This window comes from Kitasatospora sp. NPDC022856, from assembly GCF_055561235.1.
Map to the genome: position 1 here is coordinate 111,788 of NZ_JBVHHE010000008.1, position 112,324 is coordinate 224,111.

Annotated in this window: 95 protein-coding genes, 1 tRNA gene and 2 pseudogenes; 54 read left to right on the forward strand and 44 right to left on the reverse strand. The window is 74.0% G+C overall.

From position 1 onward, the window contains the following. Nucleotides 1-259: 259 nt before the first annotated feature. The gene (locus ACZ34W_RS12185; RefSeq protein ID WP_329488438.1) at nt 260-1,117 is read left to right on the forward strand and encodes a DUF3626 domain-containing protein; all 858 of its coding nucleotides are present in this window, start codon (nt 260-262) and stop codon (nt 1,115-1,117) included. Nucleotides 1,118-1,311: 194 nt separating this feature from the next. On the opposite strand, the gene ACZ34W_RS12190 is transcribed toward ACZ34W_RS12185, so the two are convergent. After that, nucleotides 1,312-2,883 (reverse strand): MFS transporter, encoded by a 1,572-nt coding sequence (locus ACZ34W_RS12190; protein ID WP_465603485.1) that lies wholly within the window; start codon nt 2,881-2,883, stop codon nt 1,312-1,314. Between the two features lie 122 nt (nt 2,884-3,005). Here ACZ34W_RS12190 and ACZ34W_RS12195 point away from each other — a divergent pair, with 122 nt between their 5' ends. Next, nucleotides 3,006-3,596, forward strand: coding sequence for a TetR/AcrR family transcriptional regulator (locus tag ACZ34W_RS12195; protein WP_329488430.1), 591 nt, complete (start codon nt 3,006-3,008; stop codon nt 3,594-3,596). 33 nt (nt 3,597-3,629) lie between these two features. Here the strand turns inward: ACZ34W_RS12195 and ACZ34W_RS12200 are convergent, their stop codons facing one another. Next, entirely contained in the window at nt 3,630-3,947 is a 318-nt protein-coding gene (locus tag ACZ34W_RS12200; protein ID WP_329488429.1) for a cupin domain-containing protein, read from the reverse strand. A 169-nt stretch (nt 3,948-4,116) separates the two neighbouring features. Here ACZ34W_RS12200 and ACZ34W_RS12205 point away from each other — a divergent pair, with 169 nt between their 5' ends. Further along, the gene (locus ACZ34W_RS12205; RefSeq protein ID WP_329488428.1) at nt 4,117-4,395 is read left to right on the forward strand and encodes a hypothetical protein; all 279 of its coding nucleotides are present in this window, start codon (nt 4,117-4,119) and stop codon (nt 4,393-4,395) included. A gap of 300 nt (nt 4,396-4,695) precedes the next feature. Here ACZ34W_RS12205 and ACZ34W_RS12210 read toward each other — a convergent pair whose 3' ends face one another. After that, nucleotides 4,696-5,853 (reverse strand): acyl-CoA dehydrogenase family protein, encoded by a 1,158-nt coding sequence (locus ACZ34W_RS12210; RefSeq protein ID WP_465603488.1) that lies wholly within the window; start codon nt 5,851-5,853, stop codon nt 4,696-4,698. A gap of 320 nt (nt 5,854-6,173) precedes the next feature. On the opposite strand from ACZ34W_RS12210, the gene ACZ34W_RS12215 reads away from it, so the two are divergent. Next, entirely contained in the window at nt 6,174-7,346 is a 1,173-nt protein-coding gene (locus tag ACZ34W_RS12215) for a TetR/AcrR family transcriptional regulator (protein WP_465603490.1), read from the forward strand. A 151-nt stretch (nt 7,347-7,497) separates the two neighbouring features. On the opposite strand, the gene ACZ34W_RS12220 is transcribed toward ACZ34W_RS12215, so the two are convergent. Then, a complete protein-coding gene (locus ACZ34W_RS12220) occupies nt 7,498-7,818 on the reverse strand; it encodes a hypothetical protein (protein WP_329488425.1) in 321 nt (106 codons plus the stop codon). A gap of 429 nt (nt 7,819-8,247) precedes the next feature. Between ACZ34W_RS12220 and ACZ34W_RS12225 the strand changes: the two genes are divergently transcribed. The 6 genes from ACZ34W_RS12225 (at nt 8,248) to ACZ34W_RS12250 (ending at nt 18,556) form a co-directional block, all read left to right on the forward strand. Beyond that, nucleotides 8,248-10,212 (forward strand): ATP-binding protein, encoded by a 1,965-nt coding sequence (locus tag ACZ34W_RS12225; protein ID WP_329488424.1) that lies wholly within the window; start codon nt 8,248-8,250, stop codon nt 10,210-10,212. 257 nt (nt 10,213-10,469) lie between these two features. After that, the gene (locus tag ACZ34W_RS12230) at nt 10,470-12,827 is read left to right on the forward strand and encodes a hypothetical protein (RefSeq protein ID WP_465603493.1); all 2,358 of its coding nucleotides are present in this window, start codon (nt 10,470-10,472) and stop codon (nt 12,825-12,827) included. A 151-nt stretch (nt 12,828-12,978) separates the two neighbouring features. After that, nucleotides 12,979-13,632 (forward strand): DedA family protein, encoded by a 654-nt coding sequence (locus ACZ34W_RS12235; protein WP_396485890.1) that lies wholly within the window; start codon nt 12,979-12,981, stop codon nt 13,630-13,632. A 178-nt stretch (nt 13,633-13,810) separates the two neighbouring features. Further along, complete coding sequence (locus ACZ34W_RS12240; RefSeq protein ID WP_465603496.1) at nt 13,811-15,712, forward strand: threonine/serine exporter family protein; 1,902 nt, start codon at nt 13,811-13,813, stop codon at nt 15,710-15,712. A gap of 152 nt (nt 15,713-15,864) precedes the next feature. Next, nucleotides 15,865-16,944, forward strand: a complete 1,080-nt coding sequence (locus ACZ34W_RS12245) for a hypothetical protein (protein ID WP_352286061.1) — start codon at nt 15,865-15,867, stop codon at nt 16,942-16,944. 235 nt (nt 16,945-17,179) lie between these two features. Then, on the forward strand, nt 17,180-18,556 hold the full coding sequence (locus ACZ34W_RS12250) for a C40 family peptidase (RefSeq protein WP_465603498.1): 1,377 nt from the start codon (nt 17,180-17,182) through the stop codon (nt 18,554-18,556). A gap of 48 nt (nt 18,557-18,604) precedes the next feature. On the opposite strand, the gene ACZ34W_RS12255 is transcribed toward ACZ34W_RS12250, so the two are convergent. Next, nucleotides 18,605-18,901: a DUF4190 domain-containing protein gene (locus ACZ34W_RS12255; RefSeq protein ID WP_465603500.1), complete on the reverse strand. Its 297-nt coding sequence runs from the start codon at nt 18,899-18,901 to the stop codon at nt 18,605-18,607. 275 nt (nt 18,902-19,176) lie between these two features. On the opposite strand from ACZ34W_RS12255, the gene ACZ34W_RS12260 reads away from it, so the two are divergent. The 3 genes from ACZ34W_RS12260 to ACZ34W_RS12270 all read left to right on the forward strand — a co-directional run bounded on the left by ACZ34W_RS12260 (nt 19,177) and on the right by ACZ34W_RS12270 (nt 22,723). Further along, nucleotides 19,177-20,514 (forward strand): sensor histidine kinase, encoded by a 1,338-nt coding sequence (locus tag ACZ34W_RS12260; RefSeq protein WP_465603502.1) that lies wholly within the window; start codon nt 19,177-19,179, stop codon nt 20,512-20,514. Further along, a complete protein-coding gene (locus tag ACZ34W_RS12265) occupies nt 20,511-21,296 on the forward strand; it encodes a response regulator transcription factor (RefSeq protein WP_359805239.1) in 786 nt (261 codons plus the stop codon). The genes ACZ34W_RS12260 and ACZ34W_RS12265 overlap by 4 nt, the downstream gene beginning before the upstream one ends. Before the next feature lie 122 nt (nt 21,297-21,418). Further along, nucleotides 21,419-22,723: a GNAT family N-acetyltransferase gene (locus ACZ34W_RS12270; protein WP_465603504.1), complete on the forward strand. Its 1,305-nt coding sequence runs from the start codon at nt 21,419-21,421 to the stop codon at nt 22,721-22,723. A gap of 113 nt (nt 22,724-22,836) precedes the next feature. Here the strand turns inward: ACZ34W_RS12270 and ACZ34W_RS12275 are convergent, their stop codons facing one another. Continuing rightward, on the reverse strand, nt 22,837-23,664 hold the full coding sequence (locus ACZ34W_RS12275; protein ID WP_359805235.1) for a TetR/AcrR family transcriptional regulator: 828 nt from the start codon (nt 23,662-23,664) through the stop codon (nt 22,837-22,839). Between the two features lie 183 nt (nt 23,665-23,847). Between ACZ34W_RS12275 and ACZ34W_RS12280 the strand changes: the two genes are divergently transcribed. Continuing rightward, nucleotides 23,848-24,390, forward strand: a complete 543-nt coding sequence (locus ACZ34W_RS12280) for a GNAT family N-acetyltransferase (protein ID WP_465603507.1) — start codon at nt 23,848-23,850, stop codon at nt 24,388-24,390. 18 nt (nt 24,391-24,408) lie between these two features. Here ACZ34W_RS12280 and ACZ34W_RS12285 read toward each other — a convergent pair whose 3' ends face one another. Together ACZ34W_RS12285 and ACZ34W_RS12290 are read right to left on the reverse strand one after the other, a co-directional pair. After that, complete coding sequence (locus ACZ34W_RS12285) at nt 24,409-24,894, reverse strand: macro domain-containing protein (RefSeq protein ID WP_329488409.1); 486 nt, start codon at nt 24,892-24,894, stop codon at nt 24,409-24,411. A 10-nt stretch (nt 24,895-24,904) separates the two neighbouring features. Further along, the gene (locus tag ACZ34W_RS12290; RefSeq protein WP_465603509.1) at nt 24,905-26,209 is read right to left on the reverse strand and encodes an MFS transporter; all 1,305 of its coding nucleotides are present in this window, start codon (nt 26,207-26,209) and stop codon (nt 24,905-24,907) included. A 110-nt stretch (nt 26,210-26,319) separates the two neighbouring features. Here ACZ34W_RS12290 and ACZ34W_RS12295 point away from each other — a divergent pair, with 110 nt between their 5' ends. Next, entirely contained in the window at nt 26,320-27,285 is a 966-nt protein-coding gene (locus ACZ34W_RS12295; protein ID WP_465603511.1) for a LysR family transcriptional regulator, read from the forward strand. A gap of 135 nt (nt 27,286-27,420) precedes the next feature. On the opposite strand, the gene ACZ34W_RS12300 is transcribed toward ACZ34W_RS12295, so the two are convergent. Beyond that, nucleotides 27,421-28,032, reverse strand: coding sequence for a YceI family protein (locus ACZ34W_RS12300; protein ID WP_465603513.1), 612 nt, complete (start codon nt 28,030-28,032; stop codon nt 27,421-27,423). A gap of 248 nt (nt 28,033-28,280) precedes the next feature. Between ACZ34W_RS12300 and ACZ34W_RS12305 the strand changes: the two genes are divergently transcribed. The 5 genes from ACZ34W_RS12305 to ACZ34W_RS12325 all read left to right on the forward strand — a co-directional run bounded on the left by ACZ34W_RS12305 (nt 28,281) and on the right by ACZ34W_RS12325 (nt 31,579). Continuing rightward, nucleotides 28,281-29,405 carry a DNA polymerase III subunit beta family protein gene (locus tag ACZ34W_RS12305; RefSeq protein ID WP_465603515.1) on the forward strand — a complete coding sequence of 375 codons (1,125 nt, stop codon included), beginning with the start codon at nt 28,281-28,283 and terminating at the stop codon, nt 29,403-29,405. A gap of 393 nt (nt 29,406-29,798) precedes the next feature. Beyond that, nucleotides 29,799-29,990 carry a hypothetical protein gene (locus ACZ34W_RS12310; RefSeq protein WP_329488403.1) on the forward strand — a complete coding sequence of 64 codons (192 nt, stop codon included), beginning with the start codon at nt 29,799-29,801 and terminating at the stop codon, nt 29,988-29,990. Between the two features lie 127 nt (nt 29,991-30,117). Then, a complete protein-coding gene (locus tag ACZ34W_RS12315; RefSeq protein ID WP_329488401.1) occupies nt 30,118-30,534 on the forward strand; it encodes a helix-turn-helix domain-containing protein in 417 nt (138 codons plus the stop codon). 17 nt (nt 30,535-30,551) lie between these two features. After that, nucleotides 30,552-31,079: a hypothetical protein gene (locus tag ACZ34W_RS12320; RefSeq protein WP_329488400.1), complete on the forward strand. Its 528-nt coding sequence runs from the start codon at nt 30,552-30,554 to the stop codon at nt 31,077-31,079. A gap of 146 nt (nt 31,080-31,225) precedes the next feature. Then, on the forward strand, nt 31,226-31,579 hold the full coding sequence (locus ACZ34W_RS12325) for a DUF2516 family protein (RefSeq protein ID WP_359805215.1): 354 nt from the start codon (nt 31,226-31,228) through the stop codon (nt 31,577-31,579). 138 nt (nt 31,580-31,717) lie between these two features. On the opposite strand, the gene ACZ34W_RS12330 is transcribed toward ACZ34W_RS12325, so the two are convergent. Next, nucleotides 31,718-33,202 carry a PP2C family protein-serine/threonine phosphatase gene (locus tag ACZ34W_RS12330; RefSeq protein ID WP_465603518.1) on the reverse strand — a complete coding sequence of 495 codons (1,485 nt, stop codon included), beginning with the start codon at nt 33,200-33,202 and terminating at the stop codon, nt 31,718-31,720. Nucleotides 33,203-33,445: 243 nt separating this feature from the next. Between ACZ34W_RS12330 and ACZ34W_RS12335 the strand changes: the two are divergent. Further along, nucleotides 33,446-34,087: pseudogene (locus ACZ34W_RS12335) on the forward strand (O-acetyl-ADP-ribose deacetylase). 269 nt (nt 34,088-34,356) lie between these two features. Here the strand turns inward: ACZ34W_RS12335 and ACZ34W_RS12340 are convergent. After that, on the reverse strand, nt 34,357-35,187 hold the full coding sequence (locus ACZ34W_RS12340) for a methyltransferase domain-containing protein (protein WP_465603520.1): 831 nt from the start codon (nt 35,185-35,187) through the stop codon (nt 34,357-34,359). A 464-nt stretch (nt 35,188-35,651) separates the two neighbouring features. Between ACZ34W_RS12340 and mshA the strand changes: the two genes are divergently transcribed. Both mshA and ACZ34W_RS12350 read left to right on the forward strand, forming a co-directional pair. Then, on the forward strand, nt 35,652-37,028 hold the full coding sequence (mshA, locus tag ACZ34W_RS12345; protein ID WP_396485874.1) for a D-inositol-3-phosphate glycosyltransferase: 1,377 nt from the start codon (nt 35,652-35,654) through the stop codon (nt 37,026-37,028). Between the two features lie 143 nt (nt 37,029-37,171). Continuing rightward, nucleotides 37,172-37,687 (forward strand): type III secretion system chaperone family protein, encoded by a 516-nt coding sequence (locus tag ACZ34W_RS12350; RefSeq protein WP_329488395.1) that lies wholly within the window; start codon nt 37,172-37,174, stop codon nt 37,685-37,687. Nucleotides 37,688-37,722: 35 nt separating this feature from the next. On the opposite strand, the gene ACZ34W_RS12355 is transcribed toward ACZ34W_RS12350, so the two are convergent. Beyond that, nucleotides 37,723-39,111, reverse strand: coding sequence for an MDR family MFS transporter (locus ACZ34W_RS12355; RefSeq protein WP_465603523.1), 1,389 nt, complete (start codon nt 39,109-39,111; stop codon nt 37,723-37,725). Nucleotides 39,112-39,258: 147 nt separating this feature from the next. Here ACZ34W_RS12355 and ACZ34W_RS12360 point away from each other — a divergent pair, with 147 nt between their 5' ends. Both ACZ34W_RS12360 and ACZ34W_RS12365 read left to right on the forward strand, forming a co-directional pair. Continuing rightward, on the forward strand, nt 39,259-40,017 hold the full coding sequence (locus tag ACZ34W_RS12360; protein WP_329488392.1) for a phosphoglyceromutase: 759 nt from the start codon (nt 39,259-39,261) through the stop codon (nt 40,015-40,017). Between the two features lie 263 nt (nt 40,018-40,280). Continuing rightward, nucleotides 40,281-40,868 (forward strand): lytic polysaccharide monooxygenase, encoded by a 588-nt coding sequence (locus ACZ34W_RS12365; protein WP_352286093.1) that lies wholly within the window; start codon nt 40,281-40,283, stop codon nt 40,866-40,868. 145 nt (nt 40,869-41,013) lie between these two features. Here the strand turns inward: ACZ34W_RS12365 and ACZ34W_RS12370 are convergent, their stop codons facing one another. Together ACZ34W_RS12370 and phoU are read right to left on the reverse strand one after the other, a co-directional pair. Next, nucleotides 41,014-41,190 (reverse strand): hypothetical protein, encoded by a 177-nt coding sequence (locus ACZ34W_RS12370; RefSeq protein WP_329488390.1) that lies wholly within the window; start codon nt 41,188-41,190, stop codon nt 41,014-41,016. A gap of 355 nt (nt 41,191-41,545) precedes the next feature. Next, nucleotides 41,546-42,223, reverse strand: a complete 678-nt coding sequence (phoU, locus tag ACZ34W_RS12375; RefSeq protein WP_329488389.1) for a phosphate signaling complex protein PhoU — start codon at nt 42,221-42,223, stop codon at nt 41,546-41,548. A 307-nt stretch (nt 42,224-42,530) separates the two neighbouring features. Here phoU and ACZ34W_RS12380 point away from each other — a divergent pair, with 307 nt between their 5' ends. Continuing rightward, the gene (locus ACZ34W_RS12380; protein WP_329488388.1) at nt 42,531-43,817 is read left to right on the forward strand and encodes a sensor histidine kinase; all 1,287 of its coding nucleotides are present in this window, start codon (nt 42,531-42,533) and stop codon (nt 43,815-43,817) included. A gap of 2 nt (nt 43,818-43,819) precedes the next feature. Further along, the gene (phoP, locus tag ACZ34W_RS12385; RefSeq protein WP_238863613.1) at nt 43,820-44,512 is read left to right on the forward strand and encodes a two-component system response regulator PhoP; all 693 of its coding nucleotides are present in this window, start codon (nt 43,820-43,822) and stop codon (nt 44,510-44,512) included. A gap of 219 nt (nt 44,513-44,731) precedes the next feature. On the opposite strand, the gene ACZ34W_RS12390 is transcribed toward phoP, so the two are convergent. Next, nucleotides 44,732-45,403 (reverse strand): DUF461 domain-containing protein, encoded by a 672-nt coding sequence (locus tag ACZ34W_RS12390; protein ID WP_380383279.1) that lies wholly within the window; start codon nt 45,401-45,403, stop codon nt 44,732-44,734. Between the two features lie 547 nt (nt 45,404-45,950). Between ACZ34W_RS12390 and ACZ34W_RS12395 the strand changes: the two genes are divergently transcribed. From ACZ34W_RS12395 to ACZ34W_RS12425, 7 genes are all read left to right on the forward strand, one after another. After that, nucleotides 45,951-46,433 (forward strand): CarD family transcriptional regulator, encoded by a 483-nt coding sequence (locus ACZ34W_RS12395; protein ID WP_030244332.1) that lies wholly within the window; start codon nt 45,951-45,953, stop codon nt 46,431-46,433. A 280-nt stretch (nt 46,434-46,713) separates the two neighbouring features. Next, a complete protein-coding gene (gene ispD / locus ACZ34W_RS12400) occupies nt 46,714-47,472 on the forward strand; it encodes a 2-C-methyl-D-erythritol 4-phosphate cytidylyltransferase (protein ID WP_329492152.1) in 759 nt (252 codons plus the stop codon). Then, the gene (ispF, locus tag ACZ34W_RS12405; protein ID WP_329488384.1) at nt 47,462-48,034 is read left to right on the forward strand and encodes a 2-C-methyl-D-erythritol 2,4-cyclodiphosphate synthase; all 573 of its coding nucleotides are present in this window, start codon (nt 47,462-47,464) and stop codon (nt 48,032-48,034) included. Before ispD ends, ispF begins: the two co-directional genes overlap by 11 nt. Nucleotides 48,035-48,266: 232 nt before the next feature. Beyond that, on the forward strand, nt 48,267-48,662 hold the full coding sequence (locus ACZ34W_RS12410; RefSeq protein WP_329488383.1) for a PPOX class F420-dependent oxidoreductase: 396 nt from the start codon (nt 48,267-48,269) through the stop codon (nt 48,660-48,662). Between the two features lie 116 nt (nt 48,663-48,778). Further along, entirely contained in the window at nt 48,779-50,173 is a 1,395-nt protein-coding gene (cysS, locus tag ACZ34W_RS12415) for a cysteine--tRNA ligase (RefSeq protein WP_352286098.1), read from the forward strand. Between the two features lie 134 nt (nt 50,174-50,307). Then, nucleotides 50,308-51,303 (forward strand): 23S rRNA (guanosine(2251)-2'-O)-methyltransferase RlmB, encoded by a 996-nt coding sequence (rlmB, locus tag ACZ34W_RS12420; protein ID WP_352286100.1) that lies wholly within the window; start codon nt 50,308-50,310, stop codon nt 51,301-51,303. A 380-nt stretch (nt 51,304-51,683) separates the two neighbouring features. Beyond that, nucleotides 51,684-53,315: a DoxX family membrane protein gene (locus tag ACZ34W_RS12425; protein WP_465603529.1), complete on the forward strand. Its 1,632-nt coding sequence runs from the start codon at nt 51,684-51,686 to the stop codon at nt 53,313-53,315. Between the two features lie 152 nt (nt 53,316-53,467). Here ACZ34W_RS12425 and ACZ34W_RS12430 read toward each other — a convergent pair whose 3' ends face one another. From ACZ34W_RS12430 to ACZ34W_RS12440, 3 genes are all read right to left on the reverse strand, one after another. Next, nucleotides 53,468-54,313 carry a nucleotidyltransferase family protein gene (locus ACZ34W_RS12430; protein ID WP_465603531.1) on the reverse strand — a complete coding sequence of 282 codons (846 nt, stop codon included), beginning with the start codon at nt 54,311-54,313 and terminating at the stop codon, nt 53,468-53,470. A gap of 37 nt (nt 54,314-54,350) precedes the next feature. After that, complete coding sequence (locus ACZ34W_RS12435) at nt 54,351-54,791, reverse strand: hypothetical protein (RefSeq protein WP_329488377.1); 441 nt, start codon at nt 54,789-54,791, stop codon at nt 54,351-54,353. 184 nt (nt 54,792-54,975) lie between these two features. Then, complete coding sequence (locus ACZ34W_RS12440) at nt 54,976-56,067, reverse strand: ABC transporter ATP-binding protein (RefSeq protein WP_329488376.1); 1,092 nt, start codon at nt 56,065-56,067, stop codon at nt 54,976-54,978. Between the two features lie 278 nt (nt 56,068-56,345). On the opposite strand from ACZ34W_RS12440, the gene ACZ34W_RS12445 reads away from it, so the two are divergent. From ACZ34W_RS12445 to ACZ34W_RS12455, 3 genes are all read left to right on the forward strand, one after another. After that, nucleotides 56,346-56,419 (forward strand) — tRNA-Thr (locus tag ACZ34W_RS12445). Between the two features lie 372 nt (nt 56,420-56,791). Continuing rightward, a complete protein-coding gene (locus ACZ34W_RS12450) occupies nt 56,792-57,025 on the forward strand; it encodes a hypothetical protein (RefSeq protein WP_465603533.1) in 234 nt (77 codons plus the stop codon). A 137-nt stretch (nt 57,026-57,162) separates the two neighbouring features. After that, on the forward strand, nt 57,163-57,708 hold the full coding sequence (locus ACZ34W_RS12455; RefSeq protein WP_329488373.1) for a methylated-DNA--[protein]-cysteine S-methyltransferase: 546 nt from the start codon (nt 57,163-57,165) through the stop codon (nt 57,706-57,708). 88 nt (nt 57,709-57,796) lie between these two features. On the opposite strand, the gene ACZ34W_RS12460 is transcribed toward ACZ34W_RS12455, so the two are convergent. Further along, a complete protein-coding gene (locus ACZ34W_RS12460) occupies nt 57,797-58,861 on the reverse strand; it encodes an ATP-grasp domain-containing protein (RefSeq protein WP_465603535.1) in 1,065 nt (354 codons plus the stop codon). Nucleotides 58,862-59,242: 381 nt separating this feature from the next. Here ACZ34W_RS12460 and ACZ34W_RS12465 point away from each other — a divergent pair, with 381 nt between their 5' ends. Next, on the forward strand, nt 59,243-60,670 hold the full coding sequence (locus tag ACZ34W_RS12465; RefSeq protein WP_329488371.1) for a family 2B encapsulin nanocompartment shell protein: 1,428 nt from the start codon (nt 59,243-59,245) through the stop codon (nt 60,668-60,670). Nucleotides 60,671-60,757: 87 nt separating this feature from the next. After that, a complete protein-coding gene (locus ACZ34W_RS12470) occupies nt 60,758-61,807 on the forward strand; it encodes a family 2 encapsulin nanocompartment cargo protein polyprenyl transferase (protein WP_352286110.1) in 1,050 nt (349 codons plus the stop codon). Between the two features lie 215 nt (nt 61,808-62,022). Here the strand turns inward: ACZ34W_RS12470 and ACZ34W_RS12475 are convergent, their stop codons facing one another. Continuing rightward, on the reverse strand, nt 62,023-63,090 hold the full coding sequence (locus tag ACZ34W_RS12475; protein WP_465603538.1) for an NAD-dependent epimerase/dehydratase family protein: 1,068 nt from the start codon (nt 63,088-63,090) through the stop codon (nt 62,023-62,025). A 302-nt stretch (nt 63,091-63,392) separates the two neighbouring features. Between ACZ34W_RS12475 and ACZ34W_RS12480 the strand changes: the two genes are divergently transcribed. The 3 genes from ACZ34W_RS12480 (at nt 63,393) to ACZ34W_RS12490 (ending at nt 66,956) form a co-directional block, all read left to right on the forward strand. Then, nucleotides 63,393-64,754, forward strand: a complete 1,362-nt coding sequence (locus tag ACZ34W_RS12480) for a DUF1254 domain-containing protein (RefSeq protein WP_465603540.1) — start codon at nt 63,393-63,395, stop codon at nt 64,752-64,754. Nucleotides 64,755-64,911: 157 nt separating this feature from the next. Next, nucleotides 64,912-66,246 (forward strand): DUF1254 domain-containing protein, encoded by a 1,335-nt coding sequence (locus tag ACZ34W_RS12485; RefSeq protein WP_352286116.1) that lies wholly within the window; start codon nt 64,912-64,914, stop codon nt 66,244-66,246. A 38-nt stretch (nt 66,247-66,284) separates the two neighbouring features. Next, complete coding sequence (locus ACZ34W_RS12490) at nt 66,285-66,956, forward strand: GAP family protein (protein WP_465603542.1); 672 nt, start codon at nt 66,285-66,287, stop codon at nt 66,954-66,956. 89 nt (nt 66,957-67,045) lie between these two features. On the opposite strand, the gene ACZ34W_RS12495 is transcribed toward ACZ34W_RS12490, so the two are convergent. Further along, nucleotides 67,046-69,118, reverse strand: coding sequence for a hypothetical protein (locus tag ACZ34W_RS12495; RefSeq protein ID WP_465603544.1), 2,073 nt, complete (start codon nt 69,116-69,118; stop codon nt 67,046-67,048). Between the two features lie 169 nt (nt 69,119-69,287). On the opposite strand from ACZ34W_RS12495, the gene radA reads away from it, so the two are divergent. Both radA and disA read left to right on the forward strand, forming a co-directional pair. Next, a complete protein-coding gene (radA, locus tag ACZ34W_RS12500; RefSeq protein ID WP_352286122.1) occupies nt 69,288-70,799 on the forward strand; it encodes a DNA repair protein RadA in 1,512 nt (503 codons plus the stop codon). A 140-nt stretch (nt 70,800-70,939) separates the two neighbouring features. Beyond that, nucleotides 70,940-72,046: a DNA integrity scanning diadenylate cyclase DisA gene (disA, locus tag ACZ34W_RS12505; protein ID WP_329488361.1), complete on the forward strand. Its 1,107-nt coding sequence runs from the start codon at nt 70,940-70,942 to the stop codon at nt 72,044-72,046. 187 nt (nt 72,047-72,233) lie between these two features. On the opposite strand, the gene ACZ34W_RS12510 is transcribed toward disA, so the two are convergent. Continuing rightward, on the reverse strand, nt 72,234-73,148 hold the full coding sequence (locus ACZ34W_RS12510; protein WP_465603547.1) for a hypothetical protein: 915 nt from the start codon (nt 73,146-73,148) through the stop codon (nt 72,234-72,236). 237 nt (nt 73,149-73,385) lie between these two features. Here ACZ34W_RS12510 and ACZ34W_RS12515 point away from each other — a divergent pair, with 237 nt between their 5' ends. Further along, on the forward strand, nt 73,386-74,333 hold the full coding sequence (locus ACZ34W_RS12515; RefSeq protein ID WP_329488359.1) for an HhH-GPD family protein: 948 nt from the start codon (nt 73,386-73,388) through the stop codon (nt 74,331-74,333). Between the two features lie 124 nt (nt 74,334-74,457). Here ACZ34W_RS12515 and ACZ34W_RS12520 read toward each other — a convergent pair whose 3' ends face one another. Beyond that, complete coding sequence (locus ACZ34W_RS12520) at nt 74,458-76,065, reverse strand: MDR family MFS transporter (protein ID WP_329488358.1); 1,608 nt, start codon at nt 76,063-76,065, stop codon at nt 74,458-74,460. A 237-nt stretch (nt 76,066-76,302) separates the two neighbouring features. Between ACZ34W_RS12520 and ACZ34W_RS12525 the strand changes: the two genes are divergently transcribed. Next, nucleotides 76,303-76,929: a TetR/AcrR family transcriptional regulator gene (locus tag ACZ34W_RS12525; RefSeq protein WP_352286128.1), complete on the forward strand. Its 627-nt coding sequence runs from the start codon at nt 76,303-76,305 to the stop codon at nt 76,927-76,929. Between the two features lie 81 nt (nt 76,930-77,010). On the opposite strand, the gene ACZ34W_RS12530 is transcribed toward ACZ34W_RS12525, so the two are convergent. Further along, nucleotides 77,011-77,967 carry a M23 family metallopeptidase gene (locus ACZ34W_RS12530; protein WP_465603550.1) on the reverse strand — a complete coding sequence of 319 codons (957 nt, stop codon included), beginning with the start codon at nt 77,965-77,967 and terminating at the stop codon, nt 77,011-77,013. Between the two features lie 357 nt (nt 77,968-78,324). On the opposite strand from ACZ34W_RS12530, the pseudogene ACZ34W_RS12535 reads away from it, so the two are divergent. Then, a pseudogene (locus tag ACZ34W_RS12535) lies at nt 78,325-79,489 on the forward strand (threonine aldolase family protein). A 162-nt stretch (nt 79,490-79,651) separates the two neighbouring features. Here the strand turns inward: ACZ34W_RS12535 and ACZ34W_RS12540 are convergent. The 19 genes from ACZ34W_RS12540 to ACZ34W_RS12630 all read right to left on the reverse strand — a co-directional run bounded on the left by ACZ34W_RS12540 (nt 79,652) and on the right by ACZ34W_RS12630 (nt 101,651). After that, entirely contained in the window at nt 79,652-82,006 is a 2,355-nt protein-coding gene (locus ACZ34W_RS12540; RefSeq protein ID WP_329488354.1) for an immune inhibitor A domain-containing protein, read from the reverse strand. 351 nt (nt 82,007-82,357) lie between these two features. Continuing rightward, nucleotides 82,358-84,877 (reverse strand): ATP-dependent Clp protease ATP-binding subunit, encoded by a 2,520-nt coding sequence (locus ACZ34W_RS12545; protein ID WP_329488353.1) that lies wholly within the window; start codon nt 84,875-84,877, stop codon nt 82,358-82,360. A 709-nt stretch (nt 84,878-85,586) separates the two neighbouring features. After that, nucleotides 85,587-85,937 carry a histone-like nucleoid-structuring protein Lsr2 gene (locus ACZ34W_RS12550; protein ID WP_329488352.1) on the reverse strand — a complete coding sequence of 117 codons (351 nt, stop codon included), beginning with the start codon at nt 85,935-85,937 and terminating at the stop codon, nt 85,587-85,589. 92 nt (nt 85,938-86,029) lie between these two features. Then, nucleotides 86,030-86,566, reverse strand: coding sequence for an amino-acid N-acetyltransferase (locus ACZ34W_RS12555; protein WP_329488351.1), 537 nt, complete (start codon nt 86,564-86,566; stop codon nt 86,030-86,032). A gap of 9 nt (nt 86,567-86,575) precedes the next feature. Continuing rightward, a complete protein-coding gene (locus tag ACZ34W_RS12560) occupies nt 86,576-87,013 on the reverse strand; it encodes a BlaI/MecI/CopY family transcriptional regulator (RefSeq protein ID WP_329488350.1) in 438 nt (145 codons plus the stop codon). Nucleotides 87,014-87,129: 116 nt separating this feature from the next. Then, nucleotides 87,130-87,252, reverse strand: coding sequence for a hypothetical protein (locus tag ACZ34W_RS12565; protein WP_329488349.1), 123 nt, complete (start codon nt 87,250-87,252; stop codon nt 87,130-87,132). Nucleotides 87,253-87,256: 4 nt separating this feature from the next. Further along, nucleotides 87,257-88,819 (reverse strand): bifunctional lysylphosphatidylglycerol synthetase/lysine--tRNA ligase LysX, encoded by a 1,563-nt coding sequence (lysX, locus tag ACZ34W_RS12570; RefSeq protein WP_465603554.1) that lies wholly within the window; start codon nt 88,817-88,819, stop codon nt 87,257-87,259. 123 nt (nt 88,820-88,942) lie between these two features. Next, a complete protein-coding gene (locus ACZ34W_RS12575; protein WP_465603556.1) occupies nt 88,943-89,695 on the reverse strand; it encodes a hypothetical protein in 753 nt (250 codons plus the stop codon). 99 nt (nt 89,696-89,794) lie between these two features. Next, the gene (locus ACZ34W_RS12580; RefSeq protein ID WP_329488345.1) at nt 89,795-91,030 is read right to left on the reverse strand and encodes an ABC transporter permease; all 1,236 of its coding nucleotides are present in this window, start codon (nt 91,028-91,030) and stop codon (nt 89,795-89,797) included. Next, the gene (locus ACZ34W_RS12585) at nt 91,027-91,722 is read right to left on the reverse strand and encodes an ABC transporter ATP-binding protein (RefSeq protein WP_465603559.1); all 696 of its coding nucleotides are present in this window, start codon (nt 91,720-91,722) and stop codon (nt 91,027-91,029) included. Before ACZ34W_RS12585 ends, ACZ34W_RS12580 begins: the two co-directional genes overlap by 4 nt. Further along, on the reverse strand, nt 91,719-93,305 hold the full coding sequence (locus ACZ34W_RS12590) for a peptidoglycan-binding domain-containing protein (RefSeq protein ID WP_465603561.1): 1,587 nt from the start codon (nt 93,303-93,305) through the stop codon (nt 91,719-91,721). The genes ACZ34W_RS12585 and ACZ34W_RS12590 overlap by 4 nt, the downstream gene beginning before the upstream one ends. A 322-nt stretch (nt 93,306-93,627) precedes the next feature. After that, nucleotides 93,628-94,413 carry a type III pantothenate kinase gene (locus tag ACZ34W_RS12595; protein ID WP_352286146.1) on the reverse strand — a complete coding sequence of 262 codons (786 nt, stop codon included), beginning with the start codon at nt 94,411-94,413 and terminating at the stop codon, nt 93,628-93,630. 35 nt (nt 94,414-94,448) lie between these two features. Continuing rightward, nucleotides 94,449-95,411 (reverse strand): carboxylating nicotinate-nucleotide diphosphorylase, encoded by a 963-nt coding sequence (nadC, locus tag ACZ34W_RS12600; RefSeq protein ID WP_329488339.1) that lies wholly within the window; start codon nt 95,409-95,411, stop codon nt 94,449-94,451. A 4-nt stretch (nt 95,412-95,415) separates the two neighbouring features. Continuing rightward, nucleotides 95,416-97,089 carry an L-aspartate oxidase gene (locus ACZ34W_RS12605; protein WP_329488338.1) on the reverse strand — a complete coding sequence of 558 codons (1,674 nt, stop codon included), beginning with the start codon at nt 97,087-97,089 and terminating at the stop codon, nt 95,416-95,418. 17 nt (nt 97,090-97,106) lie between these two features. Beyond that, nucleotides 97,107-97,556 (reverse strand): aspartate 1-decarboxylase, encoded by a 450-nt coding sequence (gene panD / locus ACZ34W_RS12610; protein ID WP_329488337.1) that lies wholly within the window; start codon nt 97,554-97,556, stop codon nt 97,107-97,109. A gap of 101 nt (nt 97,557-97,657) precedes the next feature. After that, a complete protein-coding gene (gene panC, locus ACZ34W_RS12615; RefSeq protein ID WP_329488336.1) occupies nt 97,658-98,566 on the reverse strand; it encodes a pantoate--beta-alanine ligase in 909 nt (302 codons plus the stop codon). Then, the gene (locus ACZ34W_RS12620) at nt 98,566-99,510 is read right to left on the reverse strand and encodes a Rossmann-like and DUF2520 domain-containing protein (protein WP_465603565.1); all 945 of its coding nucleotides are present in this window, start codon (nt 99,508-99,510) and stop codon (nt 98,566-98,568) included. Before ACZ34W_RS12620 ends, panC begins: the two co-directional genes overlap by 1 nt. A 193-nt stretch (nt 99,511-99,703) precedes the next feature. Beyond that, nucleotides 99,704-100,393: a response regulator transcription factor gene (locus ACZ34W_RS12625; RefSeq protein WP_329488334.1), complete on the reverse strand. Its 690-nt coding sequence runs from the start codon at nt 100,391-100,393 to the stop codon at nt 99,704-99,706. A gap of 31 nt (nt 100,394-100,424) precedes the next feature. After that, on the reverse strand, nt 100,425-101,651 hold the full coding sequence (locus tag ACZ34W_RS12630) for a sensor histidine kinase (RefSeq protein ID WP_465603568.1): 1,227 nt from the start codon (nt 101,649-101,651) through the stop codon (nt 100,425-100,427). A gap of 128 nt (nt 101,652-101,779) precedes the next feature. On the opposite strand from ACZ34W_RS12630, the gene ACZ34W_RS12635 reads away from it, so the two are divergent. Together ACZ34W_RS12635 and ACZ34W_RS12640 are read left to right on the forward strand one after the other, a co-directional pair. Continuing rightward, the gene (locus tag ACZ34W_RS12635) at nt 101,780-102,799 is read left to right on the forward strand and encodes an SAM-dependent methyltransferase (RefSeq protein ID WP_465603570.1); all 1,020 of its coding nucleotides are present in this window, start codon (nt 101,780-101,782) and stop codon (nt 102,797-102,799) included. After that, the gene (locus ACZ34W_RS12640; RefSeq protein WP_329488331.1) at nt 102,796-103,965 is read left to right on the forward strand and encodes an NADH-quinone oxidoreductase subunit D; all 1,170 of its coding nucleotides are present in this window, start codon (nt 102,796-102,798) and stop codon (nt 103,963-103,965) included. The genes ACZ34W_RS12635 and ACZ34W_RS12640 overlap by 4 nt, the downstream gene beginning before the upstream one ends. 56 nt (nt 103,966-104,021) lie before the next feature. Here the strand turns inward: ACZ34W_RS12640 and ACZ34W_RS12645 are convergent, their stop codons facing one another. Beyond that, nucleotides 104,022-104,858, reverse strand: coding sequence for a DUF3109 family protein (locus tag ACZ34W_RS12645; RefSeq protein ID WP_465603645.1), 837 nt, complete (start codon nt 104,856-104,858; stop codon nt 104,022-104,024). A 257-nt stretch (nt 104,859-105,115) separates the two neighbouring features. Here ACZ34W_RS12645 and ACZ34W_RS12650 point away from each other — a divergent pair, with 257 nt between their 5' ends. From ACZ34W_RS12650 to ACZ34W_RS12670, 5 genes are all read left to right on the forward strand, one after another. Then, complete coding sequence (locus ACZ34W_RS12650; RefSeq protein ID WP_329488330.1) at nt 105,116-105,532, forward strand: hypothetical protein; 417 nt, start codon at nt 105,116-105,118, stop codon at nt 105,530-105,532. A 181-nt stretch (nt 105,533-105,713) separates the two neighbouring features. Beyond that, on the forward strand, nt 105,714-108,608 hold the full coding sequence (locus ACZ34W_RS12655) for a toxin glutamine deamidase domain-containing protein (protein WP_465603573.1): 2,895 nt from the start codon (nt 105,714-105,716) through the stop codon (nt 108,606-108,608). 162 nt (nt 108,609-108,770) lie between these two features. After that, a complete protein-coding gene (locus ACZ34W_RS12660; protein ID WP_465603575.1) occupies nt 108,771-110,075 on the forward strand; it encodes an SUKH-4 family immunity protein in 1,305 nt (434 codons plus the stop codon). Between the two features lie 211 nt (nt 110,076-110,286). Then, nucleotides 110,287-111,147 (forward strand): glycerophosphodiester phosphodiesterase, encoded by an 861-nt coding sequence (locus ACZ34W_RS12665; protein ID WP_465603577.1) that lies wholly within the window; start codon nt 110,287-110,289, stop codon nt 111,145-111,147. Nucleotides 111,148-111,255: 108 nt separating this feature from the next. Next, entirely contained in the window at nt 111,256-112,218 is a 963-nt protein-coding gene (locus ACZ34W_RS12670; RefSeq protein ID WP_329488325.1) for a Ppx/GppA family phosphatase, read from the forward strand. The last annotated feature ends 106 nt before the right edge of the window (nt 112,219-112,324 follow it).

Here is a 112,324-nt window from a genome sequence, read left to right on the forward strand (position 1 = left end):
CGGCTCCGCCTCCGGCATCGGCCCCGGCTCCGCCTCCGGCATCGGCCCCGGCTCCGCCTCCGGCATCGGCCCCGGCTCCGCCTCCGGCATCGGCCCCGGCTCCGCCTCCGGCATCGGCCCTCCCGCCGCTCTCCCGAGTGTTCCCGTCGAACACCAGGCTGCCCTGGCGCGCCCGGCCCCGCAGCTCAGGACCGGGCGGGCCGCCCGTCCGGCGGGAACTCGGGTGCGGAGGGCGGCCGGCCTCGGCCAGACTGCCGCGATGAGCATCGACACGGCCGGCCCCGCGACCCCCAGCCCCGCCCAGGAACGAGCCCTGCGGCACGTCACGGCGCTCGCCACCGGCGGCCCGCTCGCCGCCGGACTGCGCATCACCCTCAACTTCCACCCCGACCGGGCCGACGGCGGTCGGGACATCCTGGAGGCGCTCGCCCAGGACGGCGTCTACCGCTCCCAGTTCGTCACCGGTACCGGCAACGGCGGGCTGACCGCCCACCCCGGCGGTGACCGCTGGCGCTGGGAGAGCCGGATCTTCGGCGGCGCCTACGACGAGGCCCCGGCGGAGGAGCGCCCGGTGTACGGGGCACTGGACTACCGGCGCAAGCCCGTCGGCGCGGCGCCGCGCTTCGGCTCGGCCCATCTCCGGCTCGCTCCGCAGGCTCTCGCCCGGGCCACCTTCTGCTACCCGGACAGCTACCTCGACCCGTCCGACTTCGGCACCGCCGACCGGATGGCCCTGATCGCCCTCGCCGAGGCCGACGACGCGGACGAGCTGGACGACTACATCGAGGCCCAGGTGCACGGGCCGGTCCGGCTCGACAGGGACGTGGAGGCGGTGGTGCTGGACCCGAGCTACCGGGGCACCGCGGTCGAGGAGCGGGCCCGCCGGCTGCCGTGCCCGCTCGCCTGGCACCCCGGCCTGCGGCTGTCGACCGAGGAGCTGAGCCGCCACCCCGACTACCGGGGGGCCGAGTTCGTCGCCCTCGGCCTCGCGATCGCCGAGGACGGGCTGCTCGACCCGCGCGTCATCGGTGACGCCGTCCGCACCGGCCGGCACGATCCGCAGGCCCTCAAGCGGGTCTGGCACTACCTGGCGCGCTTCGGCTCACCCGTCGAGTAGCCGGTCGGCCTGCGCCCCCCGTGACGTCGGCCCCGTGACGTCAGCTCCCGGTGACGCGGCCCCGGTGACGTCGGCGTCCCGACGGGCCAGCAGGTAGCCCCCGCCGGGTGGCCGCCTACGGGCGAGAGCCCCCGCCCGGGGGCGGGGGCTCTTGATGACGCGCGGGGGCGGATTGCTCCGATCAGCTTCTTCGCTCAGACGGTGGCGGGCTCGGCGCCCTTCCGGTCGACACCCTCGGTGTCGTCCGTGGCCGGCCGGGCGGGGAGATGGGACATCAGGCGGTAGGCGAGGAGGGCGGCGCCGACCGCGAAGACCAGGCCGACCAGGGCGGCCACGTGCAGGCCGTCGGTGAAGGCGACCCGGGCGGTGTCGAGCAGCTCGGTGCCGAGGCGGCCGGGCAGCTGGGCGGCGACGGTGACCGCGCCACCGAGGGTGTCCTGGGCGGTGCGGGCGGCCTCGCCGTCGATCCCGGCGGGGAGGGCGCCGTCCAGCCGAGACCGGTAGACCGCGGCGCCGGCCGCACCGAGCAGGGCGATGCCGAGCGAGCTGCCGAGCTCGACCGCCGTCTCGGAGGTGGCGGAGGCGGTACCGGCCCGCTCGATCGGTGCGGCGGAGACGACCATCTCGGCGGTGAGCGTCATGGTGCCGACGGTGCCGGCGGCCAGGACCCCCGCCGCGGTGAGGATGAGGGCGAGCGGCGAGTCGGCGCCGACCTGGGTCATCATCGCGAAGCCGGCCGCGCCGATCAGGAAGCCGCCGGCCATCAGCACCGCCGGCCGGACCTTCCCGGCGAGCGCCGCGCCCAGCCCGACCGCCGCACCGACGCCCACGCTGGGGACGAGCGACCAGAGCGAGGCCGTCAGCGGGCTCATGCCCTTGACCAGCTGCAGGTACTGCGAGGTGAAGAGGGTGAAGCCCATCATCGCGAACATCGCGACCATGTTGACGCTGATCGCCCCCGTGAAGGCGCGGATCCTGAACAGGCTCAGGTCGAGCAGCGGGGCGGCGGCGGTGCGCTGGCGGAGGACGAAGAGGGCGGCGAAGACCAGCCCGACCGGGACGGCCGCGGCGGCGAGCGGGCTCCAGCCGTCCACCGCGAGGGTCTTGACGCCGTAGACCAGCGGCAGGATCGAGGCCAGCGAGAGGCCGGCGCCGAGCAGGTCGAAGCCGCCCTGCTGCGGGGAGCGGTACTCGGGCAGCAGGAAGGGGGCCACGACCAGCAGCAGGGCCATCACCGGGACGGCGACCAGGAAGACCGAACCCCACCAGAAGTGGGCCAGCAGGAACCCGCCGACGACCGGGCCGAGCGTGGCCCCGGTGGTGAGGACGCCGCCCCAGGCGCCGAGGGCGATCTGCCGCTGCTTGGGGTCGTGGAACATGTTCCGGATCAGCGCGAGGGTCGAGGGCATCACGGTCGCCCCGGCGGCGCCGAGCACGGCGCGGGCGGCGATCAGCTGGCCCGCGCCGTCGGCGTAGGCGGCCAGGACAGAGGCCCCGATGAAACCGGCGGCGCCGATCATCAGCAGCCGGCGCCGGCCGATCCGGTCGCCCAGCGAGCCCATCGTGATCAGCAGCCCGGCCAGCAGGAACGAGTACATGTCCATGATCCACAGCTGCTGGGTGCCGCTCGGCGCCAGCGTGGTGGAGATGTACGGGACGGCGAAGAAGAGCACGCCCATGTCCATGGTCAGGACGAGCGTGGGGAGCAGGAGGACGGCCAGGCCGATCCATTCGCGACGGCCTGCGCGGCCGGTGGTTGCGGTCATGGGGAAGACGGTACGGGCGTGTCAGACGCTTGTCTAGTACAAGTGTCTAAATCATTTGTCTCAGGCTTCCGTGTGAGACGCACGTGCAAGACATCTGTCCAGGCAGGCCGTAGCATCGGGCCATGGGAAATCGTGAGGACCTGCTGGCCGGCGCCAAGCGCTGTCTGTACGAGAAGGGCTACGGGCGCACCACCGCCCGGGACGTCGCCACCGCCTCCGGCGTCAGCCTGGCGGCGATCGGCTACCACTTCGGCTCGAAGGAGGCGCTGCTCAACGCGGCGCTGATCGAGGCGACGGGGGAGTGGGGCGTCGCACTGGGCGCCGTGGTGGCGCGCGCGAACGAACTCGCGGACGGGCCGGAGGAACGGTTCGTCGCGGTCTGGGACGGGGTGAAGGAGACCTTCGTCGAGCACCGCGGCCTCTGGGCGGCGCAGTTCGAGGCGATGGTGCAGACCGACCGGGCACCCGAGCTGGCGGCGGCGCTCACCGCGGCGCAGAAGGGCGGGCGGCTCGGGCTCGCGGCCCTGTTCCAGGGCCTCGCCGAGGTGCCGGACACCGAGGACGAACTGGCCCGCGGGATGTTCTACCAGGCGCTGCTGGTCGGCCTGGCCGCCCAGTGGCTGGCCGCGCCCGAGATGGCGCCGACCGGGCGGGACTTCCTGCGCGGCCTCCAGCTGGTCGCCCCCACCGTGCTGGGCGCGGCCGCGCCGTAGGCCGCCGTGGGCCGCGCCGCCCGGCGGGGGCGGCTACGCCGTGACCGCCGTCAGCAGCACCACCGAGTCGACGTGGGCCAGCAGCCCGTGCCGGTCCTGCGGGATCGGGTGCAGCTGGCCCGCCGACAGCTCCTGCAGATGCCCGGCGACGGTGAGCGAGACCCGGCCGCGCAGCACCTGGATGCTGGCGGCGGCGGGGGCGTTGTGCTCGTCCAGCGACGTCCCGGCGGTCAGCGCGATCACGGTCTGCCGCAGCACGCCGTCGTGCACCACGAGGTGGGCGCTTCGCCCGTGCGGGCTCTCGGTGGCCTTGGCCGCGTGCTCCACGGCGAGCTGTTCGAGATCGACCATCGGGTGTCCTCCTGGGCCTGCCTGCCGGATCCGTCGCCGGGTCCGTCGCCGGGCCCGCCTGCCGGGCCGTTCGCGGCGGCCCTGGGGCCAGCGTCGCGGACGGGCCCGGCTCCCGCACCCCGGAGCAGCTCGGCGTGCGGGGATCGCCGACTGCGCCCATGGTGGACGCATGGCGACCAATGACAGTTTCCTCAGTGGCTTCCAGGTCAACCGTTCGCTGCTGGCCGGCGGAGCGGTTCTCACGGGCATCGGCGCGGTGCTCGGCGCGGCCGGTGCGGCCATGGTGTGCGCGGCGCTGGCCACGGCCGGGCGTACGTGGATCAGGCGGTTGGAGACCCCGCCGACGGCGGTCGCGACGGCCGTCGCGCAGCGGGCGCTGCGCGAGGCGAAGGTGGCCTCGGCGGCCGGCTGGGAGGCCTGGCGCGCCGAGCACAGCTCGCCCAACTGAGCGGCCCCGGGCGCGGTCCGCGTGCCGTCCCGCTGCCCGCCGGTCCGCCCGCCGCCCTCTCCACCGTCCCGCCGCGCCGCCCGGTTTCACCCGGGCGGCGCAACCGTCGCGACCGTGCGGGCGGGGGGGGGGGCTCCGGCGGGCCGCCATGGGGGTGCGGCCCGCCGGCGTTCCCGGCTGTGCCGGCGCGGTGGGTGCGGCCGGCCCGGCTCCCGTTGCGGGGGTCCTCGCCGCCGGGCGCTCGCCGCCGTGGCCTTGCCGCCGGGGCCCCGCCGCAGAGGTCCCGCCGCAGGGTCCTCGCTACAGGCCGAGCGACTTCGCGACGATGCTGCGCATGACCTCGCTGGTGCCGCCGTAGATCCGGAACACCCGGTTGTCGGTGTAGAGGCGGGCGATCGGGTACTCCAGGATGTAGCCGTAACCACCGTGCAGCTGGAGGCACTTGTCGATCACGCCGGAGGCCGACTCGGTGCAGAACAGCTTGGTCGCCGCCGCGTCCGCGACCGTCAGCTCGCCGCTCTGGTAGAGCTCCAGCGCGCGGTCGACCATCGACTGCTGGGCGACCACCTGGGCCTCGCAGTCGGCCAGCGTGAACTTGGTGTTCTGGAACTCGGCCACCGCCTTGCCGAACACCTTGCGGTCCTTGACGTACTGGACCGCGAACCGCACCGCCGCCGCGGAGGCCGCGTAGGCGCCGACCGCGATCGCCAGCCGCTCCTGGACCAGGTTGTGGGTCAGGTAGGAGAAGGCCTTGCCCTCCTCGCCGAGCAGGTTCTCCACCGGCACCTTGACGTCGCTGAAGGCCAGCTCGGCGGTGTCGGAGGTGCGCAGACCGATCTTCTGCAGCTTGCGTCCCACGGTGTAGCCCGCGGAGGCCGTGTCCACGCAGAGGATGGAGAGGCCGGCCCGGCGGTCCTCCGGGTCGTACGGCGCGGTCCGGCAGATCACCAGGACGAGGTCGGCGAGCACGCCGCCGGTGATGAAGGTCTTGGCGCCGTTGAGGACGTAGTGGGTGCCGTCCTCGGAGAGCCGGGCCGTGGTGGTGATGCCCGCGAGGTCGGAGCCGGCGCCCGGCTCGGTCATCGCGATGGCGGTCATGATGTCGCCGGAGACGAAACCGGGCAGCCAGCGCTGCTTCTGCTCCTCGTCGGCGTACTCCAGCAGGTACGGCAGCACCAGGCCGGTGTGCACGCCCGACGAGCCGAAGCTGACGCCCGCCCGGGCGGTCTCCTCGGCCACCACGGCCTGGTACTTGAAGCCGCTCTCGCCCGCGCCGCCGTACTCCTCGGGGACCTCGATGCCGAAGACGCCGAGCGCGCCGAGCTGGCGGTAGAAGTCGCGCGGCGGGTGGCCCTCGGCCTCCCAGCCCTCGTAGACGGGCACGACCTCGTTGGCGATGAAGTCCCGGATGGTCTCCCGGAAGGCCTCGTGGTCCTCGGTGAACACGGTGCGGCGCACGACGGCGCTCCCTTCGGTGGTGCCAGGCGGTGCGGGCCGGCACGGGCGGCTGCGGGCCGGTGGACAGCTGATCGCCCCACAAGTTAATCCCGGGTAGCTTCGACTTGTCCAGGGTCGGCGCGGCGGTGTCCGTACCGTGACCGAGCCCGCTGTGACCGGCTCCGGCCCCCCGCAAGTGAATCCTTGCTAGCCTACGGTCGGCGGGTGGCGCCCGTAGTCCGCTCCGACCGCGGCGCGGGGCCGCGGTGCCGCAGACCTCGTGGACCGGCATCCGGGCGAGGTGCCCGACATACGGGCTGGCGAGGGCGAGGAGCGACGTCATGGTGGTACGACGGCCGCCCGCGCGATCCCGGCAGGCGCAGATCCTCGCCGTGGCCGCCGAGCGCTTCCACCGCAGCGGTTACCACCAGGTCTCCATGACGGAGGTCGCCGCCGGGGTCGGCATCACCGCACCGGCCCTCTACCGGCACTTCCGGGGCAAGCCCGAACTACTTGACCGCACTCTCCGGTTGGGGCTGGACGAGCTGTCCGGCGGACTGCGCGCGGCATCGACCACGGCTGACGTCGGCGCCGCGCTGGCCGCCGTCGCGGTCGGGCACCGGCCGCTCGGCACGCTGGTGCAGCGGGACGCCCGGTTGCTGCCGCCGGTCCGACGGGCCGGACTGCGCCGCGAGCTGCGCGCGGACGTCGCGCTGATGGCCGGAGTGCTCCGGGCGGAGCGCCCGGAACTCGGCCTTGCCGACGCCGAGTTGCTCTGCTGGTCGGCGCTCTCCGCCGGAGCCGGCCTCTCCTACCAGTCGGCCGTGCCGCAACCGCGCCGGGCCGAGCGGCTGCTGCGCGAGCTGGTGGCGGCGATCCTGGCGGTGCCGCTGGGCGACACCTCGCCCGACCCGCGGGACTACTGCCCGGCGGCCGCGCCGGTGGCCCGGGCGCAGTCCCGCCGGGAGGAACTGCTCGCGGTGGCGGTGCGGTTGTTCCACCGGCGCGGGTTCGACAACGTCAGCACCGACGAACTCGGCGCCGCGGTCGGCATTTCGGGGCCCAGCGTGTACCGGCACTTCGAGAGCAAGGCCCAGCTGCTGGCCGCCTCACTGGTGCGCAGCCGGGAACGGCTCTGGCACGAGGTCGAGGGCGCGATCGCCGTCGCCGACGGACCCGGGCCGGCCCTGGAGGCCGCGCTGGCCGCCTACGTGGGCTTCGCCCGGCGCAACAGCGACTACCTGGGCGCGATGCTGAGCGAGACCGAGCGGCTGGCCGCGCCGGACCGGCGGGCCGCGGTGGACTTCCGCCGGGACTTCCTGCGGACCTGGGTCGAACTGCTCTGCCAGGTCCGCCCCGAGTACGACGCGGCCCAGGCCAGGATCCGGGTGCACGCGCTGTTCGCCCTGGTCAACGACGGGGTGCGGAACCGCCCGTACTGTGAACGGCCGGACCTCGGGGACTGCCTGCGGCGGCTCGGCCGGGCCGTCCTGGGCCTCCCCGGGCCCGCATAGCGGCGGCCGGGTGCCCGCCCCCGAGGATGGTGGGGGCGGGCACCCGGCCCGGCGTCGCGCCCCGGTGGATCCGGTCGGGCCGCGAGCGCACTGGTGCTCGGTCCGGGTCTCGCCGCCGCCGGAGCGGACGCGGCGGCGAGGAGGGCCGGGACTAGAAGAAGATGTGCGGGTGCACGTCGGCGGCGAGGTTGCCGTTGCCCTGGAGGGCGCCGACGTTGCCGGCGTTGCCGGCGACCGCGAGGCCGTTGTTCTGGTTGCCGGCGCCGGAGCCGGTGGCCGTCTGCTGGGTGCTGACCAGGTTGCCGGTCACGTTGCCGATCACGTTGCCGGAGCCGTTGTTGTTCACGACGCTGCTGTTGGAGTGGTCGTTGGCACCGGCGCCGTTGTCGGCGTACGCCGTGGCGGACCCGAGGCCGACCAGGAGGAAGGCCCCGAGGGCGGTGACGGCGGCGGCTGCGCGGATACGGGACACGCTGATCTCCCTGAGAGAGTGCGAAAAAGTGGCGCGTTCCGGGGTGGCCGCCCCGCAGCGCCGGTTCCTGACGTCGCACGACCAGCATTCACCAGCACCTGGGCGAACTCCACCGAATGGGTGGCAATTCGCCCGATGGTGTCATGAAGACGACGAACCGGGAGGGCCGGGAGGAGCCGCGCGCGGTCACGCGGAGAGCGTCAAGTTCCCTCGAAGGAGGGCGGATTGGGTCCACCGGACGGCGGCTTCGACGGGACCGCACTGTCAATACCAGGTTGACCGGTCCTCCGGTGTCAGCCCGGTGCCAGGCCAGTGTCAGCCCGAGTCCCGGTCGACCCCGGGCCGAGCGCCGGTCGATCCCGAACCGATTCCGGGCCGGCCTCAGAAAGAAATGGTCGCCGGATAGTCGCACTGGCACACTGAGGACCCATGTCTGATGGTCTCCCGCCCGACCCCGTGCCCACCGAGGATCTGCGTACGACCGAGGTCGATCTCGGCGGACTGGTGAACGTCCTCGCCACCCACCTCTACTCCACCCCGCTGGTGGCCCTGCGCGAACTCGTCCAGAACGCCCACGACTCGCACACCCGGCGGCTCCTGGAGGACCCGGACGGCGGCCACCGCCCGCTGATCCGGGTACGCGCCGACGCCGTCCGGCGCACCGTCGGCATCGAGGACACCGGCGCGGGCCTCACCGAGCCGGAGATCCACGCCTACCTGGCCACCGTCGGCACCGGCTACACCCGGATGCTGCGCGAACTCACCGGCAACCAGGAGCTCATCGGCGCCTTCGGGCTCGGCTTCCTCTCCGCCTTCTCGGTGGCCGACGAGGTCACCGTCACCACCACCTCGCACCGCGAGCCGCTGCTCGGCCACCGCTACCGCAGCTTCGGCGGCGAGCAGTACAGCGTCGAGCGGGTGCCCGCCCGGCCGGCCCCCGGCACCCTGGTCGAGCTCGCGCTGAAGACCGAGCACGCCCACCTCGCCGACGAGAACGCGTTGCGCGAGGTGCTCGGCCGGTACTGCGTCCTGCTGCCGATCCCGGTCTACGTCGGCGACGACGAACAACCCGTCAACGCCGTCCCGGTGCCCTGGCGCCAGGCGGTCGACGGCGACCCGTACGCGGCCCGGATGAGGTTCGCCGGCGCCTTCGGCCGCCGCTTCGAACCGCTCACCGCCTTCCCCGTGCGGCCCGTCGAAGGCGGCAGCGACGCGGTCGGCCTGCTCTGGGTCCAGGACGGCGGCACCTACGGCAGCAGCGACAACCGCGACCTCGCCGTCTACCTCCGCGGCATGCTGCTCGCCGAGGACGCCCGCGACCTGCTGCCCAGCTGGGCCGGGTTCATCGGCGGTGTGGTCGAGTCCAGCCGGCTCACCCCCACCGCCAGCCGCGAGGACCTCCAGCGCGACGAGCACTACCGGGCGCTCCAGCAGGCCCTCACCGACGCCGTGGTGGAGGGCCTCTACGAGACCGCCCGGCTGCGCCCCGCCGTCTGGCGCCGCATCCTCGCCCGGCACGGCCAGGACCTGCTCGGCGCCGCGCTTTGCGACGACCGGCTCTTCACCCTGCTCGCCGACGACGTCCCGGTGCCCACCTCGCAGGGCGACCTGACGGCCGGTGCGCTGCGGGCCGCCGGCGGCGGCGCGGTGCACGTCGCGCTCGGCAGCGGCGGCGGCTTCGAGGAGATGCTGTACCGGGCGATGCAGGTGCCGATCGCGCGCGGCGACCGCTACGCGGTGCTGCCCTTCCTGCGCCGCTACGCCGCACTGCGCGACTGCCGGATCGTCGAACTCGGCAGTGAGAACGGGAACCGTGAGCTGTTCCGCGACCCGGAGCGGCCGCTGCCGGCCGAGGAGACCGCCTGGCTGACCGGCGCCCTGGCCGACCCCGGCGAGCAACTCGTCCCGGCCCGGTTCGACCCGCCGGGCCTGCCGCTCGTCCTCGTCCCGGACCGCGAGGCCGAGCTGAAGGCGCGGATCGAGGACGACCAGGCGGACGCCCGGATCCCGTCCGCCGCACTGCGTCTGGCCCGGGCCTTCACCGCGCGGTCCGGCGGCGAGGTGAAGGCCCGGCTCTACCTCAACCTGGCCTGCCCGGCCGTCCAGGACCTGCTCACCGCCTACCGCGGCGGGCACACCGGCAGCGCGACCGCGGCGGGGCTGCTCCGCTCGCTCAAGGTGATCATGGCGGCGGCCTCGGCCGGGTCCGCCGGGGCCGCCGGCTCGGGCTCGGGCGGTGGCGACCTGGGCGGCGCGCTGGCGGGCATCGGGACGGCGGTCTCCGCGCTGACCGCCGCCGTGCCGGCCGGACTGGGCACGGTGCCGGACAGCCCCGGCGAGCTCGGGGAACCGGGCGGACCCGGTGACCCGGGGGGCCTTCGCGACCGGGCCTGAACGGCGCCCGTCCCCGGCGCCCGCCCGGGGGCCATGCCCCGCGCCGCCCGTCCAGGGCCCGGCCGTCCAAGGCCCGGCCGGCCGGGACCTGCCCGTCCGGGACCCGCCCGTCCGGGACCCGCCCGTCCGGGACCCGCCCGTCCGGGACCCGCCCGTCCGGGACCCGCCCGTCCGGGACCGTCGGACGGATTGTCAGAGGTGGTCAGCACACTGTCCACCAGCACAGCGCACCACCCGCAGGGGGAGACGCAAGCAGTATGAGCACCGACATCTGGGCCTGGGTGCACGACACCCACCAGCAGCTGGCCGAGGCCGGCCACCGGCGGCTGGCCGACGCCATCTACGAACTCCCCGGCCACGCCAACGAGGGGCGCAACGACCAGCTCGACGCCGTCTACCCGGAGGCGGTCGCCGCCGCCCGGGCGCTCGGCCTGCCCTGGGTCGAGGTCTACCTGCGGCACTGGCGGATGCAGAACCTGCTGAACAAGCGCCACCAGGGCGAGCAGGCGCTGCCCGAGGCGGTCGACCTGCTGGAGTTCGCGCACCGCGAGGAGACGGCGGGCTGCCCGCAGTCCGTCTGCGTGGTGCAGGACTTCGCGATCTGCCACGCCCGGGTCGACGGTCCCGGCTACGTGCCCGAGCGGCTCGCCGTGCTGAGCGAGACGCTGGAGCGGATCGAGCCCGCCCGGGCCTGCTTCGACTGCCTCTCCCGGGAGTACTCGGACGCCCTGGAGGACGACGGCCGGCCGGCCGAGGCGCTCAGCCACCTCGACACCGCCGCCGCCCGGATGCAGTCGGCCGGCCAGCGGCTCTCGCTGCACTTCCACCACTCCCGGGCCGGCACCCTGCACCTGCTCGGCCGGCACGAGGACGTACTGGCCCTGCTCGACACCGCCGAGCAGGCCGAGCGCGGCCGGGGCCGTGAGATCGACGAGAGCGACCGGCGCTGGGGCGCCGTGCTGCGCGCCCGCGCGCTCGCCTCGCTCGGCCGCACCGACGAGGCGCTGGCCCTGCTGCCGAGCCTGGCGGACGCCGAGCGCCACGCCGACATCCGGGCCGCCTGGACGGCGACGGTCGAGCTGCTGGTCGCCGCCGGCGCCCGCGAGAACGACGCCGAGCTCGGCGCCGCGCTGGCCGGCTGGGTCGGGTACCTGGACGGCACCGGTTCGCACCGCCCCTGCGTCGACCTGCTGCTGGCCGCCGGCCGGCTGGCCGTCGCACGCGGTGCCCGGACGATCGCGCTCACCCTGGCGGCCTTCGGCGAACGGAAGCTGTCCCGGCTGCGCCGCACCGACGGCGTCGCCGAGCAGGTCGCCCGGCTGCGCGCGGACGCCGAGGCGCTGCCCGTGCCGGAGCTGCCCGTCCCGGCGGCCGAGCTGTCCGCGTACCTCGGGGAGGCGCAGGTGCCCTACGAGGCCGGCGCCGACCTGCTCGCCGCCGCCCTGGACGAGTACCGGGGCGAGCCGGCCGGCGCCACCGGGCTGGCGCTCGACCTGGCCGCGGTGCTGGGCGGCCTCGGCCACTCCCGGGCCGCCGCGGACCTGCTCTGGGACCGGCTGGACGCCGACCCGGCGAGCGAGGGCCTGACCGCGATGCTCGGCAGCGCCCTGATCGACGCCGGGGACGACGAGGGCATCCGTCGGCTCGCCGACCGGATCACCGGGACCAACCCGTCCGGCGGCCACTGGATCCGGGCGCGCTGGGCCGCCGCCGAGAGCCGCTGGGCCGACGTGGTGGAGCAGTGCGAGGCGATCCTGGCCCTGCACCCGGACCGGATCAACACCCGCCGGCTGGCCGCCGCCGCGGCCACCGAGCTGGGCGACCACGCGGCCGCGCAGCGGTACTACCAGGAACTGCTGGAGCACGCGCTGCCCGCCGAGGGCACTCCGGACGAGCAGCGGCACCGCACCGTCCAGGAGCCCGACCTCTGGCACCTGATCACCGCGGCCACCGTCAACCGGGACTGGGCGACGGTCCGCTCGACCGGCGCGCTGATAGGCATGGAGTTCGACGAGGCCGAGGGCCCGGTCGACGAGGAGTGGCACGTCGTCACCGTCCGGGCCACCCGGACCAACGGCGCGACCGCGGACCTCCCGGCCGTCCGCACCGGCCCGGCCACCGCCCGCATCCTGCCGGTGCTCGGTGACGACCTCACGCTCAACCACGGCGACGTGGTGGTCTTCGCCCCGGCCCTGCTGGAGGAGCCGCCCGGCGAGGATGCCCCGGAGGAGGAGCGGCGCCGCCACCGCCCGGTGTTCGGACTGCTGACGCTGCTCGACCCGGCCGGCTACACCACCTACTGGATCGACGGCGGCTGGCCCGGCGACGAGGTCTGGGCCCGGCTGCGCGAGGAGCTCGGACAGGCCGGGTACGCGGTCTGGGCCTACAGCGGGGAGCAGTACAGCGTCACCGACCCGACCGACGAGGACGAGGTCCTGCCCGGGATCTACGCCGCCGTCGGGGTGCCGCCCACCGAGCGGGCCGCCGACGCCGACGCGCTGCTGCGCCGCCTCACCGCGGCCTGGCCGCACCCGCCGGCCTGGCTCGACCTGGCCCGGGCGGCGGGCACGGACACCGCCCGGCACGAGGAGATCATCGAGCGCTACGGGCTGTAGCGGGCCGCTGGTAGCCGGCCCGAGTTTCGACCCCGAGTAGCGGCCCCTAGTAGTGCACCCGGCACGGGGCAGGGACTCCCGGATCAAGAGGTTCTTGGCAAATGCTTTACTGTTTCATTGCCAAGACTCGACCTCCAGGAGTGCCTGCCCCGTGACCAGCCTCGCCCTCGGCCCGTCCTGGCTCGATCCGACCACCCTGATCTCCACCTTCGGGCCGCTCGGCATCCTCGCCATCGTCTTCGCCGAGTCCGGTCTGCTGATCGGCTTCTTCCTGCCCGGCGACTCCCTGCTCTTCACCACCGGCCTGCTGATCGCCGACGGCACCTACCTGCACCTGCCGCTCTGGCTGATGTGCGTGCTGATCGTGGCCGCGGCCGTGGCCGGGGACCAGGTCGGCTACCTCTTCGGCCGCAAGGTCGGACCGGGCCTCTTCCGGCGGCCCGACTCCCGGGTCTTCAAGCAGGAGAACGTGGAGAAGGCGGCCGCCTTCTTCGACCGGCACGGCCCCAAAGCGATCGTGCTGGCCCGCTTCGTGCCGATCGTGCGGACCTTCACCCCGATCGTCGCCGGGGTGAGCAGGATGAACTACCGCACCTTCGTCGTCTACAACGTCATCGGCGGTGTGCTCTGGGGTGCCGGCGTCACGGTGCTCGGCTACTTCCTCGGCCAGATCCCCTTCGTCCGGGAGCACATCGAGGCGATCCTGGTCGGCATCGTGCTGGTCTCGGTGGTGCCGGTGGCGGTCGAACTGCTGCGGGCCCGCCGGTCCGGCCGGTCCGTCCCCGCCCGCCACCGCGCCGGGTAGGCACCCGCGCGGGCGGCCGCCCGCCGCGACGTACATGTGCGTCCGGCAGTTCGATCAGGCAAGGTGTAACCCGTGATCGAACGGCGCCGGGCCGACCCGGCGCCATCAGGGGCGGCAAGGAGCGGAAGTGCCTAAGCGGGGCCGACCGGGCGGAGGCAAGCGGGCCAGGGGCGGCAGGGTGGCCCGTCAGGCGCGACAGACACGCCCGGGTCCGGAGCCGCGTCCGCTCCACCCCTCCGAGGCCCCACCCACCGAGGGCCTGCTCGGCCACCCCGCCCCGACCGTCGAACCCGCCACCGTGATCCCGCTGGTCACGCCGGTCCGGGAGACCAAGGGCCTGCTGAATCCGGAGCCGGCCGCCGAGCCCTCGGAGCCGGAGCTCGCGGAGGCGGAGCTCTTGGAGGCGGAGCCCCAGCCGGGGCCGGTCGGTGCGGCGGGCGCGGTCGGTGTGGCGGGCGCGGTCGTCGCCGAGGGCGTCGTCGCCGGTGCCGCTGGTGCCGCCGCGGCCGCCGGGGCCGCCGGGGGGCTGGACACCGACACCGTGCCCGGCAGCCGTCGGCGCTCGGTCGCCGAGGACACCCTCACCCCCGAGGAGTGGCGGGCCGCCGGCTACACCCCGCCCGACGGCATCGCCATCCCCACCCTGACGGCGGGCGCGCCCGGCGAGGCGCCCTGGCCGGACCGGATGCGCACCCTGTTGCGCACCCCGATGTCCGAGCGCCCGGCCTTCGAGCGGACCCCCCGTGAGCTGCACCCCTCCGCGGGCCGGAGCGTCCCGCGCATCCTCGACCTGACCCTGCGCATCGGCGAACTGCTGCTCGCCAGCGGCGAGGCCGCCGAGGACGTCGAGGCGGCCATGCTCGGCATCGCCCACGCCTACCGGCTGGACCACTGCGAGCCGCAGGTCACCTTCACCCTGATCGGGATCTCGCACCAGCCCTCGCTGGTCGAACCGCCGGTCACCGCGGACCGGGTGGTGCGCCGCCGCACCTCGGACTACACCCGGCTGAACGCGGTGTACGAGCTGGTCGCCGACATCACCGCCGAGACGGTCTCGGTCAACGACGCGTACCGCCGCCTCGCGCTGATCCGCCGCAACCGGCACCCGTACCCGACCTGGCTGCTCGCGCTGAACACCGGACTGCTGGCCGGCGCGGCGACCTTCCTGGTCGGCGGCCGGATCGACGACAAGGCCTGGCTGGTGTTCGCCAGCGCGTTCATCGCGGCCGTCCTCGGCGACCGGCTGGCCTCACTGATCGCCCGGCGCGGGCTGCCGGAGTTCTACCAGTTCGTGCTGGCCGCGATGCCGGCCGCGGCCTCCGGCATCATCCTCTCGTTCAACACCTTGGGCCTGCGCGGTTCGGTGGTGATCACCGGCGGGCTGTTCGCCCTGCTGCCCGGCCGCGCCCTGGTGGCCGCCGTCCAGGACGGCCTGACCGGTTTCTACATCACCGCCGCCGCCCGGCTGCTCGAAGTGATCTACCTGGTGTCGGGCATCGTCATCGGCGTGATGCTGATCCTCTACCTGGGGGTCGGCTTCGACCCCCAGCTCAAACCGGACGAGAGCCTGGCCGGGGCGAACTACCCACCGGTCCAGATGATCGCCGCCCTGGTGCTCACGCTGGCCTTCGCGATGCTGCTGCAGACCGACCGCCGTTCGCTCGCGCTGGTCACCCTGAACAGCGGCATCGGCTGGGCCAGCTACGGCGTGCTGGTCTACAACGCCGGGGTCTCCCCGATCGCCGCCACCGGAGTGGCGGCGGGCCTGGTCGGCCTCTTCGGCCAGCTGATGGCCCGTTACCGCAACGGCTCGGCGCTGCCCTACGTGACCGCCGCGATCGGCCCGCTGATGCCCGGTTCGGCGCTCTACCTCGGGATGCTCTCGTTCACCCAGGGCCACGCCAGCGCCGGTCTGGTGCAGATCACCCGGGCCGCCGCGATCGCCCTGGCGCTGGCGATCGGGGTGAACCTCGGGGGTGAGATCGCCCGGCTCTTCATGAAGCTCCCGGCCGGCGCCGAGCGGCCGGAACCGTACCTCGCCGCCCCCCGCCGGGCGGCCAAGCGCACCCGCGGCTTCTGACCGCCCGCACCGACGCGCACCCCGGCCTCCGGGCTCCGGGCCCCGGGCTCCGGCGCCGCGTCGGTGCGGGTGGTGGGCTCGTTGGGCCGGTGTTGGCCCCCGGGTCATGTCGTGGCAGGACGTACGCAGGACCAGGAACGAAGGTAAGACGCATGACCACACTGCTGGACGGCTACCGCGAGCACATCGTCGCCGCGCACAAGCAACCGCTGTTCCTGCTGTTGGTCGGATTCATCACCTCCTTCGTTCTGATCCGGTTCAGCGTCCGGATGATCCGGGCCAAGGTCCGCTGGTGGCCCGGCAATGTGACCCCCGGCGGCCTGCACATCCACCACATGGTCTTCGGTCTCGGCTTCCTGCTGACCGGCGGCATCGGGGTGTTCGCGACCTACGGCGGCCACCCGTGGATCGATGTCTTCGGACTCCTCTTCGGCATCGGCTGCGGCCTGGTGCTGGACGAGTTCGCGCTGATCCTGCACCTGGACGACGTCTACTGGAGCGAGCAGGGCCGCAAGTCGGTGGACGCGGTGATCTTCGGCATCCTCTGCACCTCACTGCTGCTCGTCGGGTACGTGCCGCTCGGCGTGGTACCCAGTCAGGAGACCAGGTGGGGACTGGTCACGGTGATCTCGGTGAACGCCCTGGTCTCGGTCATCACCCTGCTCAAGGGCAAGATGTGGACCGGACTGCTCGGCATCCTGGTGCCCGGCCTGTCCTGGATCGGTGCCATCCGGCTGGCCCGCCCGAGCAGCCCGTGGGCGCGCTGGCGCTACGCGACCCGCCCGCGGCGCCGGGCCCGCGCGCTCCGGCGTGAGCGACGACTGCACCGGCGTGCGGACATCGCCCGTACCTGGCTTTTCGACCTGATCGCGGGCGCCCCCGACAAGGTGCCGGCCGGCCACCCCGCCGCTCATCGGGTCGCCGAGCGGATGGCCGCCCGGGCCTCCGCCCACCTGGACGCGCACGCCGCCCGCGCGCTGGCCCGGCGTTCCGCCCGGCTGGCCGATCGCCGCTCGGCGGCGACGCCGGGGCCGGGGGGCAGGCAGCGCCCCGGCCCCGGCGGGCCCGCTCCCATCGGGCCCGAGCCCGGCCCCCGGCCGCTCGCGCAGCAACGCCGCCGCACCGTCCGGGCAGGCCGAAATCGCACCTACGCGGTACGTCCGACCGGTCTGGAGCCCCGGCCCGACCGACACCCCCGACTGAGGCCGCACACCCCTCGGATCCATCGGTAGTTCGTATACCCTGAGCCCTTGGCTGGTGGTGATTCCCGGTCAGATCATCTGATGGGTCACCCGGCCGGCGGTGCGGGCTTGGGGTGTGAAGGCCGTCCGGCTTGAGAATATGGCGATGAGTGACCGACTTGTCACGTGATGGGATATTTCGCCAGATTCGCTGGGTGGTCGGGGTGACCAGGTCCGCCTGGGGCTCTCCGAAGGCCCACGTCCGACACCTGAGAAGGGATGTCCCGTGGTGCGCAGGCTCCTGCCGACCCTCCTGTTGTCCCTCACCGCTCTGCTCGGGCTGCTTCCCGCCGCCGCGGCAGTCCCGGCGGACGCGCTCGATGACGCGCCGTCCGGCGCCGCAGCCGGTTCCGCGTCCGGGGCCGGTTCCGAGTCCGGTTCTGCAGCGGGGGCGCCGGCCGACAGGGCCTACCCCTCCGCCGAGGAGGTCGACCGCTCCCGGGTCGAGGCCGACCGCCGGGCCGCCTCGGTCTCCACTATCGAAGCCGGGCTCACCGCGGCGACCGCCGAACTGGACCGGGCCGCCCGCACCGCCGAGCAGGCCGTCGAGGCCTACAACGGCGCGCAGGTCGCACTCGCCCGCGCTCGCACCGAGGAGTCCGCCGCCGCCGGACGGGCCGCCACCGCCGAGGCGGCGCGGACCGAGGCCGCCGAGGACGCCGCCCGGCTGGCCGCCGAAACGTACCGTCAGGGCACCAGCGCCGAGCTCTCCGCCGTCAACGCCCTCATCGGCGCCCATGGGCCGCGCGAGGCCGGCGACCAGGCGGCGGTGGTCGGCGTCGCCAGCGACCGCACCCGGCAGATCCTGGACGCGGCCACCTCCACGGCAGCCGCCGCGGCCCGTGCCTCGGCCACCGCCCGCACCGCCGCCGAGGCCGCCGAGAAGGCCGCCGCCGAGGTCGGCGCGGCGCGGGGCCGGGCCGAGGCGCGGCTGGCCGCGCAGCAGGCGCAGGTCACGGCGGTCGGCCTGCGCCGCGAACAACTGCTCGCCGATCTCGCCGCCGCCCGCCACACCACCGTCGAACTGGAGCGGCAGCGGCGCGAGGCGCTGGAGGCGATCGCCGCCCGTGAGGCCGAGGCCGCGGCCCGGGCGGCCGCCGAGAAGGCCGCTGCCGAGAAGGCGGCGGCTGAACAGGCGGCAGCGGAGAAGGCCACGGCGGAGAAGACGGTAGCCGAGGCGGCGGGCACCGCGATGGCGCCGGCTCCGAGCTCGCCTCCGGCTGCCCGCCCGTGGTCGGCCGAGGGCGCGGCCGCCGCCGTCGCCTTCGCCCGTTCCAAGATCGGCCTCCCCTACGTCTGGGGCGGCGAGGGCCCCGGCGGCTACGACTGCTCGGGGCTGACCATGATGGCCTGGCGCCAGGGCGGCAAGCAGCTGAACCACTTCGCCGCCGACCAGTACGCGCAGAGCACCCCGATCGGCTACCGCCAGCTCCGCCCCGGCGACCTGGTCTTCTGGACGGACACCGGCCGGGCCGCCGACATCCACCACGTCGGCCTCTACATCGGCGACGACCAGATGATCGAGGCCCCCCGCCAGGGCATGCCCGTCAAACAGGCCAGCCTCTGGATCATGGGCACCCCGGACTTCTACGCCCGCCCGTAGCGGATACGGCCCCGGGGAGAGGGGCCACTTCATTTCGCGCGGCACTGGTCACCCTCCGGTCAGCTGGTGGTGGACGCATTCCGTGTACTGCCGGAAGCTGTCGGGCTGATAGCACTCCTGGGTGTTGTCGGCGTACCAGACGAAGAAGACGGCTATCAGGGCGGACAGCACGATCGCGACGCACGACGCCACCACACCGGTGATGGCGCCGGCCCGGCCGACTCCGGTGCGCTTGGCCGTCCTCAGCGCGAGGACGCCCAGGACCAGGCCGATGACGCCGAGCGGGCCGCCGATGAGGATGATCGAGGTGACCAGGGCGGTGATGCCCACCACCCATGCGGCCACCGCGGCGCCGTTGCTCGCCGTCGGAGGCTGCGGGCCCTGACGGGGGGTCGGGCCGTGGAGGCCCGCCCCGGTGCGGGGCGGTGCCGGCCGGCTCGGTACTTCCGGCGCCGTCGTCCGTCCTTGAGCATTCATCAGCCGTACTCCCGTCCCGTCGATTGGTCAGGGCATGATTGTGAGTTCCGGGGGGTGGGGTGCACATCGCTGAAAGGCGGGATATATCGATCCCCCGATCGGGGGAGGTCGACGGCGGACGTTCCGGCAATACTGGCTCGATCATGGTTAAGGGACTCCCGCCGCTGTTGCGCGGCTTCACATTCTCGGGCGCGCTGTTCGCGTTCGGCGGCGCGCTGGCAAGCCTTCCGCTGGTTCCTCTCGCGATGCTGCCGGCGGCAGCCTGGCGGACCGCTCCCTACGGGGTACAGGTCGCCATGACGCTGTCGGCCTGGGCGGCAATGATCGCCGCGGTCGGGCTCGCGCGCCCCACGCGGCAGGTGCTGATCTCGTGCGCCCGCCGTCTGCTGCGGGTACCGCTGCCGGATCTCGTGGCCGCCCGCCGCCCCGTCCCCTCCCTTTCGCACGACACTCTTCCCGGAGCGCCGTCCGCCAGCGTGCAGGCCGTGACCGGGTCGGCCGTCAGCGCGCAGTCCGTCACTGGCCCGTCCGGGGCCGACCGTTGGCGGACCCCGGCCTGGCTGCTCCTGCACGCGGCACTGGGGTGGACGGGAGTGCTGGTGAGCGGCGCCCTGTTCATCGCCGGCCTCACCCTGCCGGGGGGCTGGACCGGGGCCGAGGCGGGGCTGAGCCTGTTCGGCCGGTCGATGCGGCCGGGGACGGGCTGGGCGAGCTGGGGGGTGGCGCTGGTCTGCCTGCTGCTGGCAGCGGCCGGCTGCATCGTCGTGACGGGCGCCCTGCGGTGGCTCGCACCACGGCTGTTGGGCCCGTCGGCGGCCGAGCGCCTCGCGCTGGCGGCCGAGCGTGAGCTGCGGCTGGCCGAACGCAACCGGTTGGCACACGAGTTGCACGACTCGATCGGTCACACGCTGACGTCCGCCACGATCCAGGCGGCGGTGGCGGGCGAGGTGCTCGCGGCCGATCCGGTGGCCGCGCGGGCCGCCCTGCGAAGCATCGAGGAGTCGACCCGGGCCGCGTTGGAGGACTTGGACTACGTGCTGGGCGTGCTGCGCGAGGAGAAGGCGGGGACGGCCCCGACCAGGACCTTGGCCGACCTGCCGGAGCTGCTGGACCGGTTGCGGCACGCGGGCGCGGTGGTGGTGTCGGAGCTGTCGGGCGAGCCGGCACAGGTCCAGGGGACGCTCTCCCGGGCGGCGTACCGGATCCTCCAGGAGGGCCTGACGAACGCGTTGCGTCACGGGGCGGGCGGTCCGATCGAGGTCCGGGTGGCGGCCGCGCCGGACGGACTGTCGCTCAGCGTGGTCAACCCGGTCAGGTCGGCGGCAGCCGGCAAGGGCCCGGGCGCCTTCCCCACGTCCGGCCACGGCCTGCCCGGGCTGGCCGAGCGCGTGCGCTTGCTGCACGGTGAGATCGAGGCCGGGCCGAGCGGGCCGCAGCACTGGCGGTTGGACGTCCGGCTGCCGGTACGGTTGTCCGCATGATCGGCACGACCGGCTCCGGGCCGGCTGAGGCCGCCGCGACCGGCCCGGACGCGAGCCCGGCGGGCGCGACCGGTGACGACACCGGCGCCGCCACCACGAGCCGGGCCACCGCCGGCCCCACCGGCAACCCCGTCACCCTGCTGATCGCGGACGACGACGAGGTGACGCGCAGCGGTCTGCGCATGTTGCTCGCGGTGCAGCCGGGCATCGTCGTGGTCGGGGAGGCCGCCGACGGCGTCGAGGCGGTCGAGCAGGCGCGGCTGCTGCGGCCGGACGTGGTCCTGATGGACGTGCGGATGCCGCGTCGCAACGGAATCGAGGCGACCAGGCAGCTGCTGGCCGACTCGGCCGATGCGCCGAAGGTCGTGGTCATCACCACCTTCGAGAACGACGGCTACGTCACCGCCGCGCTCAGCGCGGGGGCCAGCGGGTTCGTGCTCAAGCGGCTCCCGGTCCGGCAGATCGCCGAGGCGGTGCGGGTGGTGGCGGCGGGAGAGGCGATCCTCTTCCCGGCGGCGCTGCGCCGGATGGTCGCCGCCCGGCCGCTGGGTTCCGCCGAGGCGTTGCCGAGGGCGGCGCTGACCGGGCGGGAGGAGGAGGTGCTGCGGTTGATGGCCACCGGTCTGTCCAACCCGGAGATCGCGGACTCGCTCACGGTGAGCCAGGAGACGGTCAAGACGCACGTCGGAAACGTGCTGACCAAGCTCGGCGCACAGAACCGGACCCATGCGGTGGTGATCGCGTACGAGTCCGGCCTGGTGGTGCCGGGGTGCGCCGCCTGACGCGTCGGCGCGAAAGGGTGGGCCGACAGCACGGGGCCCGGCCGCGCACCGGCCCGCCCGGCCGATTCCGGGGCGGGCGAAAATGAGGTGCCGTCGCCGGAGGGCGGTCGTACCGTGACGTCATGGGCAACGATGTGGACGGCGGCACCCGCGATCCGGGCAGCGCCCAGCAGACAGAAGGCATCGGCGGAGTCGAGATCCGTGCGATCGCCAAGGACGAGATCGAGGGCTGGGACCGGGCGCTCGCTCTCGGATTCCTCCGTTCACACGTGGACAGCGCGGCGGACTTCCGTCGCCAGCAGTGGGCGCCCGGCCGGGTGCTCGGCGCCCTGGACGCCGGCCGCTACGTCGCCACCTTCCGCAGCTTCGACGTCGAGCTGACAGTCCCCGGCGGAGCGGTCGTCGAGGCGGACGCCATCACCTCCGTCACCGTGACCGCCACCCACCGCCGGCGCGGCTTGCTCCGCCGGATGATGACGGAGGATCTGGCGGCCGCCCGGGAACGAGGTTTGGCCGTCGCCATCCTGGTCGCCGCCGAGTACAACATCTACGGGCGCTACGGCTTCGGCCCGGCCACCCGCGGCCACGGCTGGAACATCGACCTGCTGCGGGCCCGGGGTCTGCGCGAGGGCCTGCCGACCATGCCAGGTGGGCGGATCGATCTCGTCGGCATGGAGGAGCTGCGCAAGGTCGGCTCCGAGCTGCACGACCGCTGGCGGCGCACCCAGCCCGGTGCGATCGCCCGCAACGAGCTCTGGTGGAGGCGCCAGACCGGGGACGTCCAGGTACCGGGCTTCGAATGGAAGGAGCCCTTCGCCGCCGTCCACCGCGACGCCGAGGGCACCGCCACCGGCCTGGTCGTCTACCGGGTCGACGACACCTGGGACGGCAGCTACCCGAACTGCACCCTCACCGTCGTCGACTTCCTCGCACTGGACCGGGGCACCGCCGCCGAGCTGTGGCGGTTCGTCCTCTCCGTCGACTGGGTGCGCAAGGTCGTGGTGGAGAACATCGGACCGGACGACCCGCTGCCGCTGCTGCTGGCCGACCCGCGGGCCGCCACGCCCTACGCGGAGAACGCCGACTTCATGTGGCTCCGGGTGCTCGACGTCGAGGCGGCCTTCAACGCCCGGACGTACGGCGCGCCCGGCCGGGTCGTCCTGGAGGTCGAGGACCGGGACGGCTACGCGGCCGGCCGGTGGGCCGTCGAGGTCGCCGCCGACGGCAGCGGCCGCTGCACCCGCACCGACGACGAGGCCGACCTGGCGCTGGGCGTCTCCGCGCTCGGCTCGCTCTACCTGGGTGGCGAGACAGTCCCCCGACTGGCCGCGGCGGGCCTGGTCACCGAACTGCGCCCGGGCGCGGCCGCCGCCGCCGACCTGTTGCTGCGCACGCCCCTGCTCGCCTGGAACCCGGACAACTTCTGAGTCGCGTGGGTGAGCCCACGCATCCGGGTGTCCACGGCCGCGTGTTCACGGCCGGGCGTTCCCGATATCGGGAACGCCCGGCCGTCGCATGTGTGCCAGGGCGGAGGTGGGCCCTATTTGACGGCGTTCTTTCCGATGGTGGGCAGGATGAAGTCCTGAATGAGGCCCTTGGCGTCGCGGACGATCGGCCGGAACACCCGGTAGCGCGAGAGGTTGATCACCCGGGCCGCCATGGGGGTCGAGCGCCGGACGAACTCCCGGGTCCGCTCGGTGTCCTCGGTCCGGTCGAAGACCCAGTAGAGGACCACGACCATGAGGTGCAGCCAGAGCACGTCGGGCAGCAGCTCGACCAGCTCGGCGTCCAGCTTCGGCGCCAGGTCGGAGCCCTGCAGCACATCGCGGAACAGCTCCACAGCCGTGGCCCGGGCCGGGTGCGATTCGTTGGAGAACGGGCTCAGCGCGCTGTTCGGGTCCGCCGCCGTCCGGAAGAACTGCGCCGCGAACTCGTGGTACGGCGCGGCCGTGTCGAGCCAGGACGTCAGCGCGATCTCCAGTCGCTCGGAGAAATCCCGCGTCTTGGCCATGCGATTCCTGGCGTCGGCCGCATGGTCGTACGTCATCCGGTCGTAGAACCCCTGGATCAGGAATTCCTTCGCCGAGAAGTAGTAATACGCGTTGCCGACCGAGACACCGGCCTCGGAGGCGATGGCGCGCATGGTGGTCTTCTCGTAGCCCCGTTCCTGGAAGAGCCGCATCGCGGTCTCCAGGATCAGGGCCCTGGTCGCCTCGCTCTTGTCGGTCTTCGGCTGCGCGCGACTGCCGTGCACCTCGGCGGGTGGTGCCGCCGGGGTCGACGGCGTGCCGGGCGCGACCTCGGGGCCGTCCGTGCCGTTCGTGCCGCTCTTCTTGTTCGTACCGTTCGTCGCTGCCAGGTCGTCCACGGCCCCGAGCCTAGCCGGATCGCCCCTCGACGGCCGGTGTCGGTGCGTGCGGTACCGGATGCCCCCTCCACATCCGGTACCGACGCCCCGCCCCATGCATTTCGAACGCGTTCAAAAGCATGGGGAGACTGTAGGCGCAAAGTCCGATCATGATCAAGTCCGGCCGTGTGGGACGCTCGTCCCATGGACATCACCATCCGCCGCGGCACCGCGGACGACAGCGGGGCCGTCGCCGAGCTGCACGCCCTCAGCTGGCGGACCACCTACACCGGCATCGTCCCGGCGCGGGCGCTGGGCGACGGGCTGACCGCCGAGCGGCACGAGGTGTGGGCCCTGCGGCTGGCCGTCGACTACGGCGAACCGGCCAACACCCCGGAGCTGCTGATCGCCGAGCAGGCCGGGAGCGCCGTCGGGTTCGCCTACGCGGTGCCGCAGCCCGACGGCCGGGTGCTGATCGACAACCTGCACGTCCGGCCCGACCGCACCGGTGGCGGCATCGGCCGCGCGCTGCTCGACGCCGTGCGCCTGCACGTCGCCGAGCGCCACCCCGGAGCCGACCTCTACCTGGAGGTGCTGCGCGACAACACCCGGGCGGTCGCCTTCTACGAGCGCGAGGGCGGTCACCGGACGGCGGAGCAGGAGGGCGTCTTCCCGGGCGGATACGTGCTGCCCGAGTACGAGTACACCTGGCCCGCCGCCACACTGACGGTCGGATCGCGGAGGTAGCGAACCGGTGGTGGTCGGCTAGTCATGGTCGTAGACCGTCACCGGCACCCCCTGATCCACCAGGCGGGCCGTCACCAGCGGCTCGACCAGCTCCCAGCGCCCGCCCGCCAGGCCGCAGCCGATCCGGGGCATGTGGACGGAGGCGCCGAGCGCGAGTGCGTGTCCGGCCAGTGCCGCCAGCGCTGAGTCGATCGCCCCGTACCGCACCGGTGGGCCCGTCGACCGGCCCGTCCGGATGCCGCGCTGGCCGACCATGTTGGCCACCCGGACGTACGGCTCGACCTGGACCATCTGCACCGCGCCCAGGCCGAAGTCGTTCTTCGCACGCTCCCGGTGCCAGTGGCGGAACGCCGCCTCCGGCTCCGGCCAGCGCCGTGAGAGCGCCAGGACGAAGCCCTTCCCCCAGCCGCCGAGGTCGTTGCAGACATGGGCGATCACCTTCACGCCCTTGCCCTGGGGCGCGGTGGCATCGCCACGGACGTATCGGATGGTCGCCGGTTCCATGTCGAGCACGCTAGTGCGCGGCACTGACAATCCGTCCGGAACCCCGGGGCGCCGGGGGAGCGGCCGGCGTCCGCAGGTGGCGGCGGCCGGCCAGGGCGATCAGCAGGGCGAGCGAGGCGGCGCCGGCCGGCAGCCAGTAGCCGGTGCCGGGGGCGGTGTGCTCGGCGACCGCGCCGGCGAGCGCCGCCCCGGCCGAGATGCCGACCACGATGCCGGACACCGCCACCGCCATTCCCTCGTTCAACTGCCTCTCCGGCAGGAGCTCCTGGACGAGCGTCATACCGGTGACCATGGTCGGGGCGGTGCCCGTCCCGGCCACGAACAGCGCCGCGCCGAGCAGGACGAGCCCGGCCCCGCCAAGCCCGGCGGCCAGCGGCAGGAGCAGCAGCACGGCCATCGCCGTGACGCCGAACAGGAAGCGGACGCCCGCCGCCCGGCGGGGCCGGAGCAGGCCGAAGACCAGTCCGGCCACGCAGGAACCGCCCGCCACCAGCGCCAACAGCCCGCCCGCCAGCGGCTTGTGGCCGAGCGCGTCGGCGTACGCCACGGTGGTGAGCTCCATCGAACCGAAGAGCACGCCGGTGGCGAGGAAGGTCAGCAGCAGCACCCGCAGCCCGGGGGTCCGGAGCGGAGAGCCGTGCCGGTGCGCGCGATCGCCGGGGTCCGAGCACTCGGGGCGGGGTCCGGACCGGTCGGGCGTCGAGCCGGGGCGCCGGTCCGCGAGCGGGGGTTCGGTCCGGCGCTGGGCGGCGAACAGCAGGGCGCCGGCACTGCCGAAGACCCCGGCGGCGAGCAGACCGGCCTCCGGTGCCACGGTGGTGCAGAGCACCATCGCGAGCACCGGCCCGGCCATGAAGCAGAGCTCGTCCAACGACTGCTCGAAGGAGTTGGCCAGGTGCCGGGCCGCCGCGTCGTCCCGGTACAGGTGTGCCCAGCGGGCCCGCGCCATGCCGCCCAGGTTCGGTGCCGCCGCGCAGGCCGCCCAGCAGGCGTACAGCGTCCAGTCCGGCGCGTCGAACCGGACGCAGAGCAGCAGGCCGACGAGCGGGACGGCGTTGTACAGGGTGGCCGGGACGGTGACGCGGGCCTGCCCGTACCGGTCGACCAGCCGGCCGAGCAGCGGCATGCCGATCGCTCCGGTGGCCAGGCCGACCGCCGCGACGGTGCCCGCCAGCGCGTACGAGCCGCGCCGCTCCGAGAGCAGCACCACCAGGGCGACGCCGGTCATCGACATCGTGAGCCGGCCGAGCAGCCCGGCCAGGGTGAAGGCGGCGGTACCGGGCAGAGCGAACAGCCGGCGGTAGGAGGCGGGCATGGAACTCCTCGTGGAGGGGTGGGGGAGGGCTCCAGCCTCGAACAGCCGCCCGCTTCCGGTCCAACACCTGTTTCGCCGTACTCACATCAGGCTGTTGTTAATCTGCCGCCATGCCCCATGACCTGCACCCCCGGCTGCTCCGCGGCTTCGTCGCCACGGCCGAGACGCTGCACTTCGGCCGGGCCGCCCAGCGGCTGCACGTCGCCCAGCAGGCGCTCAGCCGCGACGTCCGCACGCTGGAGAAGCTGCTCGGCGACGCGCTCTTCACCCGCACCACCCGCAGCGTCGACCTCACCCCGGCCGGGCGGCGGTTGCTGCCGCAGGCCCGCCGGCTGCTGGCCCTGCACGACGAGATCGTCAACGGTGCCGAGCGGCGCCCACTGCTGCTCGACCTCAACAGCGACGTCTCCGGGCCGGACCTGACCACCGACCGGGTGCTCGAACGGGCCCGGGCCGCCTGGCCGGAGGGCGAGATCCTGGCCCGCTTCCTCGGCGGACTCGCTTCGGCCGCCGAGGAGTTGGCGGCGCACCGGCTGGATGCGGCGTTCGGGCGCTTCGCCGGTCTGCCGGCCGGCCTGCGTGCTCAACTGGCCCAGACGCCGGTCCGGCTGGAGCGGGTCTCGGTGATGATGGCGGTCGGCCACCCGCTCGCCGACCGGCCCGCGCTGCGGCTCGCGGACCTGGCCGGGCACCCGGTGGACGTCTGCGCGGGCAATCCGGCCACCACCGAGTGGGCCGACCTGGGGACCTGCCTGCTGCGCGACCACGGCCTCACGCCCGCCGCGCCGTACGCGCCGCCGGTCGGGGTGGACGAGACCGCCCGCTACCTCACCCGGCACGGCGACCCGATGCTGACCACCGTCGGGGGCCCGCTGATCCCCGGTGTGGTGAACGTGCCACTGGTCGATCCGGTGCCGTTGACGCTGGTGAGCCTGGTGCGCCGGTCGGACCTGCGGCACCCGGGCCTTCCCGCGCTGGAGGCGGCGGCCGCCGAACTCGGGGCGAGCGAGGGCTGGCTGAGCCGCCCGGCCGGCAGCTGGCTGGCGGAGGCGGACGCCGCGCTGCTCGCGGCGTAGGCGTCCGTAGCCGTGGGGCGGGGAGGCTCGGGGCGCGGCCCGGGGCGGGCGCGGTTCGCGGCATGAACCCGCCCCTGCCGTTCGGGGGTCGGCAGGGGCGGGTCGAACGCGGGGCCGTGACAGCGGTCGGCCGGGTCAGGCCGCCTTGACGGCGGAGATGTCGAAGCTGAGCTTGACCTTCTCGCCGATCAGCACGCCGCCGGTCTCCAGCGCGGCGTTGTAGCTGAGGCCCCAGTCGGTGCGGTCCAGCACGGCCGTCCCCTCGAAGCCGACCCGCTCGGCGCCGTAGGCGTCGGTGGCGTTGCCCGTGTAGTCGAGGTCCAGGACGATCGATCGGGTGGTGCCCTTGATGGTGAGGTCGCCCGTCATCCGGTACGAGTCGCCGCGCAGGCGCTCGGCGGAGGTGCTGCGGAAGCGGATCTCCGGGTGGGCCTCGGCCGCGAAGAAGTCGCCGGTGCGCAGGTGCTCGTCGCGCTGGGCCTGGTTGGTGTCGATGCTCGCCACCTTGATCACCAGCTCGGCGGTGGAGTTGTGCGGGAGGGCGCCGTCCAGGTGCAGCTTGCCGTCGTACTCGGTGAAGCGGCCCTTGACGTTGGTGACCATGGCGTGGCGCACCGAGAAGCCGACCTCGCTGTGGGTGGTGTCGATCGCCCAGTCACCGGTGAGGTGGGCGAGGTCCGGTCCGGCCGGGGTCTCGACGACGGCGGTGGCGGTGGCGGCGGTCTTGGTGCGGTTGAAAAGGCCCATGGCTCCTCCTCGGGTCCGAAGCCATTTGTTTAGGCTTCAACTTGTTGGCTCCACCATAGGGCGGTTTCGTTCAAAGTTCAACCATGAGGCCCGCGCGGCTCGCGGAATCACCCGGACGACGGAGCGGCGAGGGGGTGGCGGGCGCCTGCCGCCCCGGGGGTGGCCGGCGGGCGGCGATCGGTATCGTCACGTCCGGTCCGGCCGTGCGGCTTGACCCTCGACCTGGTCGAGGCCGGAGAGTCCCGGGCATGGAGAGCGACCTGCGCAGCATCGGTGAACTGGCCCGCGACAGCGGCCTCGGCGTCAGTGCGCTGCGCTTCTACGACGGCGCCGACGTGCTCACCCCCGCCCGCGTCGACCCGCAGACCGGCTACCGCTGGTACGCGCCCGCCCAGCTCGCCGACGCCCGGCTGCTCTGCCGCCTCCGCCGGGTGGGCCTGCCGCTGGCCGACATCCGGGCCGTGCTAGGTGCGGAAGCCGGTTCCGGCGCGGCCCACCGGGTGGTCGACGCGCACCTGCGCCGACTGGAGGCCGGTCTCGCGGACGCGCGCCGGGAGCTCTCCCTGATCCGCACGCTGATCGACCAGAGGGAGAACCCCATGACCGCCACGCCCGCCGTCCGTGCCGTCACCGTCCCCGCGCGCGAACTGGCCGAGGCCCTCGGCGCGGTCCGCTTCGCGGTCGGCGCCGACCCCGAACTCCCGGTGCTGTCCGGGGTGTTGTTCGACCTGGAGGGTGGACTGCTGCGGCTGGTGGCCACCGACCGGTACCGGATGGCGCTCGCCGAGGTGCGGCTGCCGGACGCGCCCGACCTGCCGGACGCACCTGACGAGGGCTGGGCCCCGGTCGCCGCGATCGCTCCGACCGCCCTGGTCGACGGTATCCGCGCGCTGCTGGGCTCCGGGGCCGAGGAGGCCGAACTGACCCTCGGCGCGGGCCTGGTCCGGGCCGAGACCGGCGGCCACCGGATCGAGGGCGCCGCCCTCGACCACGACTTCCCCGACTACCGTTCGCTGACCCGGCTGGACCCGGTCCACCGGATCGACCTGGCCGCCGCCGAGCTGCGCGACGCCGTCGAGTCCGGTGCCACCCGCAGCCTGCCCTCGGGTCCGAACGGCGGAGTCTGCGAGGTCACCGTGCTCACCGTCGGCCGGGACGGGCGGCTCACCGTCGCCGCCGACGGCGACCCGGCCCCCGGGGACCTCCGGGTGGCCGTCAACCGCGACTTCCTCCTCGACGCCCTGCCGGCCGCCGGCCCCGAGCAGCTCGTCCTCGAACTCGCCGGTCCCATCGCCCCCCTGGCCATCCGCACGGCCGGCCGCGACGGCACCTTCTCCATCCTGATGCCGGTCCGGGTGGCGGACGCCGTCTGATCCGCCGAGGTCGGTCGGGGCGGCGCTGGTCGCGGCCCTCGACCGCCACGGGGAGCACCGGCGGTCCCGACGAATCCTGGACGGCGCGCGCCCCTGCCACGCGGTCCGGAGCCGGCTCCGCCCCCGGCTCGACGGGCACCGGTCGGCCTGGCTTCCGCCCGCCGGTCCGAGGGGTCCGGTGCCGTCGCTCTGGCCGGTCGGGCCCGTCGGCCGGCGTGGAGCTTCGAGGAAGCCGGGCCGTCGGCCAGGTGCCGCCGAACGGCAACCCGGTCGGCGGCGCCGATCCGGTCGAACACCTCAGCTGCCCGACAATCCCGTCGTGCCACGCGTAGAACGTCGCCACTCCGGAAGACTCCATCTCACGGATGGACGAACGACCGCAGGGGTGGGCTCATGATCGTTCTGTTGCTCGGGATCCTGGCGCTCGCCATCGGCGGGTGCGTCTGTGTCGTATGGGCCGATCGGGGTGGGCCCCGATGGGTCCGCGCGGTGGCGGCGGTGACCCTGGCCGCGGGCGAGCTGCTGCACATCGCGCGGCGGAACCGCCGCCGGAGCATCAAGCGGTCCAGCGGCGGCGACGAGTAGGCGGCCCGCCGGCCTGAGCGGGCCGGACGTTCCCGCAGGCGCGCGGGCGGCAGCACCCGGCACCGACGCGTTTGCTGTTGCTAGCACCGTGCTTGCATTTGCAAGCACGGTGGGGCAGGCTGGGCCCATGGCCTCACTGAACGTCGGCTCGCTGGGCGAGTACATCCGCGAGCAGCGGCGTAACGCGCAGTACTCGCTGAGGCAACTCGCCGAGGCCGCCGGCGTGTCCAACCCCTACCTCAGCCAGATCGAGCGAGGGTTGCGCAAGCCGAGTGCGGAGATCCTGCAGCAGATCGCCAAGGCGCTGCGGATCTCGGCGGAGACGCTGTACGTCCAGGCCGGGATCCTGGAGGAGCGGCGGGGTGAGGGCCTGGAGCTGAGGGCCTCGATCCTGGCCGATCCACTGATCAACGAGCAGCAGAAACAGGCGCTGCTCGCGGTCTACGACGCCTTCCTCAAGGAGAACGCCGCCCGCAAGGACACGGACGCGGCGCCGCACGACCCCGAGGCCGACGGTCCGACCGCCGTCGGCTCGGCAACCTAGACCACGGGAGGACCGGCATGCCGATCACGGACGAGATCAAGAAGACCCTGAGCGACCCGACCCCGCTCTACGCACTCGCCGGCGCGGGCGACCTCGCCTACGAGAAGCTGCGCGAGGTGCCCGGCAAGGTCGAGGCCCTGGCCGCGGACCGCAAGGGCACGCAGGACAAGGCCGCCGCCAGGCTCCAGGACGCGCAGGCCAGGCTGGTCGAGGCGCAGGCGAAGGTCGCGGGCACCGTGACCACCCTGCCCGCCGACCTCAAGGTGCTCCAGGAGAAGGCGCAGAGCTTCGCCCTCCAGCAGGTCGGCCGCGCGGTCGAGCTGGCGGTGAAGGCCAAGGAGGCCTACGACGAGCTGGCCGAGCGCGGCAAGGGCGTCGTCGAGCGTGGCGGCCCGGCCGACGCGGTCGAGCCGGTCGGGGCGGCGCAGTCCGCCGAGGGCCCCGAGCCGGTCGAGGCCGAGCTGGTCGAGGACGACGAGCCGGCCGTCGCCCCCGCCGAGGAGCCCGCACCGAAGAAGGCCCGGGCCAAGAAGGCCGCCGAGTAGCACCGGCACCGCCGCACTCCGGTGGGACCGGGCTGCCCGCAGGGCACATCCGGTGACCTCGGGACGTTGACACCGTGGCGAGCGGTCCGTCGTGCCAGGATGGACGACGGTCGGCACGCCGGAGCCGAGACGCAGAGGAGACCGCGATGGGCGGAGTGGCTCAGATCCTGGGCTTGGACTACCTGAACCCGTTCTGGTGGCTGGCCGTCGCCATTCTGGGCTTCAAGTTGTTCGCACTGATCGACGCGGCCACCCGCCCGGAGGACGCCTATCGGGCGACGGACAAGAAGACCAAGGGGTTCTGGCTGGCCGTCCTGGGCATCGCGTTCGGGCTGGACCTGCTGTTCGGGGCGAACTTCCTGACCAGCTTCCTGACCCTGGCGGGTCTCGTCGCCGCGATCGTCTACATGGTCGACGTGCGGCCGGCGATCCGGGAGCTGACCAACCGGGGCGGTGGCCGGGGCGACCAGCGCAACATGGGCCCGTACGGCCCCTGGTAGGACGCCGGGCACTTCAGCGACGAGCCCCGGTGCTCGCGGGACCGATCCGCGCGCACCGGGGCTCGCTGCTGTGCCGGTGCCCCGTGCCACCTCGACGCGGCCCCTGGTAGCAGGGCCGGCCGCCTCGGCCGAGGAGCATCAGCCGAGGATCAGCTGCACCGGGTTGCGCTCCAGCAGCAGGACGGCCACATCGTCCGTCAGCGCGCCGCCGTTGAGCTCCTCGACCTCGGCGATCGCGCTGTCGATCAGGCGGCCCCTGGTCAGCCCGGCGGCCTGGTGGTCGCCGACGAGGTCGGCCAGCCCGTCCTGGCCGAGACGCCGGGAGCCGGCGCCGACCCGGCCCTCGATGAGCCCGTCGGTGTAGAGCAGCAGCCGCCAGCCGGGGCGGAGTTCGAGCGGGTGCGAGGGCCAGACGGCCAGGCCGTCGTCGCAGGGCAGCAGACCGAGCGCGGGGCCGGCCGGGTCGGACGGCAGCGTCACCGGCTTGTGGTCCGTGCCGAGCAGCAGCGGAGCGGGATGCCCGGCGAGGTACAGCTGCGCGTGCTCGACGGCGCCGAGTGAGCCGAGTTCGCCGGTCGCGTCGTTGGGTTCGATGACCAGCATGCAGAGCGTCGCGAAGATCTCGTCGCTGCGGCGCTCGTGCTCCAGGACGTGCTGGAGGGTGGTCAGCAGGGCCTCGCCGGTGAGGCCGGCGAAGACCAGGGTGCGCCACGCTATCCGGAGGGCGACCCCGAGGGCCGCCTCGTCCGGTCCGTGACCGCAGACATCGCCGATCACCACGTGGACGGTGCCGTCGTCGGTGCGGACGGCGTCGTAGAAGTCGCCGCCGAGCAGGGCGCGGCGGCGGCCGGGGCGGTAGCGCCGGGTGAAGGACAACCCGGCGCCGTCCAGCAGGGGAGTGGGCAGCAGGTGGCGCTGGAGGCGGGCGTTCTCCTGGCCGCGCAGCTCGGCCTCGACCAGTCGCCGCTGCGACTCGTCGGCGCGCTTGCGCTCGACGGCGTACCGCAGGGCGCGGGCCAGCAGCGGACCGTCCGTCTCGTGCTTGATCAGGAAGTCCTGTGCCCCGGCGGCCACCGCGGCGGCACCGAGTTCGGCGCCGGCGGCGTCGGTGAGCACCACGACGGCGGTGTGCGGGGCCCGCCGGAGCAGCTCGTGCAGACCTTCCAGGCCGTCGGAGGCGTCCGAGGGGTGCGGCAGGTCGGCGGGGGCGGCCAGGTCGAGCAGGACGCAGCTGAAACCGGCGGCGCGCTGCCGTCCACGCCGGCCTCCCGAGGTGCCGGTCGCCAGCAGCTCGGAGGCCTGCTCCAGCCCGCGGGCCCAGTAGATCTCGATCTGGGCGCCGCTGTCGGCCACGGCGTCCTTGAGCAGCTGGGCGTCGGAGGCGTCGTCCTCGATCACCAGCAGCTTGAGCGGGGCGGCCGACGGAACGGCGGAGGAGGCGCCCCGGGAGGGGGCTCCGGCGGTGACCGACCGGGGGTGGGGTATCGGCGGAGTCGCCGTGGCCGGTCCGGCCGACTGCTCGGTGGCGGCGGGCCGAATGCGGGCGCGGTCGGTGAGGGTGCCGTCGAGGGCACCCCACAGGTCCGCGGCACCAGGTGCCCGCCCGTCTCCCGTAGCGGGCATCGACTGCTCCTCCTTTTCCCCGAGTGCGTAACGGTCGGAGCCCGTTCGCAGTGCCCGCCTGGCACTCTGCGCCGGGGAACTTCTCGCGACCATAACGTGACTCCGGGGATTTCTTCGGCCGCCCGGCGCTGTGGTGGCTCCTGCCACGCCGGTGGCGGTGCGGTGGGTACGGGGATGACGGGATCGACAGCGACAGCCGGAGCACGCGCCCGCGAGCTCCGGAACGGACGGTGGAGGTCGGACATGACGGTGACGCGGATCACCCTGGTCGAGGGTGACATCACGGAACAGCAGGTGGACGTGGTGGTGAACGCTGCCAACTCCTCCCTGCTGGGAGGCGGTGGCGTGGACGGTGCGATCCACCGCAAGGGCGGACCGCAGATCCTGGAGGAGTGCCGAAGGCTTCGGGCCTCGCAGTACGGCAAGGGGCTGCCCACCGGGTGCGCGGTGGCGACCGCGGCGGGACGGCTGCCGGCCCGCTGGGTGGTCCACACGGTGGGGCCGGTTCATCTGGCGGAGGAGTACGACAAGAGGGCCGAGCAGCTGGCCTCGTGCTAGCGCGAGTCGCTCCGGGTGGCGGTGGAGCTCGGCGCGCGCACGGTGGCCTTTCCGGCGGTGTCGGCCGGGGTGTACGGGTGGCCGCTGGACGATGCGGCCCGGATCGCCCTCGGCACCGTCGCGGCCGCGGGGTCGGGGTCGGGGTCGGGGGCGGTGTCGGGGTCGGGGTCGGTGGGAGAGCTGGAGGAGGTGCGGTTCGTGCTGTTCGGGGCGGAGGCGTACCGGGCGTTCGAGCGGGAGTGGCGGGCGCTGGGGCTCGACGGGGGCCGGTCGCACGGACAAGAGGCGGAGGAGGCCGAGGGGCGGGAGCCGGAGGAGCGGGCGTGAGTCGTAGGGGCGTGGCGGAGCGGGAGCGGAGGGGCTGGGAGGAGGCGAAACGCCGGGTCGGAGGGGTGGCACACGAGGTGCCGGCCGAGTGCCCCCATCGTGGCGTGACGAGGCGTCAACACGCCAGAGGTATTCGATAACTCGTTCGAGTGAATCCCCGGGTTCGCTCATCCGCGCACGCCCGAGGCCGGTCCGGCAGGCCGTCCGGTCCGGCAGGCAGGCAGGCAGGCAGGCAGGTCCGGCCGTCCGGGCGTTCCGGCCGCCGCCCGCTACGGGGCGAGCGCCGTCCAGGGGACGGTGACCTCGCCCTGCCGCCACCGCCCGCGCGCGTCCACCAACGGCCAGCTGCCCGCCAGCGCCGTGCACGCGGCCACCCAGCGCTGCCGGGCGCCGAACGCCCCGTACGGCGCGGCGGCCGCCCAGGCGCGGTCGAAGTCGGTGAGGAAGGCGTGCACCGGCCGGCCCGGCACGTTGTGGTGGATCAGGGCCTTGGGCAGCCGCTCGGCCAGGTCGGAGGGAAGTCCGAGGCCGCCCAGCCGGGCCGCGAAGGTCACCGTGCGGGGGCCCTCCGGTCCGATCGCGACCCAGACGTGCCGGCGCCCGATCTCGTCGCAGGTCCCCTCGACCAGCAGCCCGTCCGGCGCCAGCCGGGCCCGGAGCCGGTCCCAGACGCCGACCACCGCCGACTCGTCGTACTGCCGCAACACGTTGGCGGCCCGGATCAGCTGGGCGGGCGCGCCACCGTCCAGCGGCACCTCGAAGCCGCCGCGCCGGAAGGTGAGCAGCGGCGGTTCGGCGTACGGCAGCGCCGCGGCGACCCGCTCCGGCTCGATCTCGATCCCCACCACCCGGACGTCCGGCCGCACCGTCCGCAGCCGCCCGGAGAGCTCCACGGCCGTCCAGGGCGCGGCGCCGTACCCGAGGTCCACGGCGACCGGCGGGCGGTCGGCGGAGCGCAGTGCCGGTCCCAGCGTGTGGGCGATCCAGCGGTCCATCCGGCGCAGCCGGTTGGTGTTGGTGGTCCCCCGGGTCACCGTCCCGACCGGGCGCCCCGTCCGTCCGCGGGCAGGCGCGGTCGCGGAGTCGAAGAAGGCGGCCATGCCGGAAATCGTACGGCCCGCCCGCGGCCGCCCGCGCCGCCCCGGCTCCGGCCGCCGCACGGGCTCGCCCCGCGGCAGACCCGGCCCGGACGGTCCGCGCCGGCCGCCCGACACACGCCCGCGCGGCGAGGCACGCGCCCCCGCCGCACCTCCTGAAGCCTTCCGACGACCCCTGCGCTCCGCTCCGCCCCGGCGCGGCGGCCCGCCCGGCCGCCTCCCGGCACCACCCCGCACCCCCGCCCGCCGCCCGGGTTCCCGTCCGTGGGCCATCTCATGGGCCGGGACGGGAATGCCGGTCGATGACCACGTGGTTGGCACACTGGTGGTGATGTGCGCCCGGACGGGGCGGCACACCGCCGCGCCACATCCCGTGACGCGGCGGTACGGCGTGGGCGGCCGCGCACACACCGAACAGCAGGCAAGCAGGCTGCAGAGACGGGCAGCTCAGAGGAGGCTTCAGCCAGGTGATCCAGCACCCCGTCCGTCCGGTACGCCGTGCCCAGCCGACCCCGCCCGTGCGGAGCCGGCTCCAGTCGCTCGTCCCGGGCCGCCAGCGCCGTCCGCGCCGGATCGCCATGCTCAGCGTCCACACCTCCCCGCTGCACCAGCCCGGTACCGGTGACGCGGGCGGGATGAACGTCTACATCGTGGAGCTGGCCAAGCGCCTCGCCGAGCTCGACATCGAGGTGGAGGTCTTCACCCGGGCGATCTGCTCGGACGACGCGCCCACCGTCGAGCTGGCCCCCGGCGTCCTGGTGCGCCACGTCACCGCCGGCCCGTACGAGGGCCTGGTGAAGGAGGACCTGCCGGCCCAGCTCTGCGCCTTCACCCACGGCGTGCTGCGCACCGAGGCCGGCCACCGCCCCGGCCACTACGACCTGGTGCACTCGCACTACTGGCTCTCCGGTCAGGTCGGCTGGCTGGCCGCCCAGCGCTGGGGCGTGCCGCTGGTGCACACCATGCACACCATGGCGAAGGTCAAGAACGCCGCGCTGGCGGAGGGCGACACCCCCGAGCCGGCCGCCCGGGTGATCGGTGAGACGCAGGTGGTGGAGGCCGCCGACCGGCTGATCGCCAACACCACCGAGGAGGCCGCCGAGCTGGCGCTGCACTACGCGGCCCGGCCCGACCAGCTCGCCGTCGTCCACCCGGGTGTCAACCTGGACGTCTTCCGCCCCGGCGCCCCGGACGCGCGGGCCGCCGCGCGGGCCCGGCTGGGCCTGCCGCAGGACGCCGCCGTGCTGCTGTTCGCCGGTCGGATACAGCCGCTGAAGGCGCCGGACGTGCTGCTCCGGGCGGTCGCCGCGCTGCTGGAGGCGCGGCCCGAGCTGCGCGAGCGGCTGGTGGTCCCGGTGGTCGGCGGTCCGTCCGGCACCGGGCTGGCCAAGCCGGAGAGCCTGCACAAGCTCGCCGCCCAACTGGGCATCGGCGACGTCGTCCGGTTCCACCGGCCGGTCGGCCAGGACCTGCTCGCCGAGTGGTACCGCGCGGCCACGGCGCTGGTGATGCCCTCGTACAGCGAGTCCTTCGGGCTGGTCGCGCTGGAGGCGCAGGCCTGTGGGACGCCGGTGGTGGCCGCGGCGGTCGGCGGTCTGCCGGTCGCCGTCCGCGACGGCGTGACGGGCACCCTGGTCCACGGCCACGATCCGCTCGCCTGGGCACAGGCGCTGGAGCCGTACGTCACCGAACCGGCGCTGGTCGCCCGGCGCGGCGAGGCGGCGGCCCGGCACGCCGCCGGGTTCGGCTGGGACACCGCGGCGGCGACCACCGCCGAGGTGTACGCCGGCAGCCTGGCCCGCCCGGCCGGCCGGCTCACCGGATCCCGGCTGCGACTGGCCTGAGCCGGGGCGGCCGCCGGGGCCGGTGGGCGGAGGTGCGGGGTCGGGACCGTGCGGCTCCGAGCCGTCCCGGCTCCCGGCCAGGGCCGGGAGTACGGAGCCGCCGCTGCTGCGCGCCACCGGTACCGCCGAGTAACGTCACCCCCATGGCAATCCGCACCAAGGACGAGGCCCTCACCCTCCTGCGTACCGCCCTGGACGACGCCGGGGTCGGCTGGGAGCCGGCCACCACCGACCCGTACACCCTGGTGGCGACCCTCCCGGGCACTCGCAAGCTGAGCACCACCTGCGCCCTGCGGGTCGGCGACCACACGCTCTCGGTGAACGCCTTCGTGATCCGCCGGCCCGACGAGAATCACGAGGCCGTCTACCGCTGGCTGCTGGAGCGCAACACGCGGATGTACGGCGTCGCCTACGCGATCGACGCGCTCGGCGACGTCTACCTGGCCGGCCGGCTGCCGCTGGAGGCGCTCACCGGGGACTCCGTCGACCGGTTGCTCGGGACGGTGCTGGAGAGCGCCGACGAGCCGTTCAACACGCTGCTGGAGCTGGGCTTCGCCTCGGCGATCCGGCGCGAGTGGGAGTGGCGCACCAAGCGCGGGGAGTCCACCCGCAACCTGGCCGCCTTCGCCCACCTGGCCGCGCCGACGGCGCAGCAGTAGCGCCCCGGACCGGCGGGGCTCCGGGACGCTCCGCCTCAGCGGCCGACCGGGGCCTTCGCCGTTGCCACCTTCGCGGTCGGCACCTTCGTCGTCGCCACGTCGGCCGACGGCTCTACCCCCGACAGGTCGACCACAGGCACCTCGACCGCTGACACCTCGACCGCCGACGCCTCGACCACCGGCGTCCGCTTCGCCGGAGCGGCGGCCGTGGCGGCGCCCGGGCGCCGCCCGAGCAGGACGTACCCCGCCGCCGCGACGGTGCCGCAGGCCGCACAGGCGCCCCACACCGCCGTGCTCCCGGCCCGCTCCAGCAGCACTCCGCCGACCGCCGGGCCGAGGAACGAGGCGAGCGACCAGGACAGCGAGTAGACGCCCTGGTAGCGGCCCCGGGCGTGGGTCGGTGACAGCTCGGCGACCAGGCCCATCATGGTCGGCGCGTTCAGGATCTCGCCGATCGTCCAGACCGCCACCGTGAACGCGTAGAACCACGCGGAGGACCCGGCGAGCATGGTCAGCCCGAAGCCCCAGCCGATGAACAGCGCGCTGGCGACCAGGAGCGCCGTCCGGTTGCGCCCCTCCATCCACCGGGTGAGCGGGATCTGCAGCACCACGATCAGCAGGCCGTTGAGGCCGATGACCAGGCCGTACTGGGTCGAGGTGATGCCGTTGCGGCCCATGTCCACGGCGAGCGTGGTGCTGCCCTGCTGGGCGACCAGCGCGAGCAGCAGGTTGAGTCCCACGACCGCCATGAACCGGCTGTCCCGGAAGACCGTGCCGAGGCCGACCGCGGGCTGGTCGACCCGAACGGCCGGGGTGTCCGGCCTGGTCTCGGGGATCCGGACGAAGATCACCACCGCGCAGACCAGCGTGGAGAGCGCGTCCAGCAGGAAGAGCGTGAGGTAGCCGTGCGTGGCGATCAGGCCGGCGGCGGCCGCGGAGAGGCCGAAGCCGATGTTGATCGCCCAGTAGTTCAGCGAGTAGGCCCGGACCCGGTCCGCCGCCGGCACGATGTCGGCGATGATCGCCGAGGTGGCCGGGCGGGTCGCGTTGTTGCAGAAGCCGACCAGGAAGGCGACCGCGGCGATCGCCACCTGGCCGTCGGTGAAGCCCAGCACCGCCGTGAACAGCGCGGTGCCGAGCTGTGCGGCGACCAGCGTCGGGCGCCGGCCGATCCGGTCGGTCAGCACGCCGGCGACGATCGCGGCGATGGCCGAGCCCAGGCCGAACAGCGAGGCGACCAGACCCGCGTACGCGGCCGAGTAGCCTCGGTCGGTCGTCAGGTAGAGCGCCAGGAACGTGACGACGAACGCGCCGAGCTTGTTGATCAGGGTCGACGTCCAGAGCCACCAGAACTGCCGGGGCAGTCCGCCCACCGTTTCGCTCGCGACTCTTCGAATTCGGGCAGGAAGGGGCGAAGCGGGCATCTGAGGGCTCCCGGGCGGCAGGCGTTCCGCTGAGCGGACCGGCATGTCCGCGCTGCGGCGAGGTAAGTGTCACTAACGCGAAGCAAACATTACACATGGGGGCGGGTCCCGACCAGCCGTTTAAACGCCTCCATTAAGCTGGGGGCCATGGCTGACACGACGTACCGACTCATCCTCCTCCGCCACGGCGAGAGCCAGTGGAACCAGAAGAACCTGTTCACCGGTTGGGTCGACGTCGACCTCAACGAGAAGGGCGAGAAGGAGGCCGCGCGTGGCGGCGAGCTCCTCGCCGCCGAGGGCCTGCTCCCCGATGTGCTGCACACCTCGCTGCTGCGCCGTGCGATCCGCACCTCGCAGATCGCCCTGGACAAGGCCGACCGCCACTGGATCCCGGTCAGCCGCAGCTGGCGTCTGAACGAGCGCCACTACGGCGCCCTCCAGGGCAAGGACAAGGCCCAGACCCTGGCCGAGTTCGGCGAGGAGCAGTTCCAGCTGTGGCGCCGCTCGTACGACACCCCGCCGCCGGCGCTGGCCGACGACGCCGAGTACTCGCAGGCCGGTGACGCCCGCTACGCCGACATCCCGAGCGAGCTGCGCCCGAACACGGAGTGCCTCAAGGACGTCGTCGACCGGATGCTCCCGTACTGGTACGACGCCATCGTCCCGGACCTCGCTGCCGGCAAGACCGTCCTGGTCACCGCCCACGGAAACAGCCTGCGCGCGCTGGTGAAGCACCTCGACGGCATCTCCGACGAGGACATCGCCGGCCTCAACATCCCGACCGGCATCCCCCTGGTCTACGAGCTGGACGCCGACTTCAAGCCGGTCGCCAAGGGTGGCCGCTACCTCGACGCGGACGCCGCCGCAGCCGCGATCGAGGCCGTCAAGAACCAGGGCAAGAAGTAACCCGCTTGCCGCTACGGCCCCGCTTCCCGCTCCGGGAGGCGGGGCCGTAGCCGTTTCGGCTTCGCAGTCAATCCTCTTGCGCGGCAAGGGGGTTCAGTGTGTGGCGAAGGTGGTTCAGACCATTGACGGTCGCCGTGGGGGCTCCTACCGTGTGAGCACTGTCCTGGCACAGGCATGCCAACGGATCTTCCATGGCCGCCGCACCCCCAGGCGCGCGCGTCTGTGCCCGGCGCACTCTCCATCCACCCCCACGGAGGAGCACCATGCGCACACGTCATCTCGTGGGAGCGGCCGTCGCCGCGCTCGCGGTTCCGCTCACCGTCGCCCTGCCGGCGCAGTCGCACGGCTACATCTCCACCCCGCCCAGCCGGGCCGCGCTCTGCGGGGCGGGTACGGTCACCGACTGCGGTGCGATCCGCTGGGAGCCGCAGAGCGTCGAGGGGTCGAAGGGCTTCCCTGGCGCCGGGCCGGCCGACGGCACCATCTGCGCCGGCGGCAACAGCCGGTTCGCCGAGCTGGACGACCCGCGCGGCGGTGCCTGGCCCACCACCAAGGTGGCGGCGGGGCAGCGGCTCACCTTCACCTGGAAGTTCACCGCCCGGCACGCCACCGCGAACTTCAAGTACTACCTGACCAAGGCCGGCTACAACGCCGGCCAGAAGGTCACCCGGGCCGGTCTGGAGCTGACGCCGTTCCTGACCGTCCCGTACAACGGAACCCAGGTGCCGAGCACGCTCAGCCACACCGCGACGATCCCGAGCGGCCGGACCGGGCACCAGGTGGTCGTGGCGGTCTGGGAGATCGCCGACACCGGCAACGCCTTCTACTCCTGCACCGACGTCCTGTTCTGATCAGCGCGCGGCACGCTGGACGCCCCGCGCCGCACGCCGCGAGCGAGCGGTCGGGCGGCCGGAGGACTCCGACCCGGTGACCGGGGTGCACGACCGTCTCCCACGGCGGCCGTGCACCACGGGGCTTCGCCGGGTGCGGCGGTTCTCAGTGGCCGCAGCAGCCGCCGCTGACCCCGCCGCACTGGCAGGGGGCGCCGGACTGGCAGCCGCAGCCGCAGCCCGGACCGCAGCCGCAGCCGGCCGCGAGGACGGGCAGCAGCTTCGGGGCGGGCGGCTCGACGATCTCGTGGGCCGGTGCCGGTCGGGTCGGGTTTGCCTTCATCGCGCTGGAACCCTCCTTGTGACGGGCACACTTCGGTGCCTACGGCATCGAGTGAAACCGCCGATCGGACGGGGCGTCAACGGGCGCGCAGGGGTGGGCGATCCGAGAAGCCGTGCACCCTCACCACCCCTGTTCGAGGTTTACTCACCCCGCGGAGTGAGCGCCGCCGGCCCGTCGGAGCCCCGGCCCGCCATCGGCGGAGCCGGTCCACCCACCCCGACCAGCGGCGACCCACCCGTCCGGGACAGGGCCGGACCACCGCCCGGAGCGGAGACCACGGTGCCCGGAGCGGACACGGCGCCGCCCCCGGCGGCGGGACCGACCCTGCCTCCGGGGGCGCGGTGCCGTACCGGGGTCACTCCCCGGCGGCCTCCGAGGAGGCGATGAACTCGCTCACGTGCTCGCCGGTCACCAGGTACACCACGCGCTTGGCCACCGAGACCGCGTGGTCCGCGAAGCGCTCGTAGTAGCGGCCGACCAGCGTGACGTCGACCGCGGTCTCGATCCCGTGCTGCCAGCGGTCGTCGATCAGGTGCGCGAACAGGTCGCGGTGCAGCGCGTCGATCGCGTCGTCGTCCTGCTCCAGCTCCAGCGCCTTGTCGACGTCCTTGGTGGCGATTACCAGGCCGGCCTTGGCCACCAGCCGCTGGGCGAGCTGGCCCATCTCCAGGACGGTCGCGTGCAGGTCGCGCGGCACCGCCGACTCGGGGTAGCGCAGCCGCGCGACCTTGGCCACGTGCCGGGCCAGGTCGCCGCAGCGCTCCAAGTCGGCGCTCATCCGCAGCGAGGTGACGACGATGCGCAGGTCGGTGGCGACCGGCTGCTGGCGGGCGAGCAGGTCGATCGCCCGGTTCTCCAGCTCGTGGTGCAGGTTGTTGATCCTCTCGTCGGCGGCGATCACGCTCTCCGCCAGCGCCAGGTCCGCGTCGAGGAGCGCGGTGGTGGCCCGGCCCAGGGCCGAGCCGACCAGCCGGGCCATCTCGATCAGGCTGTCGCCGATCGAGTCGAGTTCCTCGTGGTACGCGTCGCGCATGCTCTCTCCTCAGTAGCTGTGTCGGTGGCGGTGCCGACCGGTCATCCCGTACGACCGTCGGTAGGGCGTACGAATGACCGCTGCTGGTGGCGCGCATCGTACGCGCGCACCGGGGACGACGGACAGGCGTTCGATCCACCGTTCCTTCCCACACGGGCTGCGTGACCAACTCTGGGCCGCCCGGGCGACCACGCACGACCCGTGCGGTGAATCGGCAGCTACGTGGAGGTGAATTCTCGGCAACGGGCGGCCGATCCCTTGATCCGACCCTGGAGGAGTGGCCACGTCATGCGCTTAGGCTGGCGGTATGGACGTGAACGTGGCCGCCGCCGCTGCCTGCGCCATAGCCGGGCTCGGCGTCGGCCTCACGGCCTCCATCGCCTTCCGTTGGAGCGAGCGCGAACAGGCCAAGGGCAGATACGGCGGCACCAACGGCAGAACCCGACAGCAGGGGCTCAACAACCCCACCCATGAACCTCCCCTTCCCCCGGGGGTCGACACCGTCCTCTCCGTGCTGCGCTCCTGCGCGATCGTGCTCGGCGAGGGCGACGAGGTGGTCAAGGCCAGCTCCGCGGCGTACGCGATGGGACTGGTGCGCGGCGGCGCGGTCGCCATCGACCAGATGCTCTCGCTGGCCCGGGCCACCCGCCGGGACGGTGAGATCCGCCAGGTCGAGCTGGAGGTGCCCCGCCCCGGCGCGGCGCGGGCCGCCGAGCCGCTCGCGGTGTCGGTCCGGGTCGCCCCGCTGGGCTCCCGGCTGGTCCTGGTCCTGGTCGAGGACCAGACCGACCGCCGCCGGGTCGAGGCGGTCCGCCGCGACTTCGTCGCCAACGTCAGCCACGAACTCAAGACCCCGGTCGGCGCGCTCTCGCTGCTCTCCGAGGCGGTCGCCGACGCGTCCGACGACCCGGAGGCGGTGCAGCGCTTCGCCGGCCGGATGCAGATCGAGGCGACCAGGCTGGCCAGCCTGGTCCAGGAGATCATCGACCTCTCCCGGGTCCAGGACGACCGGCTGATGGTCGACCCGGAGCCGGTCGCGGTGGACGAGCTGATCGCGGAGGCGATCGACCGCTGCCGCCAGCAGGCCGCCGCCAAGCAGATCCTGATCGCGGCCGGCGGCATCGCCGGCCTCTACCTGCACGGCCACCGCGGCCAGCTGGCCGCGGCGCTCGGCAACCTGGTCGAGAACGCCGTGAACTACAGCCCGCCGAGGACCAGGGTCGCGATCGCCACCCGCCGGATCTCCAGTGCCGCCGCCCTCGGCGAGGCCGACGGCGAGCTGATCGAGATCTCGGTGACCGACCAGGGCATCGGCATCTCCGAGAAGGACCGCGAGCGGGTGTTCGAACGGTTCTACCGGGTCGACCCGGCCCGGTCCCGGGCGACCGGCGGCACCGGCCTCGGCCTCTCCATCGTCAAGCACGTGGCCGCCTCGCACGGCGGCACCGTCTCGGTGTGGAGCGTCGAGGGCCAGGGCTCCACCTTCACCGTGCGCCTGCCCGCCGGGCAGGCCCCCGAGGACCACACGCTCCCCGCCGGGGAGTCCGCGCAACCCCTGTCAGACACAACCCCCCAGCTTGCCCCGGAGGCCTGATCGTGACCCGAGTACTGGTGGTCGAGGACGAGGAGTCGTTCAGCGACGCTCTCTCGTACATGCTCCGCAAGGAGGGCTTCGAGGTGGCCATCGCCGCCACCGGCCCCGACGCCCTGGAGCAGTTCGAACGGAACGGCGCCGATCTCGTCCTGCTCGACCTGATGCTGCCGGGCCTGCCCGGCACCGAGGTCTGCCGCCAGCTCCGGGTGCGCTCGAACGTCCCGGTGATCATGGTCACCGCCAAGGACAGCGAGATCGACAAGGTCGTCGGCCTGGAGATAGGTGCGGACGACTACGTGACCAAGCCCTACTCCACCCGTGAGCTGGTGGCCCGGATCCGTGCGGTGCTGCGCCGGCGCGGCGAGGCCGAGGGCCCCGGCGACGGTGGCGGCCCGGGCGCACTGGAGGCGGGCCCGGTCCGGATGGACGTCGACCGCCACGTGGTGACCGTCGACGGCGCCAAGGTCGACCTCCCGCTCAAGGAGTTCGACCTGCTGGAGATGCTGCTGCGCAACGCGGGCCGGGTGCTCACCCGGATGCAGCTGATCGACCGGGTCTGGGGCGCCGACTACGTCGGTGACACCAAGACGCTCGACGTCCACGTGAAGCGACTGCGGGCGAAGATCGAGCCGGACCCGGGCGCGCCGCGCTACCTGGTCACGGTCCGTGGCCTCGGCTACAAGTTCGAGCCGTAGACCGGACGACCCTGAGCCCCCGTGCCGGGGGCGGGTGAGCGGCTCAGTAGAGCGGCCCGCTCCGCCGGCGCGGACCGGGCGGCCCCACGAAGGACCCCTCCGGGCAGCCGCCCGGAGGGGTCCTTCGCGTGCGCGACCGAGCCCGGCCGGCCCTCCGCGTGTCCGCCTCCGCGGTGCCCGGACCCCGCGTTCGCGGGACCGGGCGCCGGAGGCGGTGGGTCAGTGGGAGCCGGCGGTCGGCGAGGCGGTGCCGGCCGGAGTGGCCGCACCGGTGCCGGCCGCGGTACCGGAGGGGGTGGCGGTGCCCGAGGGGGTGGCGGCACCGGCCGAGGCGCTGGGCGAGCCGGCGGCCTTAGACGGCACGGCGGCGGGGGAGGCGGTCGGGCCCCAGCCCTTGTACAGACCCTTGTTCGGGCTGACCGCGGCCTCGGTCGCGACCTTCTCGCCGTTCTTGAAGGCGAAGGCGGTGGGCACGAAGCCACCGACGTGGACGCTGGCCGAGGCGACCTTGGCGGAGGGGTTGCCTTCGCCGCCGATCAGCACGGCGCCGCCGGCCGGGACGACGATGCTGCCCAGCGGGGCGCCCTTCTGGTCGGCGAAGGCGGCGGCCCCGCCGTCGCCCACGACGATGGACTGGAGCTCGACGGGCTCCGTCCCGGTGTTGCTGATGTTCACCGACACGTTGGCCGGACCGGTGTGCTCGCCGGAGGACTCGTCCCCGGTGATGACAACGATGTTGTTCAGCCGGAGGTCGGTGCCGACCGTCGCGTAGGCGTTGTCGGGCTTGATCTCCAGAGTCTCCGCCTTGTTGCCGGCCGAGCAGGACGACAGCGAGGCGATGGCGAGGGCGGCGATGGCGGCGATGCTGCCGACTCGAATGCTGCGGCTCACGGCGGCGGCTTCTCCTAGGTCACATGTCGGGTGGTCAGGCCTCAGATTATCGACCTCGCTTATGCGCTCCTCACGGGGTGGTCCCCGTGTCGCGCTCCGGGAGTCCGCCCGGCGCCCGGACGGCGGCACCCCGCCACGCCCGGAGACGACCGGCGGGGCGGCGTCGGCGGGGCCCCGCGCCCGGCACCGGCACGGCGCGGGCCCGGACGGCGGTACGGCTCCGACCTCGGCCGCGACCCGGCGCCGTACTCGTGGCAACACACCGGCGTGTCCTGGTCAAGTGTCGACCAAGATCGGATCACGATCGGGAAACGGCCCGATAAACGGTGAAATCTCAAGATCCAATCACGGTTTCAGGAGTGTTGCCGCAGGTTTCGGGAGGTACCGGAACCGCCTCCGACCTGCGGGAAGCCCGCACCGAAGGCCGCCCGCAGCACGTCATGGGGGTCCTTGTCAAGCCCCGAGACCGGCCCTGACCTGCGAAAACGCCCTTCGGGTGCGCCGAGAAGCGTGTTATTCTGGAAAGCCACGGAAGGGGTCCTGTCACATGACGTTCAAGGTTGGCGACACGGTGGTCTACCCCCATCACGGGGCCGCGCTGATCGAGGCCATCGAAATTCGCCAGATCAAAGGTGTGGACAAGACCTACCTGGTCCTCAAGGTGCAGCAGGGAGACCTGACGCTCCGGGTGCCCGCCGAGAACGCGGAGTTCGTCGGCGTGCGCGATGTAGTCGGCCAGGAGGGTCTGGACCGGGTCTTCGAGGTGCTTCGCGCACCGTACACCGAAGAGCCGACCAACTGGTCCCGTCGCTACAAGGCAAACCTGGAGAAGCTCGCTTCGGGTGACGTTATCAAGGTCGCCGAGGTTGTGCGCGATCTCTGGCGTCGCGAGCGCGAGCGCGGTCTGTCCGCCGGTGAGAAGCGCATGCTCGCCAAGGCACGCCAGATCCTCGTCAGCGAACTCGCGCTGGCCGAGAACACCAACGAGGACAAGGCGGAGACGCTGCTCGACGAGGTGCTCGCCTCGTAGCGCAGTCGGGCTCGCGCCCACCGCCCACATGTTCACAGCGCCCGATGCCGGCGCGCCGCTCACCGGACGAACCGTCCTGGAGTGGTGCAGTGGCACTTCGGGCGCTGAGGCGTGTCCGGACGACGCCCCCGCACCCGACGCACCCGAGCCGGCCGGCCCCGGGTCCGCATGACCGTTTCTGCGTGTTCTGTGGGCGGGAGACCGTGGAGCTTTTCGGAAGGGGTCCCGCGCGCCCGTCGTGCACGCCATGGCCATACCCACTTCGCCGAAGGAGTGAAACCTGAACGCCACAGGAGCAGTTGCAGCAGCGGTGGTGCCCGCCGCGGGACGCGGTGAGCGACTGGGGCCCGGAGCCCCGAAGGCCCTGCGGGAGCTGGGCGGGGTGCCGCTCCTGGTGCACGCCGTCAGGGCGCTGACCCGCAGCCGGGCGGTCGGGCTGGTCGTGGTCGCGGCGCCGGCCGACGGCGTGGCCGAGGTGGTCGGACTGCTCGACACCCACGGCCTGGACGGCAAGGACATCCGGGTCGTGCCGGGCGGGGCGACCCGCCAGGAGTCGGTCCGGCTGGGCCTCGCCGCGATCCCGGCCGAGGTGGAGATCGTCCTGGTGCACGACGCGGCGCGTCCGCTCGTGCCGGTCGAGGTGGTGGACGCCGTCGCGGCCGCCGTCCGCGGCGGGGCGGAGGCGGTGGTGCCCGCCGTGCCGCTCGCCGACACGGTGAAGCGGGTCGAGCCGCGGCCGGGCGGTCCCGAACCGGTGCTCGACACGCCCGACCGTTCCACCCTGCGGGCCGTGCAGACTCCGCAGGGCTTCCGCCGGGAGACGCTGGCCGAGGTGCACGAGAAGGCGCTCGCCGAGGAGGCCGCCGCGGGGGCCGACGCCCTGCCGGCGGTCACCGACGACGCGGGCCTGGTGGAGCGCTTCGGCGGCCGGGTGGTGGTGGTGCCCGGCCACGAGGAGGCGTTCAAGGTGACCCGTCCACTGGACCTCGTGCTCGCCGAGGCCGTTCTCGCCCGCCGGAGGGCCGCCGATGCCTACTGATCCCACGGCCTCCGGCCCGCGCGCCGAGGACGCGGCGCCGACCGCCCACGCCCCGGCGCCGCCCGCAGCGGACTCGCGGCCGCCGCTGATCCCCCGGGTGGGGATCGGCACAGATGTGCACGCCTTCGAGGCCGGGCGCCCGCTCTGGGTGGCCGGCCTGGAGTGGCCGGGCGCCGAGTACGGCCTGGCCGGGCACTCCGACGCCGACGTGGCCGCGCACGCCTCCTGCGACGCGCTGTTCTCGGCCGCCGGGATCGGGGACCTGGGTGCGCACTTCGGCACCGACCGGCCGGAGTGGTCGGGCGCGTCCGGCGTCCGGCTGCTCGGCGAGGCGGCCCGGCTGGTGCGCGAGGCCGGTTTCGAGATCGGCAACGTCTCCGTCCAGGTGATCGGTGTCCGGCCGAAGATCGGCAAGCGGCGCGCCGAGGCGCAGGCCGCGCTCTCGGCGGCGGTCGGCGCGCCGGTCTCGGTCTCCGGGACGACGACGGACGGCCTCGGCCTCACCGGCCGGGCCGAGGGGCTCGCGGCGATCGCCACCGCGCTGGTGTACGAGCGCCGCTGACCCGGGGGCGCACCAGGAGCGCCGGACAGCGGCAGGGGCGGCCCGGGGGCGGTAGGAGCGGTGGCGGCGGCCGGTAGGCCGTCCGGGTGGTCCGGGCCGGGAATACCCGGCCCGTGACGGGTGTTCAGGAGCCTTGGCCGGTGCCCGAGTCGCTACCGTTCGGAGCGGGCCGAGCGAGGCCCGCCCGCTCACCGCGGGGCGTCCGACGCCGCTTGACGAGAAGAGGTCCCCGATGGCCGCACAGCTCTCCGACCGGGCCAAGGCCCTGATCGACGGCAAGAGCTTCGCCGTGGTCTCCACCATCCAGCCCGACGGCAGCCCCCAGTCCTCGGTGGTCTGGGTCAAGCGGGACGGCGACGACGTCCTCTTCTCCACGGTGGAGGGCCGCCGCAAGCACCTCAACCTGCTGAAGGACCCGCGGATCTCGCTGGTGGTCAACCCGCCGGAGAGCCCCTACTCCTACGTGGAGTTGCGCGGCGAGGCCACCCTCACCCGGGAGGGCGGCAAGGAGCTGATCGACGAGCTGGCGCGCAAGTACCGCGGCGAGGAGTCCTACGGCTACGACGGCCCGGAGGACGTCCGGGTGGTGGTCCGGCTCAGCCCGCGCAAGGTGGTCGGCAACCTCTGAGAGAGCCAGGCGGAGCGGGTGGCTCCGGTAGGCCATGAAGAAGAAACGGCGTAGCCGCGGTATTGACATTCGAGAATGTCGCGGGGCACCCCCTCATGCCCACTACGCTTGACGCTGTGAGCATTCGCCTGTACGACACCAGCACCCGCCAGGTACGCGACTTCGTCCCGCTTGTACCGGGTTGTGTCTCGATCTACCTGTGCGGCGCTACCGTCCAGTCGGCGCCACACATCGGGCACATCCGGTCCGGGCTCAACTTCGACATCATGCAGCGGTGGTTCGCCTACCGCGGCTACCAGGTGACCTTCGCGCGCAACGTCACCGACATCGACGACAAGGTCATCGCCAAGGAGCGCCAGCTCGGTACGCCGTGGTGGCAGATCGCCTACGCCAACGAGCGGGCCTTCAACGACGGCTACGCGGCGCTCGGCTGCCTCCCGCCGACCGTCGAGCCGCGGGCCACCGGGCACATCCCCGAGATGATCGAGATGATGCGGACGCTCATCGCGAAGGGGCACGCCTACGCGTCGGACGGCAACGTCTACTTCGACGTGAAGTCCTTCCCCGGCTACCTGGAACTCTCCAACCAGAAGCTGGAGAACCTGCGCCAGCCCGAGGGCGAGGGCGAGACCGGCAAGCGCGACCCGCGCGACTTCGCGATGTGGAAGTCCGCCAAGGCCGGTGAGCCGAGCTGGGAGACCCCGTGGGGCAGCGGCCGTCCCGGCTGGCACCTGGAGTGCTCCGCGATGGCGCACAAGTACCTGGGCCGGGCCTTCGACATCCACGGCGGCGGGATCGACCTGATCTTCCCGCACCACGAGAACGAGATCGCCCAGTCCAAGGCGTACGGCGACGACTTCGCGAACTTCTGGGTGCACAACGCCTGGGTCACCATGAGCGGCGAGAAGATGAGCAAGTCGCTCGGCAACTCGGTGCTGGTCTCCGAGATGGTCGAGCGCTGGCGTCCGATCGTGCTCCGGTACTACCTGGCGGCCCCGCACTACCGCTCGATGATCGAGTACAGCGAGGAGTCGCTGCGCGAGGCCGAGGCCGGTTTCGGCCGGATCGAGGGCTTCGTCCAGCGCGTGGTCGAGCGCTGCGGCGCGGTCGACGCGGCGCCCGAGGTGCCGCCGGCCTTCGCCGAGGCGATGGACGACGACCTGGGCGTTCCCCAGGCGCTGGCCATCGTGCACACCGCCGTCCGCCAGGGCAACAGCGCCCTCACCGCGGACGACAAGGAGAACGCGGTGGCGCGTCTGGCCGAGGTCCGTGCGATGCTCGGAGTACTGGGCCTCGACCCGCTGGACCCGCAGTGGACCGGGGCCGAGCACGGTGAGGACCTCCACGGGGTCGTCGACTCGCTGGTCAGGCTGGTCCTGGAGCAGCGGCAGGCGGCCCGGACCCGCAAGGACTTCGCCACCGCGGATGCCATCCGTGACCAGCTCGGCGAGGCCGGGCTGGCGATCGAGGACACCCCGTCCGGCCCGCGCTGGACGATCAACAACCAGTAACTCCATCCGAGCGATGGGGTGAGGGTGGGCCGTACCGAACCGGTGCGGCCCTCCCGCATGACGTAGCGCATGTCGTCGGCCGGCACCGGGTTCACGGTGCGGCCGGGCATGCCGGACAGACAGGAAGTACAGCCATGGCCGGCAACAGTGCACGCAGGAACCGCCGCAACCCCGGGTCGAAGAAGGGCGCGAGTGTCGGTACCGGCGGCCACAGCCGGAAGGCGCTCCAGGGCAAGGGCCCGACGCCCCCCGGCGCGGAGCGCAAGGGGCACCCGAAGCAGCGCGCGGCCAACGCCGCGGTCAAGCGCGAGCGGGACGCCAAGGCCCGGGCCGGCATGCGCCGGGCCGGCGGTGGCGGCAAGGGCGGCCGTGGCGGTGCCGGCGCGGCGGAGCTGGTCTTCGGCCGCAACTCGGTGGTCGAGGCCCTGCAGGGCGGGGTGCCGGCCACCGCGCTCTACGTCCTGCAGTTCATCGACACCGACGACCGGGTGCGCGACGCCTTCCAGGCCGCCAACGACCGGGGCATCCCGCTGATGGAGGCCCCGCGCCCGCAGCTGGACCAGATGACCGGCAACATGAACCACCAGGGCCTGGTGCTGCAGGTCCCGCCGTACGAGTACGCGCACCCCGAGGACCTGCTGGCGCAGGCCGCGGACAACGGCGAGGACGCGCTGATCATGGCGCTCGACGGGGTCACCGACTCGCGCAACCTCGGCGCCGTGGTCCGCTCCGCCGCCGCCTTCGGCGCGCACGGCGTGGTCATCCCCGAGCGCCGGGCGGCGGGCATGACCGCCGGTGCCTGGAAGACCTCCTCCGGTGCCGCGGCGCGGCTGCCCGTCGCCCGGGCCACCAACCTGACCCGGACGCTGGAGGCCTACCAGAAGGCCGGCGTGATGGTGGTCGGCCTGGCCGCCGACGGCGAGGCCGAGATCGGTGACCTGGAGGCGCTGGCCGGTCCGGTCGTGATCGTCGCGGGCAGCGAGGGCAAGGGCCTGTCCCGGCTGGTCTCGGAGACCTGTGACATCCGCGTGCGGATCCCGATGCCGGGTGCCACCGAGTCGCTGAACGCCGGCGTCGCCGCGGGCATCGTGCTGTACGAGGCCGCGCGCCTGCGCAGCAAGGTCGGCTGACCCCTCCCGACGCGCGGCCCGGCCGGGCCGTCGTACCGCGGCGGGCCCGACCGGGCCGGCGGGCGGTACGGCAATCCGGCCGGGCCGTTTCCGCGCCCGGGTGAGCCGTTTCGCCGCAGCACAGCGGGGTCGGGCGGCGCAGGAGATCTTCCGGATTCTCCGCAGTCCGCCCGCAATTCGGGTGAAAGCGATCGGGCCCGACCGGGCCCGATCGCTTTTCTCATGATCACTTCAAGTGGGCGCCGGACATCCACTCGGGAGAGTGTCCTAACCGGGTGTCACCCGGTTAGACGGGTGTGGACACCAGAACACCTCGGCGCCCCCTCCTGGGCAACGGCAGCACCGGGATAGACGCGGGCCCCGGCCTCAATACCGTCAAGGTGCCGTCCGACCCCGCGCGCCTCAGCGTCACCCAGGCCAGCTTCCGGCTGCGGCTCGGCACCCCGGTGGCGCCGCTGATCGACGCCCCGGCCGGAGCGCTCTCCACCGGGGCCGCGTTCGGCGACCCGTACGCCGGCCAGGGCCTGATCCGCCGTCCGCTGGTCACCCCGCAGGTGGTCGTGCCCGCCTCGGCCGTACCGGCGCTCGCCGGGGCCGGCGGTGCCGGCGCGCCGCGGCGCAAGGGGCGGGTCACCGCCGTCACCTGGAGCGGCCAGGCGCCCCCCGGGGACCAGGCGGCCACCCGGCTGCTGGAGGCCGTCCGGCTGACCGGCGTGCCCGCGCCGGCCGGGGTCGGCGGGCGCGCCCCGGGCGGCTCCACGGCCGACGACGACACCCGGGTGATCCCGTCGTACGCGGGTGCCCGGACGGTCCCGCGCCAGCCGCGCGAGGGCGCCGGTACCGCCACCGAGGCGGGCGTCGGCCCGGTCGGCGCGCCCCAGGGCTGGACGCCCAGCGGCGAGCTGCCCGAGGTCTCCGCCACCGCCGGTGAGGGCAAGCCGCCGTGGTACCCCGGCCGCCGGGTGGACCTCGGCCTGGTGCTGCTGCCGTTGCGCGCGGTGCTGGGCTCGCTCTCGGTCTACGCCGGGTTCAGCAAGCTCTGCGACCCGGTGTACTTCGACGGCGGCGAGCGCGGCTCGATGATGCGCTGGCTCTCCTCGCTGCACCCCTGGAAGGTCGCCGAACCGCTGCTGTCGTTCGCGATGGCGCACCCGGTGGGCTCGGGGCTGGTGGTCTCGTTCACCGAGATCGTGGTGGGCGTGCTGACCATCCTGGGCCTCTGGCAGCGGCTCGCGGCCGGAGCGGCGATGCTGCTCTCCGCCGCCCTGCTGTTCACCGTCAGCTGGCGGGCCGTGCCGGTCTACGACACGCCCGACCTGATCTTCCTGGCGGCCTGGAGCCCGCTGCTGATCGCCGGAGCGCCGTTCGCCTCGTTGGACGGGCGGCTCAACCTGGAGGCGTGGCGGCGCCACGGCTCGGGCGCGCCGGCGGCACTGCGCCGGCGGGTGCTGCGGCGCGGTGCGGTGGTCACCGCGGTCGTGGTCGGCCTGACCCTGCTGCTCGGGTCGATGCTGGGCGCGGCGGTCCGCACCGGCGGCCGTCCGCACCCGGGGCCGTCCCGGCCGGCGACGGACTACGGCACGCCGGTCTGGCCGAGTGGCGGGCCCTCCGCCACCCCCGGTGGGCAGGGGCCGTCCACCTCGCCCGCGCCCGCGCGGCCGGCCTCGCCGGCGGCCGGCTCGTCCGCGCCGTCGTCCTCGGCGCCGGCCCAGGGCGCGGCCTCGCCGAAGGCCGGGACGCCCACGCCGAGCGGCAAGGCGCGGTCCACCAAGCCGGAGAGCGGTCCGAGTTCGGCCCCGGCGGCGCCGCAGACCGCGGCCCCGGCCGCCTCGGCGCCCGCGTCGCGCAGCACCCCGGCGCCGGGCAACGGCTCGGGGGCGGCGCCCAAGCCGAGCCCGAGCAGCAGCTCCGGCTCGGGGCTGCTCGGCGGCGTGCTGGGCAGCGGGCCGCTGGCCGAGCTGTCCGGCGGCGGGGCCCGGAACTCCCGGCCGGGCTCGCCGACGGCGACCTGACGGGCCGTCGGGCCCTAGGGTCCTAGGGTCCTCGGGCCCTCGGGTCCTCGGGCCCTCGGGAACGACAGGTGGCCGGGTGCTCCGTGGGGGAGCACCCGGCCACCTGTTCGTGGTCCCGGGGCCGGGGGCCGTGGGGCCGCCGCCGGGGTGGGTTACCGGGGCGTGTGGCCGGCTCCGGCGGCGAGTTCCTTGGCCGCCTCGGTGAGGTCCTTCGCGGTGTCGATGGCGCGCCAGTAGACGCCCTGCGGCAGCTGGTACCCCGCCAGGCGCTTGCCGCGCGCGAGTTGGGGGAACGTGGTCCGCTCGTGGTCCCCGACGTCCGGCAGCAGCTCGGCGAACTCCGGGCTGAAGACGTACAGGCCGGCGTTGATCAGGAAGGGCGAGGGCGGCGCCTCGATGAAGTCCAGCACGTTGCCGAACTGGTCCGTCTCCACCGCGCCCCACGGGATGCGCGGACGGGCCAGGGCGAGCGTCGCTACGGCGTCCCGCTCGTGGTGGAAGGCGGCCATGTCGCGCAGGCTGAAGCGGGTCCAGATGTCGCCGTTGGTGGCGTACCAGGGCTCGTCCGGCCGGGGCAGCGCCTTGGCGGCGTACTTCAGACCGCCGCCGCGGCCCAGCGGTTCGGCCTCGACGACGGTGCGGACCTTCAGCGGCAGGTCGGTCCGGTCGAGCCACTCCTCCAGCACGCCGGCCAGGTGACCGCACGAGATGACCACGTCGGTGACGCCCTCGGAGGCGAGCCAGGAGAGCTGGTGCCCGAGGATCGGCGTCCCCGTGCCGGGGATCTCGACCAGCGGCTTCGGCCGGTCGTCCGTGTAGGGCCGCAGCCGGGAGCCCTGGCCGCCGGCCAGGATGACGGCCTGGGTGACGGCCGTCGTGCCGGGCGGGGCCGCCGACGGCTGTGGTGCCTGAGCCGTCTGCGGAGCCTGTGGTGCCTGCGGTGCCTGCGGTGCCTGGGCGGACGTGAGGTCGGCGGCGGAGCCGGAGTCAGCGGTCATGCCTGCACAATAGGGCGGCCGCCGGGGCGTGGCACCCCTAGGCGGCGACCCCGGAGGCGAACGAGCCGTCACAGACCGGCCGGGCGAAGGACCGGGCGCGCTGGACGTCCCCCTGGTACTTGCGCACGGCCGCCTTGCCGAGCTCACCGGCGAGCGAGGTGCAGTACGGCGTCAGGGCCGGCTGCTCGCGCATCGAGCGCTCCAGCAGGTCCAGCGCGCTGCCCGGGTTGTGCGCGCGCAACTCCTCCAGCAGGGCCACGCGCAGGGCGTCCTGCGGAGCCAGGCCCTCCGGGGCCTTGGCCGCGGGCACCCGGCCGATGCCGGCGCCGTCCTCGCTGGAGGCTGCCACGACCTGCTGGTCCAGCCCGGTCGGCGGAGCCCACGGCACCCTGGTCACGGCGAGGGTGCCGGTGGTCACCAGGACCACGGGCAGGGTCAGGGCGATGGTCTGGCCGATTCGGCGAACTAGCTGCTTCACGCTCAGGAGAGTAGCGCTGGGTGGGGCCCGGATCGCCCTCCGTTACACCATCGAGTGACGTGGTGTCCGGGTTCGTCCCTTCACCGTGTTGACGCGGGTGGTGCGGACGGCCGAACGACGGCGGAGCCCCGCCGGACCACGCGGTCCGGCGGGGCTCCGCCCGGGTCGTTCGCCGCCGCGAGCGTCAGTTGCTCAGGCGGGCACCGCTGCTGGTGGAGAACACGTGGGTCTCGTTGGCGATCGGCACGACGTGGATGGTCTCGCCGCGCTGCGGGATCTGGCGGCCGTGCACGCGCACGACCAGGTCCTTGTCCTCGCCGCCGAGCTTGGTGGTGCCGTAGACGAAGCCGTCCGAGCCGAGCTCCTCGACCACGTTGACGGTCACGGCGACGCCCTCGATGCCGCCGGCCGGGACGATCTCGAAGTGCTCCGGGCGGACGCCGACGGTCACCGACTTGTCGGTGCCGGCGCCGGAGAGGTCCTCGCGGGAGATGTTGACGATCGAGCCGCCGAACTTCACCCCGCCGTCCACCAGCGGCACGTCGATCAGGTTCATCGCGGGCGAGCCGATGAAGCCGGCCACGAAGAGGTTGGCGGGCCGGTCGTACATGTTGCGCGGGGTGTCGACCTGCTGCAGCACGCCGCCCTTGAGCACCGCGACGCGGTCGCCCATGGTGAGCGCCTCGGTCTGGTCGTGGGTGACGTACACGGTGGTGATGCCCAGGCGGCGCTGCAGGCCCGCGATCTGGGTGCGGGTGGAGACGCGGAGCTTGGCGTCGAGGTTCGACAGCGGCTCGTCCATCAGGAAGACCTGCGGCTCGCGGACGATCGCGCGGCCCATCGCGACACGCTGGCGCTGACCGCCGGAGAGCGCCTTCGGCTTGCGGTCCAGGTACTCGGTGAGGTCGAGGATCTTCGCGGCCTCTTCGACCTTGGTGCGGATCTCGGTCTTGTTGACGCCCGCGATCTTGAGCGCGAAGCCCATGTTCTCCGCGACGGTCATGTGCGGGTAGAGCGCGTAGTTCTGGAACACCATGGCGATGTCCCGGTCCTTCGGCGGCAGGTGCGTGACGTCGCGGTCACCGATGCGGATCGCGCCGGCGTTCACGTCCTCCAGGCCGGCCAGCATCCGGAGGCTGGTGGACTTGCCACAGCCGGAGGGGCCGACCAGGACGAGGAACTCACCGTCCGCGATCTCCAGGTCCAGCGCGTCCACGGAGGGCTTGTCGGACCCGGGGTAGACACGGGTCGCCTTGTCGTACGTCACAGAAGCCATGGCTGTGCTCTCCTTCACCGGCAGGAACGTGCCGGACGATCCGAGTAAAGGTGGATGTCGTGCGCGGGCCCGCTCCTGGTCCGAACCACGGCGCGGGTCAACTCCGGGCGACGCTACCTGCGCCTACGCCGCTTGTCAGCCCCCGGACCCCTGGAATTCGGCATCGGTTCCATCACGCCCGCCCCACCCGCGATCCCCCGGATATGCCACCACCGCCCCACGGCCGCCCGGTAGACTGCCCCCGGTGCCGCCGTGACCTCGTCGCGGACGGTCACCATGCCTCCTTAGCTCAGCTGGCCAGAGCACCGCTCTTGTAAAGCGGGGGTCGTCGGTTCGAACCCGACAGGGGGCTCGGTGCTCGAAGGGCCGGTCGGGCCGGGGTGATCCCGGGCGGGCCGGCCCTTCGTCGTCGTGGGGCGGGAGGTGCGGCCGCCCCGGCCGTCAGGCGCCCAGCTCCTCCACATACCCCCGCCGTCCCCGGCCGGGTCGCCTGACGCCTGGTCAGCGCGTCTGTGGCGCAATGGCCGTGAACGCCGCCGGTCGGCCATGGGGCGGTCGCGGGTCGCGGGCGAGGAGGGGCTCCCGAGCCCCTCGCGCGAGGTGGACGGGTGCGTCGCGGAGCGTGGCCGGCCGGGCCCGGAGGGGCACCCGCGGTCGTGCGGCGGGCACGGGCGCCGGAGCGGTCGTACGGTGGAGGGGCGGGGGCGAACGGAGGAGGTTGGCCATGCCCGGTTCTCTCACCATCAGCCACCACGAGGCGGCGGTCGCCCTCGATCACGCGGATGCCAAGCGCCTCGCCACGGTGCTGGAGGAGCTCGCGTACCTGCTGGAGATCCCGGGGCCGAACCGGATCAACGAAGCGCAGCTCGACGCCCTGTGCGAGGGCCGGGCGGCCGACCGGACCGAGCTGTCCCGGTGGTCGCGCGGCATCACCGCCGAGCTGAAGGGGCGGCTCTAGGGACGGTCCGGCCGGGCCGGGCGGACCCGCCGTACGATGGCGAGCGGGGCGGGTGGTCCTCGCGCGCCCCGCGGGTACCGGCGTCGCCGGTGGCCGGCCCGACGGAGGAGGGCGGGGGCCCGAGCGTGCCGCAGTCCGTGTCACAGCCCACGGCGATGTCCTGGATGACGGTGGAGACGCCGCTGCCGAGCGGTCCGATGCACATCGCGGTGACGCCGCTGGGAGTGGCCGCCGCGGGCTACCTGGGGCAGCCGGGCGAGCGGCCGCCGTGCACCGACCGGTCGAAGATCGACGCGGTCACCGGGCGGATAGCCGAGTACCTGGCGGGCGGGCGGCGGGAGTTGGGGCTGCCCATCGACTGGAGCCTGAGCACCGGACCGCATCGCGCGGTGCTGCGGACGCTCTGGCACGAGGTGCCGTTCGGGCGGACCATCACCTACGGCGAACTGGCGGCCCGCAGCGGGGTGTTCGAGGGTGTCACGGAGCCGGGACTGGCGGCCAGGACGGTCGGGCAGATGATGGCGGCCAATCCGGTCGCGCTGCTGGTGCCGTGCCACCGCGTGGTGGCGGCGGACGGCATCGGCGGATTCGGCGGCGGCCGGGTCGGGATCGACGTCAAGCGCTGGCTGCTCACCCTGGAGGGCGTGCTGGAGCCGACGCTGGACTGGGACGGCCCGCTGTAGCGGGGCCGGGCGGAGCACGGGCGGCGACCGGGGCGTTGGCCGCCGGCGGGGTGGCGCCGGCGGCGGTTCGCGGGTGTCGGTACGGGTGTCAGTGCACGAGTTCGACCGCGGCCGGACCGCGGTCGAACGAACCCTGGCGCGGCAGGACCGGCTGGATCCCGGAGACCAGGGTGTAGTCGATCCCGGCCGGATCCCCGGTGGGCACGGTGTCCGGCCGCTCGCCGAGCGCCAACTGCACCGCGTTCCACGGCAGGTTGAGGCCGCACAGGCGCAGCTGGTGCAGACCTCCGGAGGGGCGGGTGTTGACGTCGATGACCACCGGCTCCCCGGCCAGGTGGCGGAACTGCACGTTGGACAGGAAGGACATCCCGACGGACTCGATCAGCCGGCGGGTGGGCTCCAGGTACCGCGGCGCGGTGGTGAAGCTCCGGCGGCGCCGGAGCTTGCTGCGGCCGACCGCGGCGAGCAGGGTGCCGTCGCGGTCGCCGAGGCAGTCGACCGATATCTCGGGACCCTCCAGGTAGGGCATCACCAGCAGGTCGGCCGGCTCGTCGGCGGCCGCCAGCGCGGCGGCCACCTGGTCGACCTGGACCCGGCTGTCCCAGCCGGCCAGCCGGTGCAGGCCGAAGGGCTCGCGGGTGAGCATCCGGAAGCCCTCGCCGCCGGCGCCGGAAGCGGGCTTGAGGCAGGCGGTGAGCCCGGCGGACTCGATCCGGTCGACGGCGGCGAGCAGGTCGTCGGCGCTCCGGACCAGCCACCACGGCGGCGTGGGCAGCCCGGCGGCGGCGATCGCCGCGTAGCCGTCGGCCTTGCTGTCGAAGGCCGCGATGGCGGTGGCGGGCGGGCAGACGAGGGCGGTGCCGATCGCCTCGAACTCCTGGTGGTGCAGCGAGATCGCGAGCTGGTTGAGCCGGGGCAGGAAGACGTCGATCGCGTGGCGGGCGCAGTAGTCGAGCGCGTAGGCGACGTAGGCGTCCGGGGGGAGGTCGCCCGGTTCCAGGGTGGCGTGGTCGGCGGCGGCGAGCACCGGGGAGTCGGCGTCGACGTGGGTCGCGTGGATCCGGACGGGGCGCGGCGCGGCGCGCAACTGTTCGATGAAGAAGACGTTCTCGGCGTAGGTGCGGTTGAGCCAGACACGTACGGGGGCACTCATGAACGCCTCCCAGGGCAGGGGTGAACGAGGGGGAGGGCATCCGGTGCGGCCACTCGTTCGTCACTGGCCCCGTGGCCCTTGAGGCGCACCTTAGCGGCCCGGCTCGCCGGGGTGGACGGCGGGTGGGCCGGTGCCCGGGGCGGGGTCCGGCCGGGGGTCGGCCAGGGGTCGGCCGCGGGTGGCGTCGGGGTGCGGCCGGGGTCCGGAAGGAGGGGTTCGACCGCGTTCGAATAGGGATCGAACTGAAATAGATCAGGTGATCTAGTGGTCCTATTTGTTCGGTTATCCCGACCACTCGAAAGAGTGATTGTGGAAGCCTTCGAATGGGCCCATCATGATTCTTGCAAGGCGACACTTCATCGGGTATGCGAAAGGCTCCCTATGTCGACCGAAACCAACGTCGGTATTCCTGCGCCGGGCGGTACGCCGCAATCCGGTTCGCAGCAGAGCCTCGGTACGGCCGGCGCGAGGAACCTCGCGACGACCACCAAGTCCGCGCCGCAGATGCAGGGCATCAGCCCGCGCTGGCTGCTCAGGATGCTGCCGTGGGTCCAGGTCTCCGGCGGTACCTACCGGGTCAACCGGCGCCTGCGGTACGCGGTCGGCCGCGGCCGGGTGAGTGTCGTCCAGACGGGCTCCGAGGTGAGGATCGTCCCACCCACCCTGCGCGAGGTGCCGGTGCTGCGCGGGTTCGAGGACGACGCGGTGCTGGAGGCGCTGGCCGGTCGCTTCGTCCAACGCGATTTCTCCGCCGGTGAGGTCCTGGTCACGGCGGGGACGCCGATCGACGAGGTCCTCATCATCGCGCACGGCAAGCTCGACCGGTGGGGAACGGGCAAGTACGGCGAAGAGGTGGTGCTCGGCTCCCTCGCCGACGGCGACCACCTGGGCGACGAGGTGCTCCAGCGCGAGGACGGCAGCTGGCCGTACGCGGTGAAGGCCGCCACCGCGGGCACGCTGCTGGCGCTCTCCTGGCCGTCGTTCCAGGAGCTCGCGGAGCGTTCCGAGGCACTGCAGCTGCAGATCATGGACTACCTGGCGGGCTTCCAGCAGGCGCAGAACAAGCACGGCGAGGCGGCGATCGAGCTCTCCGCCGGGCACCACGGCGAGTACGAGCTGCCCGGCGCCTTCGTGGACTACGAGCTGAAGCCGCGCGAGTACGAGCTGAGCGTCGCCCAGACGGTGCTGAAGGTGCACAGCCGGGTCGCCGACCTCTACAACCAGCCGATGAACCAGACCGAGCACCAGCTCCGGCTGACCATCGAGGCGCTGCGCGAGCGCCAGGAGGCCGAGCTGATCAACAACCCGGAGTTCGGGCTCCTGCGGAACGCCGCGTACGAGCAGCGGATCCAGACCCACTCCGGCCCGCCCACCCCGGACGACATGGACGAGCTGCTGAGCCGGCGCCGCGGCACCAAGATGTTCCTCGCCCACCCCAAGGCGATCGCCGCCATCGGCCGGGAGTGCAACCGCCGCGGCCTCTACCCGGACACCGTCGAGGTCCAGGGCAAGCCGGTGTTCGCCTGGCGGGGGGTGCCGGTCTTCCCGTGCAACAAGATCCCGGTCGTCGGTGGTCACACCAGCTCGATCCTCGCGCTGCGCACCGGCGAGGACAATCAGGGTGTCATCGGGCTGCACCAGACCGGAATTCCCGATGAATACCAGCCGAGCCTCTCGGTGCGGTTCATGGGGATCAGCGAGAAGGCCGTCATTTCCTATCTCGTCAGCGCCTACTACTCCGCCGCCATTCTGGTGCCCGACGCGGTGGGCGTGCTGGAGAACGTCGACGTCGCGCACCACCACGACTGACCGGGGTCGATCGGCATCGCGCCGACCGGCCGGTCGCGGGGGTCCCGCGGCCGGCCGGACGGCGCCCACCATCAGGGGGAGGAACCCATGGGAAGTTTCACGTTGGAGCGGGAGCACCGGGAGGGCCACGAGGCGGAGGACGTGCTCGCCCGCACCCGTGGTCTGGTCGATCCGGTCCTGCGCGCCGCGGTCGACTCGCTGCCCGGCTCGATGCGCAAGGTGGCCGGCTACCACTTCGGCTGGTGGGAGGCCGACGGCTCACCGGCCGCCGCACCCTCCGGCAAGGCGATCAGGCCGGCCATGGTCCTGGCCGCCACCCAGGCGCTCGGCGGCACCACGGTGACCGCGACCGCGGCGGCGGCGGCCGTCGAGCTCGTCCACAACTTCACCCTGCTCCACGACGACGTCATCGACCGTGACGAGACCAGGCGCCACCGCCCCACCGCCTGGCGGGTGTTCGGCACGACCGAGGCCATCCTGGCGGGCGACGCCATGCACTCGCTGGCGCTGCGCCTCCTCGCGGAGGACACCCACCCGGCCGCGCAGGGCGCGATCCGCCGGCTCACCGACTGCGTGGTCGAACTCTGCGAGGGCCAGCAGATCGACTGCGCCTTCGAGCAGCGCAGTGACGTTTCGCTCGCCGAGTGCCTGGCGATGGCGGAGGCGAAGACGGGTGCGCTGCTCGGGGCCGCCTGCGCGATGGGCGCGCAGTACGCGGGCGCCTCGGAGGAGGCGGCGCAGGCGATGGACGGCTTCGGCCGGGAGATCGGCCTGGCGTTCCAGCTCATCGACGATCTGATCGGGATCTGGGGGGATCCCGCCGTCACCGGCAAGCCGGTCGGGGCGGACTTGGTGGCACGCAAGAAGTCCCTGCCGGTGGTGGCGGCGCTCGGCTCCGACACACCCGACGGGCGGGCGCTGGCCGAGCTGTACGCGCTCGCGCGTCCGCTCAGCCCGGAGGAGTTGAGCCGTTGCGCGGCCGCGGTGGAGGGTGCGGGCGGCCGGGGCTGGGCGCAGGGGGAGTCGTGCGAGCGGATGGCCGCCGCGCTCGGCCAGTTGGCGACGGCGGTGCCCGAGCCGTCCGCGGCCGACGAACTGCTGGCGCTCGCCGAGTTGGTCACCCGGCGGACGCACTGACCGGGGGTCCGTCGGCCGCGGCGCACGGTCCGGTCCGCGCCGCCCGGCGCGCGTGCCGGTTCCTGCCGCCCGGGCGTGCGCACTGATCGCGTCGGTCCGGTGACCACAGCCCCGGTCTCCTGGCCCGCCCGGGCCCGACGGACCCGCCTGGCTCGCCGCCTCGGTAGGGCGGCGAGCCAGACAGCGTCGGTGCGCAGGACACGGCCCGCATCGCGCTACGCGAGGGCGGCGAGCAGGCGCTGCTCCTTGGCGGGGACCATGCCGGCCTTCTGAGCGGCACCCTTGCGGCCCTTGAGCCCGTCGGCGTCGGTGTCCTCGGCCGGGCCGCGCGCGCGGAGCCAGGCCCAGGTGTCCCGGGCGGTGTCGGCGAACGGCCGACACTGCAGGCCGGCCGCCTGCGCCCGGGCGGTGTCGGCGAGCCAGACGCCCGCCAGCTCCGGCACGTCGGGTGCCCAGAGCGGGAGTTCGCTCCAGGGCTGGACGCTGTCCGGACCTTCGGCGAGCAGCGGGCCGTCCTCGACCCAGACGAGCTCCGCCGGCGGGTGGGCGGCGCCGTCTCCGTCGACGGTCTCGCCGACCACCTCGACGCAGGTCGTCAGGAACTCCCCGAAGGTGACGTTCCCGGCCGGGGCGGTGGTGAGGTAGCGCCCGGTACGACCGGCCTCCAGCGCGGTCACGCCGAACACCGCGAAGTCTCGGACGTCGATGACCTGCATCGCCCGGGTCGGGTCACCCGGAGCCAGTACCCGGCCGCCGCGGGCCATCCGCTCCAGCCACCACGGCAGGCGGCCGCCGTTCTCGTGAGGGCCGATCAGCAGGCCGCTGTTGAGGATCAGCGTGCGGTCGGCCCCGAATCCCTCCAGCACCGCGCGTTCGCAGCCGGCCTTGAGGGGGTTGCCGGGGGGCTGGTCGGGCGGGGTGTCGGCGGGGCAGGGGTGCAGGGGCGCGGTCTCGTCCACCGCCCGGGCCGGCCAGTCGGCGAAGGCGTGCACGGAGGAGACGAAGGTGTAGTGGTCCGCGTGCGCGCGCAGCAGCCGGGCGGAGAGCGCGGCCTGGGCGGGCTGCTGCGCCGAGGTGTCGACGACGGCGTCCCACCGCCGTCCCTCGACCAGCCGGGCCAGGTCGTCGGCGGAGTCGCGCTCGCCCCGGACGGTCTCGACGCCGGGCAGGTCGCTGCCGGAGCGGCCGCGGTTGAAGGTGGTCACGTCGTGGCCCCGGTCGAGGGCCTGCGAAGCGTAGGCCCGTCCGAGGAAGGACGAACCGCCGAGCAAGAGGATCTTCATATCGCCAGCCTCTCCCGGTCGGACCCGCCACAGGCTTCCGTTCGCGGCGGGCGGACGCACCCGGAGATGCCCCGGGCGCACTCCGGAGGCCTCCGGACGCACCCGGAGCTACCTCGGAGGTACCCCAGGCGTTCTCCGGAAGCATCGCGAACCCACTCCGGACGTACCCCGGGGGCCCGGGTGCGCGGGCGGGGCCCCTTCCGGCATCGCCGACATGCTGATCGACTGGGCCGCCCCTAGGATCCGTTTGAACCTGTATGTCCGGATAAGGGGCATGCGCCGAGGCAGGGGAGAGCGACAGCATGGGCAACCCGGCACTCGTGGATCCGGCCACCGTCCGCGCGACCGCCGCCGAGGCATGGATCTGGGGGTTCCCGCTCCTGGAGAACTACCGGACGCTCTACCCGCAGGCCGTCGACGACGCGGACCCGCGCCACATCGGCGGCTTCGGCGTCTTCCGGCACCATGCGCAGCCCCCCACCCCGGCGACCACCGACGTCGTCACGCCCGACAACGACACCCGGTACTCCTGGGCCTGGCTCGACCTCCGGGCCGAACCGTGGGTCGTCTCGGTGCCCGCCGAGGACCGCTACTACGTCCTCCCACTGCACGAACTCGACACCTCCTACGCCGGGTTCATCGGCACCCGGGCCACCGGCCGGGAGGCCGGCGACTACCTGGTTGCGGGCCCCGGCTGGCAGGGCGCGGTGCCCGAGGGCACGGCCGGTGTCATCCGCACCGCCACCGAGCTGATCGGCATCGTCGGCCGCACCCTCCTCGGCGGTACCTCGCCGGAGGCGGTCGAGGAGCTGAAGGGCCTCCAGCGGCAGTACCGGCTGCGCCCGCTGCACGAGTACGCGGGCACCGCGGCACCGCCGCCCGCACCCAACCCCGTCTGGCCGGTCTGGCGGGAGGAGGTGCTGGGCACCATCGAGTTCTTCGGCTTCCTCGACTTCCTGCTCGGCTTCTGCCCCGTGCTGCCCGCCGACGCCGACCTGCGCGGCCGGCTCACCGATCTGGGCATCGACGGCCGGGGCGAGTTCGAGCCCGCCGCGCTGCCGATCGAGGTCCGCGCCGAGATCGGGCGCGGCATCGCCGACGCCCGGGCCGAACTCACCCGGGCCGCCGAACGGGCCGCGGATCGGACCGGGGATCGGACCGGGCAAGGGGCCGGGGACACGGCCGGCCTCTCCGGCACGCGCGAGCGGCTCGGCACGGACCACCTCCGGCGGGCCGTCGGCGCCTTGCGGGACCTGTACGGGCTGCCCGTCGAGGAGGTCTGGTACGGCGCCTGGACGGCCGACAGCGACGGCAACAGCCCGCCGAACACCGGCGAGCACGACTACGTCCTGCGCTTCGGACCGGACGCGCTGCCGCCCGCGCGGTTCTTCTGGTCGGCGACCATGTACGCGCTCCCCGGGCGCCGACTGGTCGACAACCCGCTGGACCGCTACTCGATCGGCGACCGCACCCCCGGGCTGGCCCGCGACCCGGACGGCGGCCTCACCCTCTACCTCCAGCACAAGCGCCCGGCCGACGCCCAGCACTCGGCCAACTGGCTGCCCGCGCCCGACGGCCCGTTCGAGGTGGTCGTCCGGCTCTACGGACCGGACGAGCAGGCCCGCGAAGGCCGTTGGGCGCTCCCACCGCTGACACCACGCTGAGCCCGGCACCGCCTCCAGCCCCGCGAGCGGCACCACCCACCCACGACCCGCCACCCACCCACGACCCGCCACCGACACACCCCGACCCCGCCACCCACCCACGACCCGCCACCGACACACCCCGACCCCGCCACCCGGACCCCGGGAAGGACTACCGATGACCCAGCCCGAGCTGGAGGCCCTGGCCGCCGACGCCTACGTCTACGGCTACCCGCTGGTCTCCGACCTCACCATGGTCGAGCGCTTCACCGCAGGCGGCCTGGGGACCCTGCCGGCGGCCCCCTTCAACGACTTCAGCCACGCGACCAGACTGGCCGGCCCGGACGACCCCTTCGTCTCCGTCAACAACGACACCGTCTACTCGATCGCCCAGCTCGACCTCTCCGAGGGGCCGCAGGTGCTGCGGGTACCGGACACCGACGGGGCCTACTACGTCCTGCAGTTCGTCGGCGCGTGGACCGACAACTTCGCCTACCTCGGCCGGCGGGCCACCGGCACCGGCGCGCAGACCTGGCTGGTCGTCCCGCCCGGCTGGCACGGGACCCCGCCGGACCGGGAACGCGTGATCGTCTCGCCGACCACCGTGGCCACCGTCGTCGGCCGCTTCGCCTGCACCGGCCCGGAGGACCTGCCGCGCGTCCGGGCCCTCCAGGAAGGGCTGACGCTCGAACCGCTGGAGCCGGGCGGCCTGGCCGCCGGGCTGCCCGAGCCGGACCCCGCGGTGCCCGAGCGGCTGGCCTTCTTCGAACGGCTGCGGATCTGGATGGCGGCCTTCCCGCCCGCCGGGCCGGACGTCGAGTACCAGCAGCGCTTCGCCCCGCTCGGCCTGCTCGACACCGGACCGTCGCCGTACCGCGCCGCCGAGCCCGAGTGGACCCTCGCCCTCCTCAAGGGCCTGGCCGCGGGCCGGGAACGGGTCGAGGCCGCCACCCGGCCGCCGGAGGACCACCCGGCCGGCGAGTGGCGCTCCGGGCTGCACCTGTTCGACTTCAACGTCGACTTCCTCGGCCCCGGCACCATCGACGACCCGGAGTGGCGCATCCCGGACCGCCGCGCCGCCTACCTCAGCCGCGCCGCCGCCGCCCGCGCCGGACTCTGGGGCAACCACGCGTACGAGGCCACCTACGCGATGACGTACGACGACGCCGACGGGCGGCCGCTGAGCGGCGCCCACAGGTACACGCTGCGCCTGGACCAGCCGCCGCCGGCCGAGGCCTTCTGGTCCGTCACCATGTACGGCCTGCCGGACTACTACCTGGTCGCGAACCCGATCGAGCGCTATTCGATCGGCGACCGGACGCCCGGCCTGGTCTACGCCGAGGACGGCTCGCTGACGCTCCGGCTGCAGCACGACCGCCCCACCGACCCGGCGGAGGAGGCGAACTGGCTGCCGACCCCGGCGGGGGAGTTCCGGCCGATCATCCGGCTCTACCAGCCGAAGCCGGCCGCCCTCGACGGCACCTACCGGGTGCCGCCGATCCGGCGGAGCTGAGCGGGTTGTCCGCACACCGGTGACCGGGAGGAGTCGGGATGGGTGACGCCGTCGGCCAGATGCTGGCCTCGGCCGTCGGCATCGCGCTCAGCCCGATGCCGCTGATCGCCGTGATCCTGATGCTGGCCACCCCGCAGGGCCGGACCAACGGGCCGGCCTTCACGGGCGGCTGGGTGGCGGCGCTGGGAGCGGTGGTCGCGGTGGTGGTGTCGGCCGGCTCCGGGCTGAGCACCAGCTCCGCCCCGCCGGCCTGGGCGTGGTGGCTGAAGCTGGCGCTGGGCGCGCTGTTCCTGCTGCTGGGGTTCGAGCAGTGGCGGGGCCGTCCGCGCGAGGGCCATGTGCACGCGCCGCCGACGTGGATGCAGGCGATCGACCGCTTCACCCCGGTCCGGGCGGCCGGCCTGGGCGCCGCCCTGGTGGTGGCCAACCCGAAGAACCTGGTGCTGGCGGTGGGCGGCGCGGTCTCGATCGCCACCAGTACGGCCTCCGGCGGCGGCAAGGCGGGCGCGGCCGCGCTGATGGTGGTGATCGGCTCGCTCTGCACGGTGGTGCCGCTGGCGGTGTCCCGGTTCGGCGGCGACCGGTCGACCCGGGTGCTGGGTGAGTGGAAGGCGTGGATGGCCGCGCACAACGCGGCCATCATGATCGTCCTCCTGGTCGTCCTCGGGGCGAAGTACCTCGGCGACGGCATCGCCGGGCTGACCGGCTGACCGGCTGAGCCACGGGGCCGGGGGGCGGGTGGCGGGGCCGGGGGCAGAGCGTCCCCACCCCGGCCCGTGCCTCCCGCTCCCCTCCCGGTTCAGCGCGGCGAAGCGGGCGCCGACGCGCCGCCCCTCGGCGCCGGTGACGCAGACCCGCCCGGCGACGCGGCCCCGCTGGGCGTCCCCGTCCCCGTCCCAGTGCCTGTCCCCGTCCCCGGACCGGTCGGCGCGCCCGTGGGCGCCCCTGTCGGCGCGCCCGTCGGAGCCCCGGTCGGTGTCGCCGGGGGAGCGGTCGTCGGCGTGCCGCTCGGCGCGGCCGTCGCCGTCGGTCCGGTCGGCGCCGCCGTGGGCCCGGGCCCGGTCGGGGTACCACCGGTCGGCGGGCCCGTCGGCGTACCGCCGGTGGGCGTCGGCCCCGGATCGGTCGGGGCCGAGGTCGGCTCGCCCGGCGCCGAGGTGCTGCCGCCCCGGTGGTGCGGGCCGCCCTCCAGGGTGACCACCGCCTGCGAGGGCGGCAGGGCGATCCGGGCGGTCCAGTGCGCGTCCGGCGCGAGGTCCTCGTCGACGGTGACGATCACCGTGATCCGCTGGCCCGGTGCGAGCGTTCCGGCGTCCCGGCTGAGGCGCAGCCAGGCGGCCCCCACCTCGGCGTGCCAGCGGATCTCGGTGGCGCCGGAGTTGGTCAGGGTGAGGACGGTGCGGTTGCCGTACTCGCCGGCCTCGACGGTCAGCAGCCCGATCGGCGCGGTGGCCGGTGCCCCCGGACCACCGGCGGGGCCTGCGGCGCCCGGCGCGGTGCCCGGGCCGCCGGTGACGGCGGGGGCCGGTGCGGCGACCAGTGTCGGACTGCCGAGCGGGGTGGCGCCCCGGCCGGGGACCGGAATCGCGGGGCCCTGGATCCCCGGGAGCAACGTTTCTGCACCCCTGGCCCCGGCCAGTTCCAGCCCCGCCACCGCCGGGGCCGCGCCCACGGCCCCCACCACCCCGCCGGGCAGCCCGGACTGCCCGGCCACCGCCCCCGGCCCGCCCGGCCGGTGCCCGGCGGCCCGCGCGTCGTCCTCGACCCGGACCGAGGAGACGGAGGCCGCCGCCCCGGTGCCGCCGCCACCCCGGTGGCCGGCCCAGAGCGCCACCACCGGCGCGGCCAGGACGGCGGCCAGCACCCCGGTGGTCACCACCCGGCGGCGTACCGCCCGGGCCCGGCCGCTGTCCGGCGCCCGGTGGCGCGGGAACCCGCCCTGGTCGAACCGGAGACCGGGCTCGACCACCGGGGCCGGCCCCGAGGACCTCCGCCGGGCCGCCTCCTCCGCCGCACGCGGCAGGAACACCGCCCCGTCGGCCCCTGCCCCGGTCGCCGCCGGGGCCGCCGGGGCGGACAGGACCGGCAGCCCGGACAGGCCGTCGGCGCCCTGAGTCACCTCGCCGGCCACCCGCTCCGCGGTGCCCCGACAGGTCGGGCAGTCCGCCACGTGCTGCACCAGCTCGCGGCGCAGCGCGGGGCCGAGCACCCAGTCCCGCCAGCTCTCCGCCCCGGCCCCGCCGAGCCGGTCCAGTTCGGGGCAGCTGCCGACACCGAGCACCAGCAGCGCCGCCCTGGTCCGGCCGACCTCGGCCTCGGCCGAGGCGAGCAGTGCGCGGCAGCTCTCGAAGGGGACGCCCAGGACGGCCGCCACCTCGATCGGGCTCAGCCGGTGGCGCACCGACAGTTCAAGCGCCTCGCGCTGCTCGGGGTCGGTGCCGGCCGCCTCGGGCCAGGCCAGCGAGGCCAGCTCCCGGCGCCGACGGCCCGCCTCCGCGGCCGAGGTCCCGGCGGCGTCCGACGGGCCCGCACCGCCGGTACCCGCGCCGGTCACCGCGTCGAGCAGGCCGGCGACGGCGGCGGCCCCGGCGGCGGCACCAGGACCGGCAGCGCCACCGCCGCCGAGTCCGCCCCCGTCCTCCAGGCGCCGCAGGCAGCAGTACCGGGCCAGCGAGTACAGCCAGGCCCGGACCATCCCCGGTTCGGCGAGCCGGGCCCCGTGCCGCCGCGCCAGCTCGCGCACCTCGCGCAGGGCGGCCGCGGCCGCGTCGTGCTCGCACAGCACCGAGAGGCAGTAGGTGAACAGGCCGTCCACCTGCCGGTCGTACGCCGCGAGCACGGGGTCGCGCGGCCCTTCGATACGCGTTGTCACCCGTCCGACGGTAGAGAGACCCGGGCCCCCGGCCGGGCTCTTCCCTGCTGTTGTACTTCTTTCGGGTAACAACATCGCCCATTCGTGGACCGGAGGTGCCCGCACCGTCCCGTCCCCGCGCCGCGGCCGCCGGACCCGCGTTGTCGTACCCAGGCGCTACGGTGACCGCATGGCTGCCCGCACCAAGACCACCGCCAAGCCGCGCCCGGCGTACCGCTGCACCGAGTGCGGCAACCAGCTGCCCAAATGGGTCGGCCGCTGCCCGGAGTGCAACGCCTGGGGCACGGTCGAGGAGTACGGCGCGGTGCCGATCAGGACGACGGCCGCCGGGCCGGTGAGCGCGCCCGCCCGCCCGATCGCCCAGATCGACGGCCAGGTCGCGACGGCCCGCTCCACCGGTGTGCCCGAGCTGGACCGGGTGCTCGGCGGCGGCCTCGTCCCCGGCGCCGTGGTGCTGCTGGCCGGCGAGCCCGGCGTCGGCAAGTCCACCCTGCTGCTGGACGTCGCGGCCAAGGCGGCCAGTGCCCAGCACCGCACGCTCTACGTCACCGGTGAGGAGTCGGCCGGTCAGGTCCGGCTGCGGGCGGACCGGATCAACGCGCTCTCCGAGCACCTCTACCTCGCGGCCGAGTCCGATCTCGGCGCCGTCCTCGGGCACATCGACGCGGTGAACCCGGGCCTGCTGATCCTGGACTCGGTGCAGACCATCGCCTCCGCCGAGCTGGACGGCGCGCCCGGCGGGCCGGCCCAGGTCCGCGAGGTGGCCGGTGCGCTGATCCGGGCGTCCAAGGACCGCGGCATGGCCACCCTCCTGGTCGGGCACGTCACCAAGGACGGCCAGATCGCCGGCCCCCGCCTGCTGGAGCACCTGGTGGACGTGGTGCTGAGCTTCGAGGGGGACCGCCACGCCCGGCTGCGGATCATCCGCGGGATCAAGAACCGCTACGGCGCCACCGACGAGGTCGGCTGCTTCGAGCTGCACGACGAGGGCATCGTGGGCCTGGCCGATCCCTCCGGCCTCTTCCTGACCAGGCGTGACAAGCCCGTCCCCGGGACCTGCCTGACCGTCACGCTGGAGGGCCGGCGTCCGCTGGTGGCGGAGGTGCAGGCGCTGATGGTGGATTCGCAGATCCCGTCCCCGCGCCGGACGACCTCCGGCCTGGAGTCGCCCCGGATCGCGATGATCCTGGCCGTGGTCGAGCGGCACGGCGGGGTCAAGCTCGGCAAGCAGGACATCTACACCGCGACGGTCGGCGGGGTGAAGCTGAGCGAGCCCTCGGCGGACCTCGCGATCGCGCTCGCCGTGGCCAGCTCCTCCTCGGACACCCCGCTCCCGAGCAACCTGGTGGCGATCGGCGAGGTCGGTCTGGCGGGCGAGGTACGGCGGGTGACGGGCGTGCAGCGGCGGCTGGCCGAGGCGCACCGGCTCGGCTTCACGCACGCGCTGGTCCCGCCGGACCCGGGCAAGGTGCCGGCGGGGATGACGGTCGTCGAGGTCGCGGACATCGGGGAGGCGCTGCGGGCCATCCCGGGCCGCCGCCGGGCCGCCGCCAAGCCGCGCGGTGAGGCGCCGTCGGCGCCGCCGACCCCGCGCCGGGCCGCCGCCGCGGCGCCCGTCGCGGCCTACCCGGAGGAGCTCATGGAGGGGTGGGAGCCGGTCGACTCGGACGAACTGCGCTGACCCAAGCCCTGTTAATGCCGCACGCAGTTAGACTTTCCCCTGTCTAATTGGCAATAAGGCAGTAATAAGCGACAGAGCGACAGACCGTAGGCCGGCGCACGGCGCGAGGCGCGCGGCACGGGGTCGACCGGAGGAGTCACGTGGCAGGCAGCGACCGGGTGGACAAGTCCTCCCGCGAGGAGGCCCTGCTGCGGGCCTCCCTCACCGCCATCGCCCCCGGCACGGGGCTGCGTGACGGCCTGGAACGCGTGCTGCGGGCCAACACCGGCGGTCTGATCGTGCTCGGCTTCGACAAGACCGTCGAGTCGATCTGTACCGGCGGGTTCGTCCTGGACGTCGAGTTCACCGCGACCCGGCTCCGCGAGCTGTGCAAGCTCGACGGCGCCGTGGTGCTGGACAAGGACATCACCAAGATCGTTCGGGCCGGCGTACACCTGATGCCGGACTCCACCATCCCCACCGACGAGACGGGCACCCGCCACCGCACCGCGGAGCGGGTCAACCGGCAGACCGGGTTTCCCGTGGTCGCGGTGTCGCACTCGATGCGGCTGATCGCGATGTACGTCAACGGCACCCGCCGGGTGCTGGAGGACTCCACCACCGTCCTCTCCCGGGCGAACCAGGCGCTGGCCACGCTGGAGCGGTACAAGCTCCGGCTGGACGAGGTGGCCGGCACGCTCTCCGCCCTGGAGATCGAGGACCTGGTGACGGTCCGGGACGTCACCGCCGTCGCCCAGCGGCTGGAGATGGTCCGGCTGATCGCCACCGAGATCGCCGGCTACGTGCTGGAGCTCGGTATCGACGGCCGGCTGCTCTCCCTCCAACTGGACGAGCTGATCGCGGGCGTGGAGCCGGAGCGCGAGCTGGTCGCCCGGGACTACTTCCCGGAGCGGGCCGCGAAGAAGGGCCGGACGGTCGCCGAGGTGCTGGCCGATCTGGAGGCGCTGACCCACGCCGAGCTGCTCGATCTGCAGACGGTGGCCAAGGCGCTCGGCTACTCGGGCTCGCCGGAGTCGCTGGACTCCGCGGTCTCGCCGCGCGGCTACCGCCTGCTGGCCAAGATCCCGCGCCTGCCCAACACCGTGATAGAGCGGCTGGTCGAGCATTTCGGCGGACTGCAGAAGCTGCTCGCGGCCAGCATCGACGATCTGCAGACGGTCGAGGGCGTCGGCGAGACCAGGGCACGCTCGGTGCGCGAGGGACTGTCCCGACTTGCTGAATCGTCCATCCTGGAGCGCTACGTCTGACGACGACCAGTACGTGCGGGCGGCCCTCGGGGAACCTTTCCCGGGGGCCGCTCCGTGTCGCGGCGCCGCCCGTCGCGCCGCCCCGGCGAACCCCGTCCGGAGGCGGCCGGAAACGCGCCGAAGCCCCGGCGCGGCGTGTGCCGGGGCTTGGCGGGAGGGCGTCGGGAGAGCGGGGTGTTCGGGGCGCTCAGCTCTCCAGGCGGATCGAGGAGCGCGCCGACACCTGGCCGCCGGAGAGGCCGGTGAGGTCGGCGACCACCAGGTAGGTGCCGGCGGGCGCGGCCGCGGGATCGGCGGTGGCGCACTGCGGCTTGCTGCGACCGCGGTCCCAGGTGAAGGTCTCGGTCAGGCCGCTGTTGGCCGGGATCTGCACCCAGTTGCCGCCGCGGTCGGCCGGGCAGTCGCCGGAGGACCAGACGCGGTCGCCGTTGCTGGCCGTCACCGTGATGGCGGAGGCCGTCCGCCCGAGGTCCACCCGGCAGTTGGCGCCGGAGGAGTTGTGGACGGTCAGCGTCAGCTTCGGCTTGTCCTTGGGCTGGTAGGAGTTCTGGGCACTGGCCAGCTCCAGCGTCACCTGGGAGGAGGCGCAGACGGGCAGCGCCATCACCTCGGAGGTGTTCACCGGGGGAGTGCCGCCGCCGCTGCCGCCGCTGCCGCCGGAGCCGCCGGCCGCGCCGCCGCCGGTACCGCCCGCGGCGGACCCGCCGCCGGCCGATCCGCCGGTGGCCGAGCCGCCGCCGGTGGCCGGGTTGGCCGCGCCACCGGAGCCGCCCGTGCCGCCGGTGCTGAGGCTGGCGTCGCCGCCACCGGATCCGGAGACCGCGCCGCCGCCCGGGTTGGTGCCGCCCGTCCCGCCGCTGCCGGGGCGCGAGTTGTTCGCGGGTCCGGTCGACGACGCGCCCGGGGTGATCGTCTGGACCGGGGTCTGGGAGGGAGCGGCCTGCGCGCCCTTGCCCGCCGGTCCGCCACCACCACCGCCCTGATCGGACATCAGCCAGACGAGCAGGGCGACGACCGCGGCGGCGGCGACGGCGACGACGAGACGCCGTCGCCAGTAGATCGAGGCCGGCAACGGTCCCACGGGTTGACGCAGAGAAGGCACGCCCAAACTCTACGAGACAGTGTGTGCCCTGTGACTCATCAACACCGCACACTCGTCCCTTCCTTCACATGATCCGCCATATGAGCCGTTCGGGGGAGTCCGGGTGGGGGCCTTCCGAGGCAATCCGGAACCTGCCCGTCCGCTCCGAGCCTGATCAGAGGCAGCTCCGAGGCCGCTCCGCGCCCGGGCCCGCACCCGCTTCGAGCGGCGGCGCGGACATGGGAGGATCGAAGGGCCATGGCTGCCATCACCGTCACCCCCGCCGTCCCCGCCCCCTCGTCCGCGGCGGCCGCCGTACCGGCGCTGCCGCTGCCGTTGCCGGTGCTGCACTCGACCGTCCTCGGCTGGTACGACGCCCACCAGCGCGACCTCCCCTGGCGGACCCCGGAGGCCTCGCCCTGGGCGGTGATGGTCAGCGAGTTCATGCTCCAGCAGACCCCGGTGAAGCGGGTGCTGCCGGCCTACGCGGCATGGCTGGAGCGCTGGCCGACACCGGCCGACCTGGCGGCCGACGCGCCGGGCGAGGCGGTCCGGATGTGGGGCCGGCTGGGCTACCCGCGGCGGGCGCTGCGCCTGCACGGGGCGGCGGTGGCGATCACCGAGAAGCACGGCGGCGTCGTCCCGGACGACCACGCGACGCTGCTCTCGCTGCCCGGCGTCGGGGAGTACACGGCCGCGGCGGTGGCCTCGTTCGCCTTCCGCCAGCGGCACGTGGTGCTCGACACCAACGTCCGGCGGGTGTTCGCCCGCGCGGTGACCGGGGTGGAGTACCCGGCCCAGGCCACCACGGCGGCCGAGCGGCGGACGGCGACGGCGCTGCTGCCCGACGACGCCGACACGGCGGCGACCTGGGCGGTCGGCGTGATGGAGCTGGGGGCCCTGGTCTGCACGGCGCGCGCACCGGAGTGCGGCGGCTGTCCGCTGTTCAGCCACTGTGCGTGGCAGCGGGCCGGCCGCCCGCCGTACGAGGGCCCGGCCCGGCGCGGCCAGACCTACGAGGGAACGGACCGGCAGGTGCGCGGGAAGCTCCTCGCGGTGCTGCGGGACGCGCACGGCACGGTCGGGCAGGCACGGCTGGACGCGGTCTGGCCGGACGCGGTGCAGCGGGCCCGGGCGCTGGACGGACTGGTCGCCGACGGCCTGGTCGAGCCGGTCGAGCAGGGGGTCTACCGCCTGCCGCAGTAGCACGGGGGCGGCCCGTGGCGGCCCGTGGCGGCCCTTGGCGGCCTGCGGGACGGCGGACCGGAACCACCCGCGCCCGGAGACGCGAAAGCCCCCCTCCCAGGGCGGGAGGGGGGCTCTCCGGGCGTCAGATCGCGACGGCCTCGATGTTGGGCTCGGTGCCCTTGGCGTCGTCCTTCGCCGGCGAGCCGGCGCCGCGCAGCGGCACCTCGCGCAGGAACACCGCCGCGGCGATCGAGATCACCGCGGCCGCGGCGCCCCAGAGGAAGACGGTGTGCATGCCGTTGGCCACGGCGTGGTGGTACGCGTCCTGGACCGGGGCGGGCAGCGCCCGCAGCGCGGCCGGGCTCAGGGAGCTCGGGTCGCCCTTGCCACCGCCGTTGGCGGCCGCGTCGCCGAGCCGCTCCTTCATGGTCTCGGTCACCCGGTTGTTGAACAGGGCCCCGAACAGCGCCACACCGAAGGAACCGCCGATGGTGCGGAACAGCGTGGCGGTGGAGCTGGCCACGCCCATGTCCTTGAGCTCCACGCTGTTCTGTGCGACCAGCATGGTGATCTGCATCAGGAAGCCCATGCCGGCGCCGAGCACCACCATGTAGCAGGCCGAGGCGAAGCTGCTGGTGTCGGTGGAGAGCATGGACAGCAGCAGCATGCCGCCGGTCATCACGATGGTGCCGATGATCGGGTAGATCCGGTACTTGCCGGTCTTGGTGACCGCCTGGCCGACCACCAGCGAGACGACCAGCATGCCGAACATCATCGGCATCAGCAGCAGGCCGGAGTTGGTCGCCGAGGCGCCCTGAACGGTCTGCTGGTAGAGCGGCAGGAAGACGGTCGAGCCGAACATCACGAAGCCGACGATGAAGCCGATCAGCGAGACCAGGGTGAAGTTCAGGTTCTTGAACAGGTCGAGCGGGAGCATCGGCTCCTCGACCCGCTGCTCGACGTAGCAGAAGGCGATCAGCGTGGCGGCGGCGAGCGCGCCCAGGCCCAGGATCTGCTTGGAGCCCCAGGCGTACTCCTGGCCGCCCCAGGTGGTGATCAGGGTGAGCGCGGTGATGCCGGTGGTGAGCAGGAGCGCGCCCACGTAGTCGATGCGGGCCTTGCTGCGGACCTTCGGCAGCTTCAGGGTGACCACGACGACGGCGAGCGCGATCACGCCGAGCGGCAGGTTGATGTAGAAGGTCCAGTGCCAGCTCAGGTGGTCGGTGATGAAGCCGCCGACCAGGGGGCCGCCGATGGTGGCGAGCGCCATCACCGCGGCGAACATGCCCTGGTACTTGCCGCGGTCACGCGGCGGGACCAGCGCACCCATGATCGACATCACGCCGACCATCAGACCGCCGGCGCCCAGGCCCTGGAGGGCGCGGAAGCCGATCAGCTCGTTCATGTTCTGCGAGAGGCCGGACAGCGCCGAACCCACGAGGAAGATCACGATCGAGGTGAGGAAGATGCCCTTGCGGCCGTAGAGGTCGCCGAGCTTGCCCCAGATCGGGGTGGAGGCGGCGGTGGCCAGGGTGTAGGCGGTCACCACCCAGGACAGGTGCTCGGCGCCGCCGAGGTCGCCGACGATCGTCGGCATCGCGGTGCCGACGATCAGGTTGTCGAGCATGGCCAGCAGCATGGTGACCACCAGGCCGATCATGACCAGGCGGATCTCCCGGGGGGAGCGCGACTGCTGCTCCTCGGGCGTCGTCGTTTCCGGTGCCGGGGTGGCGGCCTTGGGTTGTGACATGGGGTGGTGTCTCCCGGACTGGAGGCGGACGACCGATCTGGCCTGCGGAAGGCTTACTTACTTGTCGCCCGGCTAGTTTGTGGACCGTCGGCACGGTAAGTTGTGCACTAGCCGGTCGTCAAGCCAGTTTCCAGGTCGACCACCGGAACGGGGAGAATGAGTTCGGACGGGCAGGTGTCGACCGGCGCCGGCCGGACGCAGCCACAGCAGTCACCGACGCAGTCAACGAGGCAGGCCATGGGTACGACGCACAGCCCCCGCAGCGACACCCGGGCCCGTATCGTCGCGGTCGCACTGGAGCTCTTCTCCGAACAGGGGTACGAGCAGACCTCGCTCCGCGAGATCGCCGACCGCCTGGGCGTCACCAAGGCCGCGCTCTACTACCACTTCAAGACCAAGGACGACATCGTCCACGGCATCGTGCAGAGCATGGCCGCGCCGATCGACGACACCATCGCCTGGGGCCGCGAGCAGGAGTGGACGCCCGCGCTGCGCGACGAGCTGATCCGCCGGTTCGCGGCGGGCATGTCGGAGCGGGCCCCGCTGCTGCGCTTCTTCCACGAGAACCAGCCCGCGCTGCGCGACTCGCCCGCCGGGGTGGAGTTCAAGGACCGCATGATCGCGATGGTCCGGCTGGTGCACGGCCCGGAGGCCACCTTCGAGGACCGGCTGCGCGCCGCGATGTCGCTGTTCACCATCAACTCGGCCCTGTTCCTGATCAAGCAGGACGCCGCCGAGTGCCAGGAGCCCGGGCACGTTCCGGAGCACGCCGTACCGGTGGCCACCGTGGAGGAGGCGATGGCGGCCGCGCAGCGGGTCGCGCTGGAGATCGGCGCCCTGATCAGCCCCCCGGTCCGGGTCTGAGCGGCCCGGCGCCCGCCCACGAACGCCCGAGGGGCGGACCGGTCGCGTGGACCGGTCCGCCCCTCGTCGTGTGCCGCGGCCTCAGAAGCCGGTGACCCCGTGCCCGGAGAGGTAGGCGATCGGGTTGACCACCGCGCCGTAGTGGTTGCTGGAGCGGATCTCGAAGTGCAGGTGGGGCCCGGTCGAGTTGCCGGTGTTCCCGGAGCGGCCGATCTGCTCGGCGGCCGACACCCGGTCGCCCGCCGACACCGAGATCGACGACATGTGCGCGTACTGCGCGTACCGCCCGTCGGCCAGCCGCAGCACGACCTCCTTGCCGTAGGCGCCGTCCCAGCCGGCCGACACGACGGTGGCGTTGCCGACCGCCAGCAGCGCGGTGCCCGGGGACACCGCGAAGTCCACGCCGGTGTGGTAGCCGGCCGCGTACTCGGGGTTGGCCACGCCGTACGGGTTGCTGGTCGGCGCGCCCGGCACCGGCGCGGACCACTCGGGCGCGGGGGCCGGAGCGGGTGCGGGGGCCGGAGCCGGAGCCGGAGCCGGAGCGGGAGCCGGGGCGGGCTCGGCGGCCGGAGCCTGGTCGGCGGACGGCGCGGCCGGGGCGGGCGGCTCCGGGGGCAGCAGGTTGGCGGCGACCGCCACGTACTCCTGCGCCGAGCCGTGCTCGTGCGGCAGCTTGTAGGCGCTCGGGCCGGCGACCTGCACCGGCGTGGGGGCGGGCACCGCGGCGGGCGAGGAGGTGAAGGCGGAGCTGCCGGGGGTGGTGGGTATGACCGTCTGCGCCGAGGCGCTGCCGGGGGCGGCGACCAGCAGGGCGCCGGACAGTATCACCGCGCTCGCGCCGATCGCGGTGACTGTGCGGTGCCGGTCGGCCCGCAGCGGGCCCCCGGGGAGCACGTGGCGGGGCGCGGTGAGCGTGCGCAGCGGGGCGGCGTGGGTGCGGACGGCCTGGCCGAGCCGGGGCTGCCAGGCGGCCGCCCGGTTCGCCGCGTCGGCGGCGAGGCGGCGCAGGGCCGGCCCCATGGGCGGGACGGAAGACATCGGTAGCTCGACCTCACGGACGTACGGGGGCAGCGCAACGAGCCCGTTCGGGCGTGCTGAGCAGGGACCACTCAGGTGTAACCGTCACCGAGCGGACTCCCAAACGGTGTGACGTACTACGGCGTGTAGTCACCGTCCGGCCGGAGATTCAAGCCGACGGAGTAACGATCATGTGATCCGACAGTAGGGTCACGGCCCGCGTCTCCGGGGGCCCCGCCGCGTCGCGCTACTACCGCCGCTCGTACCACGGGGGGTGCTTGTGACCAGTGCCACCCGGCGCCGGGCTCCGGCCGGGCCCGCGGCGCCCGTCGTGTCCGCACCGCTGACCCCGCGCCGTCCCTGCGGGACCATCGACGCATGTATCCCAACAGGAGCGAAGAGACCGAAGCCGACCGCGGGCCCGGCGTCCAGGAGCGCCGGTACACCGCGCTGCGCGGCTGCGAGCGGCTGCTCTCCGGCACCCGGCCGCGAAGCCTGCGCGAGCGGCTCGCCGCCCTGGCCGAGGAGGGCGAGGGCGCCTACGACCTGGACCGGCGGCCGGACATGTACGGCGACGGCGTGGTGCGGGCCCTGGAGAACCGGGTCGCCGAGCTGCTCGGCACCGAGGACGCCGCGTTCTTCCCCACCGGCACGATGGCCCAGCAGGTCGCGCTGCGGATCCACGCCGAGGCCGCCGCGCTGCCGACCGTGGCCACCCACCCGCTCGGGCACACCGAACTGCACGAGCGGCACGCGCTGGGGCGGCTCAGCGGTCTGCGCAGCGTCTGGCCCACGGTCGCGCCGCGGCTCCCCACCGTGGCCGAGCTGCGGGCCTTCGACGAGCCGTACGCGGCGATGATCCTGGAGCTGCCGCTGCGCGAGGCCGGGTTCGTCCTGCCGTCCTGGGCGGACCTGCTGGCCGTGGCCGCGGTGGTCCGGGAGGAGCACGGCGCCGCGCTGCACCTGGACGGGGCCCGGATCTGGGAGTCGGTGGTGCACTTCGACCGCCCGCTGCCGGAGATCGCCGCCCAGGCCGACTCGGTCTACGTCTCCTTCTACAAGACGCTCGGCGGGATCAGCGGCGCCGCGCTGGCCGGCCGGGCCCGCTTCGTGCGGACCGCCAAGGCCTGGCGGCACCGCTACGGCGGCCAGCTGTTCCAGCAGTGGCCGGCGGCGCTCGCCGCGCTGGCCGGCCTGGACCGCGAACTGCCGCGCCTGGGGCAGTACGTCGCGCACGCCGGGACGGTCGCGGCGGCGCTCGTCGAGGGGTTCGCGGGCGTTCCGGGCGCCCGGGTCCACCCGGCCCCGCCGCACACCCATCAGTTCCAGCTCTGGCTCCCCTACCCCCCCGCAGGAGCTGGACCTCGCGGGACTCCGGCTGGCGGAGGAGTCGGGGACGGCCCTGTTCGGCGGCTGGCGCGAGCAGGGCCTGCCGGGGCTGTCGATGACGGAGGTCACGGTGGCCGCGGACGCGCTGGAGTGGACCGGGAAGGACGTCACCGAGGCGGTGGACGCCTTCCTCGCCCTGCTGCCGGACCGGTAGGTCCGACCGGAAGTGCCTCGCGGACCCCGCCGGACGGGCGGACTCCGGCGGCCGAGCGGACCTCTCGCGGACAAGCGTCCGGCCCGTCCCCGCAGCTGCGGGGACGGGCCGGACTGGTGAATCAGTGCCTGGTCAGAGGCTGATCGTCACTGCTCGTTTCGATCAGTTGTCGACCGGGCGGACGCGGATCCAGGTCTCGAGGTAGTTCGAGGACTCGTTCTCGACCTCGATGCTGGTGCCGGTCTTCGGGACGATGACGCTGCTGTACGGGTTGTCCTTCGACCAGTACGACTTGAGGTCGCTGAACTCGTCGACGCCCTTGGCCTTCGGGACGACCGTCTCGACGCCGCTCTTGTGCAGGGTCAGGCTGTCGACCTTGCGCGAGCCGAAGGTCGAGTCGTAGCCCTGGATGCGCGGGCGCATCAGGGTGCCGTCGGTCCACTTGATCGGGGTCGGGTGCGAGTCGACCGGGAGGATCAGGCCGGAACCCGGGTGGTTGGTGACGTTGTTGTCGCTCTGGGAGGTGTCCCACAGCCAGATCAGCAGACCGGCCTGGTAGGGGTAGTGCTCCACCCAGTTCGGCTTGGTGTTGGAGAAGCCGAAGTTGTACGGGCCGGTCTTCAGGGTCCGGTCGTACGAGATGTGCTGGCGGTTCTCGGCGATGTAGTACTGCGCGTAGTCGTTCGAGAACTTGCCGGTGATGCGGGAGAAGCCGTTGGCCGTCCAGCCGTTGTCGCCGTTCTCGGCACCGTCGGTGAATACGGTGGCGCCGTTGGCGGCGATGGCGATGTCGTCCAGGGCCAGGCCCTTGAGGTGCAGACCGCCGTCGGTGGTGTAGTGGAAGCGGACCTTGACGGCCTTACCCGCGTAGGCGTCGAGCGAGAACGACAGGTCGCCCCACTTGTTGCCCGAGTTGCCGGTCAGGCCGGCCTTGTCGGCGGCGTTCTTCGGGATCGCGACCCCGTTGAAGGTGCCGTTCAGGGCGGTCCAGTTGGCGCCACCGTCGGTGGAGACCTCGGCGTAGCCGTAGTCGAAGTCCTGCTCGATGTCGTACCAGGCCTTGGCCGTCAGCGCGGCGCTGGTCTTGCCGGTCAGGTCGACGTCACGGGCCAGCGACACGTTGAGGTCGTCGGCGCTGCCGCTCCACCACTCGTTGGCACCCGCGAACGGGGTGTTGATCTCGGTGGTGACGGTCTTCTTCGGCAGGTCGACGACCAGGGCCTGCGGCAGGTTCGAGTTGTACTCGACCGGGCCGATGTGGTGGGTCGTCTCGGTGCCGGCCTTGGCCTTGTCGTACTTCAGCCAGCCGAGCTGGAGCTTGCTCCAGGCGTCGAGGTCGTTCGGCATGTCGCCGATCGAGTTCTTGCCCTCGCCGAGCCAGGAGCCGGAGGACATCAGCGACCAGAAGCCGACCGAGTTGTCGATCCCGCTGCCCGAGGTGTCGTACAGGTCCGGCAGGCCGAGGTCGTGGCCGTACTCGTGGGCGAAGACACCGAGGCCGCCGTTCTCCGGCTGCATGGTGTAGTCACCGATCCAGATGCCGGTGGAGCCGACCGGGGTGCCGCCGAGCAGGTTGTTGGCGGGGCCGGTGGAGCCGGCCTGGGTGCCGTAGACGTACGAGCGGTGGGCCCACAGCGCGTTGTCGCCCTGCTTGCCGCCGCCCGCCGACTGGTCCTCACCGGCGTGCACGATCTGGAAGTGGTCGATGTAACCGTCGGGCTCGTTGAAGTTGCCGTCGTGGTCGAAGTCGTACCGGTCCCACTGGTCGTACTGCGCGATGGTGGCCTTGATCTGAGCGTCCGTCTGGCCCTTGGCCTTCTGGTCGGCGACCCAGGCGTTGATGCCGTCGCGGATCAGGTCCTGCGCGTTGTTGCAGACGTGCTGGCCGCAGTAGTCCGAGCCGTAACGGGCCTCGTTCCACGGGACCTTCACCCAGTCGGTGACCTGGCCGTCGACGGAGTAGCGGCCCGAGGACTGCTTCTCGTAGAAGGTCTTCAGCGAGTCCTGGGTCTTGCTGAAGTACATGTCCTGGTAGTGCTGCTGGTTGTAGTCAGCCTGCCAGAGCGTCGAGTTGTTGGTCGCCGCGTCGGGCTTCTCGATCTGGTTGTGCTGCGGACCGGGGTCCCCACCGAACTTGATCTTGCCGTCCGGGGTCTTCGTGGTGTTGTCCACCTGGTCGCTGAAGTCGACCAGGATGGTGAAGATCTTGTCCGTGCGCTCGCGGGCGAGCTCGACGTACTTGTCCTTGCCCAGCTTGATGCTGGAGCTACCGCCGTGCTCCTCGACCTTCGCGGTGCCGGCGAGCAGCTGCTCGGTGGCGGCCTTCTGCTCGGCCTCGACCTTCTCGGTCAGCGGGCCCGGCAGGTTGTGGTCCGTCTTGACCGACTGAACGGCGTCAGCGGGGTCCTTCGGCGTGGGCGCCGAGCCGGCCGCGAGGGCCGTGCTCGGGAACAGACCCGCGCCCAGAGCGGCTATGACCGCCCCGGCCGTGGCGGCCGCGGCGGCTTTCCTGGTCATCTTCAACGTTGTGACGTCCTCCCCAAACCGGTCCGGCTCTTGGCCTTCCGGTAAACCAATGAAAGACAGGTGGACGACATTTGATCCAAGCGTGGACGGAAAAGATAGACCTTGACCGTTACATGGCCACACCGCTATGCTCCGCGACTCGCTATCAGCTGACGATCCGTCAACAACATTGGCATTAAAGATGCCTGCTTACTGGGTCGCACTCGCACCACCGCCCGACCAGGCCTCCCACCTGCGAGCCCGTGGGGTGGATCACAGTTTTCGTAACGGCACGTAAACGGACTGAGCCCCCGGCGCGAACGCCGGGGGCTCAGACGGTGTGCTGTTATCTGTTAACTGTTACTACTTCGTCAGGTCCGGACCGGACGAGGCAACGGCCGCCGGAGTGTCCGCGACCGCGGACTTCTCCTCGCCGCGGAAGGTGAACTTCGCTTCCTTGCCCTCGCCCTCGACACCGACGACCACGATGTGACCGGCTCGCAGCTCGCCGAAGAGGATCTTCTCGGAGAGGTGGTCCTCGATCTCGCGCTGGATGGTGCGGCGCAGCGGACGGGCACCGAGCAGCGGGTCGTAGCCGCGCTTGGCGAGCAGCTTCTTGGCCTCGATGCTGAGCTCCAGGCCCATGTCGCGGTCCCGCAGCCGGCCGTCCACCTTGTCGATCATCAGGTCGACGATCTGGATGATGTCTTCCTCGGACAGCTGGTGGAAGACCACGATGTCGTCGACGCGGTTCAGGAACTCGGGGCGGAAGTGCTGCTTGAGCTCCTCGCCGACCTTCGCCTTCATCCGCTCGTACCCGGTGGTGGAGTCGCCCGTGGCCGCGAAGCCCAGGTTGAACCCCTTGGAGATGTCCCGGGTGCCGAGGTTGGTCGTCATGATGATGACGGTGTTCTTGAAGTCGACCACGCGGCCCTGGGAGTCGGTCAGGCGACCGTCCTCCAGGATCTGCAGCAGCGAGTTGAAGATGTCCGGGTGGGCCTTCTCGACCTCGTCGAAGAGGACGACGGAGAACGGCTTGCGGCGGACCTTCTCGGTCAGCTGGCCGCCCTCCTCGTAGCCCACGTAGCCGGGGGGCGAACCGAAGAGCCGGGAGACGGTGTGCTTCTCCGAGAACTCGGACATGTCGAGCGAGATCAGCGCGTCCTCGTCGCCGAAGAGGAACTCGGCGAGCGTCTTGGACAGCTCGGTCTTACCGACACCGGACGGGCCGGCGAAGATGAACGAGCCGCCGGGGCGCTTCGGGTCCTTGAGGCCCGCACGGGTGCGCCGGATGGCCTGGGAGAGCGCCTTGATGGCGTCCTTCTGGCCGATGACGCGCTTGTGCAGCTCGTCCTCCATGCGCAGCAGCCGGGAGGACTCCTCCTCGGTCAGCTTGAAGACCGGGATGCCGGTGGCGGTGGCCAGGACCTCGGCGATGAGCTCCTCGTCCACCTCCGCGACGACGTCCATGTCGCCGGCCTTCCACTCCTTCTCGCGCTTGGCCTTGGCCTGCAGGAGCTGCTTCTCGTCGTCGCGCAGGGACGCGGCCTTCTCGAAGTCCTGCGCGTCGATCGCGCTCTCCTTCTCGCGGCGCACGTCGGCGATCTTCTCGTCGAACTCGCGCAGGTCCGGCGGCGCGGTCATCCGGCGGATGCGCATCCGGGAGCCGGCCTCGTCGATCAGGTCGATCGCCTTGTCCGGCAGGAAGCGGTCCGAGATGTAGCGGTCGGCCAGGGTGGCGGCGGCGACCAGGGCGGCGTCCGTGATGGAGACCCGGTGGTGGGCCTCGTAGCGGTCGCGCAGGCCCTTGAGGATCTCGATGGTGTGCGGCAGCGACGGCTCGGCGACCTGGATCGGCTGGAAGCGGCGCTCCAGCGCGGCGTCCTTCTCCAGGTGCTTGCGGTACTCGTCGAGCGTGGTGGCACCGATGGTCTGCAGCTCGCCACGGGCCAGCATCGGCTTGAGGATGCTGGCGGCGTCGATGGCGCCCTCGGCGGCGCCCGCGCCGACCAGGGTGTGCAGCTCGTCGATGAACAGGATGATGTCGCCGCGGGTGCGGATCTCCTTGAGGACCTTCTTCAGGCGCTCCTCGAAGTCACCGCGGTAGCGCGAGCCGGCCACCAGGGCGCCCAGGTCCAGCGTGTAGAGCTGCTTGTCCTTGAGCGTCTCCGGGACCTCGCCCTTGACGATCGCCTGGGCCAGGCCCTCGACCACGGCCGTCTTGCCGACGCCGGGCTCACCGATCAGCACGGGGTTGTTCTTGGTGCGGCGGGACAGCACCTGCATGACCCGCTCGATCTCCTTCTCGCGCCCGATCACCGGGTCGAGCTTGGCCTCGCGGGCGGCCTGGGTCAGGTTGCGGCCGAACTGGTCGAGGACCAGCGAGGTCGACGGGGTGCCCTCGGCGGGCCCGCCGGCCGTGGCCGACTCCTTGCCGCCGCCGGTCTGGTACCCGGAGAGCAGCTGGATGACCTGCTGGCGCACCCGGTTGAGGTCGGCGCCGAGCTTCACCAGGACCTGGGCGGCGACGCCCTCGCCCTCGCGGATCAGGCCGAGCAGGATGTGCTCGGTGCCGATGTAGTTGTGGCCGAGCTGCAGGGCCTCCCGGAGCGACAGCTCCAGGACCTTCTTCGCCCGGGGGGTGAAGGGAATGTGACCGGACGGGGCCTGCTGGCCCTGGCCGATGATCTCCTCGACCTGCTGGCGAACGGCCTCAAGAGAAATCCCGAGGCTCTCCAGGGCCTTAGCGGCGACACCCTCACCCTCGTGGATCAGACCCAGGAGGATGTGCTCGGTGCCGATGTAGTTGTGGTTGAGCATCCGGGCTTCTTCCTGAGCCAGGACGACAACCCGCCGCGCGCGGTCGGTGAACCTCTCGAACATCGTTTATCGCTCCTCAGAGCGGTCGGGCAGTTCGGGGTCGGTCCCCGCCCTGTCCTTCCGCATGCTAGTCCCGCTCAGCGGCGCGGCCCACGGATTCACTCCCCGGTACGGGAGCGAGATGCTGCGCGACCAGCCGACACCAATCCCAACCTGATGCTGGGAGACGGTGTTCCCACAGGTGGGCCGGATGCACCAGATACCGCTACGCCATCGGCGAACAACACCGGCCCCGGCGGATCCGGAGGGTCTCCGGCGGGTCGCACGTACTGCCCCGGACGGTGCGCGGGGCGCCGTCCACCTGCATTCATACCCGGTATCGGGATGGTTCTCGCGCAGTTTCCGCGGTGGCGGTGTTCGCCTGGCGAGAAGTCGGCCGGCGGTGACGGTGGGTCAGCTCCGGCCCTCGGGGTCGGTAGGCCATCCCGGTGGTGTCGGCGTTACCGCTTCGCCCCTACAGCGTTGCACAGCTCGTGATTGTTCCGCCGCCCGATCCGGTGCTGCCCGGGCGGGTGCCCGAAGGGGCGCCCGTGCCCCGGTCCGCCGGCGTGCCCGCGGAGCCGGGCGGACGGCCCGGAACGGCCGGGCGGACCGGGCGGGCACGCGCCGCAGGGCGCGGAGAAGGTTCCTCCGCGCCCCGCGCATGTGCCAGGTGCGCCTCCGGCGACCACCGGGGCCCCGCATCCGCTCCGGCGGTCCGGCGCTGCCGGGATCAGGCCGCGTTGGCCTTGTCGTAGGCCTCGCGGACGGTGCTCGGCACCCGGCCGCGGTCGTTGACCTCCAGGCCCTGCTCCTTGGCCCACGCGCGGACCTTCGCGGTGTCCGGCGCGCTGCCGGACGGGCGCGGAGCCGCGCCGCGGCCCGGGCGCCGGGCGCCGGCGAGCCGGCCGCTCTGCTTGCGGCCCTTCTCCACGTACGGCGCCAGCAGACCGCGCAGCTTGTCCGCGTTGGCGCTCTTCAGATCGATCTCGTAGGCAACGCCGTCGAGCGCGAACGTCACCGTCTCGTCCGCCGAACCGCCGTCGAGATCGTCTTCAAGAATGACCTGCACCCTCTGTGCCACGGGCTTCCCTTTCCGCTAAACGACCCATTGCCTAAGGAAAGGAAAGCGCCTTTCTCCGGAAAACACAAACCCCTGCCCGGGTCGGGAGCCGCTCACAGGTGCAGCAGCATGCGCGAGTTGCCCAGTGTGTTGGGCTTCACCCGCTCCAGGTCGAGGAACTCGGCGACACCTTCATCGTACGAGCGGAGAAGTTCTTCATAGACATCCGTAGCGATCGCCGCCGGGTCTGTCGTACCATCATCGGTTTCCTGGACCTCGCCGATCTCGACGAAACCGTGTTTCGCGAAGAAGGGCACCTCGAACGTCAAGCAGAAAATCCGACGGACGCCGAGCCACCGCGCGGTCTGCAGCAGCTTCTCCAGCAGCAGGTGGCCGACCCCGTGGCCGCGGCAGGACGGATCGACCGCGAGGGTGCGCACCTCGGCGAGGTCCTCCCACATGACGTGCAGCGCGCCGCAGGCCACGACCGCCCCGGTGTCGTCGCGTTCGGCGACCCAGAACTCCTGCACGGATTCGAACAGGGTGACGGTGGGCTTGTCGAGCAGAATGCCGTCACGGGAGTAGGCGTCGATGAGCCCGCGCACTGCCCGCACGTCCGTGGTCCGCGCCCGGCGGATGGTGACCTCCATGGCGGGACGTTATCGTGCCGGCGCCGGTCCGGTCCCCCCGGTATCCGGTCCGGACTCCGCGGAATCCGGCCCGGCCGGATCGGTCGGGAACAGAGCGGCCACCCGCAACGCGTCGCGCAGCGCCTCCCGTTGCTCGGGCGACATGAGGCCGAAGAAGTGCACCAGGGCGGCCGCGGGATTGTCGCTGGTGGCCCAGGCGTCGTTCATCAGAGCCGCCGTGTACGCCTCGCGGGACGAGACCGGTTCATATCGATAGGCCCGCCCGGCGCGGTCCCGGCGCAGCCAGCCCTTTCTGTGGAGCTTGTCCAGGACGGTCATCACGGTGGTGTACGCGATTTCCCGTTCCGACCGCAGATCCAGCAGAACCTCGCGAACCGTGACCGGTCGGTTCCACCGCCACACCCGGGTCATGATGGCGTTCTCAAGTTCGCCGAGTTGCCGGACCATAGTGCGGCCAGGATAGGGAGTGAATGGGGCAAATCTTGTGAAGTGCGGCAAACCGGCGCGCCGCCACCCCGGAATCGGGAATGGCGGCGCGCCGGTGCTCGCGGGCGGGGACGGGGTCAGTCGACCGCGTCCTCCTTGGCCTTCTGGGCCCCGCCCTGGCTGCGGATGATGGCCCGCACCAGGAAGCCGAAGCCGATCGCCATGACCAGCGGCGGGACGATCGCGCTGACGTAGTCCATCAGGTCACTCCTCCTCGGTCCTGTCCGCCGCCGCGGTGGCGGCGGACGCCTTGGGCTCCGGCTTCACGAGCGGGAAGAGCACGGTCTCCCGGATGTTCTTGCCGGTGAGCAGCATGATCAGGCGGTCCACCCCGAGGCCGAGGCCGCCGGTGGGCGGCATCGCGTACTCCAGGGCCCGCAGGAAGTCCTCGTCGACCTGCATCGCCTCGACGTCGCCGCCGGCGGCCAGCAGGGACTGCGCGGTCAGCCGGGCGCGCTGCTCGACCGGGTCGACCAGCTCGGAGTAGGCGGTGCCGATCTCGGTGCCGAAGATCACCAGGTCCCACTTCTCGGCCACGCCCGCGACCGAGCGGTGCTGGCGGGTCAGCGGCGAGACCTCGGTCGGGTAGTCCTTGATGAAGGTCGGCGCGACGGCGTTCTCCTCCAGCAGGCGCTCGACCATCTCCAGCACGATCTGGCCGTGGCCCCAGTCCTTCTCGAACGGGATGCCGTGCGCGGCGGCCAGCTCGCGCAGCTCCTGGACGCCGGTCTCCGGGGTCACCTCGGTGCCCAGGTGCGCCGAGATGCCGGGGTACACGCTGACCTCCGCCCACGGCTCGGCCAGGTCGATCTCGTGCTCCACGCCGTGCGGGTCGAGGCCGCGGATCACCGTGGTGCCCAGCGCGTCCCGGGCGGCGTTGATGATCGTCGCCCGGATCAGCTCGGCCTGGGTGTCGTAGTCGCCGTAGGCCTCGTAGGACTCCAGCGAGGTGAACTCCGGGTTGTGGGTGGAGTCCGCGCCCTCGTTGCGGAAGTTGCGGTTGATCTCGAAGACCTTCTCCGCGCCGCCGACCACCAGCCGCTTGAGGTACAGCTCGGGGGCGATGCGCATGAACAGGTCGATGTCGTACGCGTTGATGTGGGTCTTGAACGGACGCGCGTTGGCGCCGCCGTGCACCGGCTGCAGCATCGGGGTCTCGACCTCGATGTAGCCGCGCTCCTCGTAGGTGCGGCGGATCGAGCGGACCACCTTGCTGCGCAGGTGCAGGATCTCGCGGGCCTCGGGGTTGACGATCAGGTCGACGTACCGCTGGCGGACCCGGGCCTCCGGGTCGGTCAGGCCCTTGTGCTTGTCCGGCAGCGGGCGCAGGCACTTGGCGGTGAGCGCCCAGGCGTCCACCATGACCGACAGCTCGCCGCGGCGGGAGGTGATCACCTCGCCCTCGACGCCGACCTGGTCGCCGAGGTCGATGTCGGACTTCCAGGCCGCCAGCCGCTCCTCGCCGAGCTTGTCCAGGGAGAACATCACCTGGAGGTCGCCGCTGCCGTCGCGCAGGGTGGCGAAGCAGAGCTTGCCGCCGGTGCGGGAGAGGATCACCCGGCCGGCGATGCCGACCCGCTCGCCGGTCGCCGTGTCCGGCGCCAGGTCCGGGTGCTTGGCCCGGAGGTCGGCGATGGTGCTGGTCCGGGGGAAGCCGACCGGGTACGGGTCGACGCCGGCCGCCCGGAGCCGGTCCAGCTTCTCGCGCCGGACGCGCATCTGCTCGGGGAGGTCGTCGGTCGCGGGGATGGGGCTCTGATCGCTCACCCCCCCAGGGTAGCCAGCCCCGGACCGCCGCTCCGCCACGGGTTGGCCGTGCCGCTCGCGGCGTCGACCGCACGCCGGAGGGGGAGACCGCCGGTGCGGTCTTCCCCTCCAGGGGCGGGGCGGTCAGCCGGTGCCGGTGGCCAGCTCCAGCTCCTCGTCGGGAGTGGCGGGCGGGGCGGGCCGGGCCGGCGGCCGGGGGCGACGGCCGAAGAGCTCGGCGGGGGTCGGCATCCGGTGCGGACGGGGCTGGGGGGCGTCGGGCTGCTCTGCGCCGGGCTCGGTGCTGCTCATCGGGATCCGTCCTCCAACAGGGGTGGGGAGACTGCTCGGGGGTGCGGCGGGGCTCGGTACGGCGACGGCGGCGGGGCTCGGTACGGCGACGAGGTGGCGCTGGCCGGTGGTGAGGGCGAGCCGCTCGCGGACGGCCGCCTCGGCCAGTGCGTGGCAGCGCCCGGCCAGCCGCGAGCGGCGGGTCCGCTCGGTCTGGCCGCACGGCTGACGGGTCAGCCCGCGCAGCGCGGTGAGGTCCTCGGGCGCGGGGAGGTAGCCGTCGGCCACCGCCTCCTCCAGGCGTTCCAGGTAGCCGGCGGCGCTGCCGGGCAGCGCCGCCCGGTAGCGGCCGAGGTCGGCGAGCAGGAAGGCGCGCAGCCGGCCGCCCTCCTGGACGGCTTCGTCGATCGCCTCGGTCAGGCGCAGGGCGTCCTGGACGTCCTCCGCCCACAGCTCGGCGCCCGCGCCGGCGAACGGCAGCCGGTCGGAGACCTGGAAGTGGACGGGGACGGCGGGGTGCAGGGCTTGGGCGAGGGCGCGGCGCAGCACGCGGACTTCGTCGGCGCTGAAGGCCATGCCGCCGCGCGATCCGTGTGGCGTAGGCATGGGCTGACACTACGTGAGGAATATCCGATTTGTCGGTAACGTCGCGCCGATCCCCCACGTTTGGCCCGGTGAATGTCCGGTGGACGAACGACCGCCCGTTCAGCGCCGCAGGGCCTCGGCGGGCTGGATCCGGGCCGCGCGCCAGGCCGGGTAGGCACCGGCCAGCAGCCCGGTGGCCAGCCCGGCGACCGGGGCGGCGGCCACCGTCGCCGGGGACACCACCGGGGTCCAGTCCCGGGCCAGCGCCACACCGAGCACCGTCAGCACCCCCAGCGAGCTGCCGACCAGGCCGCCCAGCAGCCCCAGCGAGCCGGACTCGCAGAGGAACTGGCCGGTGATGTGCCGGCCGCGGGCGCCCAGCGCGCGGCGCAGCCCGATCTCACCGGTCCGCTCCAGCACCGCGACCAGGGTGGTGTTGGCGATCCCGACGGCCCCGATCACCAGGCAGATCCCGGCGAGCAGCAGGAAGAGCCGGTCGAGGTCGGAGGTGACGCCCGAGCGCAGGGTGCGCGGGTCCGGGGGCGGCGTCACGGCGAAGTTCTCCGGGTGGGCCGGGTCCAGCGCCAGCGCGGCCTCGTCGGCGATCTGCCGGGCGGCGCCGATCCTGGTGGCGACGAGCATCTTCGCGCGGTCCCCGGTGGGGCCGCCCCAGAGCCGGGCGGCGGCCCCGCGCGGCACGACCACCGAGAGCAGCAGCTCGGGCCGGCGCCGGACGTCGTCGACGATGCCGATGACGGTGAACGGCCGGCCGGCCAGGAACACCGCGGGCTGGGTGTCGAGCGTGCCGATCCCGAGCCGGGCGGCCAGGGCGGAGCCGAGCACCGCCACCTGCCGCCCGGTGGTGTCGTGCCAGGCGTCGAAGGTCCGGCCCTGGGCCAGGTGCGGCTCGGCCGCCGTGAGGACGCCGGCCGAGGCCGCGACCACGGTCGCCTGCTCGCCGCCGGAGGGCCGGCCCACCGGCGCGGCCCGGACCGACCCGGCGGGCAGCTGGACCGGCCAGTAGACGCCGGCCGCCTCGACCCCGTTCAGCCGCTGGATCCGGGCGTCGGCGTCGGCGGGGAACGAGAGCGGGGTGAGGTCCGGTCGAGGGCCGCCGGTGTCCTCGACGCTCACCTCGGTCGCGGTGAGCACGCTGAAACGGGAGTCGATCCGGGCCGAGGCGGTGGCCGTCAGCCCGAGCACGGCGACGAAGGCGCCGACCCCGAGGACGGTGCCGAGCGCGGTCAGCGCCGAGCGGGCGGGCCGCTGGAGCACGCCGGCGAGGGCCTCGGCGAGCAGGTCCCGCGGAAGCAGCCGGGTGGGCTCGACGGGGCGGGGGCGGCCGCGCCGCCTCATCCGGCGCCCACCTCCCGCAGCACCCCGTCGCGGATCGCCACCGTCCGCCGGCCGCGGGCGGCCACCTGCGGGTCGTGGGTGATCAGCAGGAGGGTCAGGCCCTGCGCGTGCAGGTCGTCCAGCAGGGCCAGGACGGACCGGGCGGTGGCGGTGTCCAGGTTGCCGGTCGGCTCGTCGCAGAGCAGCAGCGCCGGCCGGCCGACCAGCGCGCGGGCGATCGCGACCCGCTGGCGCTCGCCGCCGGAGAGCCGGGACGGCACGGCGTCCGCCCGGTGGCCGAGGCCCACCCGGACCAGCGCGTCGCGGGCCCGCTCGCGCCGCTCGGCCGCCGCCCGGCGGCCCCGGGCGGCGGTGTACAGCAGGGCGAGCGCGACGTTCTCCGCCGCGCTGCGGTGCGGGAGCAGGTGGAAGGACTGGAAGACGAAGCCGATCCGGCGCCCGCGCAGGGCGGTGCGGTCGCCGTCGGCGAGCGGGCCGGTGTCGACGCCGTCCAGCAGGTACCGGCCGGTGGTGGGGGCGTCCAGCAGGCCGGCGATGTTGAGGAAGGTGGACTTGCCGGAGCCGGACGGGCCGGTCACCGTGACGTAGTCGCCCGGGTCGACGGCCAGGTCGCAGGGGGCCAGGGCGGTGACCGGCGGCGGTCCGGGGTAGGTCAGGCCGACCCGGCGGAACTCGACCAGCGGGGTGCTCACCGGGTGCCCGCCCGGACCCCGACGATCACCCGGTCGCCAGGCCCGAGCGCGCCCCCGGCCAGCGGGCGGACCTCGGTGCTGCCGCCGCCGACCATGCCCGGGGTCACCTCGACCCGTCGGCGCCCTCCGCCCTCGTACACCGTCACCACCGTCCGGCCGTCCGCCGTCGCGGAGACGGCGGAGAGCGGGACGACCAGCACCGGACCGGCCGAGGAGGCGGCCCGGACGGTGAGGCGGACGTCCTGGCCGGCCAGCCTCGGGTCGAGCGGGGCGTCAGGTTCGACCACCAGCGGGTAGCCGGTCCGGTCCGTGCCGGGCTGCCGGGCGCCGCCGCCGGGCGCGGTGCCGGTGCCGCTGCCGGACGGGGGTCCCTCGCCGGGGGTGTCGGCCACCGCGGTCACCGTCGCGGTCGCGGTGGTGCCGGTCACCTCGGAGAGGATCTCCACCTGCTGGCCCGGGCGGACCAGACCCTTGTCGGGGGCGGTCAGGCTGCCCTTCACGACCAGCGCCCCGGCCGAGACGGTCAGCACGGTGCCGGTGACCTCGCCGCCGACCCGGCCGGCGACGCCGTCCACCCGGGCCGGGAAGCCGGTGAGGAAGAGCAGTTCGGCGGCGGGGACCATCGGGCCGACGGTGGCCCGGACGTCGGCGGCCTTCTTCCGGAGCCCGGTGAGGTCCTCGCCGGCCCGGGTCACCTGTTTGCGGGCGGTCTCGACGGCGGTGCGGGCCGCGTCCACCGGGCTCTCGCCCACCGGGGCGCCTACCGGGGCGCCGACCGGTTCGCCGGCCGGGGCGCCGGGCGTCGGCGCGGCGGACCGGGCCCGCGCGGCGGCCAGCGCGTCGTCGAGCCGCTTCTGCGCGGCCTTCAACGCGTCCCTGCCGTCCGCCAGGGCCCGCTCGCCGCCCGTCACCGCGTCCTGGGCGGCCGACACCTGGGTGTCGCCGTCCGGCGAGGCCGGCCGCGGGTCGTAGCCGCGGGCGGCGTAGAAGGCCGTCACCGCCGCCCCGGTGGCCGCGCCGTAGCGCCCCGCGGGGTCGCCGTCCGAGCCGAACCCGAGCTCCTTCAGAGCCTGTTGGAGCTGCTCGACGTCCTGCCCGGTGGCGCCCGGCCGGAGGTCCCGGTACACCGGGAGGCCGCCGCGGAGGGCGAACACCGGCCGCCCCGAGACCTCCAGCACCGGTTGCCCGGCCGCGACCTGGTCGCCGGTCCGCACCGGGAGCTTGGTGACCACCGGCTTGGCGCCGGCCGGACCGCCGCTCCCGGCCGGGGCCACCTCGACCGTCTGGCCGGCGCCGACCTGGCCGCGGAGCACCACCGAGTCGGTCAGCACGCGCTGCTCCACGGCGGCCGTCAGGACGTCGGGCGGCGGGGGCTCGCTCTCGGCGGCGGCCTGCGCGGGCGACCTGATCACCAGTGAGGCGGCCAGCCCGGCCCCCGAGACGGCCGCGGCGACCAGCGTGACGGCCAGCAGCAGCCGCCCGCGGCGGCGCGGCACCGACCCGCCGGGGCCCGGTGGCGGCGCCCCGGGGCCGGTGGCCGGGCCGTCGTCCTGAGCGGCCCCGGACCCTTCGACGATCGACACGCCCCACCCTCGATCCGGCTTCCGGGCCGCCCGACCGAGCGGCCCCGTACGGTTCGCCCGCCCCGTACGTGACGGGGCGGCAGTGCCTCGGCCTGGGCGGGCGGGCTCGTCGGGCGGGCCGGACGCGCGCCCGCACCCCCGGTGCCCGCCGGTCCCCCCGGCCGCGGGACGGGCGTGCTGCCCCGTCCCGGGGCGTGAAACTAACACAGCGCGGGGGCCCGCCGGCCGGGTTCGCCCGCAACGGCGGGGCGGCTGCGGGGAACTGCGGGGGAATGTCCCGTTCGGGCCGTGCGGCGCCGGGTGGGTGCGGCGAACTCCCGGCTCAGCTGGGCCGGTTGCGCTCGTACACCAGGCGCAGGCCGATCAGCGTCAGCCAGGGCTCGTGGACGTCGATGGTGCCGGCCTCGCCGAGCACCAGCGGGGCCAGTCCGCCGGTGGCGATGACCTGGACGTCGTCCGGGTCCTTGGCGAGCTCCTTGGCCATCCGGTCGACCAGGCCGTCGACCTGGCCGGCGAAGCCGTAGAGGATGCCGGACTGCATGCCCTCGACGGTGTTCTTGCCGATCACGTTGCGCGGGCGGGCCAGCTCGATCTTGCGCAGCTGGGCGCCGCGCGCGCCGAGCGCCTCGACCGAGATCTCGATGCCGGGGGCGATCGCGCCGCCCACGTAGTCGCCGCGGGCGTTGATCGCGTCGAAGGTGGTGGCGGTGCCGAAGTCGACCACGATGCACGGGCCCCCGTACAGGTGGTTGGCGGCCAGCGCGTTGACGATCCGGTCGGCGCCGACCTCCTTGGGGTGGTCCATCAGGACGTGCACGCCCGTCTTCACCCCCGGCTCCACGATCACCGCGGGGACGTCGCCGTAGTAACGGCGGGTCACCTCGCGGAACTCGTGGAGCACGGAGGGGACGGACGAGCAGATCGCCAGGCCCTCCACCGCGGCCTCGTTGACCGCGGTGTGCGAGCCCATCAGGCCCTGCAGGAGCACCGCCAGCTCGTCGGCCGTGCGGCGCGGATCGGTGGAGATCCGCCAGTGCTCGACCACGTCCTCGCCGTCGAACAGGCCGAGCGTGGTCTGGGTGTTGCCGACGTCGATGGTGAGCAGCATGGGGTGCCTTCTGCGTGAGGGGTGATCAGAGGTGATCAGGCGCGCAGGTCCAGGCCGATGTCCAGGATCGGCGAGGAGTGCGTGAGCGCGCCCACGGCCAGGTAGTCGACCCCAGTCTGGGCGACCTCGCGCGCGCTGGCCAGGGTCAGTCCGCCGGACGCCTCCAGCCGGGCGCGCCCGGCCACCAGCTCGACGGCCTCCTTCAGCTGCGGCACGGTGAAGTTGTCCAGCAGGACGAGGTCGGCCCCGGCCTCCAGCACCGGCGGGATCTGCTCCAGGGTGTCCACCTCGACCTCCACCGCCAGGTCGGGGTAGGCGGCCCGGACGGCCCGGAACGCCTCGGCGACGCCGCCGGCCGCGACCACGTGGTTGTCCTTGACCAGGGCGGCGTCGGAGAGCGCCATCCGGTGGTTGGCGCCGCCGCCGCAGCGGACCGCGTACTTCTGCAGCGCCCGCAGGCCCGGGGTGGTCTTTCGGGTGTCGCGGACCACCGCGCCGGTGCCCTCCAGGGCGTCCGCCCAGGCGCGGGTCGCGGTGGCGATGCCGGAGAGGTGGCAGAGCAGGTTGAGCGCGCTGCGCTCGGCGGTCAGCAGGTCGCGGGTGCGGCTGCGGACGGAGAGCAGCACCTGGCCGGCCTCGACGCGGTCGCCGTCCTCGACGTGCCGCTCGACCTCGAACTCCTCCTCGCAGACCAGCGAGACGACCGCCTCGGCGATCCGCAGGCCCGCGACCACGCCGGCCTCGCGGGCGGTGAAGTCGGCGGTGGCGACGGCGTCGGCGGGCACCGTGGCGACCGAGGTGACGTCCTCGCCGCCGGCCAGGTCCTCGGCCAGCGCCAGGGTGGCGATGTCCTCGACCTCGATCGGGTCGAGGCCGGCCTCCTCCAGCAGCTCGGCGAGCCGCGGGTCCAGGCCGGTCTCGTAGCCCTCGCCGTCCCCGCACGCGCAGCCGTCGCCGCAACCGCCGGCCATCGGGAGTTCCTCGTGGGAGTGGGTCATGGTTCTACTGCTCCTCAGGGGTGCTGACAAGGTCGCCGGAGGCGGTGAGGGTGGTGATCAGGTGGCGCTGCCAGTGGGCGTCGTCCCGCTCGGGGAAGTCCTCGCGCCAGTGGCAGCCGCGGGTCTCGGCGCGCCGGGCGGCGGCCGTCACCAGGGCGGTGCCGACCAGCAGCAGGTTGGCGGCCTCCCAGGTCTCCACCCGGGGGTCGGCCGGCTTCTCCTCGGCGACGTGCGCCAGGGCCTGCTCGGCGATCAGGGCGAGTCCGGCGGCCGTGCCGGCCATCGACGAGGCCGAGCGCAGGACGCCCGTGCCGCGCGACATCAGCCGCTGGATCTCGGCCCGCGCCTCGGGGGCGGGCAGCGGCACCGGGCGGGCGGCCCGCGCGGCGGCGACGTCCACCGAGCGCTCGGGCAGTTCGTCCGCGCGGTGCCGGGCGGTCAGGTCGGCGGCGATCCGCTCGGCGAAGACCAGGCCCTCCAGCAGGGAGTTGGAGGCCAGCCGGTTGGCGCCGTGCACCCCGGTGCAGGCCACCTCGCCGCAGGCGTAGAGCCCGGGGACGGTGGTGCGGCCGGTCGGGTCGGTGCGGATGCCGCCGGAGGCGTAGTGCGCGGCCGGGGCGATCGGGATCGGCTCGGTGACCGGGTCGATGCCGTGCGCGCGGCAGGTGGCGAGGATGGTCGGGAACCGCTCCTCCCACATCCCGGCGCCGAAGTGCCGCCCGTCCAGGTACATGTGGTCGGTGCCCAGGAGCTGCATCCGCTGGGTGATGGCCTTGGCGACGATGTCGCGCGGGGCCAGTTCGGCCAGCTCGTGCTGCCCGAGCATGAAGCGGGTGCCGTCCCCGTCGACCAGGTGCGCGCCCTCGCCGCGGACCGCCTCGGAGACCAGCGGCTGCTGGCCCTCGGCGTCCGGGCCGAGCCAGAGCACGGTCGGGTGGAACTGCACGAACTCCAGGTCGGTGACCTCGGCGCCGGCCCGCAGCGCGAGCGCCACGCCGTCGCCGGTGGAGACCGCCGGGTTGGTGGTGGCGGAGTAGACCTGGCCCATGCCGCCGGTGGCGAGGACCACCGCGCGGGCCCGGATGGCGCCGACGCCGTCGCGCTGGCCCTCGCCCATCACGTGCAGGGTGAGGCCGGCGGCGTGGCCGTCGGCGTCGGTGAGCAGGTCGAGGACGAGGGCGTGCTCGATCAGCTCCAGGCCCGGGTCGGACCGGACGGCGGTGACCAGGGCGCGCGATATCTCGGCGCCGGTGGCGTCCCCGCCGGCGTGCGCGATCCGGCGGCGGTGGTGGCCGCCCTCGCGGGTGAGCTGGATCTCGCCGTCGTCGCCGCGGTCGAAGGCGGCGCCGGTGGCGATCAGGTGGCGGACGGCCTCCGGGCCCTCGGTGACGAGGGTGCGGACGGCCTCCTCGTCGCAGAGCCCGACACCGGCCACCAGGGTGTCGGCCAGGTGCTGCTCGGGGGTGTCGCCCTCGCCCAGGGCGGCGGCGATGCCGCCCTGGGCCCAGCGGGTCGACCCGTCGTCGAGCATCGCCTTGGTGACCACCATGGCCCGCAGGCCGGCCTTGCGGACGTTGAGGGCGACGGTGAGTCCGGCCACGCCGGAGCCGACCACGACGATGTCGGTGGTGGCCGTCCAGCCGGGGGCGGGGGCGGTGAGGCGGTGCGTGACGGGCATGGCGTTCAGTGGCTCCTTCAGCGCGCGGCGGTCGGGGCCGCGCCGTTGCCGTCACGGTACGCCGCGTCGCCGCGGAGCAGCCCGGTGCCCTCCCCGGCCTCGGCGGGGTCGCCGCCCATGCCGGTGATCCGGTTGTCGGCGTCCACGAAGACCACCTTCGGCAGGTAGCCCTTGGCCTCGGCGGTGTCCATCTGCCCGTAGGCGATGAGTATGACGAGGTCGCCGGGGTGGACCAGGCGGGCGGCGGCGCCGTTGATGCCGATCACGCCGGAGCCGCGCGGGCCGGCGATGGTGTAGGTCTCCAGCCGGGCGCCGTTGTTGATGTCGACGATGTGGACCAGCTCGCCGGGGAGCAGGTCGGCGGCGTCGAGCAGGTCCTCGTCCACCGTGACGGAGCCGACGTAGTGCAGGTCGGCCTGGGTCACGGTGGCCCGGTGGATCTTGGACTTGAGCATGGTGCGGAGCATGGGGTCACGCCTCCAGTGAGTGCATGCCTGAGGGAATGTGCTGCCGGACGGTCCTGCGGGTGGTGCGACCGCGGGGGGCCCGCGAGTGGTGCGTCGCCGCGTCAGCGGCAGATGATGCGGACGTTGTCGATCAGGCGGGTGGAGCCCACCTTCGCGGCGACGGCCAGCACCGCCTCGCCCCGGAAGTCGTCCGCCGCTTCGGTGAAGTCGTGCGGGTCGATCAGGGCGAGGTAGTCCAGGGTGACACCTTCGGCGGCGTCGAGGGCGGCCGCGGCGGCCTCGCGCACGGCCTGCGGACCCTGCGCGGCCACGTCGCGGCCGGCGAACAGGGCCCGGGACAGCACGAGCGCGTGCTCGCGGTCCTCGGCGGACAGGAAGCGGTTGCGGGAGGAGAGCGCCAGCCCGTCCTCCTCGCGGACGGTCGGCACGCCGACGATCTCGACGTCGAAGTCCAGGTCGGCGACCATCCGCTGGACGAGCGCCAGCTGCTGGGCGTCCTTCTCGCCGAAGAAGGCGAAGTCCGGGTCGGTGATGTGCAGCAGCTTGGCCACCACGGTCAGCACCCCGTCGAAGTGCCCGGGCCGGGTGGTGCCCTCGAAGCGCTCGCCCATCGGGCCGGCCGCCAGGCGCACCTGCGGCTCGCCGTTCGGGTAGACCTCCTCGACGGACGGCGCGAAGACGACGTCGGCGCCGTTCTCCTCGGCCAGCCGGACGTCGGCCTCCAGGTCGCGCGGGTAGCGTTCGAGGTCCTCGCCGGCGCCGAACTGAAGCGGATTGACGAAGACGGTCACGGCGACCCGGCCCTCCCGGCCGACCTGCTTGCGGGCGGCCCGGATCAGCGCGCCGTGGCCCTCGTGCAGCGCGCCCATCGTCATCACGACCGCGTTGTCCACCGGCTGCTCGTCCGGCCAGAAGGCCGCCTCGAAGTCGGTGACGCTCCGGGTGACGACGGCCCGGTGGACCTTGGGTGCCCGCTGGGCCTTGCCGGCCTGCTTGCCGCGTGCTGCCATCAGTTCTCCTCGTTCAGTACGTCCAGCAGCGCCGCCGCCGACGCTTCGTCGATCGTCCCGTGGGCGAGCGCCCGCTGGGCGGTGGCGCGGGCCATCGCCCGGTAGGCGGCCGGGATGTCCGGGGACACCGTACTGAGCTGCGCCAGGTGGCGCCGAACGGTGCCCGCGTCGCCCCGCGCGACCGGGCCGGTGAGGGCCGCGTCGCCGGAGCGCAGGCTGTTGTCCAGGGCGGCGCCCAGCAGCGGGCCGAGCAGCCGGCCGGGCTCGGCGACCCCGGCCGTGCGCAGCAGCTCCAGCGCCTGGGAGACCAGGGTGACCAGGTGGTTCGCGCCGTGCGCGAGGGCCGTGTGGTAGAGCGGGCGGACGCCCTCCGGCACCCACTCGGGCTCGCCGCCCATCTCGACCACCAGGGCCTCGGCCACCGGGCGCAGCTCCTCGGGGGCGGTCACCCCGAACGGGCAGCCGGCCAGCCGGGCGAGGTCGACCGTGGTGCCGGTGAAGGTCATCGCGGGGTGCAGTGCCAGCGGCAGCGCCCCGGCCCGGGTGGCGGGCTCCAGGACGGCGACGCCGTGCGCGCCCGAGGTGTGCACCACCAGCTGGCCGGGACGGACCGAGCCGGTCGCGACGAGGCCGGCCACCAGGTCGGCCAGCGCGTCGTCGGGGACGGTGAGCAGCACCAGGTCGGCGGCGGCGAGCACCTGCGGCGGAGTGACGATCCGCACGCCCGGCAGCAGCTGTTCGGCGCGGCGGCGGGAGGCGGCGGACACCCCGGAGGCGGCGACCACCCGGTGCCCGGCGAGCTGCAGGGCGGCGCCCAGCGCGGGGCCGACCCGGCCGGTGCCGACCACCCCGACGGCGAGCCGGGCCGGCCGGTTGCCGGGGTGGGCCGGGTCGCCGAAACCGTCGTCGAGCGGGCCGGGGCCGACGCTGTGGGAGGCGCTCACGCGGCCACCTCCGGGTCGTTCCCGGGCCGGGGGGCACCCCGGCGCTCGGCGGTGGCAATCGCCATGGCGCACCTCTCGACGGTGAGCCCGGTTCGCTCGCTCACAGCTCGGCCCTGGTCCTCACTCTTACCGTTCCGGTCCTCTGCGGGTACCGGACGCACCGGCCCATTCTACGGCCGGGGCGGACGGCGGATTAATCCGCGGCGCCGGCCCGGATCAGGCCCGCCTCGTAGGCGAGGACGACGGCCTGGACCCGGTCGCGCAGGCCGAGCTTGGCCAGGATCCGGCCGACGTGGGTCTTCACGGTGGCCTCGGACAGGACCAGCCGGGCGGCGATCTCACCGTTCGAGAGGCCCTGGGCGACCAGCAGGAACACCTCGCGCTCGCGCTCGGTTAGCGGGCCCAGGGTGTCCGGTCCCGGCGTGCTCGCCGCGGTGGGCAGCACCTCGGCGAAGCGGTCGATCATGCGGCGGGTGGTGGTCGGCGCGACCACCGCGTCGCCGCCGTGCACCGCGCGGATCGCGGCCACCAGCTCGGTCGGCGGCACGTCCTTGAGCAGGAACCCGCTGGCCCCGGCCTTGAGCGCGGCGAAGGCGTACTCGTCCAGGTCGAAGGTGGTGAGGATGAGCACGTGCGGCGCGTTCGGCAGCGGGCTGCCGTCCTCGGCGAGGCAGATCCGGCGGGTGGTCTGCACCCCGTCCAGGCGGGGCATCCGGACGTCCATCAGGATCACGTCCACCTGCGTGTGCCGCAGCCGCTCCAGGGCCTGCGCGCCGTCGCCGGCCTCGGCGACGATCTCGATGTCGCCCTGGGACTGCAGGATCATCCGGAAGCCGGTGCGCAGCAGCTCCTGGTCGTCGACGAGCATCACGCGGATGGTCAAGGTGGCTCCTAGTTCGTGGGCGGCAACGGGGTCAGTGTGCTGCCTTGAGGGGCAGGACGGCGCGGATCCGGAAGCCGCCGCCGGGGCGCGGCCCGACGTCGAGGCTGCCACTGACCATGCCGACCCGCTCGCGCATGCCGATCAGGCCGTGCCCCTGGCCGTCCGTCCCGCCGGCGGCGAGCTGCTCGTCCGTCGAGCCGCGGCCGTCGTCCTCGATCAGGACGGCCAGCTCGCGCTCGCCGAAGTCGACCGCGACCCGGGCGTGCACATCGGGGCCGCCGTGCTTGCGGACGTTGGTCAGTGCTTCCTGGACGATCCGGTAGACGGTCAGCTCGACGCCGCGCGGCAGTTCGCGCGGGTCGCCGGAGGTGGCGAAGTCCACCTGGAGGCCGGCCGTGCGGACCTGGTCCAGCAGCTCGGGCAGCTCCTCGACGCCGGGCTGCGGCACGTACTCCTCGGCGGTGTCCGCGGTGCGCAGCACACCCAGCAGCCGGCGCATCTCGACGAGCGCCTGGCGTCCGGTGGAGGCGATCGTGCCCAGCGCCTCCCTGGCCTGCTGGGGCGAGTTGTCCAGCACGTAGGCGGCGCCGTCGGCCTGGACGATCATGACGGAGACGTTGTGCGCGACCACGTCGTGCAGCTCGCGGGCGATCCGGGCGCGCTCGGCGGCGACCGCCACCTTGGCCTGGGCGTCGCGCTCGCGCTCCAGCCGGGCGGCGCGGTCCTCCAGCTCGACCAGGTAGGCGCGGCGCACCCGGGTGAGCCGGCCCCAGGCCCAGCAGAGGATGAACGGGCTGCTCATCGCCGCGGTGAGCAGCAGGAACTCGCCCAGGCTGTACGAGCGCTGCTGGGCGTCGCCGTTCGGGTCGATCACGGTCTTGCTGAGGTGGAGCTGCCAGTACGTCAGCGGTCCGGCCGCCAGCCCGGCGGCCAGGGCCAGCCGGGAGATCCAGGCGGAGCCGAAGGCGGCGCCGGTGTAGGCGAAGACCAGGTACCCGATGCTGGAGCCGGCGGGCAGGATGCCCAGCGTGATCTGACCGATCCCCAGCGCGGTGGCGGCGGCCACGGTGGCGTCGGGGTGGCGGCGCCGGAAGACCATCAGCAGCGGGATGAGCAGGGCGATGACGAACTGGGCGGGGGCCCGCCAGGCGCTGTTGTCGCCGCCGTCCGGCAGGAGCCCCAGGAACAGCACGATCGCCGCCCAGGCGGAGTCGACCACCATGGGGTGACGGCGGAGCCAGGCGTTGAGTCGTTGCACGTCTCAAGCGTAGGCAGTCGCGGAGCGTGGTCAGGTCCGCCGGGAGGGCGATCCGTCCTACTCCCTAGGTCGGAGAAGCCCGGACTCCGGTTGGGAGGGGAACCCCGGCGCCGGTAGCGTCCCGCCGCATGACTTGGATGCGGTGGCGGCCCGCCATGGAAGAGGCCCTCTACGCCCCCGTCGGCGGCTTCTACCGCAGGCCGGAGGGGCCGGCCGGGCACTTCCGCACCTCGGTGCACGCCTCCCCGCTGTTCGCCCGCGCGGTGGCCCGGCTGCTGCTGGACGTGGACGCGGCCCTCGGCCGTCCGGAGGAGCTGGCCTTCGTGGACGTCGGGGCGGGCCGCGGCGAGCTGCTGACCGGTGTGCTGGCCGAGCTGCCGGACGGCGTGCTGGCCCGGCTGCGGCCGTACGGGGTGGAGATCGCGGCGGACCGCCCGGCGGGACTGCCGTCCACAGCCCTGTGGACGGACGAGGTGCCGCGCGGCGTCAGCGGGCTGCTGTTCGCCAACGAGTGGCTGGACAACGTGCCGCTGGACCTCGGCGAGGTGGACGAGGACGGGGTGCTGCGCTACGTCGAGGTGGACACCGCGACCGGCGAGGAGCGGCTCGGGTCCGCGGTGGACGCGGCCGACGCCGCCTGGGCCGCGCGCTGGTGGCCGGCCCCCGAGCCGGGGGACGTCGTGGAGTTCGGCGCCCCGCGCGACGCCGTCTGGGCCTCGGCCGTCGCCGGGCTGGAGCGCGGTCTCGCGGTCGCGGCGGACTACGGGCACACCGCCGCGAGCCGCCCGCCCCTCCCCACCCTGACCGGGTTCCGGGCGGGCCGGGAGGTGCGCCCGGTGCCGGACGGCTCCTGCGACCTCACCGCGCACGTGGCGCTGGACGCGGTGGCCGCGCCCGCCGTCCACAGCCTGTGGACAACGCAGCGCGAGGCGCTGCGGGCGCTCGGCGTGAGCGGTGCCCGACCGCCGCTGGCGCTGGCGTCCACCGACCCGGCGGCCTACCTGCGGGCGCTCGGCGGCGCCGGGGAGGCCGCCGAGCTGACCGACCCGGCGGGCCTGGGCGCGTTCGGCTGGCTCGCCCAGGCCGTCCGCATGCCGGTACCGGAGACCCTCGCCGGCCTCGGGGGATGGCAGACTCTCGGGTCATGAGGGAGACCACGGTCGGCATCGGGGCGGGAGCCGAGAACTTCACCGGCGCGGCGGGCAGCACCGACATGGTGCTCAACATCGGCCCGCAGCACCCGGCGACCCACGGTGTGCTGCGGCTGAAGCTGGTGCTGGACGGCGAGCGGATCGTCACCGCGGAGCCGGTGATCGGCTACATGCACCGCGGCGCGGAGAAGCTCTTCGAGGCCCGTGACTACCGGCAGATCATCATGCTGGCCAACCGGCACGACTGGCTCTCCGCGTTCGCCAACGAGCTGGGCGTGGTGCTCGGCGTCGAGCGGATGCTCGGCATGGAGGTGCCCGAGCGCGCGGTCTGGATCCGCACCCTGCTCGCGGAGCTGAACCGCGTCCTCAACCACCTGATGTTCCTCGGCTCCTACCCGCTGGAGCTGGGCGGGATCACCCCGATCTTCCACGCCTTCACCGGCCGTGAGGACCTCCAGCACGTGCTGGAGGAGGCCTCCGGCGGCCGGATGCACTACATGTTCAACCGGGTCGGCGGCCTCAAGGAGGACCTGCCGGCCGGCTGGCTCGGCCGGGTCCGGGCGGCGATCGCCACCGTCCGCTCGCAGCTGCCGGTCTTCGAGGACCTCGTCCTCGGCAACGAGATCTTCCGGGCCCGCACCGCCGGCGTCGGCGTGCTCAGCCGGGCGCACGCCGAGGCGTACGGGGTCAGCGGCCCGATCGCGCGTGCCAGCGGGCTCGACTTCGACCTGCGCCGTGACGAGCCCTACCTGGCGTACGGCTCGGACGAGCTGCGCGCGGTGCTGACCGTGGTCACCCGTGAGGAGGGCGACTGCCTGGCCCGGTTCGAGTGCCTGCTGGAGCAGACCGTCAACGCGCTGGACCTCGCGGACGCCTGCCTGGACAAGCTCGCCACGCTGGCGCCCGGCCCGGTCAACCTGCGGCTGCCCAAGGTGCTGAAGGCCCCCGAGGGCAGCACCTACGCCTGGACGGAGAACCCGCTCGGCGTCAACGGCTACTACCTGGTCTCGCGCGGCGACAAGACGCCGTGGCGGCTGAAGCTGCGCTCGGCGTCCTTCAACAACATCCAGGCGCTCACCGAACTGCTGCCCGGCACCCTGGTCGCCGACATGGTGGCCATCCTGGGCTCGATGTTCTTCGTCGTCGGCGACATCGACAAGTAGGCGGCATCGACACGTGGCGGTGGGGCGCCGGGCGGCGGCGAGGGCGTACCGGCGGGCTACTTCTTGCGGCTCGGCTTCCGGCCCGGGTCGGCCGGGTGCGGCGCCACCTTGCGGTCGCCCTTGGTGGCGATCCGCTGCTCGCAGAGGCCGGCCAGCACCTCGTACCCGGCCTTGCCCATCAGCTCGGTGAGCTCGGGGCGGTAGCTGATGTACACCGGGTCCGGGCCGGTGTGCGCGTCCGGGCTGCCGGTGCACCACCAGTGCAGGTCGTGGCCGCCCGGGCCCCAGCCGCGGCGGTCGTACTCGCCGATGGTGACCTGGAGGTAGCGGGTGTCGTCCGGGCGGTCGATCCAGTCGTAGGTGCGCCGCACCGGGAGCTGCCAGCAGACGTCCGGCTTGGTCTCCAGCGGCTCCTTGCCCTCCTTGAGGGCGAGGGTGTGCAGCGCGCAGCCGGCGCCGCCGGCGAAGCCGGGGCTGTTCAGGAAGAGGCAGGCGCCGTTGACCCGGCGGGTCTGCCGGTCGCCGTCCTCGTCGAACATGGTGATGCCGCCGTCGAGCCGGATCCGGCCCTTGGCGTCGGTGCCGTGCGCGTGGTTCTCCCAGATCTCGGGCGTCAGCCGGGCCGCGTGGCCGGCCACGCGCCGCTCGTCGTCCTCGTCCGAGTAGTGCGCGCCGAGCGTGCAGCAGCCGTCCGACTCGCCGCGGCCCTCGCGGATGCCCTGGCAGCCCCGGCCGAAGATGCACGTCCAGCGGGAGGTCAGCCAGGTGAGGTCGCAGCGGAAGACCTGCTCCTCGTCGGCCGGGTCGGCGAATTCGACCCAGGCCCGGGGGAAGTCGAGCGGGACCTCGGGGCGCGGGGCGTCGAGCGGGGCCTCGACGCGCAGGGTCGGCATCGCGAGGTCGACCGGGGTCGCGCCGGCCTTGGTCTTCTTCTTGGAGGTCTCTGCTGCTGCCACCCGGCAAGGGTAGAGCCTTCACGGCGGTGCGAACCGCCTGCGGGCGGGGCATTTGCGGTGGTTTCGCCGAGCGGCGGCGGTCGGAGCCGCCGTCGGGCGAGGTGAAGGCGGGGTGAAGAGGTCTCCGGCGCGCTGCGGCCCGGACCGGCCGCCCCTCTAGGATGGCGGCCGGTCCGCTACGGGGAGGTACGGGGATGGCGAGCGGCAGTGGCAACGGCGATGCCGGAGGCGGCACCTTCGCCCTCAAACCGTGGGAACTGCACGGTGAGGGGCGCGAGTTCGAAAAGATCTCGGAGGACTTCGGGAAGGCCGCCAGCACCTTGGAGCAGTCGCTCGCGGCGCTCGGCAGCCCGTGGGGGCAGGACCGGCCGGGCAGCGGATTCGCCGCCGCCTACAAGGACGCGCGCGGCGGTCTGCTCGGCGGTCTGCGCGGGCTGGCCGGGCAGCTGGGGCAGGTCGGCTCGGGGCTGCACACCATGGCCGAGCGGACCGTCGACGCGGAGACCGCGGCGGCCGCCGGCTTCGGCGGCGCGGCGGGGCAGGGCGGGCCGGTGACGCCCGCGGCAACCCCGGGGGCCCGTACGACCGTCCCCAAGGACAGGTCGGCCTGACGGCCGGGGCCGTCCGCCGGACGCGGACCGCGGGTGACGCGGTCCGTGCGCGGCGGTCGGCACCCCGTGTTCCGTCGCCGCCGTGCTCCGCCACGCCGTGGCCCGCACGTCGTGGCCCGCACACCGAAGTCCGCACGCCGCGGTCCGTACGTCGAAGTCCGTACGTCGAAGGGGGAAGCGCATGTCCCGCAAGCTGCCCGAGGAGCTGGCACCGCTGCTGGCCAGGACCGGCCACCAGTGGCCGCAGGCCGACGAGGACGGGCTGCGCAGGGCGGCCGGCCTCTGGCGCGACTTCGGCGTCGAGGCCGAGCGCCTCGGCAAGCGCGGCGGGGACTCCGCCAAGCGCGTCACCGGGGAGAACTCCGGCCGCGCGGTGGACGCCTTCGGCGAGTACTGGCGGGCGTTCAGCGGCCGCGGCACCGGCCACCTGGACGACGCGCACAGCGCCACGATCCTGGTGGCCGGCGCCTTCGACAAGGCCGCCCGGGCCGTCGACAGCTGCAAGGCCGACCTCGTCGCCACCCTCACCGAGCTGGCCGCCGAGCTGAAGAAGGCCGAGGAGCAGGCGGCCCGGGCCAAGGCGGCCGCGGCCGAGGTCGCCACCGCCACCCGCGGCGACGGAGCGGCGCCCGGCGGGGTCTTCGGCGGGCTGCGGCAGGGCCTCGGCGCGGTGGCGGCCGGGGTGCGCGACGCTGCCACCGAACACGTCGCCGAAGCGGTGGCGGCCGCCGCCGTCGAGTCCGCCGGGCTGAAGATCGGCGGCCTGCTGGACGAGCTCGGCCGGGCGATGAAGGACGGGCTGGACGGCACGCTCGAGGAGCCCGCCGTGGTCGCGCTGCTGCGCCTCGCGCCGGGCGGCGTCCCGGGGGTGCGTCCGGCGTCGTTCGCCGGCGGGGCCTTCGACCCGGTCGCCGCCGGGCTGCCCGCCGTGCTCGGCGAGCCGGGCGTGCTGGGCGCGGACGGCGCGGGCCTGGCGGTGGTGCTCGGTCAGGACGGCCGGCCCGTGGTCGGCGTGCCGGGGCTGGCGGTCAAGCTCGACGAGGCCGGCCGACCGGTGCTCGACGAGCACGGAGACCCGGTCATCGTCCGGGCCGACGGCACGACGGTGACGGACCCGAGCGGGCTGCTCGTCGTCCAGGGCCCGGACGGCAAGCCGGTGGTGGGGGTCGAGGACCTCGCCGTGAAGGTGGACGAGCAGGGGCGGCCGGTGCTGGGCAGGGACGGCCTGCCGGTGCTGACCGACAAGGACGGCAAGGAGGTCCGCGGCATACCGCTGACCGACCCCGCGGCGGGCCGCGGGAACGGCCACGGACTGGACGGCAAACCGGGCGGGCCGCTCGCCGACGGGCCGGGCGCGGTGCTGCCGGGCGCACCCGGGGCGCCCGGCGTCCCCGGGGCCGGCACACCCGGGGCCGGGCCGGACGGCGTGGTCGTGATGGACGGCGCCGGCCGCCCCGGCCCGGGCGGTCCGGGGGAGCACCCGGACCGGACCCCGGACGGGGGCGGTACGGGGCCGCTGCGGACCGGTTCGGCCGGCGGGGACCGGACGCCGGACGGCCCGGGCCGTCCGGCCGCCCCGGCACAGTTCGCCAGTGGTGGCGGCGGCGACGGTGGTGGCGGTGGTGGCGGTGGTGGCGCGGTCGGCTACGGCGGCCGGGCCGACGACGACTACCACCTGCCGCCCGCCCACCCCGGGGGTGGCGGCGGCGCGCCCGTGACCGTACGGACCGACTCGGTGCTCGCGCCGCCCGCACCGCAGGCCCCCACCGCGCCCTCGCACCTCGGCGCGCCGGACGTGCCGTCGGGCGGCGGACCCGCCCAGGGCGGCCCGCACGGCACCTCCTACGGCGCCCAGTTCACCGTTCCGGTGGCCGCCGGGCCGACCGGCCCCGGTCCGCTGGCCGGCCCGTCCGGCGGTTCCTACCCGGGCCCGGTGGCGGCCGGGCACGGTCCGGCGCCGTTCGGCAGCGGGGTCGGCGCCGGACCGCCCGCCGCCGGGGGCGCCCCCGGCGCCGTCCCGGCCGGGCCCGTGGGCGCGGTCGGCCCGGTCGTCGTCCCCGGCCCGGGCACCCCGGCGGCCGGGGCCCCGGGCGCGTCCGGCCACCCCGGCGCCCCCGCCTCCGGACAGCAGGCGCCCGCCGAGGGCCGGCCGGGCGCCGGGGCGGGCGCGGGCGCCCCGCGGGGGGCCACCGGCACCCCGCACCCGGTCACCGCGCCCGGCCCGGTGACCGTCCTGCCGCCGTCGGCCCCGCCGGTCGCCGGCCCCGGCCGCCCCGAGGAACACCCGGAGGACCACCGCCGGCGCCCCGGCGGCTCCCCGGCCGAGGGCGGGGACGGCCTGGCCTGGGCCGCCGTCCCGGTCGCCACCGCGCACGCCCTGGCGCTCCAGCTGGCCCGGCGCGCCCTGCGGGGCGGCGCCGAGGAGGAGTTCCAGGCGCGCCTGCGGACCATCGCCGACAGCCGCCCCTACGGACTGCCCGGCGGCCTGGCCCCGGTCGACCCGGAGCACCAGCGCGAGGTCGAGCGCCGGGCGCCCCGGGACGCGGCCGGTCTGCCCGTCCGCCACCCCGACCCGGCGGCCGGCGGCTGGACGGAGGTGGTCAACGCCGACGGCCCGCACGCCCCGGGCCGGGCGAACAACAGCCTGGAGATCGCGCTGTCCGCCGTCGACACCTTCACCGGCCGCCCGACCTGCGCCGCGCCCCGGATCCCCACCGAGGGCGACGCGGGGGAGCGCGGCGGCCGGGACCGTGCCGAACGCGAACTCGGCGCGCCCTTCCGCGACCTCGGCGACGGCGGCCCGGCCTTCGGCCGTCTCACCGGCGAACTGCGGCGGGCCGGCCACGGCGCCCAGGCCGTGCTGCTCACCCTGGACGGCTTCGGTCGTCCGCACGCCTGGAACGCCGTCAACCACCGGGACACCGTGACCTACCTCGACCACCAGGTCGGCCGCCGGGGGGCCGAGCCGCTGCACGACGCCGCCCACGGCCTCTGGGCGATCGCCCTCGACCCGGACGGGTGCCCGCTCGACCTCGCCGCGCGCCGTCCGGAGCCGGCGACGAGCGGCGCCCGGTGACCGCCGTCCTGAGCCGTCCCGAGCCGGCGGCTGCCGCCGGCCGGCGGCAGCCGCCGGGCGCCGCGTCGGGGCCGCTGACCGGCGGTGCCCGGTGACCCTCCGTCCGCCCCTCTCCGCCCGCGCGCCCCTCCCGGCCCGCGTCCATGCAAGGAGCACCACCCTGTGACCACCCGCGCGCAGGCGGTCGAGGCCGCCCACCGCTGGATCAACGGCGAGCTGCCGAGGGCCTCCGCCGACGGCTCGACCGGGAGCCGGCGGGTGCACTCGCACGAGTTCGACCTCGGCTGGGTGGTCTGGGCGGAGCCCTCGCCGGTGGGGGTCGACCCGCTGACGGGGGAGCGGCGCGCACCCGAGGAGGTGGGGGCGGCCTGTGCGGTGGTGGACCGGATCACCGGGCGGTTCACCGTCTGGCCGTCCGTACCGGTGGACGAGGTGACCGCGCTCTACCGGGACTTCGTGGGCGCCGGCGCCCACGACCCGGCCCGGCCGCCGGCCACCGGCCGGGGCACCCGGGCCGAGCTGACCTACCGTGACGACCTCGGCGAGGTCCGCTCGCTGGCGCTGCGCTCGGCGCCCGGGCTGCCGCACCCGGCGCTGCGCGGCTGGTGGTGGCTGCGCGAGCGGGGCGTCCGCCCGGAGGACGTGCTGGCCGTCCGCACCGACCTGCGGCTGAGCGCGCTGCCCGGCGGCTACTGCGCGTACGCGCTGGCCGCCGAGCTGCCGGGCGCCCGGGTGGAGGCCGAGCTGTCCTACGGACCGCGCTTCGACCACCGGGCGGCGGCCGTCCGCGCGCTCCCGGCCGAGCCCGGCGGACCGGTCCGCAACCGGGTGCCCTTCCCGCGCGGCGGCCCGGCCCCGGCCGCCGGAGCGGACGACGGGCTCGCGGCGCTGCTGGTGGAACGCTTCGGCGCCGGCGGCGTCCGGCGGTTCGACCCGGCCGACGTCGCCCGGGCCGACCTGCCGGAGGCCACCGCCCGGGTACTGCTGACGGTCGGTGTGCCCGTCGCGGTCGAGGGCTTCTTCGCGCTGCACCACCCGCGGCCGGACGCCATCGCCGACGGCACCCGGCCCGGTACGGTGCTGCCGCCGCTCGCCGACCACCTGGCGCAGACCGGCCGCGGCACCCGGGTGGCCGAGCGGGAGCGCCTCGCACTGGCCCCGCAACTGCTGCTCGGGACGGACGGCTGGGCGCTGATCGCCCTGGACACCGCCTGCGGCGCCGTCCGGGCCGTCGACCCCGACTACGCCACCGCCCGGCACTGCAACGCCGGGCCGGCGGCCTTCGTCCGCAGCCTGGCCCTGTTCGCCGGGTGGCTGCCCGGTCTGCCCGGGCTGGACCCGCGCGCCGCCGGCACCGCCGTCGCCGAGCTGCAGCGCGCTCTGGCGGCGATCGACCCGACGGTCTTCGACGACCCGGAGAACTGGTGGGCCGTCATCGTCGAGCAGCTGTGGGACGGTCTGCTGTGACGCCGGGGCGGCGCGTCCGGGTGACCCGCGGTGCGCCGCCGCCGGGCCGGAGCGGGCGGCGGGCGCACGCTGGAGGCGACCGCCGGCACGGTCAGGTTGTCGGACCGGTTCGCTGATCCCCCGCCGACGCGTCGACGATGTCCCGGACGCCCGGCACCCCGCCGGACACCCGCGTCCGCCCGGTGTCCGAACCAGAGCTGGAGCCCGAGCCGTGACCGCCTCGCCCCGCACCGCCCACGCGGCCGTCCTCGCCGCCCTCGCGGTGCTGGCCGGCGGCTGCGCCCCCGCCCCCGAGCTCCGCGCCCGTCCGGTCGCGGCCGAGCGGAGCTGCGACGCCCCGACGGTGATCGGCCACCGGGGCGCCCCGCTCGACGCCCCCGAGAACACCATGGGCTCCTTCGAGACGGCCCTCGACCAGGGCGCCGACTGGCTGGAGACCGACGTCCAGACCACCCGGGACGGCGTGCCGGTCCTGATGCACGACCCCACCGTGGACCGCACCACCGACGGCCACGGCGCCGTCGCGGACCTGACCGCCGCTCAGGTCGCCGAGCTGCGGGTGACCGTCGGCCCCGGCCCGGCCGAGGCCGTGCCGACGCTGGAGCACCTGCTGAAGCGGCTCGCCGGCAGCCCCGTGACGCTGCTGATGGAGATCAAGTGGCAGCGGGCCGAGGACGTCGCCCGGATCGCCCGGACCGCCGCCGGCAGCGGCGCCCGGGTCTACCTGTACTCGTTCTCCGCCGAGCACCTGCGCCAGGCCCACGCCGCCGCCCCCGCCCTGCCGGTCGTCCTCATCCAGGGCGCCTCGCTCGCCGACGACCCCGGTGACCTGCCGCTGCACGGCATCGCCCTGGAGGGGGCGCTGGCCACCGCCGACCGGATCGCCGCCGAGCGCGCGGCCGGCCGCGAGGTCTACGTCTGGACGCTGGACGACGAGGCGTCCTGGCAGCTGATGACCGACCGGGACGCCGACGGCCTGATCACCAACGCCCCCGGCCGGGCCCGCCGTTGGGCCGACGCCGGCTGCCGCACCCTCCACCCGGCCGCGCCGCGGGGCACCCACGGGCCCTGAGCCGGCGCCGCTGGTCCGGACCAAGTCACCGGGCCCGGACCGCCGGACCAGCACGAATACCGACGCGCCAGGTCTGTCCGGAGGCGGGATCGCGTAGCGTGAAGGGCTATGCGACTCGGTGTTCTCGACGTAGGTTCCAACACGGTCCACTTCCTCGTGGTGGACGCGCACCCCGGTGCCGCCCCCGTCCCCGCCTACTCCCACAAGGCGGAGCTGCGGCTCGCCGAACTCCTCGACGACCGGGGCGCGATAAGTGAGCCCGGGGTGGCGAAGCTGGTCGGCATGGTCGCCTCCTCGCTGCGGGTCGCCGAGGACAAGGGCGTGCTCGACATCCTGCCGTTCGCCACCTCCGCCGTCCGGGAGGCCGCCAACGGCGAGGAGGTGCTGCGCCGGGTCGCCGAGGAGACCGGGGTCGAACTGCGGGTGCTCTCCGGGCAGGACGAGGCGCGGCTCACCTTCCTCGCCGTCCGCCGCTGGTTCGGCTGGTCCTCCGGCCGGCTGCTCAACCTGGACATCGGCGGTGGCTCGCTGGAGATCGCCTGCGGGCTGGACGAGCAGCCCGACGTGGCCTGTTCGCTGCCGCTGGGCGCCGGCCGGCTCACCGGCCGCTGGCTGCCCGGGGACGTCGCCGACCCGGAGGGCCTGCGCGAGCTCAGACGCCACATCCGGGCCGAGATGGCCACCGTCGTCGGCGAGATCGCCCGGCTGGGCTCCCCCGACCACGCGGTCGCCACCTCCAAGACCTTCAAGCAGCTCGCCCGGATGACCGGCGCGGCCCCCGCCGACGCCGGCCCGTACGCCGACCGCCGGCTGACCCGCAGCAACCTCTCCGCCTGGCTGCCCCGGCTCTCCGCGATGACCGTCGCCGAGCGGGCGCAGATCCCCGGTGTCTCCGAGGGCCGCGCCAAGCAACTGCTGGCCGGCGCCCTGGTCGCCGACGCCGCGATGGACCTCTTCGGCCTGGACGAGCTCGACATCTGCCCGTGGGCGCTGCGCGAGGGCATCATCCTGCGCCGCCTGGACACCATGGACGGCGCGGTCGACCGCCGCCGGCCCGCGCTCGCCACCTGAGGGGCGGTCCGGCCGGCCCGCGCCGGGAGGGCCGCTCCCCGTTCCGGGCGCGGTCCGCTTACGCTGTCTCCCGTGGCGCAACCAGCGGACGAGGACGGGACGCGGG

What these genes read in the sequence shown, in the direction of transcription:
- ACZ34W_RS12310 (WP_329488403.1), top strand. Translation starts at nt 29,799, where the DNA reads ATGATCGTTCTGTTGCTCGGGATCCTGGCGCTCGCCATCGGCGGGTGC.
- ACZ34W_RS12555 (WP_329488351.1), bottom strand. Translation starts at nt 86,566, where the DNA reads ATGGAGGTCACCATCCGCCGGGCGCGGACCACGGACGTGCGGGCAGTG.
- phoU (WP_329488389.1), bottom strand. Translation starts at nt 42,223, where the DNA reads ATGCGCGACGCGTACCACGAGGAACTCGACTCGATCGGCGACAGCCTG.
- ACZ34W_RS12640 (WP_329488331.1), top strand. Translation starts at nt 102,796, where the DNA reads ATGAGGGAGACCACGGTCGGCATCGGGGCGGGAGCCGAGAACTTCACC.
- ACZ34W_RS12395 (WP_030244332.1), top strand. Translation starts at nt 45,951, where the DNA reads ATGACGTTCAAGGTTGGCGACACGGTGGTCTACCCCCATCACGGGGCC.
- ACZ34W_RS12290 (WP_465603509.1), bottom strand. Translation starts at nt 26,209, where the DNA reads ATGCCCGCCTCCTACCGCCGGCTGTTCGCTCTGCCCGGTACCGCCGCC.
- ACZ34W_RS12580 (WP_329488345.1), bottom strand. Translation starts at nt 91,030, where the DNA reads ATGAGGCGGCGCGGCCGCCCCCGCCCCGTCGAGCCCACCCGGCTGCTT.
- ACZ34W_RS12465 (WP_329488371.1), top strand. Translation starts at nt 59,243, where the DNA reads ATGTCGACCGAAACCAACGTCGGTATTCCTGCGCCGGGCGGTACGCCG.
- ACZ34W_RS12540 (WP_329488354.1), bottom strand. Translation starts at nt 82,006, where the DNA reads ATGACCAGGAAAGCCGCCGCGGCCGCCACGGCCGGGGCGGTCATAGCC.
- ACZ34W_RS12410 (WP_329488383.1), top strand. Translation starts at nt 48,267, where the DNA reads ATGGCCGCACAGCTCTCCGACCGGGCCAAGGCCCTGATCGACGGCAAG.
- ACZ34W_RS12520 (WP_329488358.1), bottom strand. Translation starts at nt 76,065, where the DNA reads ATGTCACAACCCAAGGCCGCCACCCCGGCACCGGAAACGACGACGCCC.
- ACZ34W_RS12430 (WP_465603531.1), bottom strand. Translation starts at nt 54,313, where the DNA reads ATGACCGCTGACTCCGGCTCCGCCGCCGACCTCACGTCCGCCCAGGCA.
- ACZ34W_RS12315 (WP_329488401.1), top strand. Translation starts at nt 30,118, where the DNA reads ATGGCCTCACTGAACGTCGGCTCGCTGGGCGAGTACATCCGCGAGCAG.
- ACZ34W_RS12260 (WP_465603502.1), top strand. Translation starts at nt 19,177, where the DNA reads ATGGTTAAGGGACTCCCGCCGCTGTTGCGCGGCTTCACATTCTCGGGC.
- ACZ34W_RS12340 (WP_465603520.1), bottom strand. Translation starts at nt 35,187, where the DNA reads ATGGCCGCCTTCTTCGACTCCGCGACCGCGCCTGCCCGCGGACGGACG.
- ACZ34W_RS12215 (WP_465603490.1), top strand. Translation starts at nt 6,174, where the DNA reads ATGGTGGTACGACGGCCGCCCGCGCGATCCCGGCAGGCGCAGATCCTC.
- ACZ34W_RS12185 (WP_329488438.1), top strand. Translation starts at nt 260, where the DNA reads ATGAGCATCGACACGGCCGGCCCCGCGACCCCCAGCCCCGCCCAGGAA.
- ACZ34W_RS12645 (WP_465603645.1), bottom strand. Translation starts at nt 104,858, where the DNA reads ATGCCGACCCTGCGCGTCGAGGCCCCGCTCGACGCCCCGCGCCCCGAG.
- rlmB (WP_352286100.1), top strand. Translation starts at nt 50,308, where the DNA reads ATGGCCGGCAACAGTGCACGCAGGAACCGCCGCAACCCCGGGTCGAAG.
- ACZ34W_RS12325 (WP_359805215.1), top strand. Translation starts at nt 31,226, where the DNA reads ATGGGCGGAGTGGCTCAGATCCTGGGCTTGGACTACCTGAACCCGTTC.
- ACZ34W_RS12565 (WP_329488349.1), bottom strand. Translation starts at nt 87,252, where the DNA reads ATGGACTACGTCAGCGCGATCGTCCCGCCGCTGGTCATGGCGATCGGC.
- ACZ34W_RS12635 (WP_465603570.1), top strand. Translation starts at nt 101,780, where the DNA reads ATGACTTGGATGCGGTGGCGGCCCGCCATGGAAGAGGCCCTCTACGCC.
- ACZ34W_RS12560 (WP_329488350.1), bottom strand. Translation starts at nt 87,013, where the DNA reads ATGGTCCGGCAACTCGGCGAACTTGAGAACGCCATCATGACCCGGGTG.
- ispF (WP_329488384.1), top strand. Translation starts at nt 47,462, where the DNA reads ATGCCTACTGATCCCACGGCCTCCGGCCCGCGCGCCGAGGACGCGGCG.
- ACZ34W_RS12190 (WP_465603485.1), bottom strand. Translation starts at nt 2,883, where the DNA reads ATGACCGCAACCACCGGCCGCGCAGGCCGTCGCGAATGGATCGGCCTG.
- ACZ34W_RS12650 (WP_329488330.1), top strand. Translation starts at nt 105,116, where the DNA reads ATGGCGAGCGGCAGTGGCAACGGCGATGCCGGAGGCGGCACCTTCGCC.
- ACZ34W_RS12380 (WP_329488388.1), top strand. Translation starts at nt 42,531, where the DNA reads ATGGACGTGAACGTGGCCGCCGCCGCTGCCTGCGCCATAGCCGGGCTC.
- ACZ34W_RS12295 (WP_465603511.1), top strand. Translation starts at nt 26,320, where the DNA reads ATGCCCCATGACCTGCACCCCCGGCTGCTCCGCGGCTTCGTCGCCACG.
- ACZ34W_RS12490 (WP_465603542.1), top strand. Translation starts at nt 66,285, where the DNA reads ATGGGTGACGCCGTCGGCCAGATGCTGGCCTCGGCCGTCGGCATCGCG.
- ACZ34W_RS12320 (WP_329488400.1), top strand. Translation starts at nt 30,552, where the DNA reads ATGCCGATCACGGACGAGATCAAGAAGACCCTGAGCGACCCGACCCCG.
- ACZ34W_RS12195 (WP_329488430.1), top strand. Translation starts at nt 3,006, where the DNA reads ATGGGAAATCGTGAGGACCTGCTGGCCGGCGCCAAGCGCTGTCTGTAC.
- panC (WP_329488336.1), bottom strand. Translation starts at nt 98,566, where the DNA reads ATGGCAGCACGCGGCAAGCAGGCCGGCAAGGCCCAGCGGGCACCCAAG.
- ACZ34W_RS12300 (WP_465603513.1), bottom strand. Translation starts at nt 28,032, where the DNA reads ATGGGCCTTTTCAACCGCACCAAGACCGCCGCCACCGCCACCGCCGTC.
- ACZ34W_RS12230 (WP_465603493.1), top strand. Translation starts at nt 10,470, where the DNA reads ATGAGCACCGACATCTGGGCCTGGGTGCACGACACCCACCAGCAGCTG.
- panD (WP_329488337.1), bottom strand. Translation starts at nt 97,556, where the DNA reads ATGCTCCGCACCATGCTCAAGTCCAAGATCCACCGGGCCACCGTGACC.
- ACZ34W_RS12270 (WP_465603504.1), top strand. Translation starts at nt 21,419, where the DNA reads ATGGGCAACGATGTGGACGGCGGCACCCGCGATCCGGGCAGCGCCCAG.
- ACZ34W_RS12365 (WP_352286093.1), top strand. Translation starts at nt 40,281, where the DNA reads ATGCGCACACGTCATCTCGTGGGAGCGGCCGTCGCCGCGCTCGCGGTT.
- ACZ34W_RS12480 (WP_465603540.1), top strand. Translation starts at nt 63,393, where the DNA reads ATGGGCAACCCGGCACTCGTGGATCCGGCCACCGTCCGCGCGACCGCC.
- ACZ34W_RS12440 (WP_329488376.1), bottom strand. Translation starts at nt 56,067, where the DNA reads ATGGCTTCTGTGACGTACGACAAGGCGACCCGTGTCTACCCCGGGTCC.
- ACZ34W_RS12280 (WP_465603507.1), top strand. Translation starts at nt 23,848, where the DNA reads ATGGACATCACCATCCGCCGCGGCACCGCGGACGACAGCGGGGCCGTC.
- radA (WP_352286122.1), top strand. Translation starts at nt 69,288, where the DNA reads ATGGCTGCCCGCACCAAGACCACCGCCAAGCCGCGCCCGGCGTACCGC.
- ACZ34W_RS12595 (WP_352286146.1), bottom strand. Translation starts at nt 94,413, where the DNA reads ATGCTGCTCACCATCGACGTCGGCAACACCCAGACCACGCTCGGCCTG.
- ACZ34W_RS12670 (WP_329488325.1), top strand. Translation starts at nt 111,256, where the DNA reads ATGCGACTCGGTGTTCTCGACGTAGGTTCCAACACGGTCCACTTCCTC.
- ACZ34W_RS12525 (WP_352286128.1), top strand. Translation starts at nt 76,303, where the DNA reads ATGGGTACGACGCACAGCCCCCGCAGCGACACCCGGGCCCGTATCGTC.
- ACZ34W_RS12545 (WP_329488353.1), bottom strand. Translation starts at nt 84,877, where the DNA reads ATGTTCGAGAGGTTCACCGACCGCGCGCGGCGGGTTGTCGTCCTGGCT.
- ACZ34W_RS12515 (WP_329488359.1), top strand. Translation starts at nt 73,386, where the DNA reads ATGGCTGCCATCACCGTCACCCCCGCCGTCCCCGCCCCCTCGTCCGCG.
- ACZ34W_RS12355 (WP_465603523.1), bottom strand. Translation starts at nt 39,111, where the DNA reads ATGCCCGCTTCGCCCCTTCCTGCCCGAATTCGAAGAGTCGCGAGCGAA.
- nadC (WP_329488339.1), bottom strand. Translation starts at nt 95,411, where the DNA reads ATGACCCACTCCCACGAGGAACTCCCGATGGCCGGCGGTTGCGGCGAC.
- ACZ34W_RS12265 (WP_359805239.1), top strand. Translation starts at nt 20,511, where the DNA reads ATGATCGGCACGACCGGCTCCGGGCCGGCTGAGGCCGCCGCGACCGGC.
- ACZ34W_RS12475 (WP_465603538.1), bottom strand. Translation starts at nt 63,090, where the DNA reads ATGAAGATCCTCTTGCTCGGCGGTTCGTCCTTCCTCGGACGGGCCTAC.
- ACZ34W_RS12605 (WP_329488338.1), bottom strand. Translation starts at nt 97,089, where the DNA reads ATGCCCGTCACGCACCGCCTCACCGCCCCCGCCCCCGGCTGGACGGCC.
- ACZ34W_RS12305 (WP_465603515.1), top strand. Translation starts at nt 28,281, where the DNA reads ATGGAGAGCGACCTGCGCAGCATCGGTGAACTGGCCCGCGACAGCGGC.
- ACZ34W_RS12485 (WP_352286116.1), top strand. Translation starts at nt 64,912, where the DNA reads ATGACCCAGCCCGAGCTGGAGGCCCTGGCCGCCGACGCCTACGTCTAC.
- ACZ34W_RS12450 (WP_465603533.1), top strand. Translation starts at nt 56,792, where the DNA reads ATGCCCGGTTCTCTCACCATCAGCCACCACGAGGCGGCGGTCGCCCTC.
- ACZ34W_RS12285 (WP_329488409.1), bottom strand. Translation starts at nt 24,894, where the DNA reads ATGGAACCGGCGACCATCCGATACGTCCGTGGCGATGCCACCGCGCCC.
- ACZ34W_RS12245 (WP_352286061.1), top strand. Translation starts at nt 15,865, where the DNA reads ATGACCACACTGCTGGACGGCTACCGCGAGCACATCGTCGCCGCGCAC.
- ACZ34W_RS12350 (WP_329488395.1), top strand. Translation starts at nt 37,172, where the DNA reads ATGGCAATCCGCACCAAGGACGAGGCCCTCACCCTCCTGCGTACCGCC.
- ACZ34W_RS12655 (WP_465603573.1), top strand. Translation starts at nt 105,714, where the DNA reads ATGTCCCGCAAGCTGCCCGAGGAGCTGGCACCGCTGCTGGCCAGGACC.
- ACZ34W_RS12330 (WP_465603518.1), bottom strand. Translation starts at nt 33,202, where the DNA reads ATGCCCGCTACGGGAGACGGGCGGGCACCTGGTGCCGCGGACCTGTGG.
- ACZ34W_RS12200 (WP_329488429.1), bottom strand. Translation starts at nt 3,947, where the DNA reads ATGGTCGATCTCGAACAGCTCGCCGTGGAGCACGCGGCCAAGGCCACC.
- ACZ34W_RS12205 (WP_329488428.1), top strand. Translation starts at nt 4,117, where the DNA reads ATGGCGACCAATGACAGTTTCCTCAGTGGCTTCCAGGTCAACCGTTCG.
- ACZ34W_RS12370 (WP_329488390.1), bottom strand. Translation starts at nt 41,190, where the DNA reads ATGAAGGCAAACCCGACCCGACCGGCACCGGCCCACGAGATCGTCGAG.
- ACZ34W_RS12470 (WP_352286110.1), top strand. Translation starts at nt 60,758, where the DNA reads ATGGGAAGTTTCACGTTGGAGCGGGAGCACCGGGAGGGCCACGAGGCG.
- ACZ34W_RS12360 (WP_329488392.1), top strand. Translation starts at nt 39,259, where the DNA reads ATGGCTGACACGACGTACCGACTCATCCTCCTCCGCCACGGCGAGAGC.
- ACZ34W_RS12530 (WP_465603550.1), bottom strand. Translation starts at nt 77,967, where the DNA reads ATGTCTTCCGTCCCGCCCATGGGGCCGGCCCTGCGCCGCCTCGCCGCC.
- ACZ34W_RS12575 (WP_465603556.1), bottom strand. Translation starts at nt 89,695, where the DNA reads ATGCCTACGCCACACGGATCGCGCGGCGGCATGGCCTTCAGCGCCGAC.
- ACZ34W_RS12460 (WP_465603535.1), bottom strand. Translation starts at nt 58,861, where the DNA reads ATGAGTGCCCCCGTACGTGTCTGGCTCAACCGCACCTACGCCGAGAAC.
- ACZ34W_RS12225 (WP_329488424.1), top strand. Translation starts at nt 8,248, where the DNA reads ATGTCTGATGGTCTCCCGCCCGACCCCGTGCCCACCGAGGATCTGCGT.